This window comes from Rhizobium sp. 05L419 (assembly GCF_056397845.1).
This window is the reverse complement of sequence record NZ_JBFTOF010000018.1, coordinates 57,672-143,689: the sequence shown is the minus strand read 5'-3', so window position 1 is coordinate 143,689 and position 86,018 is coordinate 57,672. Positions and strand designations below refer to the sequence as shown.

The 86,018-nt window shown below is 59.9% G+C and carries 75 protein-coding genes, 4 pseudogenes and 1 riboswitch; of the genes and pseudogenes, 47 read left to right on the top strand and 32 right to left on the bottom strand.

The annotated features are described in order from the left end of the window. The first annotated feature begins 283 nt into the window (after positions 1-283). The gene (locus AC1DMK_RS21335; RefSeq protein WP_477861771.1) at positions 284-1,711 is read left to right on the top strand and encodes an ISNCY family transposase; all 1,428 of its coding nucleotides are present in this window, start codon (positions 284-286) and stop codon (positions 1,709-1,711) included. A gap of 641 nt (positions 1,712-2,352) precedes the next feature. Here the strand turns inward: AC1DMK_RS21335 and AC1DMK_RS21330 are convergent. Then, entirely contained in the window at positions 2,353-3,717 is a 1,365-nt protein-coding gene (locus AC1DMK_RS21330; protein ID WP_477861769.1) for a sensor histidine kinase, read from the bottom strand. After that, complete coding sequence (locus tag AC1DMK_RS21325) at positions 3,714-4,373, bottom strand: response regulator transcription factor (RefSeq protein ID WP_477861767.1); 660 nt, start codon at positions 4,371-4,373, stop codon at positions 3,714-3,716. The genes AC1DMK_RS21330 and AC1DMK_RS21325 overlap by 4 nt, the downstream gene beginning before the upstream one ends. Positions 4,374-4,531: 158 nt before the next feature. Between AC1DMK_RS21325 and AC1DMK_RS21320 the strand changes: the two genes are divergently transcribed. The 5 genes and pseudogenes from AC1DMK_RS21320 to AC1DMK_RS21300 all read left to right on the top strand — a co-directional run. Continuing rightward, positions 4,532-4,849 (top strand): hypothetical protein, encoded by a 318-nt coding sequence (locus AC1DMK_RS21320; RefSeq protein WP_477861765.1) that lies wholly within the window; start codon positions 4,532-4,534, stop codon positions 4,847-4,849. Between the two features lie 35 nt (positions 4,850-4,884). Beyond that, on the top strand, positions 4,885-5,355 hold the full coding sequence (locus AC1DMK_RS21315) for a DUF2271 domain-containing protein (RefSeq protein ID WP_477861790.1): 471 nt from the start codon (positions 4,885-4,887) through the stop codon (positions 5,353-5,355). Positions 5,356-5,373: 18 nt separating this feature from the next. After that, positions 5,374-7,572 carry a PepSY domain-containing protein gene (locus tag AC1DMK_RS21310; protein ID WP_477861763.1) on the top strand — a complete coding sequence of 733 codons (2,199 nt, stop codon included), beginning with the start codon at positions 5,374-5,376 and terminating at the stop codon, positions 7,570-7,572. A 1-nt stretch (position 7,573) separates the two neighbouring features. Beyond that, positions 7,574-8,173 carry an FAD:protein FMN transferase gene (locus AC1DMK_RS21305; protein ID WP_477861761.1) on the top strand — a complete coding sequence of 200 codons (600 nt, stop codon included), beginning with the start codon at positions 7,574-7,576 and terminating at the stop codon, positions 8,171-8,173. A gap of 163 nt (positions 8,174-8,336) precedes the next feature. Further along, positions 8,337-8,438: pseudogene (locus tag AC1DMK_RS21300) on the top strand (transporter); the annotation flags it as partial. A gap of 747 nt (positions 8,439-9,185) precedes the next feature. On the opposite strand, the gene AC1DMK_RS21295 reads toward AC1DMK_RS21300, so the two are convergent. Continuing rightward, positions 9,186-9,419 carry a hypothetical protein gene (locus tag AC1DMK_RS21295; RefSeq protein WP_477861759.1) on the bottom strand — a complete coding sequence of 78 codons (234 nt, stop codon included), beginning with the start codon at positions 9,417-9,419 and terminating at the stop codon, positions 9,186-9,188. Between AC1DMK_RS21295 and AC1DMK_RS21290 the strand changes: the two genes are divergently transcribed. Beyond that, positions 9,411-11,156, top strand: a complete 1,746-nt coding sequence (locus tag AC1DMK_RS21290; protein ID WP_477861757.1) for a mechanosensitive ion channel family protein — start codon at positions 9,411-9,413, stop codon at positions 11,154-11,156. The two genes, AC1DMK_RS21295 and AC1DMK_RS21290, sit on opposite strands and share 9 nt — an antisense overlap. Positions 11,157-11,313: 157 nt before the next feature. Here the strand turns inward: AC1DMK_RS21290 and AC1DMK_RS21285 are convergent, their stop codons facing one another. Both AC1DMK_RS21285 and AC1DMK_RS21280 read right to left on the bottom strand, forming a co-directional pair. Continuing rightward, the gene (locus AC1DMK_RS21285) at positions 11,314-12,135 is read right to left on the bottom strand and encodes a universal stress protein (protein ID WP_477861755.1); all 822 of its coding nucleotides are present in this window, start codon (positions 12,133-12,135) and stop codon (positions 11,314-11,316) included. Positions 12,136-12,143: 8 nt separating this feature from the next. Beyond that, positions 12,144-12,204: riboswitch (Fluoride riboswitch) on the bottom strand. Between the two features lie 1,458 nt (positions 12,205-13,662). Continuing rightward, positions 13,663-14,654 (bottom strand): annotated as a pseudogene (locus AC1DMK_RS21280) (zinc-dependent alcohol dehydrogenase family protein). A 151-nt stretch (positions 14,655-14,805) separates the two neighbouring features. Here AC1DMK_RS21280 and AC1DMK_RS21275 point away from each other — a divergent pair. The 3 genes from AC1DMK_RS21275 to AC1DMK_RS21265 all read left to right on the top strand — a co-directional run bounded on the left by AC1DMK_RS21275 (position 14,806) and on the right by AC1DMK_RS21265 (position 17,283). After that, positions 14,806-15,120: a hypothetical protein gene (locus AC1DMK_RS21275; protein WP_477861753.1), complete on the top strand. Its 315-nt coding sequence runs from the start codon at positions 14,806-14,808 to the stop codon at positions 15,118-15,120. Between the two features lie 414 nt (positions 15,121-15,534). Further along, positions 15,535-16,368, top strand: coding sequence for a universal stress protein (locus tag AC1DMK_RS21270; protein WP_477861751.1), 834 nt, complete (start codon positions 15,535-15,537; stop codon positions 16,366-16,368). A gap of 96 nt (positions 16,369-16,464) precedes the next feature. After that, positions 16,465-17,283: a universal stress protein gene (locus AC1DMK_RS21265; protein ID WP_477861749.1), complete on the top strand. Its 819-nt coding sequence runs from the start codon at positions 16,465-16,467 to the stop codon at positions 17,281-17,283. On the opposite strand, the gene AC1DMK_RS21260 is transcribed toward AC1DMK_RS21265, so the two are convergent. Further along, a complete protein-coding gene (locus tag AC1DMK_RS21260) occupies positions 17,280-19,145 on the bottom strand; it encodes a heavy metal translocating P-type ATPase (protein ID WP_477861747.1) in 1,866 nt (621 codons plus the stop codon). The two genes, AC1DMK_RS21265 and AC1DMK_RS21260, sit on opposite strands and share 4 nt — an antisense overlap. Positions 19,146-19,283: 138 nt before the next feature. Here AC1DMK_RS21260 and AC1DMK_RS21255 point away from each other — a divergent pair, with 138 nt between their 5' ends. After that, positions 19,284-19,730: a hypothetical protein gene (locus AC1DMK_RS21255; RefSeq protein WP_477861745.1), complete on the top strand. Its 447-nt coding sequence runs from the start codon at positions 19,284-19,286 to the stop codon at positions 19,728-19,730. Here AC1DMK_RS21255 and AC1DMK_RS21250 read toward each other — a convergent pair. Then, positions 19,684-20,433: a response regulator gene (locus tag AC1DMK_RS21250; RefSeq protein ID WP_477861743.1), complete on the bottom strand. Its 750-nt coding sequence runs from the start codon at positions 20,431-20,433 to the stop codon at positions 19,684-19,686. The two genes, AC1DMK_RS21255 and AC1DMK_RS21250, sit on opposite strands and share 47 nt — an antisense overlap. A 264-nt stretch (positions 20,434-20,697) precedes the next feature. Here AC1DMK_RS21250 and AC1DMK_RS21245 point away from each other — a divergent pair, with 264 nt between their 5' ends. Both AC1DMK_RS21245 and AC1DMK_RS21240 read left to right on the top strand, forming a co-directional pair. Next, positions 20,698-22,086, top strand: a complete 1,389-nt coding sequence (locus AC1DMK_RS21245) for a trypsin-like peptidase domain-containing protein (RefSeq protein WP_477861741.1) — start codon at positions 20,698-20,700, stop codon at positions 22,084-22,086. 340 nt (positions 22,087-22,426) lie between these two features. Continuing rightward, a pseudogene (locus AC1DMK_RS21240) lies at positions 22,427-22,696 on the top strand (host attachment protein); the annotation flags it as partial. Positions 22,697-22,901: 205 nt separating this feature from the next. Here the strand turns inward: AC1DMK_RS21240 and AC1DMK_RS21235 are convergent. The 4 genes from AC1DMK_RS21235 to AC1DMK_RS21220 form a co-directional block, all read right to left on the bottom strand. Continuing rightward, complete coding sequence (locus AC1DMK_RS21235; protein WP_477861739.1) at positions 22,902-24,809, bottom strand: hybrid sensor histidine kinase/response regulator; 1,908 nt, start codon at positions 24,807-24,809, stop codon at positions 22,902-22,904. A 14-nt stretch (positions 24,810-24,823) separates the two neighbouring features. Beyond that, complete coding sequence (locus AC1DMK_RS21230) at positions 24,824-25,570, bottom strand: Crp/Fnr family transcriptional regulator (protein WP_477861737.1); 747 nt, start codon at positions 25,568-25,570, stop codon at positions 24,824-24,826. Positions 25,571-25,776: 206 nt separating this feature from the next. Next, on the bottom strand, positions 25,777-26,235 hold the full coding sequence (locus tag AC1DMK_RS21225) for a pyridoxamine 5'-phosphate oxidase family protein (protein WP_477861735.1): 459 nt from the start codon (positions 26,233-26,235) through the stop codon (positions 25,777-25,779). A 262-nt stretch (positions 26,236-26,497) separates the two neighbouring features. Then, entirely contained in the window at positions 26,498-27,148 is a 651-nt protein-coding gene (locus AC1DMK_RS21220; RefSeq protein WP_477861733.1) for a BON domain-containing protein, read from the bottom strand. A gap of 211 nt (positions 27,149-27,359) precedes the next feature. Between AC1DMK_RS21220 and AC1DMK_RS21215 the strand changes: the two genes are divergently transcribed. The 4 genes from AC1DMK_RS21215 to mgtA all read left to right on the top strand — a co-directional run bounded on the left by AC1DMK_RS21215 (position 27,360) and on the right by mgtA (position 32,157). Then, positions 27,360-28,007 (top strand): BON domain-containing protein, encoded by a 648-nt coding sequence (locus AC1DMK_RS21215; RefSeq protein ID WP_477861732.1) that lies wholly within the window; start codon positions 27,360-27,362, stop codon positions 28,005-28,007. 288 nt (positions 28,008-28,295) lie between these two features. Further along, positions 28,296-28,814: an Hsp20/alpha crystallin family protein gene (locus tag AC1DMK_RS21210; protein WP_477861730.1), complete on the top strand. Its 519-nt coding sequence runs from the start codon at positions 28,296-28,298 to the stop codon at positions 28,812-28,814. Between the two features lie 379 nt (positions 28,815-29,193). After that, entirely contained in the window at positions 29,194-29,511 is a 318-nt protein-coding gene (locus AC1DMK_RS21205; protein ID WP_477861728.1) for a DUF5335 family protein, read from the top strand. Between the two features lie 18 nt (positions 29,512-29,529). Next, the gene (gene mgtA, locus AC1DMK_RS21200) at positions 29,530-32,157 is read left to right on the top strand and encodes a magnesium-translocating P-type ATPase (RefSeq protein ID WP_477861788.1); all 2,628 of its coding nucleotides are present in this window, start codon (positions 29,530-29,532) and stop codon (positions 32,155-32,157) included. 49 nt (positions 32,158-32,206) lie between these two features. On the opposite strand, the gene AC1DMK_RS21195 is transcribed toward mgtA, so the two are convergent. After that, positions 32,207-32,620, bottom strand: a complete 414-nt coding sequence (locus AC1DMK_RS21195; RefSeq protein WP_477861726.1) for a DUF2267 domain-containing protein — start codon at positions 32,618-32,620, stop codon at positions 32,207-32,209. Between the two features lie 276 nt (positions 32,621-32,896). On the opposite strand from AC1DMK_RS21195, the gene AC1DMK_RS21190 reads away from it, so the two are divergent. Then, positions 32,897-33,862, top strand: a complete 966-nt coding sequence (locus tag AC1DMK_RS21190; protein ID WP_477861724.1) for an ABC transporter ATP-binding protein — start codon at positions 32,897-32,899, stop codon at positions 33,860-33,862. 40 nt (positions 33,863-33,902) lie between these two features. Here the strand turns inward: AC1DMK_RS21190 and AC1DMK_RS21185 are convergent, their stop codons facing one another. Continuing rightward, positions 33,903-34,331 carry a plastocyanin/azurin family copper-binding protein gene (locus AC1DMK_RS21185; RefSeq protein ID WP_477861722.1) on the bottom strand — a complete coding sequence of 143 codons (429 nt, stop codon included), beginning with the start codon at positions 34,329-34,331 and terminating at the stop codon, positions 33,903-33,905. 381 nt (positions 34,332-34,712) lie between these two features. Here AC1DMK_RS21185 and AC1DMK_RS21180 point away from each other — a divergent pair, with 381 nt between their 5' ends. After that, positions 34,713-34,925: a CBS domain-containing protein gene (locus AC1DMK_RS21180; protein WP_051973874.1), complete on the top strand. Its 213-nt coding sequence runs from the start codon at positions 34,713-34,715 to the stop codon at positions 34,923-34,925. A gap of 377 nt (positions 34,926-35,302) precedes the next feature. On the opposite strand, the gene AC1DMK_RS21175 is transcribed toward AC1DMK_RS21180, so the two are convergent. Both AC1DMK_RS21175 and AC1DMK_RS21170 read right to left on the bottom strand, forming a co-directional pair. Then, positions 35,303-35,686, bottom strand: coding sequence for a phasin family protein (locus AC1DMK_RS21175; protein ID WP_477861720.1), 384 nt, complete (start codon positions 35,684-35,686; stop codon positions 35,303-35,305). Between the two features lie 111 nt (positions 35,687-35,797). Continuing rightward, complete coding sequence (locus AC1DMK_RS21170) at positions 35,798-36,235, bottom strand: universal stress protein (RefSeq protein ID WP_037058358.1); 438 nt, start codon at positions 36,233-36,235, stop codon at positions 35,798-35,800. Positions 36,236-36,644: 409 nt separating this feature from the next. Between AC1DMK_RS21170 and AC1DMK_RS21165 the strand changes: the two genes are divergently transcribed. From AC1DMK_RS21165 to AC1DMK_RS21155, 3 genes are all read left to right on the top strand, one after another. Continuing rightward, entirely contained in the window at positions 36,645-36,812 is a 168-nt protein-coding gene (locus AC1DMK_RS21165) for a hypothetical protein (protein ID WP_477861786.1), read from the top strand. Between the two features lie 415 nt (positions 36,813-37,227). Continuing rightward, positions 37,228-37,731 (top strand): ferritin-like domain-containing protein, encoded by a 504-nt coding sequence (locus AC1DMK_RS21160; RefSeq protein ID WP_037058357.1) that lies wholly within the window; start codon positions 37,228-37,230, stop codon positions 37,729-37,731. A gap of 137 nt (positions 37,732-37,868) precedes the next feature. Beyond that, positions 37,869-39,806, top strand: coding sequence for a hybrid sensor histidine kinase/response regulator (locus AC1DMK_RS21155; protein WP_477861784.1), 1,938 nt, complete (start codon positions 37,869-37,871; stop codon positions 39,804-39,806). Between the two features lie 746 nt (positions 39,807-40,552). Here the strand turns inward: AC1DMK_RS21155 and AC1DMK_RS21150 are convergent. Further along, entirely contained in the window at positions 40,553-40,978 is a 426-nt protein-coding gene (locus tag AC1DMK_RS21150) for an Lrp/AsnC family transcriptional regulator (RefSeq protein WP_037058356.1), read from the bottom strand. 127 nt (positions 40,979-41,105) lie between these two features. Between AC1DMK_RS21150 and AC1DMK_RS21145 the strand changes: the two genes are divergently transcribed. From AC1DMK_RS21145 to AC1DMK_RS21110, 8 genes are all read left to right on the top strand, one after another. Continuing rightward, positions 41,106-42,149 carry an ornithine cyclodeaminase gene (locus tag AC1DMK_RS21145; protein ID WP_477861717.1) on the top strand — a complete coding sequence of 348 codons (1,044 nt, stop codon included), beginning with the start codon at positions 41,106-41,108 and terminating at the stop codon, positions 42,147-42,149. A 3-nt stretch (positions 42,150-42,152) separates the two neighbouring features. Continuing rightward, the gene (gene ctlX, locus AC1DMK_RS21140; protein ID WP_477861715.1) at positions 42,153-43,115 is read left to right on the top strand and encodes a citrulline utilization hydrolase CtlX; all 963 of its coding nucleotides are present in this window, start codon (positions 42,153-42,155) and stop codon (positions 43,113-43,115) included. A gap of 41 nt (positions 43,116-43,156) precedes the next feature. After that, a complete protein-coding gene (locus tag AC1DMK_RS21135) occupies positions 43,157-43,960 on the top strand; it encodes a dimethylarginine dimethylaminohydrolase family protein (protein WP_477861713.1) in 804 nt (267 codons plus the stop codon). Between the two features lie 33 nt (positions 43,961-43,993). Beyond that, entirely contained in the window at positions 43,994-44,794 is an 801-nt protein-coding gene (locus AC1DMK_RS21130) for a transporter substrate-binding domain-containing protein (RefSeq protein ID WP_477861711.1), read from the top strand. Positions 44,795-44,949: 155 nt separating this feature from the next. Further along, positions 44,950-45,663, top strand: coding sequence for an ABC transporter permease (locus AC1DMK_RS21125; protein WP_477861709.1), 714 nt, complete (start codon positions 44,950-44,952; stop codon positions 45,661-45,663). After that, complete coding sequence (locus AC1DMK_RS21120) at positions 45,663-46,364, top strand: ABC transporter permease (RefSeq protein WP_477861707.1); 702 nt, start codon at positions 45,663-45,665, stop codon at positions 46,362-46,364. The genes AC1DMK_RS21125 and AC1DMK_RS21120 overlap by 1 nt, the downstream gene beginning before the upstream one ends. A 25-nt stretch (positions 46,365-46,389) precedes the next feature. Next, on the top strand, positions 46,390-47,154 hold the full coding sequence (locus tag AC1DMK_RS21115; protein WP_477861705.1) for an ABC transporter ATP-binding protein: 765 nt from the start codon (positions 46,390-46,392) through the stop codon (positions 47,152-47,154). Positions 47,155-47,162: 8 nt separating this feature from the next. Beyond that, complete coding sequence (locus AC1DMK_RS21110) at positions 47,163-48,314, top strand: M20 aminoacylase family protein (RefSeq protein WP_037058429.1); 1,152 nt, start codon at positions 47,163-47,165, stop codon at positions 48,312-48,314. Between the two features lie 96 nt (positions 48,315-48,410). On the opposite strand, the gene AC1DMK_RS21105 is transcribed toward AC1DMK_RS21110, so the two are convergent. The 4 genes and pseudogenes from AC1DMK_RS21105 to AC1DMK_RS21090 all read right to left on the bottom strand — a co-directional run bounded on the left by AC1DMK_RS21105 (position 48,411) and on the right by AC1DMK_RS21090 (position 51,848). Then, complete coding sequence (locus AC1DMK_RS21105; protein WP_477861702.1) at positions 48,411-48,587, bottom strand: M24 family metallopeptidase; 177 nt, start codon at positions 48,585-48,587, stop codon at positions 48,411-48,413. A 73-nt stretch (positions 48,588-48,660) separates the two neighbouring features. After that, a pseudogene (locus AC1DMK_RS21100) lies at positions 48,661-48,909 on the bottom strand (M24 family metallopeptidase); the annotation flags it as partial. A 301-nt stretch (positions 48,910-49,210) separates the two neighbouring features. Continuing rightward, entirely contained in the window at positions 49,211-49,876 is a 666-nt protein-coding gene (locus tag AC1DMK_RS21095; RefSeq protein ID WP_477861700.1) for a helix-turn-helix domain-containing protein, read from the bottom strand. A 259-nt stretch (positions 49,877-50,135) separates the two neighbouring features. Next, positions 50,136-51,848, bottom strand: a complete 1,713-nt coding sequence (locus tag AC1DMK_RS21090; protein WP_477861698.1) for a dihydroxyacetone kinase family protein — start codon at positions 51,846-51,848, stop codon at positions 50,136-50,138. 391 nt (positions 51,849-52,239) lie between these two features. Between AC1DMK_RS21090 and fba the strand changes: the two genes are divergently transcribed. Then, entirely contained in the window at positions 52,240-53,304 is a 1,065-nt protein-coding gene (gene fba / locus AC1DMK_RS21085; RefSeq protein WP_037058347.1) for a class II fructose-bisphosphate aldolase, read from the top strand. An 8-nt stretch (positions 53,305-53,312) separates the two neighbouring features. On the opposite strand, the gene AC1DMK_RS21080 is transcribed toward fba, so the two are convergent. The 7 genes from AC1DMK_RS21080 to AC1DMK_RS21050 form a co-directional block, all read right to left on the bottom strand. Continuing rightward, on the bottom strand, positions 53,313-55,058 hold the full coding sequence (locus AC1DMK_RS21080; protein WP_037058346.1) for a glycerol-3-phosphate dehydrogenase/oxidase: 1,746 nt from the start codon (positions 55,056-55,058) through the stop codon (positions 53,313-53,315). Between the two features lie 48 nt (positions 55,059-55,106). Further along, positions 55,107-56,624 (bottom strand): FGGY-family carbohydrate kinase, encoded by a 1,518-nt coding sequence (locus AC1DMK_RS21075; protein ID WP_477861694.1) that lies wholly within the window; start codon positions 56,622-56,624, stop codon positions 55,107-55,109. A 37-nt stretch (positions 56,625-56,661) separates the two neighbouring features. Next, positions 56,662-57,504, bottom strand: coding sequence for a DeoR/GlpR family DNA-binding transcription regulator (locus AC1DMK_RS21070; RefSeq protein ID WP_477861692.1), 843 nt, complete (start codon positions 57,502-57,504; stop codon positions 56,662-56,664). A 133-nt stretch (positions 57,505-57,637) separates the two neighbouring features. Next, positions 57,638-58,585 (bottom strand): substrate-binding domain-containing protein, encoded by a 948-nt coding sequence (locus tag AC1DMK_RS21065; RefSeq protein ID WP_477861691.1) that lies wholly within the window; start codon positions 58,583-58,585, stop codon positions 57,638-57,640. 113 nt (positions 58,586-58,698) lie between these two features. Further along, positions 58,699-59,751 carry an ABC transporter permease gene (locus AC1DMK_RS21060; protein ID WP_477861689.1) on the bottom strand — a complete coding sequence of 351 codons (1,053 nt, stop codon included), beginning with the start codon at positions 59,749-59,751 and terminating at the stop codon, positions 58,699-58,701. Positions 59,752-59,774: 23 nt separating this feature from the next. Then, positions 59,775-61,319: a sugar ABC transporter ATP-binding protein gene (locus tag AC1DMK_RS21055; protein ID WP_477861687.1), complete on the bottom strand. Its 1,545-nt coding sequence runs from the start codon at positions 61,317-61,319 to the stop codon at positions 59,775-59,777. Further along, on the bottom strand, positions 61,316-61,969 hold the full coding sequence (locus AC1DMK_RS21050) for a DUF2291 family protein (protein WP_477861685.1): 654 nt from the start codon (positions 61,967-61,969) through the stop codon (positions 61,316-61,318). The genes AC1DMK_RS21055 and AC1DMK_RS21050 overlap by 4 nt, the downstream gene beginning before the upstream one ends. Before the next feature lie 795 nt (positions 61,970-62,764). Between AC1DMK_RS21050 and AC1DMK_RS21045 the strand changes: the two genes are divergently transcribed. The 7 genes from AC1DMK_RS21045 (at position 62,765) to derI (ending at position 69,951) form a co-directional block, all read left to right on the top strand. Then, the gene (locus tag AC1DMK_RS21045) at positions 62,765-64,342 is read left to right on the top strand and encodes an FGGY-family carbohydrate kinase (RefSeq protein WP_037058339.1); all 1,578 of its coding nucleotides are present in this window, start codon (positions 62,765-62,767) and stop codon (positions 64,340-64,342) included. A gap of 39 nt (positions 64,343-64,381) precedes the next feature. After that, positions 64,382-65,893, top strand: coding sequence for a glycerol-3-phosphate dehydrogenase (locus AC1DMK_RS21040; RefSeq protein WP_477861683.1), 1,512 nt, complete (start codon positions 64,382-64,384; stop codon positions 65,891-65,893). A 10-nt stretch (positions 65,894-65,903) separates the two neighbouring features. Then, the gene (locus tag AC1DMK_RS21035; RefSeq protein ID WP_477861681.1) at positions 65,904-66,836 is read left to right on the top strand and encodes a TIM barrel protein; all 933 of its coding nucleotides are present in this window, start codon (positions 65,904-65,906) and stop codon (positions 66,834-66,836) included. A gap of 72 nt (positions 66,837-66,908) precedes the next feature. Beyond that, on the top strand, positions 66,909-67,844 hold the full coding sequence (locus AC1DMK_RS21030) for a sugar-binding transcriptional regulator (RefSeq protein ID WP_037058334.1): 936 nt from the start codon (positions 66,909-66,911) through the stop codon (positions 67,842-67,844). Positions 67,845-67,940: 96 nt separating this feature from the next. Then, positions 67,941-68,717, top strand: a complete 777-nt coding sequence (locus tag AC1DMK_RS21025; RefSeq protein WP_037058333.1) for a DeoR/GlpR family DNA-binding transcription regulator — start codon at positions 67,941-67,943, stop codon at positions 68,715-68,717. Further along, on the top strand, positions 68,714-69,484 hold the full coding sequence (locus AC1DMK_RS21020) for a triose-phosphate isomerase (protein ID WP_037058332.1): 771 nt from the start codon (positions 68,714-68,716) through the stop codon (positions 69,482-69,484). The genes AC1DMK_RS21025 and AC1DMK_RS21020 overlap by 4 nt, the downstream gene beginning before the upstream one ends. 11 nt (positions 69,485-69,495) lie before the next feature. Beyond that, positions 69,496-69,951: a D-erythrulose-4-phosphate isomerase gene (gene derI, locus AC1DMK_RS21015; RefSeq protein WP_057469535.1), complete on the top strand. Its 456-nt coding sequence runs from the start codon at positions 69,496-69,498 to the stop codon at positions 69,949-69,951. A 114-nt stretch (positions 69,952-70,065) separates the two neighbouring features. Here derI and AC1DMK_RS21010 read toward each other — a convergent pair whose 3' ends face one another. Together AC1DMK_RS21010 and AC1DMK_RS21005 are read right to left on the bottom strand one after the other, a co-directional pair. After that, complete coding sequence (locus tag AC1DMK_RS21010) at positions 70,066-70,548, bottom strand: hypothetical protein (RefSeq protein WP_051973871.1); 483 nt, start codon at positions 70,546-70,548, stop codon at positions 70,066-70,068. After that, positions 70,541-71,371, bottom strand: a complete 831-nt coding sequence (locus AC1DMK_RS21005; protein ID WP_477861678.1) for a response regulator transcription factor — start codon at positions 71,369-71,371, stop codon at positions 70,541-70,543. Before AC1DMK_RS21005 ends, AC1DMK_RS21010 begins: the two co-directional genes overlap by 8 nt. Positions 71,372-72,202: 831 nt before the next feature. Between AC1DMK_RS21005 and AC1DMK_RS21000 the strand changes: the two genes are divergently transcribed. From AC1DMK_RS21000 to AC1DMK_RS20980, 5 genes are all read left to right on the top strand, one after another. Then, positions 72,203-73,897 (top strand): hypothetical protein, encoded by a 1,695-nt coding sequence (locus AC1DMK_RS21000; protein ID WP_477861676.1) that lies wholly within the window; start codon positions 72,203-72,205, stop codon positions 73,895-73,897. Positions 73,898-74,044: 147 nt separating this feature from the next. Continuing rightward, entirely contained in the window at positions 74,045-76,039 is a 1,995-nt protein-coding gene (locus AC1DMK_RS20995) for a hypothetical protein (RefSeq protein ID WP_477861782.1), read from the top strand. 101 nt (positions 76,040-76,140) lie between these two features. Further along, on the top strand, positions 76,141-78,240 hold the full coding sequence (locus AC1DMK_RS20990; RefSeq protein WP_477861781.1) for a type I secretion system permease/ATPase: 2,100 nt from the start codon (positions 76,141-76,143) through the stop codon (positions 78,238-78,240). A gap of 12 nt (positions 78,241-78,252) precedes the next feature. Beyond that, complete coding sequence (locus tag AC1DMK_RS20985) at positions 78,253-79,593, top strand: HlyD family type I secretion periplasmic adaptor subunit (RefSeq protein ID WP_037058329.1); 1,341 nt, start codon at positions 78,253-78,255, stop codon at positions 79,591-79,593. 94 nt (positions 79,594-79,687) lie between these two features. Further along, the gene (locus AC1DMK_RS20980) at positions 79,688-80,230 is read left to right on the top strand and encodes a hypothetical protein (protein WP_477861674.1); all 543 of its coding nucleotides are present in this window, start codon (positions 79,688-79,690) and stop codon (positions 80,228-80,230) included. A gap of 214 nt (positions 80,231-80,444) precedes the next feature. On the opposite strand, the gene AC1DMK_RS20975 is transcribed toward AC1DMK_RS20980, so the two are convergent. Further along, positions 80,445-80,591, bottom strand: a complete 147-nt coding sequence (locus AC1DMK_RS20975) for a DUF1127 domain-containing protein (protein ID WP_080725425.1) — start codon at positions 80,589-80,591, stop codon at positions 80,445-80,447. A 475-nt stretch (positions 80,592-81,066) separates the two neighbouring features. Here AC1DMK_RS20975 and AC1DMK_RS20970 point away from each other — a divergent pair, with 475 nt between their 5' ends. Genes AC1DMK_RS20970 through AC1DMK_RS20960 form a run of 3 tightly spaced genes read left to right on the top strand, consistent with a single transcriptional unit; the run spans position 81,067 to position 83,429 of the window. Beyond that, a complete protein-coding gene (locus AC1DMK_RS20970) occupies positions 81,067-81,633 on the top strand; it encodes a TetR/AcrR family transcriptional regulator (RefSeq protein ID WP_477861672.1) in 567 nt (188 codons plus the stop codon). 57 nt (positions 81,634-81,690) lie between these two features. After that, positions 81,691-82,659 carry a quinone oxidoreductase family protein gene (locus AC1DMK_RS20965; RefSeq protein ID WP_037058326.1) on the top strand — a complete coding sequence of 323 codons (969 nt, stop codon included), beginning with the start codon at positions 81,691-81,693 and terminating at the stop codon, positions 82,657-82,659. 29 nt (positions 82,660-82,688) lie between these two features. Further along, positions 82,689-83,429, top strand: coding sequence for an SDR family oxidoreductase (locus AC1DMK_RS20960; RefSeq protein ID WP_477861670.1), 741 nt, complete (start codon positions 82,689-82,691; stop codon positions 83,427-83,429). A 30-nt stretch (positions 83,430-83,459) separates the two neighbouring features. On the opposite strand, the gene AC1DMK_RS20955 is transcribed toward AC1DMK_RS20960, so the two are convergent. Further along, on the bottom strand, positions 83,460-85,049 hold the full coding sequence (locus tag AC1DMK_RS20955) for an ABC-F family ATP-binding cassette domain-containing protein (protein WP_477861668.1): 1,590 nt from the start codon (positions 85,047-85,049) through the stop codon (positions 83,460-83,462). Between the two features lie 106 nt (positions 85,050-85,155). Between AC1DMK_RS20955 and AC1DMK_RS20950 the strand changes: the two genes are divergently transcribed. Continuing rightward, entirely contained in the window at positions 85,156-85,812 is a 657-nt protein-coding gene (locus AC1DMK_RS20950) for a TetR/AcrR family transcriptional regulator (protein ID WP_477861666.1), read from the top strand. A 17-nt stretch (positions 85,813-85,829) separates the two neighbouring features. Here AC1DMK_RS20950 and AC1DMK_RS20945 read toward each other — a convergent pair whose 3' ends face one another. Continuing rightward, positions 85,830-85,991, bottom strand: coding sequence for a hypothetical protein (locus AC1DMK_RS20945; protein WP_477861664.1), 162 nt, complete (start codon positions 85,989-85,991; stop codon positions 85,830-85,832). Positions 85,992-86,018 lie beyond the last annotated feature (27 nt).

Below are 86,018 nucleotides of genomic sequence, written 5' to 3'. Positions count from 1 at the left end.
CCTCACGCGCCATATCAACAATCAACCGCGCAAATGCCTCGGATACAGGACGCCGACCGAGGTGTTTATGGCGCATTTGCACGAAGACAGGTGATCCCCTATCCTGCAAAGTAGGCATGATGCACTTGGGTTAGCTTCTCCACCGGCATTTTAGAGATGCGACATATAGGCTAGTTAGAGATGCGACAGTCGTCGCCTCTTGGGATGCTGGTCGAACGTCAGCATTGGGAAGCAAGATAAGCGACGTGCATCGTGGTCGAGGCCATCTATGTTCGGAGTCGTCATGTCTTGTTTGATTGTCATGTCGCAGAAGGAATTGCATCGTCTTGAACATATTCGTCAGGTTCGCCAAGGCAGCCTGACGGTCACACGGGCGGCTGAGCTGCTTGGGCTCAGTCGCAGCCAAGTCCATCGGCTGTTGCAGGCCTATGATCTGGACGGGATCGATGGTCTCGTCTCGAAGAAGCGCGGCCGTCCGAGCAACCGGCGCCACAGCGAGGATTTCCGCAATCTGGCTCTCGACCTGGTGCGTGAGCATTACGTGGATTTCGGGCCGACATTGGCGGCCGAGAAGCTGGTTGAGCGCCATCGGGTTTCCGTCAGCAAAGAGACGTTGCGCCAATGGATGATGGAAGCCGGCATGTGGATATCACGCCGAGAGCGCAAGAAGCGGGTCTTCCAGCCACGTGGTCGGCGTGATTGCTTTGGTGAACTCGTGCAGATCGATGGATCGCATCACTGGTGGTTCGAGAACCGCGGCCGCAAATGCGCCCTGCTCGTCTACATCGACGATGCGACCGGCAAGCTGTTGCATCTGCGCTTTGCCGCCTCTGAGAACACCTTTGACTATCTGCACGCGACGAAGGCTTACTTGCAGCAATGGGGCAAACCGATTGCGTTTTACAGCGACAAGCATGGTGTTTTCCGCAGCACGCATGCCTCGATGACGGACCGCACGAGCGGTCTGACGCAATTTGGCCGGGCGCTTTATGAGTTGAACATCGACATTATCTGCGCCAACACCCCGCAGGCGAAAGGCCGAGTGGAACGCGCCAACCAGACGCTGCAGGACCGGCTGGTCAAGGAATTGCGGCTTCGTGGCATCGATACGATCGAGGCGGCCAACGCCTATGCGCCTGAGTTCATGGCGGATTTCAATACCCGTTTTGGCAAGCCTCCACGCAATCCGAAGGACATGCATCGGCCGCTGGCGGATCACGAGAACCTCGATGGTGCCATGTGCCGCAAGGAGGTTCGCAAGCTGTCGCATTCCTTGACGCTGCGCTATGACAAAGTGATGTTCATCCTCGACCCGACAGAGCGCGCCAGGGCGCTGGCGGGAAAGAAGCTGGTTGTTTGCGACTATCCTGACGGACGACTTGAGATCACGGACGGGGAAGCCTCCCTGCCCTACAAGACGTTCGATACGTTACGCTCCGTCCATCGATCCGAAGTGGTCGACAACAAGCGGCTGGACGACATGCTGTCGGTCGTCGCAGAGCTGCAGGCCGGCCGCCAACTGCAGCGCAGCAAAGGTGGCCCGCGTCGAAGCGGACAGACGGATCACATGTTCGCCATTCCCGATGGCAGCGTGAGCAACGGTTATCAGAAACGCGGCACCAAGCCTGGACGAAAGACGGATTTTACCAAGGATCCCGCCGTGATAGCGCGACGAAAGCAAGCGTTGGCGCGCGCCGGTGCGGCGGAGTGATGCAAACGATCGGGTTAAGGAAGCTAAAGTATATCATGCGCTAGAGGCATCCGCCGCCGACCGGGCTGCGCAACCCTTGGCCAGCTCCACCCAGTCGGCGGCTACCATCCGTGTATCCATAACTATAGAATCTTGCAAATACAGTACTAATGGATATGATGATGTCGCATCTCTAAATTGATTACTTTGTCTCATCTTTAATTAGCTGTGACATAAAAGAACATGTGAGAAGGACGGCTGCGGTTAGGGCAAGTGACTTGAACATGAGCATTTCCTTTCGAATGACGACCGCCTTGCAGCGAGGCGACGCCTTCTGATGACGAAGACTGGCGAAATCATGGCACGGCGATGTTCAAAAGCGCCTTAGGACACCAAGATTTCGGGTATTGCGACAGGTGACCGGGATGCGTATCAGGACCCGGCGGCGGGCCTGAGAGCACCCCCAATCAGACCCAATGCCAGGCCCCCGTCACGAGGCGGGGGCCGTTTTTCGGTCTCAAAATTAAACTGATTTTTTGATCCTTGGGGCCGTACGATCAAAGCTTGCCGGGCGCACTCGCCGTCTTAGATCCCTCGCCTGCCGCTCCGGCTCCGCTGCCTTCCCGCCCTTCTTCGTCTCTTCTTGTTGGTTCTCGCGAGAGTCAGGCGAGCGGCAGCTTTACCTGAACCTGTACGCCTTCATGCTTGAGCGGCCTCGGGGAAACGATTTTCAAACTCATGCCCGTGCGGTCGGCGATGGCCTTGACGATGGAGAACCCCAGGCCGCTACCGCCGACCTTTCCGCTGCCGCGCTCGAACCGCTTCGCCAGCCTCTCCATGGCATCGGCGGGCAGGACCGCGCCGTCATTGGCAACGCAAAGTAAGCCATCTGTCTGCAACGCGGCCTCAACTAGACCATTCTGAGCCCCGTGTTTCAGCGCATTCTCAATCAGATTTCGAAACAAAATGCCAACGGCATCGGGGTCTAACCTGGAAAGAACCGGTCCTTCCGGAAGGGTCAGCAGGATCCGTCCCTCTCCAGTCCGCGTGAAATCCTCAACGATCATCTCCAGGACCGGTCTCAGATCGGAAGGCTCATCGGTTTGCAGCCGTCCTCCTTCGGCGCGGGCGAGCTGCATCAGCTTTTCCGACGTGCGCATCAGTCGCTTCAGCGCGGTCTCTATCTCCGTTGCCCGCTGGCCCGTTAATTCTTCCGCGGTTTCAGTCCGAATGCGCTGAGCCTGCGCGATTGCGCCTGCAACCGGCGTGCGGAGCTCGTGCGCCGCGTTGGCCGCAAAGGCGCGCTCGGCATTGAACGCCGCCATCAGACGGTCCAGCAACTGATTGACGCCCGCCGAGATCGGGTGAAGCTCACTCGGCAGACCGCTATCTGGCAGGTGCGACAGATCCTGCGCACCGCGGCGGGCAAGCTCTTGTCGAAGCAGGCGTACAGGGCGCAAGGAACGGCGCACCGCCAGAACGATTGCGAGAAGGCTGAATGGGATCATCACAATCAGCGGCAGCAGAAGACCCAGCAGCATCTTGCGGGAAAGCTCCGTGCGACGATCGAGCGGTTCGGCAACGGCAATCGTCAGGCTGCCATCGAAGCTAACGTCGTAGTAGAGTTGATGCGTTTCGGTGCGGAGAAAGCCAGGCTTGACAAACGGCGGAAAGATGGAGGCATCCGCGCCTGCGGAGGCGAGGAGAACCTGCCCGTTGCGGTCGCGCACGACAAAAGTAACGTCCTCGCCATACCGCGCCTCGCGGCCAATGCGCGTCTCGCCATCGTCGCCTTCCTCATTAACATCATGTTCAACAGGATCGCCACGTTCGTCGCCTTCACGCAGGTCGTGCCGGGCAATCGGCAAAACGCGCAGCGCCGTGGCCTTCAGCCCGTCGTCGAACACCTCTTGCATTTCCCCGCCAAGGCGGTGCGCCGTGACTGCCGCCGCCGCCAACCACAGAAGCGTCACCGAAAGCCCGACGGCAAGTGCGAGGCGCGTCTGAAGCGAAGCGCCGATCTTCACGGTTGCCCCAGCCGATAGCCGAGGCCGCGCTCGGTCTCGATCACACGAGCGCCGAGCTTCTTGCGCAACCGGCTCACATGGACCTCGATGGCGTTGCTGTCGATCTCCGTATCGAAGGAATAGAGCCGCTCCTCGAGCTGTGCCTTCGATAGGAGCTGGGCGGGGCGTTGCAGGAAGGCCTCAAACAGGACCCATTCTCGCGCCGTAAGAGCCACGGCCTTGCCATTCAACGCGACGCTTCTGGCAGCGAGATCGACGGCGAGCGGGCCAAGCGTGATGTTCGGATTGGGATTGCCGGCATATCGGCGCGCCACCGATCCGATGCGGGCCGATAGCTCCGCAAGGTCGAAGGGCTTCACCATGTAATCGTCAGCGCCGGCATTCAGTCCGGCAATACGGTCAGAGACCTGATCGAGCGCTGTCAGGATCATGACCGGCGTCACGTCGCCCCGCCCGCGCAATCCCTTCAGGAAGGGAACGCCGAGCCCATCGGGCAGCATCAGATCGAGCAGCACCAGATCATAGGCAGCCGCAACGATCGCATCGCCCGCCTGGTCGAGCCGGCTGGCCCAATCGACGGAATGGCCATCGGCGGCGATCTGGTCGCGAATGGCCGCGCCAAGCGCCGTATCGTCCTCGATCAGCAGAACCCGCATCGGAGCCTTTCCTCTCTCACTCTCTCTCGTTCCCCCTAGTCCACCCGCCAGCTTACGGGAACCTGAAGCAATGTCGCGCCGATTGTCAGGTGCCGGTCAGCTTAGGACGCAATTGATCAGCCCGAAATCCCCATCAGATACCCAACTGGAGATCCCTTATGACATACCGCAAATTTGTTCTGGCCGCTTGCGCCGGCATTTTTCTCGCCCCCCTCGGCAGTCTCGCAAGGCCGCTCCCCGCAGCGAAGACCGCCGCCGGGGCCATGCTGGCCGGCTATCAAGAGAGCGAGGACGATGATCACAAGGAGGAGCATCGCCTCCGTCACGACGACAACGGCCGCTACGCCGCCGATGACTGCGAAGACGAGGATGACGACGCCTGCGGTCGAGGCGGCGCCTTGCAGCAGCAGAACGCCACCCCGCCCAGCAACGGCCTGTTCACGCCTGGCTCCAAGCCGCGCGCCCAGACGAACTGAACCGCCTAGTCCGACCAAGGAGATTGTCGATGAGAATGAAATCCTTCATTGCCCTGCTTGCGGTCACTACCGCCCTTACCGTTCCCGGCCTTGCCATGGCCCGCGAGGTGACCTTCACCACCAACATGCGCAGCTACGGCGGCGATGGTGCCTACGTTGCCTACTACGTCACCGATGCGCAAGGCAAGTATGTCGGCAGTCTCTGGATGGCGGGCGGCAAGACCAGGTATTACGAGCATCTCAGCGGCTGGTACCGCGCCGCCGGCGGCGACACCGCCGAGATCAACGGCATCACGGGCGCCAGCGTGGGTGCGGGTCGTTCACTCAAGGTCACGGTCGATCTTGCCGATACGCTGTTCGATGCCGGCTATCAGCTTCACATCGATTCCGCCGTGGAGGACCTGCGCGACAGTCCGAACGAGATCGTGGTGCCGCTGACGTCGGACGGCTCGGGCCAGAAGGTGAAGGGTACGCGCTACATCGCCGCCTTCACCTACGTGCGTTGAGGAGAAAGGACGCTTGTCATGAGCCGCTCGCTCCACCGCTGCTTCGGACTGATCGCCGCGGTGCTTCTCACCGTCGTCGCGCTGAGTGGCGCTGCACTGTCGATGTTCCCTGCCGCAGAGGCGCTCGCCACACCTGCCGCGCAGCGCATCAGCGTCGCGGAACTCGCCACGCGAGTCCAGGCGGCAGAACCTACGGTCGAACAGATCAGGCGCGCGCCGTCTGGGCGGATCACCGCCTATTACTACGAAGGCGACCAACCCGCCTCCGCGGTCATCGACCCCGCCACTGGCCTGCCGGTCGGCAGCGCCGACACCTCGGAGCTGGAGCGCTGGTTGACCAATCTTCATCGCTCGCTTTTCTTGGACGATACCGGACGCTTCATAGCTGCTGGCAGTGCGGCGGTTGTGCTTATCCTTGCAATCTCCGGGCTGTTCCTGATGGCACGGCGCGCCGGCGGCTGGCGGTTCGTCCTTAGATCCGTTCGCGGCTCCGGCGATGGACGCTTACACTCCGTCGTCTCGCGCCTTGCCTTGCCGGGTCTCCTCCTCTCCTCGCTCACCGCACTCTGGATGACGGCTGCTGTTTTCGGCCTCCTGCCGCAAGGCGCTCGTGCACCGGCCTTCCCGGCCGATGTCAGCGGCAAGACCGGCGTGGCCCTCACTTCTGTCGCTCTGCTTCGAGAGACGCCGATCGATGACCTGCTCTCGCTTAATTTCCCTGCCGCGAACGACGCAACGGACGTTCTCACACTCAAGATAGCAGGAGGAGAAGCTTACATCGACCAGGGCAACGGTGGGCTGCTGGCTTGGTCGGACGTCGGCCGGGTCGACAACGTCACGCGCCTCATCACCATGCTGCACACCGGGCACGGAGTGGCGTGGCTTGGGCTCATCCTCGGGTTCTCTGCGCTTGCGGTACCCGTCCTGGGCTGGACGGGCATGATTGTCTGGCTGAGGGGGCGCCGCGACCCGAAGGCCGCCTCGGCTGCCGCTGGCGAGGCCGATACGATCCTGCTTGTCGGCAGTGAGAGCGGCACGACCTGGGGCTTCGCCAATACGCTGCAGATCGCTCTTTCCGCACAGGGTCTTCGCRTCCATGTCGGCCCAATGTCCAATTTCGAGCCAGTCCGCTGGCCGAAAGCGCGACGTGTTATTCTGTTCGCCGCCACCTACGGCGATGGCACAGCGCCCGCAGCCTCCAAGGACTTCGTCGAACACTTCGAGCGTGTGCCGGCAATGCCCGGCCTGCCGCTCGCCGTGCTCGGTTTCGGCGATCGCAGCTTCCCGGCCTTCTGCGGTTTCGCCACCGAGATCGCGAGGATCGCCGAGAACAAGGGCTGGGCCGCCTTCAGCCCCTTCGACACGGTAGATCGACAATCGCCACAGGATTTCGCCCGCTGGGGGCGGCGCCTAGCCGAGACGCTTGGCCTCGATTTCGAGCTGAACCACCAACCGACCGCTCCGAAGACCTGGAGACTGCCGCTCATATCCCGCCGCGACTATGGCGCAAGCGTACAGGTGACCACGGCCATCCTGCGCTTTTCCCTGCCGAAGATATCGCTTTGGCAGTGTCTGATGGGCAAGGGCTTCCCGCGGTTTGAAGCCGGAGACCTGATCGGCATCGTGCCGCAAGGCTCTGATCTGCCACGCTTCTACTCGCTTGCTTCCGGTACCAAAGATGGCTTTCTCGAAATCTGCGTCCGCAAGCAAGCGGGAGGGCTTTGCTCAAGCCAACTCACCGCGCTGGAACCGGGCGAGACTATTGCGGCCTTCGTGCGTCCGAACCCGACGTTCCGTCCGACGCGCGGACGCAAGCCGGTCATCCTCATCGGCGCCGGCGCGGGGATCGGTCCGCTGGCCGGCTTTGCCCGCGGAAACCGGGCGTGCCGTCCCATGCACCTCTATTTCGGAACCCGTCATCCAGCTAGCGATGCGCTTTACGCGGAGGAACTTTCCCACTGGAACAAGGACGGCCGGCTGACCTCGATATCGACCGCTTTCTCGCGAACCGCGAGCCCGGCCTATGTGCAGGATATTCTGTGTAAGGATGCCGAGCGAATCGGCAAGCTTATCGCCGCGGGCGGTCAGGTTCTCATCTGCGGGAGTCGGGACATGGCGGCGGCCGTTGCGGCCGTGCTCGCCGACATTCTCGCGCCACAGGGTTTCAACCTCGCGCTCCTGAAAGCCAATGGCCGCTATGCCGAGGACGTGTACTGACATGACGCGCTACGCGATTAACGGTCCGACTATGGGCACGCGCTGGTCAGCCCTCTTTCACATGCCATCGGATTTCGATATCCACCGCGCCCGCAAGGCGATGGCCGACGCCGTGAGCGAAGTCGACAARCAAATGTCCACCTGGAGGCCTGAAAGCGACCTTAACCGCTTGAACGCCGCAAAGCCCGGTGGATGGGTTTCTCTGCCCGACCGCCTGCTTACCGTGCTGGCTGCRGGTCTTAAAATCGGCCAGGCCTCGGGTGGCGCCTTCGATATCGGCATGGGTGACGCCGTCACCGCGTGGGGTTTCGGCCCGGCGGACGCAAGCGAGGACCGGATCAAGACCGCCCGTCTTGCGAGACGCAGCCCGGCCCATGATGTTCTGGAGCTAGACAAGGCCGCCGGGCGCGCCCGCAAGCACTCTGAGATGTGCTTCGATCTCAATGGCATCGCTAAGGGTTATGGCGTCGATCAACTGACCGGGGCTTCGCGCCAGCACGGCATCGAAGCCGGCCTCTTCGCCATCGACGGGGAACTGCGAGCGCTCGGCACTCAGCCCGACGGTCGCGGCTGGACGCCGACGCCTGGGCGACGGCGATGATGGTTCTCGGCGACGCACGTGGTCTTGCGCTCGCCGAAACGCTTGGTCTGCCTGTGCTCTTCCTCAAGCATGGCCAGTCGAAAGGGATTGGATGCGACCTGTTTGCGCGCTGATCAGCGCCTCGCCGGGCCAGGACATGGCCACGCTGGCCGCCGTCGTGTGCGTCAGCCTGATGGCGGGCATCCGATATTGGGCAGACGCTCCTGAAAACGGGCCAGAAGGTATCGGTTTCCGGATTGCATTAACATTCCTCGTTCCGAAATGATGATTTGCTCAGCGGACGATGGCATCATGAGAGGGTCAGACCCCTGGTGTTGAGATAGTTCTTTGTTATCCGTGATTGCCGAGGCTGCGGTCCTGCAAAAGGGGTATGATGGGTGGCGGGCAAGGCTGCGACATCGTCAACTACTGCTGCCTCGATGGTATTACCGGTGCCGCACACGCCCGTGAGTTGGCCGCTTTCTGTCACCGGCGCAGGAATAAGCTCTCTCGAATTTCGCGATTGCTGCAGCCCGTCAAGTGCTACTTATTTGTCCTTAATTGCGCCAGATCAAAGCGCGCGCATAGAATAAGCAACAATAGAGGATCACGCGACGGTTGAGGATTGCCGTGGCGTGTTTTGGGGGGACGGCATGCCCCACTCCCATTTGAACCGAAAAAGGGTGGACCGTCACAGATGCAGTAACCCTCAAGCTGCGGCTGCCGCAGGAAGGCAGCCGCTTTGTCGGAGGGATATTGATCCGAAATACCTCTGGGGAAAATATCGATGAGGACGGGTCTCCAGAAAATATTGCTTTGCCTATGCCTGCTGCTCTTGACTGCACAGGTAGGCAGTCACGCGCAAGATGTGCAGACCGGTCCGCCTTCCTCAACGGTCACACTCTCGAAAGAGCAGCTAGAGCAACTCGTCGACGAAGTTAGCAACGCTGTGATCCTCAAGCTGGCAGAGAAACCAGTTGCTCAGGCGCCTGAATCACACCCTCCACCTGCTCGGCGGAAATCTGCGAGCACGCTAGAGCGGGACTTGGGCACCGGCACCAGTCGACTCTTCCACCACCTGGTTGCGGTTGTCGCCGCACTTCCGCAACTGCCTCAAGTCTTTTCCAGTACTTTTGATCAACTCGACGAAGCGAACTCGGGTGGCCGTGATGCTGGGAACTTCCTGCTGCTGGTCTTGTTCACTGCGGGCACCGCCATCTTCCTGCAATTCGTGGTTATCAAGTTCGGTGATCGGGTTTTGAGTCATAGGCTTTCCGCGGAAGAGACCCCGACGCTTGTGACGGTCTGCTTGGCGGCGCTCGTCAATAGCTTGGCGTTCGGGACAGCATGGGTCGTCTGCGACCTTGCGAAGGGCACCTGGTTTGCAGGAGGGGGAACTCAGGCGAGCGTTGGCAATCTGCTTCTCAATGTAGTGCTTGAATTGAGCTTCTACGTGCAGGTGATAGCTATCTGGTTCCGGCCACGAAGACCAGCCCTGCGGATCGTCGAACTCGATGACGATACGAACCGTGCGACATCTTACTTTTTGGTTATGAATATCACCGCGAACGCGTTGCGCAAATGGATCACGGTGCCCATGGCCGCGGGCGTTTCTTCCGACGCCATCGCGGCGGGTCTCCTGATCAACGCGCTGCTGTTTGCTGCGATCCTCACATGGTCGGCCATTCATTGGCGCCGGGCGATCGGGAAATTGGTCGTGACGAGCCTTGGATGGTGGAAGAGTGGCCAAGAACAGGAACGGATCGTCGACGGCTGGCTAATCGTCGGACTGCCGCTGATCATCCTGCGGACTCTCGTGGATATCTACGGTGCCGTGCAAGGCCACCATGTCGAAATGACCGCCATCGACGTGGTCGTCGGGGTCATCCTTGCCGAGTCCCTGTTCAAGTTTTCCCGGCGCAGGCTCGCGGCGAGAGCGGCTGCGGACTCCAGGGCGGCGACGTCACCCCGCCTTTCCGGCATTCTCATGCGCGCCGCGCGCCTTGTTATCATCATCAGCGCGGCAATCTATGTCCTGCATATATGGCTCGGAGAGGAGTTGGGCATCGTCACGGCGGCGCAGTGGAACAGTTGGAGGGATGCATTGGTCAGGGCCGGTGTCGTCGCGCTCGGAGCATACGTCGCCTGGGAGGCGATGAGGTACATTGTCGGCAAATATATGGACACGGCAACGCCTCCGCTCCAGACAGCCGACGCAGGCATTTCCGCTTCGGAGCGAACAAGGGCGTCCCGCATACGGACGCTTATGCCTGTCGTTCGGGTGAGCCTGACTGTGTTGATCATCGTTGTGACGGCGCTGATGATCCTTTCAGAACTTGGGATCAACACGGCGCCTCTTATTGCGAGCGCTTCGATATTTGGTCTCGCCCTTTCATTCGGCAGCCAATCCCTAGTGCGCGATGTCGTTTCAGGAATTTTCTACCTTGCTGATGACGCTTTCCGAGTCGGAGAATATATCGATTGCAACAAAGTGCGCGGAACTGTCGAAGGCTTCACGCTCCGCTCTGTTCGTCTCAGGCATCAAAGTGGCCAGCTCCATACCGTCCCCTTTGGACAGCTTGGCCAGATCACCAATTTCAGCCGCGACTGGTCCACGGTCAAATTCCAGCTCAATTTCGCCCGTCACACGGACCTGGAGAGACTGCGGAAGATCACCAAGAGCGTGGGACTCGAGCTGATGGACAGTCCCGACTACAAGGATGCCATCCTTGAGCCCCTCAAGTTGAAAGGCATCTCCGACATTACCGAGAACGCCCTCGTCGTTAGTTTCAAACTTGTCATTCGCGTCGACAGCGCGAGTGGTATCGACGCTGACGCCAAGTGGCGTATCCTCGAGGCCTGCCGCAGAGAGGGAATCGAACTATCCTCTTCGCTGCCGAGTTCAGCGCAACTGAAACTCGATTCGGCCGGCGACCCCACGACGCAGCAGCCGGGCGGAACCGATAGGGATACCGTGTCGGATCGGCCGCGCGCCGCGTCATAAGCCCTCCCCGGAGGGTTCTGTCTGTTTGGGCGCAGGAGGCGTTTGCCATCGCCTGCTCGCTGGCCTCGAGACGGGAGTGGGAAGCTGATCCGCGCAACGCTCAGAGAAGTAAGCACCATCGCAGCAGAAGTCGTCAGGCCAGCCGCAAGGCTGCAATTTAGTGCGACATCAGGACCGGCATTGAAATGTTATTCAGCAGATCGCGGGTCGCACCGCCGAACATATCTTCGAAGAGCGGCGAGTGGCCATAGGCGCCGCAGACGATAAGATCTGCACTCTCTCGGTCGAGGCCGGCAAACAAGGCACTGGTGAAATCGTTGTCTCCCGTGTTGCGCCATCCAGCCAAGACTACCGCAACCCCATGGTGATCGAGATGACCCTTTATCTCCTGAACATCTGCATTTTTGTCGCTGTAGTTGCTCGCGAACACGAACAGGAAAACTTTGCGTGCGGCCTTGAGGATCGGCATTGCGTCGTGAACGGCCCTGGTTGACTCGCGGCTGAAATTCCAGGCGATGACCACCTGCTCGCCGATTGCGTCTTCTCCTGTCCAGCCCGTTGGTAGGACCAACATGGGAACCCCGGCTGTCATCAAGATTTCTTTGGGGATTGCTGAATTGGATAGATGGCGGTGGTCCGGATGCGGCTGTGTCGTTACCAGAAGGTCCGCGCAATGGGAAAAAAACTGCTCTGCGGTATGAGCCTCCGGCCGTGACGCGTGATATTGGAAATCAAGGCCAGCCTTTCGAACCGCGGTGGCGAATTCGTCTTCAATCGCGAGCGCCTGCTCTCGGCCCTCCCCCTCAAGTGCTTCTTTCGTGCTGACGTCGACGCCGATCAGCCTGGCCTGGTGCTTGGCTGCGACATTGATGGCAGTGCGCACACGGGCCGTGGAATCTGCTCCCGCGTCCAAATAGACAACGATATCTCTGTAGGCCATAACTTCCTCCATTCGCGGACGCACAGGGCCGAGTTTCACCTGCTCGCTCGGTCGTAGGCGTCGTCAGCAGAATTGCCGTTAAGCGCGGACTCCATCACCTTGAGTAGTAAATGTCCCTTGACGCTGCAGGTTCCGGATGGCTGCAAAGAATTAGCGATAGTTGGCTTGTAGCGATCCTTTTCTGCAAAGACCCGGCATCCGTTCGAGCGAACTGAGCCAATTTGTGTGTCCAGCCACCTTCACAAGCAAACAATGAACCTGCCAGGCGTGTCCTTCTTTGACTCAAATCAAGAACGCGAAAACATTACCCGAACCTTTTCGAGAGTCGGGGCCGCCTAGGATCCGGCCCTCTTCATCGAGTAAACGCATTCTCCGGATGGCGCGTTTGAGGCTGCGAGGTCCTGTGCATTCGGCGATCGTAAGCATTTTACCGATAGGCTCTTATCGAGACCGAAAGATCGCCCGCCATGAGATGTCTCGAAACGGAACAGTCTCATAATCGAATTGAACCCGAAGAAAGCGCTCGCTGCGGCGCGGAAGCGGATCACGGAACTTCAACAGCAGATGACCGACAAGACGCTGAAGATGGCCGCGGAAGTCGAAAAACTCCTGGACGTCGCAACCGTTCGCGAAGCGAAAGGCTTTCTCAAGGTACACTGCGGCCTATCGTCAAGCGATCTCGGCAGTTCTCGAAGACCCTCATAGGCGCCGAAGAAGTCCTGGCAAGAAGCTGTATCCCGTTCTCCGTCATGAAAGCGCTCGCGTCCGCTGACAGCGACACTTGGGCGGAGGCGCTTACCACAATCGCTGGAGGCGCCCATCTCGATACGAGCGAAATAGCAGCGATCCAGCGAAGAAATCGTACCGACAAGATGTCCAGAGCCCAGGTCGCAGAAAGGGACCGTGCCGCGGGTCATCGCAGTGGAACTGCGTCGCCGCGCGGCCTCTTCTTCTACTGCCCTGGACGAGCAAACAACGCGTTCCTCGATACTGTTCGGGCCTTCGAGAGCCGGTTCAGATACTTCGTCCAGAGCTTCGCCAGTGCCAAGAGTCAGGAGCTGGAAAGGCCGAGGAATATATGGCCGACTTCGTGCGGATCCGATCTACCTGACGCACCGGCGGCTCCCCTACTCGAGGGAAACCGTCGATCGGATAGAGATTGATCGCCTAGTCTGGCGTACGACGCGGAGGTGCCCACAGCTTCATGCGCCATTCCGCCCCTCTACTCCGATGCCAGAAAAAGTACTATCGATCAAATTCTTCGGCGCACTTCTTCACGTCTTCTATTAGAGACGGCGCTCGGACCGAGAACGTGCGCCGGACCCGGGGACAGAGGGCGGTCGCAGGAGTATGTCCAATAGGCGACAGCACGTGTTCATCGATCGTAGAGTACCGTTAGGACTGTTTGCAGGGGGCGGCACGACCAGTCAGCACCTCCGTTTCCGGATGATGTGCGATGCGCCGGTCTACAAGCGCCGGTCGTGTGCGCCTTCGGCACTGCATTCACCTGCATCGTTGGATTGCCGCCATCGAGATATGCTGAGCATGCAGCGACCCTCTAAGTGGTCAACCCGCTTCTACCGGCTCTAGGACAGCCGCCCCGTTGAGTCGACCTGCTCGTAGATCCGCCAACGCAACGTTGGCCAGATCAAGGGAATAAGCGGTTGTGACAGTTCGAATGTTCGCTGCTCGCACGACCTCGAAGAACTCGTCGGCGTCAGTGCGGGTAAGATTGGCCACCGATACCACTCGCCGCTCCCCCACAATAGGCGATAGGGCATGGCGGGGATTTCGCTCATGTGAATGCCGCCGCAGACGACCGTATCGCCTTTCCGAACGGCAGCCAATGCCTTGGGAACCAGTTCGCCCGCGGGAGCAAAAAGGATGGCAGCGTCGAGCGGTTTCGGCGGAACTTGGTCAGGCGACCCCGCCCATACCGCTCCCATCTCCAGTGCAAAGCGCTTCCCTTCGTCGTCTCCCGGTCGGACGAACGCATAGACCTCCTGCTGTTTCCAGCGGCAGACTTGCGCCAAGATATGAGCGACGGCGCCGAAACCATATAGCCCAATGGTTTTCCCGCCACCCGCCATCTTCAATGATCGCCATCCGATTAAACCTGCACAAAGAAGCGGCGCAGTAGCAATCGGATCCGAGCTCTCCGGCAGAACGAACGCATAGTTAGCGTCGGCGGTAACATGTGTCTTAAACCCGCCGTCGAGCGTGTAACCGTGAAACGCGGAGCGTCGCAGAGGTTATCTTTTCCACCGCAGCAAACAAGCAACTGCCGTAGGTGTGACCAAGCCACGGCACGCCAACCTTTGACTTAGCAACGGTTCCGGTGCGCCGGATCCTAGCGCGATGACGATCCCTACAATTTCATGGCCGAGTATCAGCGGAAGCTTAGGGTCTGGAAGATCGCCATCGAACACGTGGAGGTCCGTCCGGCAAACGCCGCAAGCTTCGACCCTGATCAAGACTTGTCCCGCTGACGGAGACGGATCCGGCAGTTCGACAAGGCGCAGAGGCGTCCGAACTCGGTCAAGCATCATCGCCTTCACGTCAGCCTCCATCGATCGAAAAGTAGCTCAATCAGCAACACGTCAAAGGCTCTTGCCTTGACTTGGATCAAAGACTCCGCCCTCGCCGAGCGCTACGAAGAGTTGTTGGCGTAGCTGTCCATACGCTCACGACGACGAGGAGGAAGGCAACATGGACCATATCGCGATCACTGCCCTCAACACCAATCCTACCGTCTTTCCTCGTTGCTCGATCGCCCCAAACAACGAGAAGACAAGCGATGTGGATATTCTGCTCGATCGGTCAGATTACGATCACTGGGTGGTAACCATGATCTCGTTGCGGGCGCGAAACTGGGCCGCTCACGAGCTTTGCTGCCCGCTTCGCAGTTGCTTCGCCGGAAGTATGCGTCTCGACATAATGAGCGCCGACCGCCTACTGAAGAGCGCGCGCAAACAGGGGTTCAAGACTGAATTCGTGGGCCTCGGTGGAAAGGACATTTTCTGAGGAAGGCGGCGGTGCGTCCCCGATCGCAAGAGACCGATACTGGGATGTGCCTGTCGGATCTTTGCTGCTGCACAGCAAGTCCGGGGCTTCACGACCCGGCGCCGTAAACCTATGCCTTTCGTTCGCCGTCACCGCGCAAGGCAACTACCGTGCTACTTCGACATCATTCCAACTCGGAGCGGCAGCGGCGGCCGCTGCAGTGCGCGCGCATCAGACGGGTGCGGCCGGGCCGTCCACATGATCCCGGGAAGGTATTTGGCAGCTTCGGTAGCGGCTCCGCCTGCTTCACGCTTGAATGGCGGCAGCGAGCTCAGCCATTGCTGAGTTGGCGACCCATTTGCGACTTTGATCAACATCAAAGACAGAGCCTGCCCAGGGAATACAATCCTTCTACAAAACCAAGGAGGCAGTGAGATGAGCATTAAGACCGTCATATGCGTTTTCGGTGTCGACCGTTGGGATCAGGACCTCAAGACCGCCATCGAGTTTTGCGAAACGCAGGGTGCACATATGACCGCCCTCGTCGTCTGCATGGGCCGCGTTCCGGCGATTGCTACGTATGAAGCGCTTTCCACCACCTGGCTAGAGGGGCAGCAAATAGAAATCGATCGCCTTTCCGAGGAGACGGTGGCGGTCCGCAGGATCCTCGAAAGGACTGAACTGTCCTTCGATGTGCAGGAAATCTACACCGAGTTCGCCTGGGCCGACGAGGACATTGCACAACGTGCACTCTATGCCGATCTTGTACTCATCGGCGCTCAGGCCGCAGGGAATGAAGACCTACAGCGGCGAGTTGTCGATGGAGCGCTGTTCCAGTCCCCAACACCAATTCTCATCAACCCTCGCATGCAGGCAGTCGTGGCGTTTCCGAAGTCCGTACTGCTTGCCTGGGATTCGAGCGAAGAGGCCGCGCGTGCAACCCGCCAGTCGATGGAATTTCTGAAGGGCTGCGAAGCCGTGCACGTCACCCTCGTGGATCCTGTCGCTAGCAGCTTCGCGAATGGTGAAGAGCCGGGATCCGACATTGCCACCTTCCTTGTCCGTCACGGCATCAAGGTGGAAGTCGACCGCATTGCGAGCGGTGGACGCCGTTTGGACGAGACATTGCGTCAGCACGCGGTAGACGTGGCGGCCGACATGGTGGTCATGGGTGCTTACAACCACCCGAGGATCCAACAGCGGCTTTTCGGCGGTGTGACACGGTCGATGCTGAAGGACAGCCAGATCCCGCTTTTCCTGTCCCGTTGACGCAGACCCTACGCCTGTCGGCCCCGGCAGTCGCCGGGGCTTGCGAACGACATCACGTTCCGAACCGATAGTCACTGAACCCCAATGGGGATCGCCATGAGGCCACAGTTCCATCTGCCGTTGAGCACCTATCCAGAGGCAAGCTCGTTTGCAATTATCGAGAACGCCATCCAATTCTGCCTCCATCACGAGGCGGATCTGGTAGCGAGCCTTTCCGTCGCTCGGCGTCCTGGCCATCCGCTTGAACCCTCTGAAGATTCTGTCGATGATGATACGCTTCAGGCTGATCGCTTCGACCGCGAGATAGCCGCTCAGCTTGTCAGGCATCTGAAGCATCGGTCTGCTAGGGTGTCTCTTGATGTCAGGCTCGATACGTTCGATGCGGAGGCAATGTCGGCGAGCCTGAAGCTGGCAGAACTTTCTCGCGCATACGACCTTACGATCGTCGAAAACTCCGAAATCGCGCGGCCAACAATCGAAAGCCTCGTTTTCGAAAGTGGTCGCCCGCTGCTTTTGCTGCCGCCAGAGGATTTCTACGGACGTATCGACACCGTTTGCATAGCCTGGGATGGCAGCGCCACTGTTGCCCACGCCCTGTCGACCGCTTATTCGCTGATCGGATCCGCCACCAAGGCGATCGTCGCCTGTGTGCGGAATGGGGAGCTATCCCATGACAAGCTGTTGGACCGCTACGTCGAAGCCTTAAAGCATTCGGGCCTTGAGGTGGAACTCGCGGCTTTGCATTGTGATGGCGAAGACATACCGTCTGCCATTCAGGATGGTGCCCTCGAAGGCCGTGCCGACCTGCTGATCGCCGGAGCTTATGGTCACTCCAAGCTTCGTGAAGCGATGTTCGGTGGCGTAACGCGTGGTCTGCTCGACAATCTCCGCGTCCCCGTGCTGCTAGCACACTAGGCCAGTGCCCGAAGCGCGTTCAAGACGACCGCCACATCAATGGCCTCCTGGATGAGCGCTCCTTGGACCGGAGGCAGAAAGCCGAACGCGGCGACCAGCATTGCGATGGCCGAGAGACCTATGCCGGCGTAGACGCTTTGAAGCGCAATATGTTTCGAACGGCGACCAATACTCAGCGCGGTCACGATTTCCTTCAAATCGCTGCGCAACAGCACGACGTCAGCCGCCTCCGATGCGGCGGCGAGATTTCCCCGCGCAACAGCGAGGCCAACATCGGCCGCAGCAAGTGCCGGCGCGTCGTTGACCCCGTCGCCTATCATCATGACGGGTCCCGATTCTCTCTCTGATCGAATGATTTCGACTTTCTTGCTCGCCGACAACTCCGCCTCGACAGCATCCAGGCAGAGGCTTTCTGCGACCGCGCGCGCTACGCCGATCCGGTCACCGCTCGCAAGAATGATCCGTTTGATGCCCGTAGCGCGCAGCTTCGCGACCGTCTCAGGGGCTTCCTCTCTGAGCGTGTCCTCGAAGCAGATGGTGCCCGAATATCGTCCGTCCACGAACACAAGGGCACTGGCCAGAACGTTGGTGACGGGAAATAAAGCGCCGCTGATCTTCGAAGCAATGAACGAAGGCCCGCCGACGAGAACATCATGGCCATCAACCGAAGCCTCAACGCCCTCGCCCGCGACCTCTGTGGCCTTCTCCGGCTTTACGAGAGCGAGGCCGCGTCGGTGGGCTTCGGAGACGACCGCGCGGCCGATGGAATGTGACGAAACCTGCTCGGCTGATCCAGCCAGTCGCAGCAGGTCGTTCGCATCGCCATTGCAGTCGACATCAGTGACAGTAGGCTGTCCGATCGTAAGCGTCCCGGTCTTGTCGAAAACCACAGTGCGAATGTTGGACAGTGCTTCAATCACTGCCGCTCCCTTGATCAGGATGCCGTGACGGGCGGCGTGTGATGTGCCTGACACGAAGGCGACCGGAACCGCAAGAAGGAGCGGGCACGGAGTCGCGACGACCAAAACGGCCAAAAGCCGCAAGCTGTCGCCGGAGATCGTTACGGCAAGAATGGCCACGCTGACGGTCAACACAAGAAACAGGAGCCCAAATCGGTCAGCGACACGGAAGATCGGAGCCTTGCTTTGCTTGGCTTCCTCGACGAGTCTCACGATGCTGGCATACGTGCTCTCCGCAGCCGGTCGGGCGGCGAGCATTTCAAACGCATCGCCCGCGTTCGACGCCCCGCTCATGACTGACTGTCCTTGCCCCAGGCGTACGGGAAGCGGTTCTCCCGTAAGAGCTGACTGATCGACGAGTGCGGTGCGGCTTTCCACTCGCCCATCGACGGGGACGATGTCGCCGCGGCGGATAAGCAGTTTGTCGTCAATTCCGATTGCGGCGATTGGTATCTCCACCATCCCGGTTTCTGAGATGCGCAAGGCGGTTCGCGGCACACGCGACAGAAGGTCGGTCATTCCGCTCTCAGCACGACTATGGGCGTAGAACTCGAGGAGATGTCCACCGGCGTACATCACCGAAACGATCGCGCCTGCCAGGTATTGCCCGAACCATAGGGCCGTGGACATGGATAGCGCGGCGATAAGATCGAGGCCGAATTCGCCGTGGCGAAGTTTCGATACGATTTCGACCAGCAGGCGTGCAAGCACCGAGACGATTGCGACGATGAGAAGTATCTGAGCAGGAGATCTGGCACCCGCCGCTTGCAGGACGAGGGAGATCAGAAGACATCCCAGCGCGCTGGAAAACAGGAGGAGTGGCCAAAGGCGCTCAGCGAAATCCCTCACGCTCCGACCGTTGAAAATCGTCTTGCCAAGTGGCGTCGCATCGAGTGGCAGCATTTGTCGGTCCATCCAGAAATGGTCGGGAATTCCAAGCGTGGCATATAGGCCGCGGAGTTTATTGATCTATGACAATGACCGAAAGCCATGTTTGCGCGACAAATGAGACTTGAATGGCCGTCGACCGGGAGAGCAGCGATGCAGCGCGATTATACCATCGGCGAACTGCGCCCTGATCAGGAGCTTGCCGCGTTTGCGCTCGTGTGTTGTGTCGCGCCCACCTTCGACGAGAGGGACTGGAAGGCTTTGTTCCATAAAGTTCGCAACTGGCGCTGCCTCAACATCTGTGATCATGCGGGCCGTGTCAGGGGGCTTGCCGTATTCAGGACCGTGATGCATCCGGAAGCCGGCATGATGATGGACGTTCCTATCTTCATCGCTCTGAGTGCCGCAAACCAGAACGAGATCGCGGAGAGCCTGTTCGCGGGCCTCCAGGGCTGTGCGACCGGCTGCCAGTTCATAAGAGTATGGAATGCTGTTCCCAAAGATTTGGAAGAACTGGAAGATCCCTCGTTCTTTCGACGCTGGGACCACGGGCTCATTTACCGTGTGGCTTCCGATCCGATGTCACAGGCTTTGCAGTGAACACGTATCCCACGGCCCGGATCGACTTTATGAATTGTGGGTGTCCCGGATCGATTTCTATTTTTCGCCTCAGACGAGCGATCTGGGTATCGATTGCCCGATCGAACGCTTCCCGTTCCCGGTGGCGTGTGAGATCCATCAATGCGTCCCTGGTCAGCACTCGGCCGGCGTTCCTGACGAGGGCATCGAGCATATCGAACTCGCCAGTCGAGAGCTCCACCTCCTCCCCTTGGGGATTGAGAAGCCGTCGCTTTTCTCGGTCGAGCTGCCAGCCCTCGAAAGCGACCACGTCGCCCGCGATCGGCACGGACTCCGCGCCCGTTTGATAACGGCGTAAGATCGATTTCAGCCGGGCATGAACCTCGCGCAGATGAAACGGCTTGACGACGTAATCGTCGGCACCCACCTCCAGCCCCACCACGCAGTCGACGATATCCTCGCGTCCTGTCAGCATCATGATAGGAATATTCGACGTCTTTCGGATCTCCCGCGCCAGATCTATTCCATCCTGTCCTGGAAGGACAAGGTCAAGAAGAATGATGTCGAAAGTCCCGGAGTTTAGGAGCGTCTTCATTTCCTTTCCGTCAGGGGCGCAGGCGACGTTATAGCCTTCCTGCTCGAAATAATGCTTTAGCATCTCCCGGATGCGCGCGTCGTCGTCCACCACGAGTATCCGCGTGCTGCCGGGAGCCCCCCTGGTCATGTGAGCACCGCTTCCTGAACCCTACGATCCATGCTGGCGGGCGCAGGATTGCGCGCGGCGCGTCAGGTGCGCCAATAGTCGCTGATCCACCGCTGTAAGTGGTCTTGCTAGCGATACCGCAACAAAATCTATAGAGCATTCCAGGCACGGCTGCCATGACCAATCTCTTCTTTGCGTTTGGTCAATGCGGACACTCCTCTTCGAAGTCATCTTCAGGCTGCAACCGCTTTTTTGGCGCTTGACGGACGCGAAGAGGATTAGGAAATGCGTGGTTTCATCTGTCGGCTCCGCACCATCCGGGCGCTCGTTTGGTATTTAGAAATCGCCTCGGTTGCCGTCGTCTGCGGCGCAGCAAGTGCAAGCGAACCCGCCTCCCCTTCGCTCGCGCCGATGCTCCGCCGAGTTGTTCCGACTGTGGTCAGTATTACCGTTCGGGGAAAACATGAAGACGACGAGTCCTGGATCCTGACGCCGGGCAGGCACGCGGAAGGCTCGCCTTCCGACTTGATTCCATCCCAGGCCTCGGTGACGGCTGGAACTGGCGTGATTACGGATGCCCAGAATGGCTATATCCTTACGAACAATCATGTKATCGAAGGCGCGACGAGCATCAAAGTCACGATCGCCGACGGTGCGACATACAATGCCGAGGTTGTCGGGAGCGATCCCCAGACAGATCTCGCGGTCATCAGGATCGAGGCCGCCGGATTGAACGAGGCGCAGTTGGGGCAGTCGGGCTCGCTCCAGGTCGGCGACTACGTGGTCGCGATTGGCACTCCCTTTGGACTGGGTAAGTCCGTTACGTTCGGCATTGTAAGCGCCCTTGGCAGGACCGGCCTCGGGCTCGATTCCGAAGAGGGATACATTCAGACAGACGCTTCAATAAATCCGGGCAATTCCGGCGGCGCGCTCGTTGATCTCGACGGCAAAGTCGTCGGTATCAACACCGCGATCCTGGGACCATCTGGAGCCAACATAGGAATCGGCTTTGCCGTCCCGATCGACACGGCAAAGGCCATCATGCGGCAACTCATCGCGAAGGGTAGGATTGAACGCGGTCTGCTTGGCGTCCAGGTTCAGGACAATAGTGCGGATTTCGGCCGCGCCCTCGGGGTCGAGATTGCGACGGGGGCGCTCGTAAACGATGTTGTGGCGGGCGCCGGAGGTTCGAACGCCGGAGTGATGGTTGGCGATGTCATCGCCGCAGTGAACGGTACGCCCGTCTCGACCGCTGGCCAGTTGCGAGCGCGGATTACTGCCCTAGCGCCGAACACGACCGTAAGACTGACCGTAATGCGCCCCGAGGGGGAAGTCGAAATCCACGCGACGCTTAGTGCGAGCCTACCCGAAACCCAGGCTGAAAATCCCGAGTTCGTAGATGGCGAAGGGTTGCTGGCGCTGGTGACGCTCCAAACGCTTGACAGCGCATCCGATGCCTTTGGCAAGGTGCAAGGCGGCGTTGTGATGRCGATCTCCGACAGCAGCGTCGCCGCCGCGGCCGGCCTTCGGCCCGGCGACGTCATAACCAGTGTCAACAGAACGAAAACACCGACGCCACAAATGGTGGTAGACCTTACAAAGGCGGTGAATGAACTTCTCCTGCTCGGCGTTTTCCGTGATGGCCATATGAGTTTCCTGGTCATCAAACGATAGAAACATCGACATGGCTGCAGCGGCTGCAAGCGCTCCCCAAGCCCCTTGCCGGCAGCTTCACGTTCCTGCTGTTCGGGCTGGGCATACTCGACCTGGACTTGATTGGAGTGCTCTTCTGGCGGGTTCCGCCGGATACGCATTGGCAGACGCGATGGGCCGGAGTGAAGGCCTTGAGCTGAAGTTTAAAGACCCTCGAGGGTTTCATCGCGGGATCGCTATCAGGTTATTCAATACTCTTCGCTCAGCCCGATGAAGCCCTCTTCCGGAGTGTCGTCCTCTACGGGTCCCGACRCATGAGCTCGGTGCCAATGGTCCAGGAAGAGTTCACGCATCCGCAGACGGCGTACGAAGCGCCGTTGAAGCCCCTGATCTGCACGAGCAGCATGAACAGGAGTTCCCTGCCAATGCGGCCGGGGAGACCGAAGTAGACGTCAGGCGGCGTGCGATGCAACGCCTGCATTTGATCGCTCCTCCTCCACGCGCGCCCGGTTTTCTACGCCGGCATCTTGGAACCGCGACCCAAGCCGCTCTGGTTGCAGAAATAGCGAAGGACTATACGAAGATGCCTGTCCGGGAGATCGAAGCGCGACTTCAGGAGGAGGTTCGCTAAATATACGTCAACGACTGTCTGAGCGATTATCGCGCCGACAAGACTCCCGAGTGAGATCTGCAATCCGGGCGTCAACTGCGCGGCTATCCAAATGCGCGAAAGGGCAGATAGCCGCTTTGGCCCGGCTCGCAAAGGGCTGGCGACCTGTATTGTGAGGCATCCACCAATCTCGCAACGTCCGTCGGTCGTTTGGAGCTTGACGACCTCAATCGAGAAGCTGGCGCAGCCGGATGGCGAGGTCCAGAGCTCTGTATGGTTTCTTCAACCAACTCGCGGAAGGCAATGAACGATTGGCAATGCTCGGCTCAGCATAGCCCGAAGTAAAAAGCACTTTAATGTCGGGTCTCAGCAAGACAGCCTGCCTAGCGAGTTCATCGCCTGTCATGCCTCCCGGCATGACAATATCTGTAAAGAGAAGATCGATCGTGTGATCCTTGGATAGAAACTTCAGCGCATCTGCGGCTGAAGCCGCCTCCAGCACAGAGTAGCCGCCCGTCAGCAACCTTGAGACGACAACACGTCTGACGCGCTCGTCGTCTTCGACAACCAGGATCTTCTCGGAACCTCCCGGCACTTCCTCAGTTCTGATCGCTTTATTGGGCTTGGCAGCGACTGCGGCCGCAGCGGCAGGCAGAAAAATCCGTACTGTCGTTCCCTGATCGAGCTCGCTGTAGAGCTGAACATGCCCGCCGAGTTGCTTGACGAAGCCATAGACCATGCTGAGTCCGAGCCCGGTTCCGGCACCAACCCCCTTGGTGGTGAAGAAAGGTTCGAAGGCGCGGGCCTTCACGTCTTCAGACATCCCGCTTCCGCTGTCAGTTGCCGAGATCAAGACATAATCGCCCGGCATCAACTGAGGGTACATCCGGGCGTAGTCGAGATCCAGTCTTGCTCGTGAGATCTCGAGCGTGAGGTTGCCGCCGTTCGGCATCGCATCGCGCGCGTTCAGTGCAAGATTGAGCAAAGCGTTCTGAAGCTGGGAGCCATCGACGAGGGCGATGTGATCGCTGCCTTTGATGCTCGTGCGAAGTTCAATTGCCTCGCCGAGTGTTCGTCGCAAAAGTTCGGAAAAGCTGGATACCAGCGAGCCGATGTCGGCGCTCTTGGGATTGAGGGGCTGACGCCTTCCGAATGCAAGAAGCTGCCCGGTCAGCTTCACGCCGTCGTCGGTAGCCTCCTGGGCCTCGCGAAGCAGTTCGCGTTGCTTTTCGTCGGTTAGACAGGCATCGAGCATTTCAAGATTTCCGCTGATCACGGTCAGCAAGTTGTTGAAGTCGTGAGCAAGCCCGCCGGTCAGTTGTCCGACGGCCTCCATCTTCTGAGATTGACGAAGCTCCTCTTCGACCCGATGCCTGCTGGTCAGGTCGCGGATGAAACCGGTGAAGATGCGAATGTCATTCGAGATCGTCTCGCCGACGGAGAGCTCCATCGGGAAGACCGACCCATCCTTCTTGCGGCCCTTCACCACGCGGCCGAGACCGATGATCCGGGCGTTGCCCGTCCGCAGGTAATCGGCAATGTGTCGGTCGTGTTCCTCCCGATATGGCGACGGCATGAGCATGCGGACGTTTCGACCGATCACCTCGCGCGACGAGTAGCCGAACAGCTTCTCGGCAGCGGCGCTGAAGGAGATCATGGAGCCGGTATCGTTGATCACCACCATGGAATCCGGAACGGTTGCAAGAATCGAGCTCAGGTGTGCCTCACGGTCTGCAAGATCCTCCTGAACCTTCCTGGCTTCCGAGACATCGATATTCGTCTGTATGACGACGGGAGTCGGCGAAGCCGCGTCGAAGACGACCCAACGCGTCGCAACCGTCATTGGATGTCCATCCTTATGATGATGAACTATATCACCGTCCCAAATGAGGCCAGCGTAGACGTCCTTCCTGATGTCGTCGATCGCCCTGGGGAATTTGGTGGCAAGCAGCTTGTGGACTACCTGCCCCACGGCTTCCTCCCGCTTCCAACCGTAGAGCCGCTCGCAACCCGACGTCCAATGGCTGATAACACCGTCGAGGCCGTGGATGACTACGTTCGTATCGTCGAAGACGCGGGCGATGACATCAAGATCCCGTCCCTTGGATGTCGAAACCGCGGCATCGTTTGCCATTGTCGCCTTCCCGCTTAGTGATGGTGTCGCATCGGCGTTTCGTCGAAGCGGAAGTCTTCGTCTGCGTCAGCTTGGCTCTCGCCGGCCCTATGCACAAGAGCAGACTTGTTGCGCACGAGGATGCCATATCGGCCATTTACCGATATGATGCCCATGCCGACCAGCTTGGTGATGGTGCGCGAGACGGTTTCGATCGTCAGTCCAAGGTAGTCCGCGATATCGAGCCGGGTCATCGGCAGGCAGATGGCGGCCGGATCGGCGACTTGTGACGCGCTTTTCTCCAATCGGTTCAGAAGAAAGCTGCACACCCGTTCTTCGGCGCTCTTACGGGAAAGTAGCACCATCTGATCCTGCGCGGCTGCCACCTCATCGCGAAGCTGCGAGAGAAGCACGGGACGCAGGTGAGGCTGCGCCCGAAGCTGTTGTTCGAAGGATGCTTTCGTCAGCCGCTGAAAGGAACCGTCGTCAATCGCCTCGGCGCTGTAGAGATACCGGTTCTTGAACGAAACTCCGACGATATCGCCCTTGGCGAGAAATCCGGTGATCACTCGACGGCCGTCATGCAGGAGACGGCAGATGCGCAGGTTGCCCTCCAGGATCGCGAAGACATGATCCGCGCGATCTCCTTCGAAGAACACGACCTTGCCCGCCGCTGCACGTTCGACCGGAGCTCGATTGAAAAGCACGCCGAGGCTCATCGGCTCCTGTGAGACCGATACTTGCTCAAACAACTGCCTGACATAGAGATGGTTCGCCAACATGATCCTTCCTCCAATCACGTGGCGTTCAGTTGACGACCCGTACGTTACACGGGAATGCTTTTTCTGTGCCAATTGGCGGAAGCTTGTGACGGTCTGTGACAGCTAAGTTGATAGACAACGTCCGGCAATAATGCGGTAATGCGGTGTCTTGTTCCTCTTCGACAAACGATCAACCGCCCACGCGACGCGGTTTTTTGAATAGGCCGCTAGTCCACTTGCGTGGCGATCCGACCCGAGACGTCGTTCAGATAGATACAGTAAAAGAGGTGCGAAGAAGCGGTCGCGGGCGGCACGTCGACCGGCTTCAATGATCCGACCTCCCACCAGTCGAAGTGCTTTGCGAGCAGTGACCACGCATGGAGCCGCTCCTCGTGCCAGGCATCGGTGTCCGTGAGTTCCTGGAAACGCCCGTTCAGTACCACACTTTTCCAGCTACCCTTGCTGGGCGATTCTTCGACCTGAAGACATACCTTCGGGTTCTGCCGCATCCACTGGATCTTTCGTCCCGGCATGGAGAAGCTGTAGGCGACCCTGGCCTGGAAGGCGAAATAGATCGGTACGACATACGGCTGCCCGTCATTGCTGCAGGCCAAGTGGCCGTAGTGACCGCCTTCCAGCATTGCGAGGCATTCTGCATGGTTCATGTCCCTGAGCGCCATTGTCATGGTTTTCACTCCTGATTGTCAAAGATGGTCCCGAACAGACCGCTGCAGGTCGAAACCTCGTTGGCCTACGTCACCGCTTGCGCGGTAAAGGAGCACACTGAACATAGTGGCAATCATTATCGCTATTAGGAACAGCAACAATGCGTGGTCGAGCACGAACCAGCGCAGCCACCTGTAGCAATCTTGAGCATGCATTCGTCGAACTCCCAGGATCCTTGCAAGGCTGCAGCCTCAGCCTTGCTTCTGTGGGCCGCGGAACTGGTCAACCACCTATTGACAGGTTATTGACCACACTCACGACGCCGGGGATCGACCACGCCGCTCGCTCCGCCGCGATGCGTTCGCGCCATCCGGTGACGCCGCCCTTAAGAATGACGTTGCCGCCAGTGACATCCACCTGAATATGGGCAGCCTCGACGTCGGCGTTGCGTTTCAACGCGCCTTCGATCCGGTTCTTAACATCCGGAACCGACACCGCCGGCTCGATCGACAATACGTTGGTGACGCCCACCACACCCCCGAGCTTCATGACTGCCTTTTCGGCCGCCACGCGCTGGAAGTGCCACGGCACCTCTCCAGACAGCCTCACCCAACCCTTCTGGACTTTGACATCGATCGCGCCATTTGGCAAAAGCGTGTCCCATTCGATGATATCGAGCGCCCGCGCGGCAATTTCGTCGTCAGCGTGCTTCTTCCTCTCCGCGAAGCGGACTTCGAGGTTCTCTGCCAGCGCGCGCACTCCCTTGACCCGCTTGACTGCCAGCTCGGCGGCAATCTTTTCGGCGTAGCTGCCGACATGGCCGGTCAAGGTGACAACGCCGTTTTCAACCGCAACGCCGATGTTGGCGGCATCCACGCTCGGTTCAAAGCAGAGTTCGTCGATGATATTCTGACGTAGTGCGAGATCATTCATCACATTCCTCCATTTGAACAAAGGGTTCTCGGACCTCGTCGCGATGATCCGCCATTTTGCCGACGTGACATTGCGCTTGGTCAAACCAGGCGAAAAATATCTGACGCATCGACGCTTTGACGAATGCTCGCCGAATTGAGACAGATCAAAGCCTACGCGCTCATTCCCCTCTACGATCCAGCCCCGTCGAAACATGGAAGGAGGCTTTCCCATGACAGACATTTCGTTGCGACAGCATGTACTGGATGAGCTGGAATTCGAACCGAGCATCGACGCCGCCCACATAGGCGTTACGGCCGAGCGTGGCGTGATCACGCTGACTGGTCACGTCGCGACCTACGCAGAGAAGGACGCGGCCGAGCGTGCTGCTCGGCGTGTCAGGGGCGTTCATGCCATCGCCCAGGAGATCGAAGTGCGCCCGTACGGCACACACATCACCGCTGACGACGAGATCGCAACCCGCGCGCTCAGCACGCTCGCATGGCGCACGACCGTTCCGAGGGACGCCGTGGAAGTCAAAGTGCAGAATGGATGGGTCACGCTGGAAGGCAATGTGGAATGGCAATACCAAAAGAACGCGGCGGCTAGCGCCATCCGCGATTTGGCGGGTGTCGTCGGCATTTCCAATGCTATTGCGGTGACGCCACGGCCCACTTCCAGCGACGTCAAGCGGCGGATCGAAGACGCGTTCAAACGGGACGCCGAACTGGAGGCTCAGGCTATCCGCGTCAACGTAGTGGACGGCAAGGTGACGCTCGACGGAACGGTGAAGCGGTGGTCAGAGCGGCAGGCCGCAGAACATGCCGCTTGGTCGGCCGCCGGTGTGAAGGCCGTCGAGGATCACCTTCGGATCGGCTGATTGAAGGTGATCGAAGGCTTCATGGACGAACAACGGATTATTGCGTGATCCTGCGGCCTTCCTTTCTGACGCCGAAGGACGAGTTCTTTTGAGCTCGTCCTTTTTGTTTCTGCTCCTTTCGCGTCCGCCTACCACTGGCCGCACCGAACCCGAAAATGTTTTGCCGTCCTTGACGCGCATCAAAGCGGCGGGATCGAAGATGTAGTTTGATGGCAAGGCTCAATCTTGAGAGCAAGAACTTTGATGGGATCCGGTTTTCCGGACCTGCTTGGCAAACAGGAGGTGACGATGCCTGATACAGTTCCCGTTAAGACAGAACAGAAAACAATGCCGGCCGTAGGTAGCATGTGGTCGCCGTTTGAAACCTTGCGCACCGAAATCGACCGTCTGTTCGAGGATTTCGGACCGTCGTCGTTCCGGCCTCTCACACGGCCGTTTTTTGCGCGTACTGTGGCATCTTCCGATAAGTGGATTATGTCCCCTGCCGTTGATGTCGTTGAGAAGGACGATGCATTCGAAGTGACGGCGGAAGTCCCCGGTTTGGACGAAAAGAACCTCGAGGTCAAACTTGCGGACGGTGTTCTGACCATCCGAGGCGAAAAGAGCGAAGAAAAGGAAGACAAGGAAAAGGCGTATCATGTTTCGGAACGTCACTACGGGTCGTTTCAGCGCTCCTTCCGGCTTCCCGATGGCGTCGAGGCTGACAAAGTCAGCGCGGCTTTCGCGAAGGGCGTTCTCAAAGTGACGCTTCCCAAGAGCCTCACTGCGAAGCAGAACGATCGTAAGATCGAGATCAAGGCCGACTGATCTCGGCACGGGTGGGTGCGCCCGCGCACCCACCGCCATCGGCATATGCCAAAGACCACAGCAGATGACGAGCAGAGGACGAAATGAACGGACCGCGCTGGCAAGACCCATTGATAACCGCAGCGGGAATGTTGGTATGCTGATGGTTTCGCCGTGGGTCATTCCATTTAGCGACACAGCCTTGCTCCGTGGAGCGCAGTCATCATGGGCGGCGTAGTCGTCGTCCTCGCGGCCTCATCCGCGTTTGCTGGACCCGGCACCGGGAAAGCTTAGGAGAAGGACGGTGGTCGTCCAGATGTCGCGCACTGCAGAAGCGTTGCTCTCCGGAGCGGGATTCTGCGGGGACGAGTGGGCAAGTAGGCAAGTAGGAGATAGGAAGATGGGATTGAAAGTTCTCGCAAAGGCCGAATGGGCGACCTACTTCTCGCACCTTCACGAAGCCGTGCAAGGCAAGGAGATCAAAATCGAAGTCGTGGGTGCGACGGTTGGCGATCAGATCCTTGTGACATCCGCCCCTCTGCTGGGGGCGACGTACGAACCCAAGCAGGACACGCTCGAGCTATCGGTCAAGGGCATGACGCATGTGGTCGAAAGGCCGCGGAAAATCACGATCCAGGATGAGGAGGGAGAGGTCGTCGCGATCGAAGTGATCGATCTCGCCGAGCGGCATCAGATCCTCACGTTCGCCCAGCGCTGATGGGGCTTCTGCGAGATGATGAACGTCAACGCACGCGGGCCGAGCCTTATCCGGCACGCCGCCAAGGAACAGAGCGAAGCCGTCGACGATCTCACAGAGGTTAGCCTGTGTTCGCAGAACGAAGCCTGCGAGGCGCTCGCCTCCAGCTGGTCAGGGATTGCCGCCGACGAAGCACGACTGCGGCGCGAACGGTATGGCCCCAATGTCATCAGCCGCGAGCAACGTGCCCCGCTGCTCCAAGAAATCTGGGTTCGCGCCAAAAGCCCACTGAACGCCCTGCTGCTTATACTCGCCATCATTTCGTACGCGCTCGGCGATCTGCGGGCCGCCGTCGTCATATCGGCCATTGTCATCCTTTCGGTGGGGATGGCTTTCGTTCAGGAGCATCGTTCCAGCCAGGCCGCCGCCAAACTTCGCGCGATGGTAAGGACGACTGTCAGCGTCCTTCGCCCGGACACCAGCCGGCCCGAGGTAACAGAAGAACCCGTCGAAGAACTCGTGCCTGGGGACGTCGTGCGGTTATCTGCAGGCGATCTCATTCCCGCTGATATACGCCTCATCGAGGCTACCGACCTCTATGTGAACCAGTCGACCCTGACTGGGGAGGCAATGCCTGTCGAGAAGGAGTCGGTTCCTGCCTTGGCTCCCGTCGAGTCGGCATTCGATCGTCCAAACCTCTGCTTCATGGGATCGAATGTCGTCAGTGGGTACGGAAGAGGTCTGGTGATCAGGACTGGTCCGCAAACCTTCTTCGGCGCGCTGGCCGAAGAGGTGGTGGCCCGGCAGGAGGAGACGGCCTTCGATCTCGGCGTCAAGCGCTTCACCTGGCTGATGATCGGTGTGACCGTTGTTCTCGGCCCCCTTGTCTTTGTCATCAACGGAATCACCAAGGGAGATTGGCTTCAGGCCTTGTTGTTTGCCGTGGCGGTAGCAGTCGGGCTGACTCCCGAAATGCTTCCAATGGCGGTAACCGTCAACCTTGCAAAAGGCGCGCTCGCAATGGCCCGGTCCAAGGTGATCGTGAAGCGCCTGAACGCGATCCAAAACCTCGGCGCGATGGACATCCTGTGTACTGACAAGACCGGCACGCTGACGCAGGACAGGATCATTCTCAAGCAGCATGTTGATATCCATGGCGGCGACTCGCCGCGAGTGCTGCACTACGCCTACCTCAACAGCTACTTCCAGTCCGGACTGAAGAACCTACTCGACGTCGCGGTGCTCAAGCACGGAGACGTCCATGAAGAACTGGGGATCGACCAGCGCTTTCGAAAGATAGGGGAGATACCCTTCGACTTCGCCCGTCGGCGTTTGTCCGTCGTCGTTTCTGACGATCAGGGCAAGCACATTCTTATCTGCAAGGGCGCGGTCGAGGAGATATTCGCGGTCTCCACCCGTTGCGAGGATGGCGGGGCGCTCGGAACGTTGGATGCGAGCCATCTGGCGACGGCCAAGGAAGAGACCGTCGCACTCAACGAGAGCGGCTTCCGCGTCGTTGCGGTGGCATACAAGGAGATCGCCGGAACGAAGTCAAGCTACAGCGTGGAAGACGAAAGCGGTCTCACTCTGCTCGGCTACATCTCGTTTCTGGATCCTCCCAAGGAGAGTGCCGCCAATGCCATCACCGCGCTGGAAGCGAAAGGGGTGCGCGTGAAGATCCTCACCGGAGACAACGAGGTGATCACGCGCAAGATCTGCGGCGATGTCAGGATACCGATTGGCGACATTCTGCTTGGGTCGCAGCTCGAGGCAATGACGGATATCGAGCTCGCAGAGAGAGCTTTGGCTGCGACCGTGCTTGCGAAACTGACACCGATGCAGAAAGAGCGCGTCGTCCGGGTCCTTCGCTCGACCGGTCATGTGGTCGGTTTTCTCGGCGACGGAATCAATGACAGCCCGGCGCTCAAGGCCGCTGATGTCGGCGTATCGGTCGACAGCGCCGTCGATATCGCGAAGGAGAGCGCAGACATCATTCTCCTGGAAAAGAACCTGCTCGTACTGCGCGACGGCGTCGTCGAAGGTCGAAAGGTGTTTGCGAACATCACGAAATACATAAGGATGGGCGCGAGTTCGAACTTCGGCAACATGTTCAGTGTCATCGGGGCCAGCCTGTTCCTGCCATTCCTGCCGATGACGGCGATACAGGTTCTGACCAACAATCTGCTCTACGACGTCTCGCAGACAGCCATCCCGACCGACGCCGTCGACGAGGAATTTATCGCCACGCCGCGTCGATGGGACATTGGGGGCATCTTCAGGTTCATGCTTTTTTTGGGGCCGGTTAGTTCGATCTTCGACTATGCGACGTTCGCCATGATGCTATTCGTTTTCAAAGCATGGAGCGATCCGGCCCTGTTTCAGACGGGATGGTTTGTGGAATCATTGCTCACCCAGACCCTGATCATCCACATCATCCGTACCGCCCGCATTCCCTTCATTGAAAGCAACGCCAGCGCCGCACTCATCGCCACGAGCGTCGTTATCGGGATCATAGGCATCCTTCTGCCCTCCACCGTACTCGGAACCGCCCTGGGATTTGTAGCCCTGCCCTGGCCATACTGGCCGCTGTTGGCGACAATCCTATTGTCATACGCAACCCTGTCGCACCTTGTGAAACGCTGGTTTGTGCGCCGATGGGGAATGTAAGAAKCGGCAGCGAAATGCTGTAAGGGCGTCAGGTCATCTCAACTGCATCTCAAGCATGGCAATGCGTGCAGACTTTGAGCGCAACATCGAGCCTTGCTGGCAGTTTGTCGCCCAACCGATTTTCAAACAGCTTCAGGATCTTGACCAATACTTGCGCGTCCGCAGAGACGGTCGACGGCATCAGGCCGAGCAGGCGGTTTGAAAGCGCTCCGGGCTCGAGTTGCGTTGCTATCGTCAACGGGCTCCAACCCTCATAGTAGATCCCACGAACGATGACGGGGAGAGAGTTGCCGATCTTCGCGTTGTCGTCGACCGAGAGACTGTCGCGGACGGCATGCAACGTGGCGCGCAATACGTCGTAGGCGGCGCGTTGCTCGCAACCAAGGAGATCAGCTAGTTCGCGCACCCAGACGCCCGCCTCCTGGGCGGCTTCCGGAAATGTTCGAAACGGGCTGTAGGGCATGACGACCTCCTGTGTCGAGGCTCTTCCCGGATAACGGTGGGGGTAGGAAGGCCGTTGATCTGTCGACATTTTGCGGCCGACCGAAGCCGCTGTCATTGACGCGGGTCAAATCTTTCGCAAGCCGCTCATGATTGCGATGGGTCAATGAAACACCCCCGCAGATCTGATCGGATGTCCTGACTGGAGGATGTAAGGATGAGAGCCGAAAAAACACTTGAGGACGCTCCTTTGATCGAAGATCGGGAAACCCGTCCCAGATCCCGGACGGAAAGCGCCATGCCGCGCAAACTAGCCGGCTTCATCCTTGCGATGGGGCGGAGCCATCAGGCTGCTCTGGTCCTGCTTTCGGTCATGCTATTCGTCGTCGGCATCGTGCCGCTGGAGATCCAGCGAAGGATCATCAACGGCGCGACGCAGGGCGCGAGCTTCAACGCCATCCTTATGCTTGTTTTCGCCTACTTCGCACTCGCTCTGACCGAGGGGAGTGTCAAGCTCGCCTTGAACATCTACCGCGGCTGGATCGGCGAAGTGGCTATCCGATGGCTCCGCATGGCTGTTCTTGACGCTAGGGAACGCCACCTCGAGGAACTAACGACGTTGGCCGACGGCGTAGAAATGTCGATCGTGCTCGCCGAGGCCGAACCCGTCGGCGGCTTCGTCGGCACAAGCATTTCCGAGCCGGTCCTCCAAGCAGGTGTTCTGATCGCCGTCGGCGGCTACATGATCTATCTGCAGCCGCTTCTGGCGCTGGCGGTCGCGGTCGTATTCATCCCTCAGGCCGTCCTGGTTCCCAGTCTGCAGGGCCTCATCAATCAGCGGGTGAAGACCAAGATCACGGTCATGCGACACCTCAGCGAAGAGATGGTCGATCACGACGCTTCGCCAAAGGCGTCGCGACATCAGGCAGCCCGTGTCCAGAGGCTGTTTTCGACGAACGTCAGCATCTACAGGCTAAAGTATTCGCTGAACTTCCTGATGAATCTTATGATTCAGCTTGGCTATGTAGGAATATTCGCACTCGGCGGCTACTATGTGGTGACGGGCAAGACCGAGATCGGAACCGTGGTGGCGTTCGTTGCAGGCCTGAACAAGGTTTCGGATCCGTGGGGAGCATTGGTGGACTGGTATCGCGACCTCAAGGTTACGCAGGTCAAGTACGATCTCATCCGTGACGCGAGCACGATCAGCCCCTCGGAACTGCAAGACCTCGGCAGACGAGATGAAGCGCCAATGACAATATGAGGTGGCCCGTGTGATAGGCGGGCCACCTCATGAGTAGCGATTATTGGGTGACGGTCAGTCTTGCCTCCATTCCTGCCTCGAAGTGTCCCTTGATGTTGCAAAGGACAAGATAAGAGCCAGGTGCCAGCTTTGCTTTCAACTCGCCGTCCGCACCGGGTTTGAGATCGGATACCTCGCCGATGCTCTTCAACTGCTTTTCATCGACACGATGCTTGGACTTGATCAAGGGGATCTTCTGATCGGGAGACTTGAGCTTAACCAGCACCATCTCGTGCTCTTCGGTCATGGCGTCGTTATGCACGGCAAAAATGGTCTCGCCTGCCTTGACCGTAGTCTGGTCGAGCTTCAGCGTCATCGGGCCTCCACCCTCACCGCCCGCAACGACTTTTACTGTCGTCGCTGCCCACGACGTTCCAGCCATCGACACGGCCGCAAACGCAGCGAGAGCATAACGAGTGAATGTCTTCATTGGATCAGCCTTTCCTCTACAGCCCACGGTTCGTTTAGGGATCGTTGCTGACAGCCGCCTGAACATTTGTGGATCTCTCGCCTCTTCCACTCGGACTTGCCACTTTCGAAGGACCGTTGCGTCGCCATCCTCCATCTGCTCGGCGTATGCATCGAGACAGCCTTGTCGCAACTCTGATTTTCGAGCTTCCTCGTTCTGGCTACCGATGATTCCGTGGCTGTGGCTCGCCCACCTGGAAAACCGATCGGAAAGTCGAACTATGACCTCTGTCAATGTACTTAGACCTCGGAGGCAGCATGATCCACGCAGAATTCGCGGTCTTAGCACTTGGCTGATCGCCTGAGCGGGATTCCGCGGCAATAATCTTCCAGGAGATGACAGATGCTTGTCGGAGCCATCATGACGCCTTCGCCGATTAACATCGGCGCATCCGCCTCCATCTTGGACGCCTCCAAGCTTATGCTCGACAACCGGGTGAACCGTCTTCCTGTCGTCGATGACAACGGCGTTCTGGTTGGCGTGATCACAGAAGGCGACTTCCTGCGACGTCATGAACTCGACACTGATCGCAAGCGCTCCTGGTTGCATGGCTGACGAGCCCCGGCAAGATCGCCGACGAATATGTCCGCGCGCATGGCCGTCGTGTCGAGGAGCTGATGAGCGTCGCACTCCCACCACCGATTGCCGAAGGCGACCGCGCCTGAGAAGGCTTCCGTTCAACCGTCCATTGTTGGCCCTCGTAGCCCATGCGGCGAATCCCTTCCCGTAGAGGACGATTGCCGGCGCATTGCGCGTCAACCGGTAACATTAAGGGCAAAGCTGCCGTGCGTGAGCTGTCGCTACCGGAAATTGCCGTTCGATCAGGAAAGAATGAGCATCAACTTGCGCGACCCTCCCCTTAGGTGCCACCGACTGCGACATTCACCATCCGCACTTTGACCTCGGTCAAAAACCGATTGCGCCGGACGAGGTCAGGCGTGCGATCCCGCCGCCATATCCTCGAATGTCGTTTTGGCGTCCTCGCTCAGGCGCTTGGCTGTTTGAGAAGCCAGCCTCGAGCCGATCATGGCCATTCTGCCTGCTTCATTTGCGTATTCGGCGCTGGCGTTCTGGACGAAGTTGCTGACAACGTCGGACGCGTCTTTGTATTCGAGGCTTTTGCTAAGATCGTCCAACAGCTTCATATCCTGTTCGCAACGGTGCTTCAGGAACTCCAAACTCTCGATCTGAGAGCGCACGATAGCCTTGAAAACCAGAGTCTGAAAACGAACCCCAGCGCCAAATACCTGCTCGGCGCTCGCAACCGCCGGCAGATGAAACAGCCCGAAAGGCGTGTATTCGGTCCATGCTGTCATGATCCAATCTCCACTTCTTTTATCCACGGTCGTGCTGACAGGAAGGATCGCGTCGAGGTATTCATCGAGAGGCTAGTATTTCGCACGCCGAGCTGGGTTGCCATGCTGAGGCTAGCGATAGACGAGAACCGGAATCCGCGAATGGCTCAGCACCTTGGCCGTGACGCTGCCTATCAGCAAGTTCGCGACGCTCCCACGACCGTGCGATCCCATTGCGATCAGGTCGCATCCATTCTCTATAGCAGCGTCAACTATCGCGGTGTGTATCTGATCGCTCCGAACTTTCACGGTGTGGCTGACGACCCCCTGAAGACGCGCTCGCGCTTCAACGTCACTTAGGAACTTTACGGCCTGTGCATCCGCGAACCGATCATAATCATCCTTAGCAATCGTGAGCTTTTCACTGTCCGTCGTAAACATATGGAACGGTTCGATTACGTAGACGAACACGACCGACGCCTTGGCGTCTCGAGCGAAGGCGACAGCGTTCTCGGCGGCGGCCTCGGCAAGCTTCGACCCATCTGTTGGAATGAGAATGTTTGTAAACATTGGAAACCTCCCAGATCGGTAACCAGCTTACAAAGTCATCGAGCAGCAGTCTTTGATTCTCATCAATCTATGTCGGAGCATTCGGTTGCGGTGAAATGCAAAGGTCGAACTGCGCCTCGCTGTGGAGGGACATGGTAGATGCCGACTGGCTAGCCGTCTCCATTGCCTAGCGGCGCAACATCCTTGTTGACCTCCAGTACATTGAGAAGCTGATCCACAAGTCTGGCAGTGGGTAGTGCCGCATCGAGCTTCAGCCATCCGGTCTCGACCGTTTCTCTCGCCAGTTGATCTGCGAGAACGTCGAGCGTGGGCGTCGGAGACCCCGATGGAGGGTATTGCAATGCTTGCGAAAGACATCATGGCCAGCCCGGTCACCACGATCTGAGAAGATCAAAACGTTCGGCGGGCAATAGAGTTCATCAGCGCCAGCAAAATCGGCGCGGTTCCGGTCGTTGATGCAGAAGGCGTGCTGAAAGGCATCGTCATCGAGGTTGACTTGCTCAGGCGCATCTCCTCTTCAAACGGCACACGTCCCGTGCCCCACACCCGCGACTGGAAGGAGGCACTAGCCGATTAGATCAAGGCTCGAAGCCGGCGGATCAAGGACGTTATGACCACTCCCGTGATCAGCGCCGTGCTTCCGGCGTCTTCCCAAATGAGCCACTGCCTGCTCCCACCACTGACGCGCTACCACTCGCCTGCCATCGCAACGTAAACGCGCGTCCCGGTCAAAGGATGCAATTCACTCCGATAATCCTGGACCTTTTGATCGAACCCCGCGGGAACCTATAGGCACATTGCGGGTTGTCTGCTCACTGGCGTCAACCCGGGGAACGTAAGCAAAAAGCTCTGCGCTGTTCGACGACACCGCAAGATCGCTTCGTGAAGACGATCGAACAAGTGCTTCGTCAACAGATCTCCGACACGCCTGAAGCAGGCCGCCTTGCGAGGGCGGTTATCAGAGACGACCCATCGAACTCAAGGAGCCACTCATGGCCAAGGAAACTAAAACGCTCGACATTCTTTTCTACGACACTCTGAAGGACGTCTACTTCGCTGAAAACAAGATCGTGGCCACACTACCGAAAATGCACGATGCGGCAAACAGCAAGCAGCTCAAGGATGCGTTCACCAAGCATCTCGCCGAAACTAAAGTCCATGTCCAGCGCCTTGAAGCGGTTTTCAAGATCATTGGCAAAAAGCCCGAGCAGAAGACGTGCGACGCTATCATGGGGCTCACCAAGGAAGGTGCTGAAATCATGAAGGAGTACGAGGGCACGCCGGCCCTTGACGCTGGTTTGCTCTCAGCTGCCCAGGCCGTCGAGCATTACGAAATGTCGCGCTATGGCACGCTCAGGACATGGGCGCTCGAACTTGGCATGAAGGACGCAGCCAAGCTCTTGCAGACCACGCTCGACGAAGAGCAAGCGACGGATATCGCCCTTACTTCAATCGCAACGAAGGTTGTGAACCAGAACGCGGAGAAAGCGGCCTGACTTCACAAGCAGATCCGGCCTTGCAGGGGCCGGATCTGCTTACTGAGTATGTCCAGATGATCCCTCGACGCCCTCCGGAGGCGGGGGTCTCTGATTGCGCCATGGTACCCCCGCACGTCTCATTTCTCCGGCCCGGTTTGGAACTGACCATGCAGACTGACATTACCAGCAAAGACACAATGGACGGACGCTCCCGACCGATTGCCGACGGGACAACAGACTACGCGATTTACATGCTCGACACCGCCGGCCGTATCAATAGCTGGAATTTCGGTGCGCAACTCAAAGGCCGTGGCAAGCGGGAAATCCTCGGCAAGCATTTCTCGACCTTTTACACGGCCGAAGACCAAGAAGGCGGACTTCCTCAACGCGCGCTCGACATCGCGGCCAAGGATGGCCGCTTCGAAAACGAAGGCTGGCGCGTACGCAAGGATGGAAAACGCTTCTGGGCTCATATGATTGTCGATGCAATCCATGATTCCGAAGGAGAGCTTCTCGGCTTTGCCGAGATTGCGCGCGACCTGACGGAGCGAAGGAAGGCGGAGAATGAGCTTCGTCAGAGTGAGGAGCAGTTCCGCCTCCTCGTTCAGGGTGTCACGGACTATGCGATCTATATGCTCGACCCCGAAGGCAAGATCTCCAGCTGGAACGTTGGCGCGCAGCGCATCAAGGGGTACGCACCGGAAGAAATCATCGGCGAGCATTTTTCGAAATTCTATACCCCAGAGGACCGTGCCGAGGGACTGCCGGCGAAAGCCCTGATGATTGCCGCTGCGGAGGGCCGGTTCGAACGCGAGGGATGGAGACTACGCAAAGACGGATCACGTTTCTGGGCCAGCGTCATTATCGATCCCATCCGCGCAGATGACGGTGCCCTTCTGGGTTTCGCCAAAGTCACGCGCGACGTTAGCGAGAAGCGTGCCGCTCAGGAGACCCTTATCCAAGCGCAGAAGATGGACGCCGTCGGCCAACTCACCGGCGGCATAGCGCATGACTTCAACAACCTCCTTACGGTCGTGCTCGCAAGCCTGGAGATGGCACGCAAGCGCACCCCTCTGGGGCAAGACGTAATCGAGTTGATTGACAACGCCATCCAGGGAGCGCAGCGCGGCGCCGCACTTACCCAGCGCCTCCTTGCCTTTTCGCGGCGTCAAAAATTGTCGTTGGAGCGAGTTGACGTTCCAGACCTCGTTCATGGAATGGCGGACCTGCTTCAGCGGGCGATCGGTCCCGAAGTGCCCATTCGCACGCAATTTCTGCTGTCGCTGCCGCAGGTCACGTCAGATCCCAATCAGCTGGAGAGTGCGATCCTGAACCTTTGTGTAAATGCGCGCGACGCTATGCCCGAGGGAGGAACAATAACGATCGCGGCAGAGCGTAGAGCCGTTGCGCATCCTTCCTCCGGGGAGGATCTCCTCCCCGGAGAGTACGTTTGCCTTTTGGTTAAAGACGAAGGCGAAGGAATGGACGAGAAAACCCTCTCAAGCGCCACGGAACCATTCTTCACGACGAAAGGGATCGGCAAAGGAACAGGCCTCGGCCTTTCAATGGTCCAGGGACTAATGGCACAGTCTGGAGGAAAACTCGTGCTCAAATCAAGAAAAGGTATGGGAACAACCGCCGAATTGTGGCTGCCGATCGCAACATCCGAGCCCACCGGCACCAATGCACCGGAGCAGCAGGAACCGATAGCCGTGATGCTCGACCGTGCACTGACAGTGCTTGCGGTGGACGACGACGGTCTTGTCCTCATGAACACGGTTCTCATGCTCGAAGACCTTGGCCATGAGGCCATTCAGGCTCAATCAGGAAGGGAAGCACTCGAGATTCTAAGAAGCGGCTTTCTGCCGGATATCGTGATAAGCGATCATGYCATGCCAGGGATGACGGGCTCGGAATTGGCGATGACGATTGCGGCCGAATATCCCAATATCCCTGTTGTCCTCGCAACGGGGTACGCTGAACTCCCGTCCGGAAAGGACACCGGCGTTCGGCTGTTGAAGCCCTTCACGCAATCGCAGCTGACCGCCGCGCTGGCCAGGGCAAGCAGAAAGGGAGGCTACCCCCATCGTTGATGAAAGCTGGCAGGGCAAGCAGCGGCTTTCCGGTTTTACGTCCAACGGACGGATCGAGCGGCCTTTTCCACTGGCAATTCAATCGCCGAAGCCGACCGTGATGCAACATTGCCGCAACGCGCGCCAGGCGGCCAAGTAAAAAGCACGCCGTATGTCCAGATCACATTCGCAGCGTGCTGGCTCGTATGACAGATAGCTCGGCTGCCGTTCACTCCGTAACCGCCAAGGATCGCAAAGATCTCCCCGGTGATGTAGCTCGGCATTTGTGGCGCGGCGGCGACGACGTATGCCGGAGCAACGTCTTTCGGTTGGGCCGCGGAGGCAATGGAAGCAATAGAGCCTGCCGCCTTCGTGATGGTGAATTTCAGAGGAGGGCGAGGTGCTCCCTGCCATTTGGAGAGGCGGTTCCTCGCCACGTCACGGTCTCGCGATCGCAGTGCTACGAAACCTCGATACGGCAACCACTAGGGCTGCTTGAGGCATATGCCTTTACAATCTGCGTCCTGCGCGACGCGAAGAAATTCTGTAGCGTGGGATTTGATTGGCGCTGTTGGCCGCCAGCTCAGGAAGGTCTCAACCCTCGGCACGGAGTTTCATGCGATTGACGTGATACCCCGGGTCGTGGGGCCATTCACTATCGACGTAGATAGTAACACCAACCCGCAGCCACCAGTCGCAGTTCGGGGCCTCTTGATGTCGACAGGATGCTCGCCGATGACGTCGGGATACCACTAATTTAGTGAGCCTCAGACACTGCTGAGCAATATGCTCGTCTCGCTGTTGAGAACGCCTTCGACCGTGCGGACTTCGCGAAGAACCCGATCGAAATCGCGCAGGTTACCGGCGCGGATCTCTGCGACAAGATCCCAGGATCCGTTCGTCGTGTGCAGTGCATAGAGCTCCGGAAGGCCGCGAAGAAATCTTATGACCTTCGTCGTCGATCGGCCTTGCACTTCGATCATCATGATCGCGCGGATGGCTCCGTCGTCATAGTCCTGACGAACGCGGATCGTAAATCCGAGCGCCGCTCCCGATTGCAGCAGTCGATCAAGCCGCGCCTGGACCGTCCCGCGCGAGACGCCCAGTATCACCGCAAGCTTCGAGAGGGGCGCTCGGCCATCCTCGCGCAGGACAGAAATCAGCCGGTGATCGAGATCGTCGAAAATATGCATATAAAATTGTACAATGTGGCTAAGCATTATGCCAGGTTTTTTGTCAATAATACCGCATTTTTCGAGTTTCAAGTTCTTTACTGCATACCTAGTCTGGCTCCATCGAATTTCCTGATGGAGCTGCAACGTGGTACAGTATGTCGGCGTCAGCAATGTTATCGAACTGGTCCGATCCGTCGGCATCGAGGCATTTCTGCTTKGTCTTGCGGATTACATCGAAGACGATTTCCGCCGCTGGGAGCAGTTCGAGAAAACGCCTCGTGTCGCCAGCCACTCGAAGACCGGTGTCATCGAGCTGATGCCCACCTCCGATGGCCAGCACTACGGGTTCAAATATGTGAACGGTCATCCGAAGAACCCAACCTTCGGCCTCCAGACGGTCACGGCATTCGGCGTCCTTTCCGATGTCAGCACCGGCTACCCCTGCCTCGTGTCGGAGATGACCCTGATGACCGGGCTTCGGACGGCCGCGACGTCGGCACTGGCAGCGAAATACCTTGCCCGCAAGAATTCCCGCACGATGGCAATCATCGGCCTCGGCGCCCAGTCCGAATTCCAGGCGCTCGCCTTCCGAGCACTTCTCGGGATCCAAAGACTTTACGTCTACGACATCGATCCGGATGCCGCTGCCAAGTTCCGCGACAACCTTGCTGACACGGATATCGACATCGATGTCGCCAAGACGGCCGAAGAAGCTGTCGCGCGAGCCGACATCATCACCACCGTGACCGCAGACAAGAAAAATGCGACGATCCTCTCCGACAACATGGTCGGTGCCGGCGTGCATATCAACGCGGTTGGCGGCGATTGCCCCGGCAAGACCGAGTTGCAGGGCGACATCCTGCGACGGGCTGACGTCTTTGTCGAATTTCCGGAGCAGACCCGCATCGAAGGTGAAATCCAGCAGATGGCCGCCGATTTTCCGGTGACCGAACTCTGGCAGGTTATGACGGGCAAAGCGACCGGCAGGCGCTCCGATACCCAGATCACCATCTTCGATTCCGTCGGCTTCGCCACGGAAGACTTCTCCGCACTGCGCTACCTTAGGGACGCCGTACAAGGCACTGATTTCTATACAGAACTCGACCTTACTACGCAGCCGGTAGATCCGCGCAACCTTTATGGTCTCTTCCGACAGCCCGCACCTGTCTTGCAGGGGAGCTACGCCTGAGCCATGAGCAGACTTTCCGTGCAGGCTCCGAAGTCCGTCGTGATGATCCGTCCGCATCACTTCGCGCCGAACCCGATGACAGCGAACGACAATTCGTTCCAGTCCAACGACGAAAAACGCGCGGCGGCAGCCATCGCCACTGCTGCGTTCGACGAAGTCACAAGCATGGCAGAGGGCCTGGCAGCTGCTGGCGTCACCGTTCATGTCTTCGAGGACGAAACGGCGACGAGACCGGACTCGGTCTTCCCCAACAACTGGTTCTCCACCCATTCCGGTGGCCACGTCGCTGTCTATCCGATGTATTCGGCAAGCCGACAGAGCGAGCGCCGTCCCGATGTCATCGAAATGCTGAAGAACGAGTATCGCGTCCAGGACGTCATCGACTATTCGGGCCTCGAAAAGGACAACGTCTATCTCGAGGGCACCGGTGCAATGGTGCTCGACCATATCGGCCGCGTCGCCTATGCCGTGCGCTCGAACCGCACCAACGAGGTCGCGCTGGAGCGCTTCTGCACGCACTTCAATTTCGAGCCCATGGTCTTCGACGCCGTCGATCGCAATGGCAAGTCCATCTATCATACCAATGTGCTGATGTGCATCGGCACCGACTTCGCGCTGCTCGGCTCGCAGATGATCCCCGATGTCGCGCGTCGGCGGGAAATCATCGCCCGGCTTGAAGAAACTGGCCGCACGGTGATCGAACTGTCGATCGACCAGATAGAGAATTTCGCCGGCAATGCCATCGAGCTGGATGGCAGGGACGGCCGCGTGGTGGTTTTGTCCGCACGCGCCCACGCCTCGCTCGCGCCCGAGCAGATCAATGCCATCGAAAGCGCGGCAAAGCTGATGCCGTTCGATGTCTCGACCATCGAACTGGCGGGTGGTTCCGTCCGCTGCATGCTGGCCGGCATTCACCTGTCACGCCGCGAGCAGGCAACCACACAATTGCTTTACGCGGCCAAGTGAGCCGGATAGATAAGCCCCATCGGAAGGTAAGGTACTTGGAAATGTCGCAAGCCAGATCAGTTTATCACTTCAACTCCGTCATCGTTCGCGAGCCTTCGCGCTCAGTCGTCAATGGTCTGCGTGCCGACGATCGCGGCAATCCGACCTACGAAGGTGTCAAGGCTGAGCACGACGCCTATATCGCTGCCATGCGCGCAGCCGGCGTCGAGGTGACCATCCTGCCGGCCCTCGAAGCCTTCCCGGATTCCGTCTTCGTCGAAGACCCGGCGGTCGTGTTCACCGAAGGCGCGATCCTGCTGCGTCCGGGTGCGGCAAGCCGCGTTGAGGAAACCGCGGAAATCACGCCCACGCTGCGGACCATGTTCGAGACCGTTCTAGATCTGCCGAGCCCGGGCTTTGCCGATGGCGGCGATGTGCTGACGACGCCGAAAAGCGTCATGATCGGCCTTTCCGCGCGCACCGACAAGACAGGCGCTGAAGCGCTTGCCGCCTGCATCGGCAAGCTCGGTCGCAAGGCCGAAATCGTCGCAACACCGGAAGGCGTGCTTCACTTCAAGACCGATTGCTCGCTGCTCGACGACGAGGCCATCCTGTCGACGGCCCGCCTCGCCCGCTCTGGCGTTTTCAAGGACTTCAAGCAGATCATTATTCCGGAAGGCGAAGAGCCTGCGGCAAATGCACTGCGCGTCAATGACGTCGTCATGGTCGGTTCGGATTTTCCGCGCACGATCGAGATGCTCGACAAGCTCGGCTACAAGGTCGTGCCGATGAAGACCACCGAGATCGGCAAGATCGACGCAGGTCTGTCCTGCATGTCGCTGCGCTGGTACCGGAACGGCAAATAAGCAGCTGCCTCAATAACATACTGGGAGAACATAATGTACAGCCTCAAATCGAAGATCGCTGCGGGCGTCGTGCTCGTCCTGTCGGCAGGTTTTGCCCACGCCGAAGACACCATTCGTCTCGGCATGACGCCCGAGCCCTATATGCCGTTCACGCAGATCAACACGGCCGGCGAATGGGAAGGCCTTGAAGCCGACCTGTCGCGCGCCGTCTGCGCCAAGCTGCAGGCAAAGTGCGATATCAAGCAGATGGCCTGGGACGGCCTGATCCCGTCGCTGAAGGAAAACAAGGTCGACTTCATCATCGGCGCGTTCTCGATCACCGACGACCGGCGCAAGGTCGTGGACTTCAGCGCGCCTTACTACACGGAGGGCACGTCCTTCGTCGGCGCCAAGTCCGATGACGCAAAAATCGCCTTGGTCGACGCGCCGGATGGTTCGGGCAAGATCGTCGATCCGGAGGCCGTATCCGGCAAGATCGTCGGCGTGCAGACGTCGAGCGTCCAGGCTGCTTATGTTGCCAAGTACCTCCCTGGTGCTGAAGCCAAGAGCTACGATACGGCCGACAACTCGGTTGCCGATCTCATTGCCGGTCGGGTCGACTACGTGCTTATCCCCGATCTCTACATCCAGACGTTCCTAAAATCCCCGGCTGGCGCTGACTATGAAGTGAAGGTCGAGGTGCCGACCAATGCCACGCTTGGCGAAGGTGTCGCCTACGCGGCGCGCAAGGGCGATGCGGCAACGCTCGACAAGATCAACACGGCGCTCGCAGAACTGGACAAGGACGGCACGCTGAAGAAGCTGGTCGATCAATGGATCTTCAGCAAGAAGTAATCGCGTGATCCCGGGTGCGGCTCCGGCTGCGCCCGGGATCAACTGCGCTTCCTTGCACCCGTCGCGGAGCTGCCGGTTCACCGAGGCTCCGCCGCAACCAAGCGTCGCCCGGCTGACGGCCATGGGCAACGGCGCATCAAGCAGGTAACGAACGCATGGGCTCATATTGGCATTTGCTTGCCTGGGGTGCTGAGGGCTGGGGTGACGAATTCGCCTGGGGCCTGTTGATGACCCTGGAGGTATCCATCGTCTCCTACGCAGTCGCCGTCGTTTTCGGGTTTATGGGAGCCGCCGGAAAGCTCTCCCGGAATCGTTCCCTGCGCTTGGTTGCCGACCTTTACACCACTGTCGTGCGCTCGCTGCCCGAACTTCTGGTCATCCTGCTTCTCTATTTCTCCGTCGCAAGCGGCGCCGAGCGCTTCTTGAAATATCTCGGCCTCGTCGACGAACGCTTCCAGTTCAGCCCGTTCTGGGCAGCGATCGTGGCACTCGCTTTCGTCTCGGGAGCGTTCATGACCGAGGTGCTGCGGTCCGCATATCTTGCGGTTCCATCCGGCCAGATCGAGGCCGCCGTCTCCATCGGCATGCGGCCGCGCAAGATCATGACCCGCGTCATCCTGCCCCAGATGATGCGCCACGCAGTGCCCGGAATGGGAAATCTCTGGCTGTCCATCACCAAGGAAAGCGCCATCATCTCGGTCCTCGGCTCGTTTAGCGAACTGCTCTACACCGGCTACCGCGCAGCCGCCGGAACGAAGCAGTACATCTTCTTTTACGGCCTAACGGCCGTGCTCTTCCTGTTGATCACGCTGGTATCCGTTCTCGCCATCGGCCGCATCGAAAAGCACCTGAACAGGGGGCATCGCTGATGGAAACGATCACCAACGTCATTTCCTTCCTCCCTGCCCTCATCAAGGCAACGCCACTGACGCTGCTGCTGACAGCAACAGCGGGCATTTTCGGCCTGGTCATCGGCACTCTTGCAGCGCTTGGCCGCCTCTCGATGAACCGGTTGCTGGCATGGCCGGCATTCGCTTTCACTTTCGCCTTTCGCGGCACGCCTTTGCTGGTGCAGATCTATCTGATCTACTATGGTCTGGGACAGGTTTTGCCGGGCACATGGGTTCGTCACAGCTTTCTCTGGCCCTATCTGCGTGACGGCTTGTGGTACGCGATCGCTGCCCTCAGCCTCAACCAGGCATCCTACAATGCCGAGGTCATCCGTGGCGCGATTCAGTCGATACCGCGCGGGCAGATCGAGGCGGCGCTCTCGATCGGCATGACGCGAAGGACGATCCTTCGCCGTGTGACGCTGCCGCAGGCATTCCGCCATTGCATGCCGGTTCTGACGAGCGATCTGATCATTCTCTTGAAGACGACGTCGCTTGCCTCGACGATCACGATTCTGGAGGTGATGGGTACGGCCCGCATGCTGCAGCGCCAGTCGCTGTTGATCTTCGAGCCGCTGATCGCCGCCGGCATCATCTATTTTGCCGTGGTCTTCATCCTGACCCGGATCATGAACACGGTCGAACTCCGCATGACGCGCTATCGCGTCGTGCGCAGTTGAGCGCGCAAGCCCGGGAGGAATTGAAATGGTCGAGACGGCACTCTCGGTAAGAGACATTCACAAGAGCTTCGGCGGCGTCGAAGTCCTGAAGGGCATATCGTTCGAGGCGCGCAGGGGCGACGTGATCTCGCTGATCGGTAGCAGCGGTTCGGGAAAAAGCACCTTGCTTCGCTGTATCAATTACCTTGAGACACCGGACAAGGGTGAAATCTCGGTTGCAGGCGACGTGATCCGTACGGTACCGACAAGAAACGGCAAGCTTCACGCCGCGGATCCGCGCCAGCTGGAACATATCCGCACGCGGCTCGGAATGGTGTTCCAGAGCTTCAATCTCTGGTCCCACCGAACCATCCTGGAAAACATCATCGAAGGACCGATCCATGTGCTCGGCATCTCGCGAAAGGATGCGATCGCCGAGGCCGAGGTGTTGATGGAGAAGGTCGGCATCACGCCAAAGCGCGACCAATATCCGGCGCAGCTTTCCGGCGGCCAGCAACAGCGCGCGGCCATCGCCCGTGCGCTTGCCATGAAACCGGAAGTGATGTTGTTTGATGAGCCCACCTCGGCGCTTGATCCCGAGCTTGTCAACGAGGTGCTGCAGGTCATCAAGAAACTTGCGGAAGAAGGCCGTACGATGGTGATGGTCACGCATGAAATGGCGCTCGCGCGTGACATTTCGAGCGAGGTCATCTTCCTTCACAAGGGGCTGGTGGAAGAGCGCGGGGCACCCGACACCATGATGAAGGACCCGCAATCCCCACGACTTCGTCAATTCCTTCAGATGGCATGAGCACGACGATGAACGATATCAACTTCAAGGCATTCCTCCCCCAACTCGTCGATATTCGCCACCGCCTTCACGAGATGCCCGAGATCGGCCTCTCCGAATTCAAGACGTCTGACTTCATTGCGGCACAGCTCGAAAAATGGGGATACGAAATCACCCGCGGTCTTGCCACCACGGGCATCGTCGCGACGCTGCGCGCCGGCAACAGCAACCGCGCAATCGGCTTCCGGGCCGATTTCGATGCCCTGCCGATGCAGGAAGAGACCGGCCTGCCCTATGCCAGCCGGCACCCTGGTGCGATGCATGCCTGCGGCCACGACGGACACACCAGCATGCTTCTCGGCGCCGCCTGGGCTCTATCCCAGGACAAGAGCTTTTCCGGCACCGTGCATCTCATCTTCCAGCCCGCCGAAGAGAATTTCGGCGGTGCAAAGTTGATGCTCGAGGATGGCCTTTTCGAACGCTTCCCCTGCGATCAGATCTTTGCACTTCACAACTGGCCGGGCATACCAACGGCTACCTTCGCGACACGGGCCGGCCCCGTGGCAGCCTCGATCGACGTGGTCACCATCAAGGTCAGGGGCAAGGGCGGACACGGTGCGCAACCGGAAGAAACGGTCGATCCTGTTGTTGTTGGGTCCAGCATTGTCATGGCGTTGCAGACCCTCGTCTCGCGCAACATCTCGCCTCACCAGCCTTCCGTCGTCACCGTTGGTTCGTTTCTGTCAGGTTCCGCATCCAACATCATTCCTGACACCGCAGTGCTCGAAATCAGCATGCGCGCGATGAGCCCGAAGGTCCGCGAAGAGATACGCGACCGGGTCATGCAGGTCGCGACGTACCAGGCAAAAAGCTACAACGCCGAGGTGGCTCTCGATTGGCAGGTCGGATATCCCGCCACCATCAATGACGCCGAAGCGGTCCGCGCGGCGAAGTCCACAATCGCGCAGCATTTCGGCGAGGACGCGCTCATCGACCTAGACCTGCCTTTGATGGGAAGCGAGGATTTCTCATTCCTTCTGGAAGAAGTTCCCGGCGCCTATGTCCTGATCGGCAACGGCGACAGCTCCGGCCTGCACACCACGACCTACGATTTCAACGACGAGATCCTGGAGCGCGGTGCCATGTACTTTTATCATCTGGCCAAGGACCGGCTGGGCTAGCAGAAAGGATGACGCGTGTGCAGCCCATCGATGTCCGGGCTAATCCCGGCGCGGGCTGCACCGGGCGATCTGGATCATGACATATCGTCGGCATGATTAGCCCCGCACAAAATGCACGTCTTTCGGAAGTGCCGAGAGAATTTCCGGGCCGTCGTCGCGCAGGATGACGATATCCTCCAGGCGGATGCCGAAGCGACCCGGAAGATAGATGCCGAGCTCGATCGAAAACACCATGCCGTCTTCGAGAACGGTGCCCGACGTCGCCGTGATCAAGGCAGTTCAGGCCGTCGATGCCCATGCCGTGGCCCGTGCGGTGCACGAAATATTCGCCATAGCCGGTATCGGAGATGACTTTGCGTGCAGCAAAGTCGACATACTTTGCCAGGACGCCCGGTCTTGCCGCCTTCAACGCTGTCTGCACGGCCTTTTCAACGATGGCGTGAACGTCTTCGTCGCCTTCCGGCGGCAGGCCGATGACGGCGATGCATGTGATGTTGCAGGGAAATCCGCCCTCGAAGGCGTCGTCTTCCTGAACCATCCGATCGCTTGCAGAGTGATGCGGAAATGCGCCGTTCGATCCGGAGCCGACGATCAAGAATGACGGCTCCGGGCCTACAGACGAGAAATGGCCGCGAATGGCCGCTTTGGAACTTCACGTCCGTGCGCAGGTTGAGAGTGTAGGTTACTTTGGCGGTTTCCCAGCCGGTTGCCAGCAGCGGATCGTAGCCCGGCTGTCACGGCTTCAGGATAACAAGCGTATCGTAGACGTTGAACATCAAGACGGAGTCGGCGTAGTCGGAAGGCTTCGCTGCCGGCCGGCGATTCATCGAGCCTCAGGACCGTCTCCGCCTTGGCTTAGGTGCAGAACGACGTCGCGGCCATGAGAGCGACGGCGATCATCTTGATGCGCTGCGCAGGCTTGCCGCGCGCTTGACGACGAGGCTCGTTTCCGGCGCGCCCGAAGGCATGTCGTCGCCAAAGACGTCCATGGTGCAGGTGTGAAAGATGGTCGTTGGTTCCGTCGTATGGTTCCAGGTGACGTGGGTACGGGTCGAGGGGAAGTGCGCGGAATCACCCGCCTCCAGGATCATCCGTTCGCCATCGACCTCAAGCGTCAGCGAACCCTCGACAATGAAGAAGATCTCCTCCCCTTCATGCGCCATGGGCTCGCTTCGGAAGCCCGGTGGCTCATGGATCAGCGTGCTTCGAAGGACGTTGCCGGGAAAAGACGCGGACAGGCGTTCGTAGGTGACGGCGCTGCCCGGAACGCCGCCAAGCGCATAGACCGGTCGCGTTTCCCGGCGTGTCACCGGCGCATCGCTGCGCGGCGATTTGAAAAACGATCCGACGTCGACCTTGAGGACCCGGCAAACGGCGACCAGTGACGTCAGGGAGGGAACCGTGATCCCTCGCTCGATTTGCGAGATGAAGCCCACGGAAAAGCCCGCCTGATCGGCTACCTGCTGCAACGTCAGCTTGAGCTGCCGACGACGGTCGCGCAGTCGGTCCCCAAGCATGACCTCGCCTTCGATCTCTCCCGCCTTTGCGGCTTTGTCAGTCACCAGTGCTCCACCCATTTTTTAGTATTGCTTCAATGAAGCCCCAAACTCGCTCGCTGTCAAATGGTTTTTAGCAATACTAAAAAAGGATGTTGCATTGATGTAGCGTCCAAGGGACCGCCCTTGGCGGACGGCGCCTTCGGCGGAGCTGTCGCAGGAAGCGCCAGTTCCCTTCGAGCACGCGGCAAACCGCATGCTGAAGAGATCGATTTTGGTGGGCCAGCGCATCCTCGGCCGACGGTCTACACCAGCCGCAAGCCCGTCAGCGCGACCGCCCGATGAAATCGGACACCACGGCTGCGACCATGGCAAGCGATACCGCACCCGCGTCCGGATGACCGATGCTCTTTTCGGCAAGCGGCCTGGCGCGGCCAAGACGCGGCGTGAGTGCAGAGGTGGCATTGGCTGCATCCTGTGCTGCGCCGGCAGCAGTCTTCCATGCCTGGACGAGCGGCTTGCCTGCGTTTTCGTCGCGAGACAGGACTTCCACGAACGGCACCAGCGCATCGACAAGCGTCTTGTCGCCGAGCCAAGCGCGACCCAAATGGGTAACGCCATCGAGGGCAAGTCTTGCGCCCTCAACGATCGCTTTGTCATCAGGCGCATCGGCATCGGTCAATGCATTGCTCCAGGACCTCAGCAAAAGACCCCAGATCGCACCGGATGTGCCTCCTGCCCGGTCCGCCCACGCGTCGCCTCCGAGCGCCAAGGCGGTGTGCGCGCCAGCGCCGGCATCGACCGCCGCAGAAATGGCCTTCGCTGCGGCATCCGAACCGCGCCGCATACCCTGCCCGTGATCGCCGTCACCGGCCACTGCATCGATCCGGCCCAGTTCGGCTTCTTCCGTTTTCAGCATCGCCGYGATGTCGACAAATAGGTCGCTGATGCAGCGTGCCACTTTGCGTGACACTTCCGAAGCCACGGGGATCGTGGGGGTGACTTCCTCGTCAACGATAGTGTCCGTCCTCAGGTCCGCGGGGATCGTGCGTCCCATGCGGAAAGCAGGTGCGTCGCATGGCGCGCTCCAATGACCTTCCAGTTCTTCGTCGAGCCAAGTCAGCGTCAGTGAGCAGCCCTGCATGTCGAGGCTGGTCACGAATTCTCCTGCCTGAGGATAGACCAAGTCGAGACCTGCCGCCTTCAACTTGTCCTGCACTGCTGTCCACAGCACGAAAAGCTCTTCGTACTTCGTGGATCCAAGCCCATTGAGCACAGCGGCAACCCGATCACATCCGTCTGGTCGTTCAGCCAGCAGCTTGCCGGTCAGAAGACCCGCAAGATCGGTAGCGCTTGCAACATCCTGTTCGCTGATGCCCGGTTCGCCGTGAATGCCGAGGCCAAGCGCCATGCGGCCCTTGGGTACGGTGAAAAGTGGCTCTTTGGCACCGGGCAGCGTGCAGCCCGCAAACGCCACTCCGAAGGAAACCGTGCGGTCGTTGGCTAGTCGCGCGATCCGCTCCACTTCATCGAGCGAGAGGCCTGCTTCGGCTGCCGCACCGGCAATCTTGAAAACCACGAGATCCCCGGCGATGCCGCGCCGCAATGCGTACGTCTCGGCCGGAGCGCTGGCCACATCGTCCGTCACCGCAACGATACGCACATCGATCCCCTCGGCGCGCAACCGCTCGGCGGCAACGCCGAAATTCAGAACATCGCCGGCGTAGTTGCCGAACCCGATAACAATACCGCCGCCATTGTCTGCGTGGCGGCAAACACGGGCAATCGCGGCGGTCGAGGGCGATGAGAAGACATCGCCGGCAACGGCGGCATCCGCCAAACCCGGCCCCACGTAGCCTGCAAAGGCAGGATAATGCCCGGAACCGCCGCCGACGACGACCGAAACCTTGCCTTTCGGCACGGTCGTTGAACGCACCACGCCGTTGCTGACAAGACGCACATGGCCAGGATAGATCTGGCAGAAACCGGCAAGTGCAGTGGAGGCAAATTCCTCAGAGGCATCAAAGATCTTGGTCATCAAACGGTCCTCGATTACGCGGCGATATGCGGCCGTAGATTGTCGCGGTTGGCAGCGCTGACGGACAGACCGTCACCGCCACAACGCAGGCAGACGAAAGGCTGTCGAAGCCCGCCAAAGCGCCAGCTTGATTGCGGACCGCATATTTGAGCAATCCCGATTCGAGTGCAACCCGCCGCCATCACATCGCCGCATATATTATAACTATTAAAATATCATGATATTTGTGATATTGTGATTATCCCTTGTTCCGTTTTTTCCCCTGTGCCATGCTATTCTGGGACATCATGCTGACCCTAGAAATAGCGGGCTCGACCCGCAACAAGGCCAGAGCTCTAATTTCGTCGGCACACAGGCATTTCGTTCGACCATCGACATGGGGAGATCTTAGATGGCACGCATCACGCTGAGGCAGCTGCTGGACCACGCTGCGGAGGGAGGCTACGGCGTTCCCGCCTTCAACATCAACAACATGGAACAGGCGCTTGCCATCATGGAGGCCGCGGACGCATGTCGTGCGCCGGTCATCATGCAGGCATCACGTGGGGCGCGCGCCTACGCCAACGACATCATGCTGAAGCACATGATGGATGCCGTCGTCGAAATCTACCCGCATATTCCGGTCTGCGTGCATCTCGATCACGGGAACGATCCGTCGAGCTGCATGACGGCGATCCAGGCCGGTTTCACCTCGGTGATGATGGATGGCTCGCTGAAGGCGGATGCCAAGACGCCCGCCGACTGGGCCTACAACGTCGGCGTCACCAGGATGGTGACGGACATGGCGCATCTTGGCGGCATCTCGGTCGAAGGCGAACTCGGCGTGCTCGGCTCGCTGGAAACCGGCATGGGCGAAGCGGAAGACGGGCACGGCGCCGAGGGCAAGCTCTCGCACGATCAACTGCTGACAGACCCGGACGAGGCCGTGAAGTTCGTGCGCGAAACAAAGGTCGACGCACTGGCGATTGCCATGGGCACCTCGCACGGCGCCTTCAAGTTCACCCGGCGGCCAGACGGTTCGGTGCTGGCGATGAACGTCATCGAAGAGATCCACCGCAAACTACCGAACACGCATCTCGTCATGCACGGCTCCTCCTCGGTCCCGATCGAACTGCAGGAGATCATCAACAGGTATGGCGGGCAGATGAAGCCGACATGGGGCGTGCCGGTCGAGGAAATCCAGCGCGGCATCAAGAATGGCGTGCGCAAGGTGAATATCGATACCGACGGCAGAATGGCGATGACCGGCCAGATCCGCCGCGTGCTGCAGGAAGACCCAAGCGAATTCGACCCGCGCAAATATCTCAAGCCGGCGATGGCCGCGCTGGCCAAGCTTTGCAAGGAGCGCTTCGAACAGTTCGGCACGGCTGGGATGGCAGGCCGGATAACCCCGCTCACGGTGTCGGAAATGGCCAAGCGCTACAAATCGGGATCGCTCGATCCGGTTTTCTCCTGAGCCGCAACCTATGCTGAGGCCGGGCGCGGTGCCTTTTCCGGTCCGGCTGCAGGCGTCCTGCTTGTCAGCATCTGCCCGTGGAACTTTTCAAGCTGGGTGACGACATCCTCGATCTCGCCGGCGTTGCGCTCGGGGCTCCAGCCGAGCGCGGCCCCGGCAACACCGGCGATTTCCCTCAAGCCCTCAAGCGTCAGCTTGCCCTCGATGGCAAGCGTCGTCCGGCGAAGGACGATATCGGCGAGGTGGACCACAAGCTCGTTTCGAGCGATCCAGTCGATCTCCTTGAGGCTATATGCCGGCGCACCCGTCAAACACTGCTCGTCGGTATATGCCGAAGCGAAAGCGAGCAAGGCCGCAGCCGTCGTGCCATAGCGGCCAAGCAGTTCGTCGACGCGGTCTACGGCCATTCCCGTCCGCGCCGCAGTTTCATTGATCCAGACGCTTCGTTGTTGCCCATCCGCCGGAAAGGCCTTTCCACCGCCGATCGGCAGGTACCGGGTCGATTGCCTGCGGGCGTGCTGCAGGCGTGCAAGCACGGTATCGGCGACTTCCTCCGCAAAGCCGCGGAAGGTGGTCCACTTGCCGCCGACGAGCGAGACGATCGGAAACGGCCTGCCCGGTTCCGGCTCCTTCACGGGGGCGGAGTGATCGCGACTGATCAGCCCCGGCGCCGTCGCATCGCAAGCAGGCAATGGGCGAATGCCGCTATAGCTGAAGACGATTTGCTCGCGATCGAAGCGAAGCGTCGGAAGCAGCGAGCGTAGGCTTTCGAGGAAATAGTCGGTCTCCGGTTCCTCGCAGCGGACATTTTCCGGATCGTCGGCCGGGATATCCGTGGAACCGACCAGCGCCAGGCCGAGATAGCTGTATACGAGGCAGATACGCCCATCGTCGGCCTCGAAATAGATCATGTGGCCGTTCAGGCTGCGAACCAGCTCGGGGTGATCAAGCAGAATATGGGAACCCTTGGTGCCGCCGATCATCTGAGAGGGAGCGCCTAGCGCGCGATTGACGTGATCGATCCAGGGGCCCGCGGCATTCACCACCAGCCTGGGGGTGACTGCGAGTTCACTGCCGTCCGATCGCCGAAATGTCAGGCGCCCGCTGGAGACGGCTGTCAGGGATGCAAAATTGGCGGCAAGGCTCTTCGCATTTGCCTCGAGCCCATCCTTGACCAGCTCGTAGACGAGCCGCTCGGGCCTGCTGATCTTGGCGTCATAATAAATGCCGCCCGCGACGATCGCCGGTGTGATGTGCGGCATCTCCTTGCGTGCCTGCCTCTTGAGGATCAACCGGTGGCGCGGCATGACCTGGTCGCGCGAACCGAAGAAATCGTAGAGGCCAAGCCCGATCTTGATCAGGACAGCTCCACGGCTGCGCGGCGCGGTCTTGGAGCCGAGCATCGTGCGCAGCGCCGCCCAGATACCCCGTGTCCAGGAAAAGACCGGAATGAAGGTCGGCAATGGTTCGACGCAATGCGGAGCGTTCTTCAGCAGCAGATTGCGCTCCAGCGTCGACTGGGCGACCAGGCCGAATTCGCCCGTCTCGAGGTATTTCAAGCCACCATGAATGAGGCGCGAGGGCGCAGCGCTCGTTCCGGAACCGAAATCGGCCTTGTCGACGATCACGCAATTCACACCTTGCGCAGAGAGATCGCGAAACAGGCCGGCACCGTTTATGCCCGCGCCAACGATCAAAACGTCGATGTCACCTTCTCCAAGGTTCGAGAAGCGCTGCTGCATGTCGGGTGTCATGATCTTTTCGTCCTAAATTGCCCGGCAATTTGCGCCGGGGCGTCTGCCTCAGCTTGTCGATTGCTCCGACGCAAGGGCTGCAATCTTCGGCCAGAGAGGTGTCATCGCTTCGGCGATCTCGCGGAAAACCCGGTAGCGATTTTCGTAGTCGGCGCTGCGCACGGCATCCGGCAGGCATGTCTTCGCGATGCGGGTGACCTCGCGCGGATCGCTTTGCGGATCGGCATAGATGCCGGCACCGGATCCGGCACAAAGAGCTGCCCCCCAGGCCGCGGCCTCGTCCGTTTCGGTTACCGTCACCGGCATGCCGAGCACGTCGGCGAACATCTGCACGACCAAGGGATTGCGCGAGACGCCGCCCGCAAGCCTTGCCTCTTCGAACGCAAAGCCGTCGCGAAGGGCATCGACATGAATGCGGTGATTGAACGCGATGCCCTCGAGCACGGCCCGGAGCATGTCGCCGCGGTCGTGCCAGCCGCCGAGGCCGAAGAACCCGGCGCTGGCCACGGCGCCATAGGGAGAACCAAACAGATAGGGATGGAAGAGCGCCGTCGACGGCCGGTCGAAGGCCGCTTCGATCTCCGGTGCCAGCAGCGCATGAATGGAACTGCCTTCTTTCTGTTCGCCAGCACAGAGCTTGTCCAGAAACCAGTCGTAGTTGGCGGTCGATGCCGGCGAGATCGACATGCTGTTCCAGATGCCGGGCGCGATCCCGTTGCGGCAAAACCACCGCCGATCGACCCGCGGTTCGGACGACAGCGTCTCGTTGATCGAATAGGTGCCGGCGATGATGGCAACGACGTCCTTTGCGTAGCCCCCTGCTCCGAGCGCCGACGCGGTGACGTCATGCAATCCCGCGACAACGGGCGTCCCGCTGGCAAGGCCCGTCAGGTGCGCTGCTTCACGCGTCACCCACCCGACAATCTGGTCGGAGCGCGAAACCGGCGGCAGCGCATCGACGAGGTCCTGCAAGCCGAAGAGCCGGAGCGCGTCCTGGCTATACTCCTGCGTCCTGACATCGGTGAAGGAGGTGCTCGCCTCTGTGCGGTCCGTACCGATGATGCCCGTCAGGCAGAACCGCAGCCAATCCTTGCAGCTCAAGAAATGCTTGATGCGCGCGAACCGTTCGGGCTCCATGTCGCGGATCCAGGCAAGCAGCGCCGACGGTGCGGAAACGTGCGGGACCTGCCCCGTGAGTTGAATTGCCTGGTCGGCAACATTGCTTTCCATCCACCGATCGACGAACCCGCCCGCCCGGCTATCCAGCGACAGGATGGCGCGGCCTAGAGGTTTCTGTTCCTGGTCGAGCAGATAGATGCCGTCACCATGGGCGGTCGCCGCAATGCCTTGGATATCGCTTGCCGGGCGGTTGCTGAGCGCGATCGCTTCACGGATCGCGTCTGCCGTCGCGCTCCACAATTCGTTCATGTCCCGCTCGATATGGCGGGCGTTCGGAACGAACTGCGTGACGCGGCGGCGGGCCACCGCGAGCGGCGTCCCGTCTATATCGAAGATGACAGCCTTCGTGACCGTCAGGCCACTATCGATCCCGAGCAGACTCGGCATTCACTTTTACCTCGCTAACAGCAACAGGCCTGTCCCGTCACGAGCGCCCTCCGGCACCCTTGGCGATGACGACGTTGATATCCCGGGACCGCATGCGGTCGATGTGCACGGGTTGGGTCTTATCGTCGACGATGACGACGTCGAACTCATCCAGTGCTGCGAAACTATGGAGGGCGCGCCGCTCGAACTTCGTGTGATCGGCAAGCAGGATGCGCTTGACGGAACTGTCGAACATGGCGCGCTTGGTATCGACCGTCTCGGGCGACTGGTGCAGCACCGTGCCATCGCTGATCGCCGACATGGAAATGAAGGCAACGTCAGCCCTGAGCCCCTTGATCTCGTTGATGGTCATGCGCCCCATGAAGGCGTTGCACCAATTGTAATAATGGCCGCCAAGGGCGAGCAACGTCACATCGTGCATCCCCGTCAGCGCGTTCATCAGCGTCAGGGAGTTGGTGATCGCGGTAACCGGCACCTTCGAGGGCAAATGCGTCGCCATCTGAAGAACCGTGGTCGAGTCATCGAAGAAGATCGCCTGCCCCGGCTCGACGAACTGCATGGCCGCCTCGGCAATCAGTTTCTTCTCTGCGGACTGACGGTTCGAACGGTAGACATCGCTGGATTCGATGAGATTGGTCGCTGCGGCGGTAACGATGCCGCGTGTCTTTCTGAAGAGCCCGCGGCTGACCAGTTCATCCACGTCGCGATGGGCCGTCATCAGGCTGATCCCGAAACGGTCCGTCAGGTCTTCGATCCGCATCGAGCCTTCACTCATCACTGCCTCGGCAATCATCCGCCGGCGCGCGATCTGGCGCGTCTGCCGGCTGTCGCTGGTAAGCTGGTCCAACAGACCTTCGCCCTGGCTCGTCTTCTGTGTCACGGGTCACCCTTGTCGCTGAATTCTGGATCAGAACTTCGTACAGAAATTGCCGTGCCAAGGCAAAAAAGTGAAACGGAACGGACGGTTGCCCGCGAGCATTGGAAGGGGCGCCCTTTCGAGCGCCCCTGGTTGATTACTGCGACAGGACGAACGGACCCGTGTACTTGTCGACGTTGTCCTTGGTGATCAGCAGGCAATCGAAGAGCTGCTTTTCGCTCTTTGCACCCGTGCTGCCATTCTTGATAACGTTGTCGGCCTGCTTCACGGCTTCTGCAGAGAACACGGCAACCGGCTGAAGGACCGTGTACTGGAGTTCACCGGCCTTGATAGCAGCAACGGCGTCCGGAGAGCCGTCGAAACCGCCGACCTTGATGTTGGCGAGCTTGCCGGCTTCCTTGAGGGCCGCGATGGCGCCGAGCGCCATTTCGTCGTTTCCGGAAATGACGCCGATGATATCGGGGTTTGCCTGCAGCATGGACTGCATCTTGTTGTGGCCCTGGGTACGGTCCCAATTGGCGACTTCCTTGGCGGCCTTCTTGAGGTCCGGATACTGCGAGAGCACGGTTTCATAGCCGTTGGAGCGCGTCGCGGCATTGTTGTCGGACGGTGCACCGAAGAGTTCGGCATAGTTGCCTTTGTCGCCGACGGCTTCGACCCACTGCTGGGCACCGAGTGCCGCACCCTGGGCGTTGTTCGAAACGAGCTGCGCCTTCGCCAGGCCTTCCTGGTTGATTTCAGCGTTGACGAGGATGACCGGAATGCCTGCAGCAACAGCCTTCTTCACCGCACCGACAGAGCCGTCGGCATTCGCCGGGTCGAGGATGATCGCTACCGACTTGTTGGTGATCGCCGTGTCGATCAGGTTGCTTTCTGTGTTGGTGTCACCCTTGTGCGCACCGACCGATGCCGTGTAGCCAAGCTTTTCGGCTGTCGCCTTGGCAACATTGCCCTCCGTCAGCCAATACGGGTTCGACGGATCGTTGACGATGACCGTCATCATGCCAGCTGCCCAGGCCGAACTCGCGAGGAGCGGTGCAACAGCTACGGCGGCGAAAAGTATGCGCATGCCTGTCTTAAACATAGTCTCTCTCCCATTAGTGAGCTTCGTTGTTACCGGAGAACCCGGCGGTGCTTTCCCCAATCGGCCTTTTCGAAATCCAGGCTGCCGTCGCGGATAAGTTTCAGTCAGAGCCGTCAGGACGATTTGACCCGGCGACCGTATTGAATGCTGTTCATGAGGACGGCGAGAACGATCACCGCGCCCGTAAAGACCGTCTGCCAGTAGGCAGAGACGCCGATAATCACGAGGCCGTCCGAAAGAAAGCCGATGACGAAGGCGCCGAGCATGGTGCCGCGAACCGTGCCGCGGCCGCCGGTCAGAGCTGCCCCGCCGATGACGACGGCTGCAATCGCGGTCAGTTCGTAGGTGGTGCCCGCCGTCGGACMGGCCGAGGTCAGCTGCGACGAGAGCACCAGTCCGGCAATCGCGGCACACACACCGGAAAGCACATAGACGATGATCTTGACGCGCTTGACCGGGACGCCGGACAGGTCAGCTGCCCGTTCATTGCCGCCTGAGGCATAGAGCCAACGGCCGAATGCGGTGCGGCTCAGCACGATGCCGCAAACGATTGCCAGAACCGCAAGGACGATGACGCCGATCGGAATGCCGGCAAGGCGGTTGAAGCCGAGCCAGTCGAAGCCGGTATTGCCGAGTTCGGGACGGCCGCCGAGATTGTTGTAGGTCAGGCCGTTGGTCATCAGGAGCGCGATGCCGCGGGCCACGTAGAGCACGCCCAGCGAGGCGACGAAGGCTGGCACCTTGAGATAGGCGATCAGCACGCCGTTGACTGCACCGACCAGCGCACCGAGTGCACATGTGATGACGACGACAGCCCAGACCGGCGGATAGAGGATGACGCCGAAATTGTCGAGCGTGACGCCCTGCATAAGGAACCCTGCAATGCAGCCCGCAAGACCAAGGGTCGAGCCGACCGATAGGTCAATGCCGCCATTCAGGATGACGAGAAGCATGCCGATCGCCAGGATACCGAAGATGGCGACGTGGGAGGCCATGATCAGAAAGTTGTTCAGCGTGAAGTAGTAGGGCGACAGGAACGAGAAGACCGCGATGATGACGATCAGCGCAAAGAACGCCCGGCCTTCCAGGATCAGGCGCACGATGTTGGTATTGCGCTTCTGCCCATCGGAAACTGACTTCTTTTCGGTGAGGTTTGTGACTGACATAATCAGTGCTCCATAGTTCCGGGCTAGTGCGCGACCACGGCTTCGCCGGAGGCGGCCATGATCTTTTCCTTGGTGACATCAGAGGCGAACTCGGCCGATATCTTGCCGCGGTGCATGACGATGATGCGGTGCGCGATGCTCAGGCATTCATTGACTTCGGACGTCGAGTAGATGACCGCCAATCCCTGCTTCGCTCGCTCGGCGAGCAGCTTGAAGACTTCTGCCTTTGCGCCGATGTCGATCCCGCGGCTCGGTTCGTCGAGCAGGATGACTTTCGGCTGCGTTGCCAGCATTTTGCCGATGACGACCTTCTGCTGGTTGCCGCCGGACAGCGAACCGATCGCCGCCGCGCCGCCATCTGTCTTCACATGCACACGCCGGATTGCGTCGTTGACGAGATCGCGCTCGCGCTGACCGGAGGTAAAGAGGCCCCTTGTGAACGCGCGAATGCTTGCAAGCGACAGGTTGGAGCCGACCGTCATCGTCTGAACGAGACCGTCGCGCTGGCGATCTTCGGGCACGAGGACAAGACCGCTGGCAATGCGACCGGCGATGCTGAGCCCGCCGACGTCCCGCCCTTCGAGGAGAACCTGCCCGCCACTCGAGCGCAGGCGACCAGCGACGCATTCGAGGAGTTCGGTGCGCCCGGCACCCATCAGTCCGTAGATGCAGACGACTTCGCCGGCACGCACCTTGAGCGACAGGCGATCGACCGCGTTGTAGGCGGCGCCGGAGGGACCCGGAACACTGAGATTTTCGATGGAAAGTGCAACGCCGCCGAACTGATGGCTTTCCGGTGGGCTGCCGAGATCGAAATTCTCGCCGACCATGTTGCGGACGATCCACTCGAGATCGATGTCCCTGCGTTCCGCATAGGCCGTCATGTTTCCGTCGCGCAGCACGACGGCGTGATTGGTGATCTGCAACGCCTCTTCCAGGTGATGCGAGATGTAGACGATCGAGACGCCGCGGCTCGTCAGGTCGTGGATGACCTTGAAGAGGACTTCCACCTCGGTGGCGCTCAGCGCCGAGGTCGGTTCGTCCATGATTAGGATGCGCGAATTGACCGAAAGGGCGCGCGCAATCTCGACGATCTGCTGCTGGCCAAGACGGAGATCCTCGACGCGCGTCAACGGATCGATGTCTTCCTCGAGTTCTTCCATGAGCGCCTGCGTCTGGCGCTCCTCTTCGGCGAAGTCAACGACCCCGCCCTTGATGATCTCCCGTCCCATGAAGATGTTGTCACGGACACTGAGATTGGGGGCGAGACTGAGCTCCTGGTGAATGATGGAGATTCCGCGTTCGCGCGCATGGGTCGACGAGGTAAAGCTGATCGGCGCGCCGTCGAGGATGATCTCGCCGGAGCTCGGCTGGACGACACCCGAAAGGATCTTCATCAAGGTCGACTTGCCGGCCCCGTTCTCTCCGAACAGCGTGGTGACCTGGCCGCGATGGATGTCGAAGTTCACTCCCTTGAGTGCGTGAACATTGCCGTAGGATTTGGCGATGTTGCGGGCGGCGAGGACGACCTCGCCCTTTGCTGAGATGTCAGGGTGCGGCTGGCTCATTTGACCTCGACCTTGACAGGCGTGACGAGCCAGTTCTTCGGGTTGATGAGCTTGAAGACGCCGACCACCGTCGCCTGCTTGCCATCCAGTGTGTCAGGATCGAGGCCGCCGAAAACCGCTTTCTTCATCTCGTTGTTGATGGCCGAACCGGCATCTTGGTACTGGATCTGATTGGTGAACTGGCCAAATTCGATGGTGCCCGTTGCATCGCGGAGGTCCGTGCCGTTGACCGCAGGACCGGTCTGGACACGGACCACCGTCTCGGGAGGCAACCCATCGATCTTCATCTCGTTGGTGTTGGACTTGCGGGCACCGAAGACGCCGGTCAGCGCAACCGGAATGACCGGCCCGGTGCTCGTCGCAGTCCCGAATTTTTCGGCGGCGGCCTTTTTGTCGGCGGCAATGGCAGTCGCAAGGTCTGCCGCCGCAACGGCCCGCTCCTCGACATTCACCCTGATCTTCGGAAACTGTTCGGCGCCGAACGTCTCCGGGGAAAACGCCTGCTGCCGGACATCGTTTTCGGAGCCGATCTTGACGACCGTCGTATCGAGCGCGATTGCGCCGACAACCACGATTGCCAGCGCCGCGCTCACGATGAGCTTGCGATTGCCGCTTGGCTTTGATGCTGCATGTTCGGGCTGTGTGCTCATGTCTGAACGGCCTTTGTCTTGGAAACGGCGAGGTGGAGAAGGCTAGCGCGACGGCGATCGTAGACGGGCCGAAGCACTGCGCCGCGCCGGAATGGAAGCCGGCAGGTCACGCGCAAGAGCGCAAGTCTGGACGAAAATCCGCATCGGAAGCCTCCTCACAAAGACCGGCGCCTGTCTCCTCCAACCGCCTGGGCCTGCAACATTCCATCAGGAAGCAGGCTTCCGTGATAGAACTATGTTACTTATGTCGGCAAACATGTTATAAATCTTAGTGGCTGTCAACGGTGCTTCCATAAGAATTTGACCGGATGGACGGCGCTTCACATACTGCCTACAACGGTGCAGCGCAGCAACAATTGACAGCGGATGCACACGTCACCGATGCCAGAGGCTCAACCAAAGTGGCATACAATGATTTGTTTTAAATAGGATAATTTCAATCCTGCGCGTTGCGGTCGTCGCCGGCGACAATGATGCAGTCGGCCAGCACGAAGGCATCTTGCCGCACTCCCATTCCATTTATTTTAGCTGAAAAAATTTTCATTGCTAGAAAATTATTACTAGCAATGTGATATCTTTATGTTATATGTCACGACAAGGCTCATGGGAGGCTTCGGCTACTCGTTCGATGCGGAATTGCACAATGCAGCGCGTTTGCCGCAGCCCGCAAAAGGACTGAAGTTGGTAGCCGGATGCATCATCTCAACGAATTTGGCCAAGCGGGAGGACGTCAGATGAATTGGACGCGCGTATTGCCCACCGCGGCGTTCGCAATGGTGGCGAGATAGTCCTGCAATGACATGGACCCATAAGATCATCATCGGGATAGATGCCGGCACCTCCGTCATCAAGGCGGTCGCCTTCGATCTCTCCGGACGCCAGATCGCCACGGCCTCCGTGCGCAACAGATACGCAACCGGCGAGGACGGATCCGCGACGCAGTCGCTGGGCCAGACATGGCTGGATTGCGCCAGCGCGTTGCGCGGCCTCGGGGAAAAGGTATCCGATCTCGCGTCGCGCACCGCAGCCATTGCCGTGACAGGACAGGGCGACGGTACGTGGCTCGTCGGCCGCGGCAATACGCCCGTCGCCGATGCCTGGCTGTGGCTCGATGCACGCGCCGCGCCCACGGTCACGTCGCTCGCGGGCGGAAACCAGAATCGCGCCCGCTTCGAGGCGACGGGTACCGGCCTCAACACCTGTCAGCAGGGTGCGCAACTCGCCCATATGGACCGCTTTTCGCCGGACCTGCTCGACCGGGCTGAGACGGCGCTGCACTGCAAGGACTGGCTCTACCTCAACCTGACGGGCGTGCGGGCAACCGATCCGTCCGAAGCGAGCTTCACCTTCGGCAATTTTCGGACGCGCCAGTATGATGCGGTGGTGATCGATGCGCTCGGCCTCGACCATCGGCGTGCGCTCCTTCCCGAGATCATCGACGGCACCGAGATCAGCTACCCACTGACCGCCGAAGCCGCTAAGGCATGCGGGCTTCTCGCCGGAACGCCAGTCTGCCTCGGCTATGTCGACATGGTGATGACGGCGCTTGGCGCAGGCGTGCGCAGCGGCGCGCGCAATGCGGCCTGCTCGACGATCGGTTCGACCGGCGTGCACATGCGCGCCAAGGCCGCTGCCGACGTTCAGCTCAATCGCGAGGGAACGGGCTATGTGATCGCCCTCCCCATCCCTGGCATCGTCACCCAGGTGCAGACGAACATGGGCGCCACCATCAACATCGACTGGATCCTGGAGGTCGCTGCCTATCTGATGGCTGAGGCGGGCAAGACTGCTTCGCACGCGGATCTCATTGCGCGCATCGACGGCTGGTTTGCGGAAAGCCGACCGGGCTCGGTGCTCTATCATCCCTATATTTCCGAAGCCGGCGAACGCGGGCCCTTCGTCAACGCCAACGCCCGCGCGGGCTTCACCGGGCTTTCGACGCGGCATGGGTTCCCGGACCTGCTGCGCAGCGTTGTCGAGGGACTGGGACTTGCGACCCGCGACTGCTATGCGGCGATGGGTGCGATGCCCGAAGAGTTGCGCGTCACGGGCGGCGCCACGCGCTCGGTCGCCCTGCGCCGTTCGCTCTCGGCCGCGGTCAACGCACCGATCCGGCAGTCGCGCCGCGATGAGACGGGAGCCGCAGGTGTGGCGATGATGGCAGCGGTAGCCGTCGGCGTCTATCCCAGCATGGACGATTGCATTGCCGACTGGGTGACGCCGCTTCTCGGCGACGCGGAGATTCCAGATATCGCCGAGGCTGCCCGGTTCGACCGGCTGTTTTCTGCCTACACGGACGTGCGCCAGGCAATGGTGCCCGCCTGGGACAAGCTCGCCGGTGCCGCAACTTCATCGTCGACGGCAGGCGAGTAAATCAAGTTCTGATGCAGCAAGGCATCGAGGGAGCATGACATGACCGAACCCGAACTCCTGGATCTCTTCGTCATCGGCGGAGGCATCAACGGCGCGGGGATCGCGCGCGATGCCGCGGGCCGCGGCCTGAAGGTCGCCTTGTGCGAAAAGGACGATCTGGCGCAGGGAACCTCGTCGCGCTCGGGCAAGCTGGTACATGGCGGTCTGCGCTACCTCGAATATTACGAATTCCGCCTGGTGCGCGAGGCCTTGATCGAGCGTGAAGTGCTGCTCAACGCGGCGCCGCATATCATCTGGCCGATGCGCTTCGTCCTGCCGCACAGCCCTCAAGATCGCCCGGCCTGGCTCGTGCGGTTCGGTCTCTTCCTCTATGACCATCTCGGCGGCCGCAAAAAGCTGCCGGGGACGCGCACGCTAAACCTGCTGCGCGATCCGGAAGGCACGCCGATCCTCGATCAATATACGCGCGGCTTCGAATATTCCGATTGCTGGGTCGACGACGCCCGCCTCGTGACCCTGAACGCGCTCAGTGCGGCGGAGAAGGGCGCATTGGTTCTGACCCGGTCACCGGCCGTCTCAGCCCGCCGCGAAAACGGCAGCTGGATCGTCGCGACGAAGAACAGCCTGACGGGAGAGACGCGAACCTTCCGCGCAAAATGTCTCGTCAACTGCGCCGGGCCCTGGGTAATGGACATCATCAACCGCGTCGCAGGTTCCAACTCCAGCCGCAATGTGCGCCTCGTGAAAGGCAGCCATATCATCGTGCCGAAGTTCTGGGCCGGATCCAACGCCTACCTGGTGCAGAACCATGACAAGCGCGTCATCTTCATCAACCCCTATGAGGGCGACAAGGCGCTGATCGGGACGACCGATATCGCCTATGAAGGCCGCGCCGAGGAGGTCTCTGCCGATGAGACGGAGATCGATTATCTGCTGAAGGCCGTGAACCGCTACTTCAAGGAAAAGCTGCGCCGCCAGGACGTGCTGCACAGCTTCTCCGGCGTTCGTCCGCTTTTCGACGACGGCAAGGGCAATCCGTCCGCCGTTACCCGCGACTATGTCTTCGATCTGGACGAGACGGGAGGCGCTCCCCTGCTCAACGTCTTTGGTGGCAAGATCACCACTTTCCGTGAGCTTGCCGAACGCGGCATGCAGCGCCTCACGCATATTTTTCCGAACATGGGCGGGGACTGGACCGAGAAAGCGCCCCTGCCCGGCGGCGAAATTCCCAATGCCGACTACGAAACCTTCGCCAACAGCCTGCGCGATGCCTATCCCTGGATGCCGCGCAAGCTAGTGCATCACTACGGCCGCCTCTATGGCGCCCGCACCAAGAACGTAGTTGCAGGTGCGACGAGCGTCGAGGGGCTCGGACGCCATTTCGGCGGCCAGCTCTACGAAGCCGAGGCCCGCTATCTCGTCGCCACGGAATGGGCGGCGGCGGGCGAGGACATCCTCTATCGCCGCACCAAGCACTACCTGAATCTGAGCGAAGCGGAACGCGCAGCTTTTGGCGAGTGGTTTGCTTCGACCCGCCTTGCAGCAGCCTGAAGGAGGTTCGATGCCGCTGACTCTTTCCCTCAACACCAATCCGCTGGTAAACCGCTTCGCGGATCCCGATGACCTCATCGACGCGGTTGCCCATGCGCTCCGCATCCGCGATCTCCAGCTGACGCACGAATTCATCAATCCGAGCTGGCAGGCGCCAGTCATCAGGCGATTGACCCGCGTTATGGACAAGGCGCTGCAGCGGACCGGCGTTCGGGTAACCTCCGGCATGACCGGCCCCTACGGACGCCTCAACCATTTCGGCCACCCGGACCCCGATGTCCGGCGTTACTACATCGACTGGTTCAAGACCTTCGCGGACATCGTTGCCGATCTCGGCGGCGATTCTGTTGGGACGCAGTTTGCGATCTTCACCTACAAGGACTTCGACGATCCGGCGAAACGCGAAGCGCTGATCAAGATCGCGATCGACTGCTGGGCAGAGGTGGCCGAGCATGCGCACGCAGCCGGCATCTCCTACCTATTCTGGGAGCCGATGAGCATCGGCCGGGAGTTCGGCGAGACGATCTCCGCGTGCCTGTCGCTTCAGGAGCGGTTGACGGCTGCGAAAATGGCGGTCCCGATGTGGATGATGGCGGATATCGATCACGGCGATGTCACGTCCGCCAACCCAGACGATTTCGACCCCTATGCCTGGGCGCGTGCCGTTCCGCCGGTATCGCCGATCATTCACATCAAGCAGAGCCTGATGGACAAGGGTGGACACAGGCCGTTCACGGCTGAGTTCAACGCGAAGGGCCGCGTCCAGCCGGCACCGCTGCTGCAAGCCTTTGCCGAGGGAGGGGCAAAAGACAATGAAATCTGCCTCGAACTCTCCTTCAAGGAACGCGAGCCCAACGATCGACAGGTCATCCCGCAGATCGCCGAGAGCGTCGCCTTCTGGGCGCCTCATATCGACACCGGGGTCGCCGACTTGAACATCTGACACGGAGACCTCTAAAAGGCAGCATCGCGATGCGGCGGATTCGCCGTGTACGACATTCGAAAGGGAGCCGTGATGACGGACGCCGATGATACGCTTGCCGTACGTGCTGCCTGGCTCCACTACGCGGGTGGCCTGACCCAGTCCGAGGTCGCCCGGCGCCTTGGCGTGCCATCGGTGAAAGCACATCGACTGATCGCGCGCGCGGTTGCAGATGGCGTCGTGAAAGTCACGATCGACGGCGATATCGTCGAATGTGTCGAGCTGGAGATGCGCCTTTCCGAACGGTTCGGGCTTCAGTATTGCGAGGTCGCGCCGGATCTCGGCGAGGAAGGGCTGCCGCTTCGCGCGCTGGGGCACGCAGGCGCCGGCTACCTCAAGCGGGAGATCGAACGCGGCGACAATACGGTCATCGGCCTTGGCCACGGCCGTACGCTCTCAGCCGCAGTCCAATATATGCCGCGGGTAAACGCGAAAGACCTGCGCTTCGTCTCATTGCTCGGCGGCCTGACAAGAAACTATGGCGCCAACCCCTACGACGTGATGCACCGCATCGCCGAAAAGACTGGAACGCAGGCCTATGTCATGCCTGTTCCCTTCTTTGCCAATACCGGCGAAGACCGCGAAGTCCTGAAGGCGCAGCGTGCCGTCAAAGAGGTCTTCGATCTTGCCAACAATGCCGATCTAAAGCTCGTGGGCCTGGGAACCGTCGATGCCGAGGCGCAGCTCGTTCTGTCGGGCATGGTGGAGCCTAAAGAAATCGAAGCGATTGCCGCAGCAGGCGGCGTCGGCGAAATCCTCGGGCACTTCTTCGATGCAGACGGCCATATCCTTGATACGCCTCTGACGGCGCGCACGCTGTCGGCATCGTTTCCGAAGACCAAGAAGGAGCGGCTCGTGGCGCTGGCTGGCGGACAGGCAAAGGTGCCGGCCATCAGGGCAATTTTAAACAGCCGCCGCCTTTTCGGGCTCATTACCGACGAACGCACCGCAAAGGCGCTGCTGGCGTAGCGCGAAACACAACATAAATTGATCGCAAAATCACACCATTGATGTTGCTTATCACGATGGTTCCGTTATCTTATCTCCAAACCAGTGGAGACCGGAATGAAGCGGGAAGAGCGGCAGCAGCTCATCGTCAATCTGCTCGTCGAAAACAAGACCGTCGACCTCGACGACCTCGCCGATCGCTTCATCGTGTCGAAGATGACCATCCATCGCGATCTCGACGATCTCGAACAGGCAGGCGTCTTGCGCAAGGTTCGCGGCGGCGCGACGATCGACGCAGGAACGCAGTTCGAAAGCGACTTCCGTATTCGCGAGAGGCAAGGCAACGAAGCCAAGATCGCCATGGCTCATAGCGCACTGGAGCTGGTCGAACCAGGCATGACCGTGATGGTCAACGACGGTTCGATGGCCGCAGTGCTGGGCGAAATGCTGCTGCAGAAGCGGCCGCTGACCGTCATCACCAACAACGCTGCGATCATGGAGCGGCTGAAAGGCGAGACCGGCCTCACGCTGATCGGACTCGGCGGCATCTATTCGGCGAAGTTCAGCGCCTATCTCGGCGTTGTCACCGAAGAAGCGCTGTCACGGCTGAGGGCCGATATCGCTTTCATTTCGACCCCCGCCGTCAGCGGCAGGCTTGCCTATCACATGGACGACAATGTCGTGCGCGCCAAACGGGCAATGATTGCATCGTCGGCCAGGACCTGCCTCTTGGTCAACCATCAGCGCATCGGTCATACCGCACTGCATGTCATGGCGGATCTGGCCGACTTTGACGCCGTTATCACCGACAGGGCGCCTGACGCTGCTGTCCTGGAGGAATTCGAGCGGGCGGGCGTCACGCTCACCGTCGCATCAACGCAGGATCCGACATGACCGAAAAACCGCGTTTCTGGGTTGGTACCAGCTGGAAGATGAACAAGACGCTTGCTGAGGCCCAGCACTTTGCAAAAGGGCTCGAAGTTGCCGATGCGGCAGGCGATCTTCGCATCCAGCGCTTCGTCATTCCGCCCTTCACAGCCGTACGCGAGGTCAAGTCGATGCTTGCCAAGACCTCCGTGAAGGTTGGCGCACAGAACATGCACTGGGCCGACCAGGGTGCCTGGACCGGTGAAGTTTCGCCGCCGATGCTGAAAGACTGCAATCTCGACTTGGTCGAGCTCGGGCATTCAGAGCGTCGCGAACATTTCGGCGAGACCGACGAAACGGTGGCCCTGAAGACCGAGGCTGCCGTGCGCCACGGCCTCATTCCGCTGATCTGCATCGGCGAGACGCTTTCCGACCGGGAAAGCGGGAAGGCCGCCGAAATTCTAGCCGCGCAGGTGCGGGGCGCGCTTTCGAAACTCTCCGGCGACCAGAAGGCTGCCGAGATTCTCCTAGCCTACGAACCGGTCTGGGCGATCGGCGAAAAGGGCATCCCGGCGACCGCAGACTATGCGGATGCCCGCCAGGCCGAAATCATCGCCGTCGCCGAGGAGGTACTGGCCCGCAAGATCCCCTGCCTCTATGGCGGGTCGGTCAACCCGCAGAACTGCGAGGAACTGATCTCGAGCCCGCATATCGACGGGCTCTTCATCGGCCGTTCGGCCTGGAACGTCGAAGGCTACCTCGACATCCTGGAAAAATGCACCGCCAAACTCTGAGGAGAAAGACAATGAAGCTTGCTATTGCAGGAGACAGCGCCGGCGAAGGCCTTGCCAAGGTTCTGGCCGACCATCTGAAGGACCGTTTCGACGTACACGAAGTTTCGCGCACGGGTACCGGCGCCGATCCCTTCTATGCAAACCTGTCGGACCGTGTCGCCTCGGGCGTCATCGACGGCACCTATGACAAGGCGATCCTTGTTTGCGGCACCGGCATCGGCGTCTGCATCTCGGCCAACAAGGTTCCGGGTATTCGCGCAGCGCTGACGCACGACACCTATTCCGCTGAACGCGCCGCACTTTCAAACAACGCACAGATCATCACGATGGGCGCCCGCGTCATCGGGACGGAACTCGCGAAATCCATCGCGGATGCATTTCTCGCCCAGACGTTCGACGAGAACGGCCGTTCGGCCGGCAACGTCAAGGCCATGGACGAGCTCGACGCCAAATACAACGCCCGGTGACAATAATGCGAAACGGCCGGTTCACGCCGGCCGTTTGATGGCTTTGAAATTGTCGGAGCACGGGCTCGGAAGCGAACCTCGGCCCAATTCGGAGGTCCGCCGGCGATCCAAATTCTATTTTGGAAAATTGTATCGTTCAGTCAGATTCCATAAATCTCGATTGATCTTGATCAAGGATTGGATGCTCTCCTTTATCCGCACGATCTCCTGATCGTCGAGTTCCTCGATCTTTCCGTACTTTATTTCGTCTCGGCTTTCGAAGATCCGCATCGACTGCGTCAGACCCCGGCCGCTGTCAGGGTCAAATGAATAGATGCAGTGGTTGTACTTGTTTCTGAGTTTGCCTTCCTCGGAAAGGCGCCTTGTTGCATCCAAGACCTCGGCTCTGCAAGCTGCAGGCGTCCGCTGCATCTTCGCCAGCCGCTCCACGAGATCGATGCGCGCACGCGAGGTATTCAGCGTCAGGAAGATCACGATCGCCGTTTCCTTGTCGGACTGGCAGAGCCCGGCAATCATGTGAATCAAGAGGCTCTCGGTGTTCGTCCACGTGTAGTTTAATTGCCCAAGCAGCAATAGGACATCCTGAAACTTACGCATCGTCGCCTGGCACCGAACCGCTGCCCGATCGAACAGAACCGTCCGGCAAAGCCTCACCGCCGTATGTTTCCTGATGCTCGAAATAGATCGCGACGGCTTCCGTCCTGTTGTGGACGCCGAGCTTGGTAATGATGTTGTGGATGTGAATCTTCACGGTGTGTTCAGACAAGCCGAAAGCGGCCGCAATGATCTTGTTCTGATTGCCCAATGCAATTCGGGCTAAAATCTCGTTTTCACGTTTTGTCAGCTGATGCATTGTTTTCCCTCGGATTTCCTGCGCAAAGCGCAGTTTCGTCTCCATGGGCGAATCGGACGAACGAGAGCTGCCAGCCTCCCACAATACACCGTCTTGATTGCTATAGGTGACCGATGGAAAATACGTCCCACCCTTCAAAATGATCCGCAGTATCGACAGCAGAACGTCGAGGCTCACGTTCAACGGCAGAATGCCGCGAACAAGCCGGGTGTCAATGAAATGAAGCCGGCTGGCGCTCTCTCGCTGATCGCCCTCGGTAACGATCACCACCGCGACAGCGGGGTGGCGCTTCAGGATCTCGCCAGCGCAGCTATTAAGACTGTGCGCGAGCTCGAGATCAACCAGCAGGAGCCGCAGGGGTATTTCGAACTCTGATAGCGCCGCTTTCAAGTCTGGAACATTCTTGACGCAAAGCGACGGGAATTCTCTTTCGATAGCCGCAGCGATTGCGTCGGAAACGACGTCGGGTGGGCCCACATACAAGAGTGTACGCAAGTAGCGCATCGCCTCCAACGGCGGCACCAGTTCCACGCTGAAGTTGTGCAAGGTCGGCGCATCGCGCGTCATTATAGCAAGCCTCCCCAGGCATTTTCGCGGAGCGCGGTGCGCCTCCCCTCCGTCTCTTGCTGGAAAATCTAGTCCAAACAGACCCGATTGGGAATAGCTCGAACGAGCTATGGCCGCCGCTCAACACCTCACTGGCATAGCGCTACATATCGCGCATAACGTGTGTGAAAGCGTTTTTTCGCGAAGAATCAATGGGGAGGCGCGCACGAACTATCTACCAAGGCGGTAGCTGGGAACACGCACTACCTCTTGTGGCGGGCTGCTAGCACTTAAGGCCTAGGAGAAAGGATCAATGGCTCGGTGTGCGGGGGTGTTGTCCATTCGAGCAGGCGGCGGCTGGCATGAATTTGACCATGCCTTCGGCCGGCATGCAGCGACCTCAGGGCAATCGGCAGCGCAAGACAGATCGAAGAACGGCGCTCATTGCCGGTATTCGCGAGCAATCTGTTTCAAAACAACTCACTTGGGCCGCTCGGCATCCAAAACATCGAAAACAGCCGCCCCCGGCCCCGCTCCCCAGCGGGTACTAGCTCCATCTAGCAGCTTACCTTCTCTGCATATTAGCAGCACATTCAGAGTTGCGGCTGGGTCTGGAGGGTCGCCTGCGGGGCATGCAGTGGCTTCGTGTGTCGAGCCTCCATTCAAACCTGCCGTGTCGCCAACAACGGGAGGACTTGCCAACAGATCATGCAATCCAAGCACGGGGAGGCGGTCACCCGATAAACTCCGCCCTTCATCAGATCGTTCAAGTTCAACATCTGCACGGCCAAGACCATAAATAAGATGAATTGTGGCCAAGCTGTCGCGGATCCAGAGCCAGAGGACACGACAATGGCTGACAAGCACAGACACAACTATGATCCGTCATCCCATGACGACGATCAGGAACAACAGCAGCAGCAGCGTGAGCAACAACAGCAGCAGGAGCAGCAGGAACAGGGCCAGAACCAGCATCAGGGAAGTGAATCGGAGAACTACAACGGCAATGGCAACGGAAACCTGAACCTCAACGGCAATGGTAGCCTGAACCTGAATGGCAACGGCAACCTCAATGGCAATTTCAATGCCAGCGAGAACTACAACGAAAACAGCAATACCACGACTGTCGATGTCAACGTCGACGTCGGCCTGGAAGGCTATTTGCCGAGCGACGACGACTTCGCTGACACCGACGTCAGCGGCGGCAGCTCCATCGACGGCCTGTTCAACACCAAGTTCGACGACATTCTCAATGGTGCGCTTACCGGCGAGGGCAATGATGTTGGCAATGTCATCAATCAAATCGCCAACCTGCAGGACAATGATCATCTGGACAAGGCAGAGGTCTCCAACGACGGAACCTTCGAGCTCAACAACAATGCCAATGGTKGATTGGCCTTCGCGTCCGATGGGATCAGCGGCGGTGGCGACGGCGGCAAAGGCGGTAGCGACGCCGATGCCGATGGTGGCAATGGGGCAAGCGGCGGCGGCGCGACAGCAGGCGCCGGCGTAGGTGGCGACGGGACCGGCGGTCTTGCCGGCAGCCTGGCATTTGGCGGCACCAGCGAAGGCGGCGATTCCGACGGCGGTGATGGAAGCAGCGGAAATGCCACAAGTGGCAACGCTCAGGGTGGCTACGGCCACGGCGGTCGCGGCGGCAGCGGTGCTGAAGGCATTGGCGTCGGTCTGGGCCTTGGACTTGGCCTTGGCGCGGGGCTGGCACTCGCCGGTGATGGCAGCAACGGCGGCAACAATACAGCCGGCAACGGCGACCAAGGTGGAGACAGCGGTGACGCCAATGGCGGTAACGCCGACAACGCCGGAGACGGTGGTGCCGGAACCGGCGGTGCTGCCGCTACCGGTGTGGGGGCCGTTCTCGGATTGATCAACCCAGTGTTTGCCGACAGTGATGGCGGCGATGGCACTGCCGGGGATGGCGGAAACTCTACCGGCGGAGCGGGTGGCGGAACCGGCGCAGGCGGTGCCGGTGGTGCGGGCGGAAATGCTTCGGACGCCGGTGACGGTGGCCGCGGCGGCGACGCATCCGGGACTGGTACTGGATTTGGTGGTGGCGCTGGATACGGCGCTGGAAACGGCGGCGACGGCGGCGACGGTGCGGCCGGAACCGGTGGAGAGGCCGCCACGGGCGACGCCACGACTGGCGCCGGTTATGGTGGAGATGCCTGGGCTGGCGGCGGCGACGGCGGGACTGCCCTCAGCGGCGCATGGGCCGGTGGCATCGGCGGTGACGGCTACGGCGGTTGGGCCTTCGGCGGGCACGGCGGAGACGGCGCAGACGGCGGCATAGCCACCAACGGCGATGGTGGTGCCGGCGACGGCGGCTCCTGGGGTTCAGGCAATGGTGACGATGGTTACGTCACCGGCACGAGCTCTGCATCGGCTGATGCCGTCATCGACACCAGCGCCTTCAATCAGGATATCGTGATGGGCGCCAACCTGCAGCAGAACGCAATCGACATGACCATCGTCGGCGGCGACCTGACCAGCACCGTGATCGGCGATGATGCGAGCGATGGCAGCAGCTAAGGCCGAATACGCTTAGATCAATTGTAAAACAGGCAAGGCAGGTTGCGTGCGGGTACTGCACGCAGCCTGCCCAAGGTGCGACCGACCTGATCTTCGCGGCAAGGATTAGAGAGGGCCGATGCTGACAGAGGAGTACATGCCGTGACGATGATGGATAAGATCACAGAAGAGATCGCCCACTTCATCGGCGTCTTTCATGTAAGCGTCGAAGACGCGCGGTATAGAGAGGCCTATCAGGAGTTCACTCTCAACCCGGTACAGTCTGAACCGGATGTGCATCCTGTTATCGTTTCAGACTTCGCGGCGCCCTTTGAATTGCTCGATTACGAGCCGGGAATTGACTATCGCTCTCCCGGTCATGATCCCTGGCACGTACGTCCCTGGCCCCCCATGTTCCATGGCTTGCCACACCCTCACGGTGCTGACGACTTGCACGTGGGCCGGGAACATCACTGGCCACATCATTGGTCCTATCACACCGCCCACTCGACGATGAAATTTACCCCGCCGGAGATGGAACCGCCTGGGTCGGTGGCCAACTATCTCAATCAGGCGATCGTGCTGTCGGACGCTGACTATTTTAGCGTCGGCGGGCACGGCCTCGAATTCTCTCCCGATCGCATCGACAATTCGGCGCTGTTTTCCGGCGCAGAATCCGCAGCCTCGCTATCGCCCATCGGCGATCTGGACATGCCCGGATCGAGCATGGAAACCATCGAGGTCATCCAGACGGCGATTGCCCAGCTTGACGCTGCCGCGTCGGCCCCGGGCCAGGCGGCCCAGATCTTCTTGCACGGCACGGAAGCCATCGAGGGCATCTACGTCAATGGCGAGCTTGTCGACGAAGCGCCTGTGCTTGAAGACCACTACACGTTTGACGAAAAAGCCAATGACAGCGAAGTCGATCCGCAATCCAATACCTTCACAAGGGAGGACGGGTCCGTCGCCATTAAGGTTTCGGTCGAACTGCAAGCGGGCGGAGACACTCTGGTTAACGACGCCGTCCTGAAGAACTTCTGGAGCGGCGGAGCGGTGACGGCGGTTGTCGGTGACCACATCGAACTGAATGCGATTGTTCAAATCAACGCGATCTGGGACGCCGACGCGATCACATCTGCGGTCAATCATTGGACGACAGGTGAAGCCAACGAGTTGTTCAACATCGCAACGTTCGAGCGTCTGGACAACTCAGGGCCCTCGGGGGGCGATCCGTTCCACTCCAGCGACTATCCGGCCTACTGGTCGATCACCGAGATCAAGGGAGATCTCATGATCGTGAACTGGCTCGAACAGCTTGTCTTCATGAGCGACAACGATGTCGGCGTTCTCTCGTCGTCCGGCGTTACGACGAGCATCGTTAGCGGCGACAATCTTGGTGTCAACCACGTCTCCGTCGTGGAACTGGGCTTTGCCTATGACCTGATCATCATCGGAGGGTCGGTCTACGACGCCAACATCATTCAACAGATGAACGTCTTGTTCGACAACGATCTGGTGGGTGCTGTGTCCGGTTTCCAGACCACTGGGGTGGGCGGGGTTTCCTCGTCCGCAAACCTGCTTTGGAACCAAGCGCACATCTACAATATCGGCGGATCAGACCGGTTCGATTCTTTGCCGCAAGACTACCTGGATACCGCCAACGCGCTCGCAGGCGGCGGCAAGGATATTCCAGGTGGCGTGCTTTCGGACCACGCGTTTGCGGGCCTTGATGGATTGAGGGTCCTCTACATCAGTGGCGACCTCATCAACCTTCAATACATCAAGCAGACAAACATTCTGGGCGACAGCGATCAGATCGCGCTCGCAATGAATGCGGTTTCTCCCCACCCCGATGCGGAATGGTCAATCTCGACGGGTTCGAACGCACTCTTGAACAATGCAGCGATCGTCGACCTCGATTCTTTCGGAAAGACCTATGTCGGCGGCGAGCAGTATTCCCAAGAAACGCTCTACCAAGCGGAATTGATATCGCACCAGCCTGACTTCGGAGGCGCCAATCCGGATGCACTTGTAAACGAGGCGATCCTTTTCCTCGACGACTCGATGCTGGCTCCGTCCGATGCAACCCAGACCGGGACCAGTAGCCCAGCAGATTACGATGCCCACCCGGATGACGGGGTCAACACCATGCTCGGACATTAGAGGGACACATGTATGAGATCCGTAAGAGCCCCCCAGTCCCGACTGGATTAATGGTGGCCAGACCAGACAACACCAACCTGCGTCAAGTCGCTCCTGGCGACATGGCCGATCGCTATCAAGAATTCGAGCGTGCCGTGGAGGAATGCGTCACCGTGGCGTCTGAGCAGAGAATGCTTGGGCAAGCGCCGGCAACGGTGGCCACTGAGGTGACGCCGCGATCCCCTTACGTGGTGAGCGACAACCCGACCTCATCGCCGCAAGCACAGCCTCCGTTCAGCGAGCCAGTTGCAGAGGCACCGGTCGAGAACCGGCCAAGACCGTCGGTGCGCGAGGCCCCCACATCCAAGGCCGTGGATGGGTTGAAAGTGATTGAGGGCGACTGCGGCCCGATAGCCGCCAAGCACGACACAGTCGACAAACCATCGTCCGGAGGCGGCGGGACAGGAGCCGGCAACGGAGGCGGCACGTTCCACAAGCGCCTGGCGCCGGTCGATTTTAATGCCAGCCTCAAGGCAGGCATCAGTGCGGTGCGGCGGAATCTGATGGTCGTCTTGCTGTTTACGCTGGCAAGCAACGTGCTTGTGCTGGCTATTCCGATCTATCTGTTCCAGATTTCCGACCGTATCCTGACCAGCCGCTCGATCGACACCTTGATCATGCTGACCCTCGTGATTGTCGGCGCGATCATCCTGCAATCCATGTTCGACGCATTGCGGCGTTTCGTGCTGATGCGCACGGCGGTTGAGGTTGCCGCGCAGCTCGGCGCCCCCATTCTGAGCGCAGCAGCGCGTGCGTCGCTGCAGGGCAATGGTCGCGAATATCAGACGCTTGGGGACCTTCAGCAGGTCCGCGGCTTTCTGGTTTCGAGGACGTTGCTTTCGTTTTTGGATGCACCGATCGCACCCGTTTTCCTCGTGGCGGTTTTTCTCATTCATCCGGATCTCGGGTTTATCGTCGTGGTGACCGCGGTCCTGCTACTGATCCTCACCCAGATAAACCAGCGAATGACGGCAGCCCCCTTTGCCGAAGCGAACACGGCGCAGGTGAAGGCCAATCTTCACCTCGATTCCATGACCCGCAATTCGCAGATCATCAATGCGTTGGCGATGATACCGGAGGCAGTACAGATCTGGGGACAGGACACAGCCGCCTCCCTGAAGGCGCAGATCATCGCCCAGGACAGGAATATAGCGATCGCTGCGGTTTCAAGAGGCACGCGTCTTCTGACGCAAGTGACCATGCTCGGCTGGGGTGCCTATCTCTCGGTTGAGGGCGAACTGACAGGCGGCATGGTGATCGCCTCTTCGATCATTGCCGGGCGAGCACTTGCCCCGATTGAAGGCGCAATCGAGGGCTGGAACCAATTCAGCCAGTCGCGTGCGGCCTACGGGCGGATAGCAGCTTTGCTGCGAGCCTCGCCTTTCAATTTCGAACGCCTCAATCTGCCCAAGCCCGAAGGCCGTCTTGACGTCGAGCGACTGCTTTACGTGCCGCAGGGAACCAAGCGTGTCGTCCTCAATGGCTTGTCGTTTGCCCTGCAGCCCGGCGATTCTCTTGCCGTAATCGGCAACTCCGGCGCGGGCAAGACCACGTTGGGCAAAATGCTTGTGGGATCGATCTTGCCAACCTCGGGAAATGTCAGGCTTGACCTCATGGATCTGCGCAATTGGGATCAGCGCCAGTTCGGTGAGAACATCGGCTACCTGCCCCAGGACGTGCAACTGTTCCCGGGCACGATCAAGGCCAATATTGCCCGCATGCGGATGGACGCCGACGATGCGCAGATCTACCGCGCCGCCATGCTGGCCGATGTTCACGAGATGATCGCAAGCCTGCCGCATGGGTACGAAACCGTGGTCGCTGCCGACGGATCCCCCCTTTCCGGTGGCCAGAAGCAGCGTGTCGCACTCGCCCGCGCCTTCTTCGGAGATCCGCACCTGGTGGTGCTGGACGAGCCGAATTCGAACCTCGACACGGCAGGCGAAGCGGCGCTCGTTCGCGCGCTGCAGCATGCGAAGGAGCAGAAAATAACGATGGTAACCATCACCCAGAGGCCCGCGCTTCTCAACAATGTCGACAAGATACTGCTGCTGGTGAACGGCACCGTGGCGCTCTTCGGTATGCGCATGGACGTTCTGCAGGCGATGGGGACCCGCGGGATCAGCATCGAGGGTGGCTCGTTTGGTCATCAGTTGCAGTAGGAGGCGAGTATCATGTCCAACGTCGCCAAGATCCACGACATAGAATGGTACGCTGACGTACCGCGATCCATATGGAAGCAGACGACCGTCGGGTTGATCCTCATTGGGGTGGCCTTCGGTGGTTTCGGCACATGGGCGTCGACAGCCCCTCTTGCCGCGGCCGTGATCTCCCAGGGTCGGTTCGTCGCCACGGGTCAGAACAAGATCGTGCAGCACCTGGAGGGCGGCATCATCAAGCAGATCCTCGTCAACGAGGGAGATCAGGTGACGGAAGGTCAGCCGCTTGTCCTGCTCGACGAGACCGCAGCAAAGTCAAAAAAACGGGAGTTGTTTCTGCGGCGGATGAGATTGGATGGCACGGCGGCTCGATTGACCGCCCAATCTGAACGCCAGGACAATCTTGTGATCACGGACTTGCTGAACGACTATCGCGACGATCCGGATGTCTGGTCAATTCTCGTCAGCCAGCAACTCAATTTCAAGGCCCAGCAGTTGAAGCTGTCCAGCGAACTTTCCCTGCTCGAGCAAAACGTAAAGGCCCTGCGCTTTCGCGAGGAAGGCTACAGGCGGCAACGGGATGCGACAGTGCTGCAGGTGGATCTGCTCAAGGCCGAATATCAGGACAAGCAGTTGCTGCTCACAAAAGGCTTGGTGCGCGGCAACGATGTGAAGGCGATACAGCGGGCGATTGCCGAGGCCGAAGGACAGGTTGGAAGGCTTGAAGCGGAGATAGCGGAAACGCAGGCACAATCGGTAAAGGAACAGCAGGAGATCCTCCGGACAGAAGGCGTCTACCGCGAAGAAGCGCTTGACCGGCTGCAAGCGATTCAGGGCGAACGAGATGTCGTTCGCGAGCAGTTGCGCGAAGCTGAAAACGTCCTTCAGCGCGCAACGATCAATTCTCCCGTTGCAGGCACCGTCGTGCGCACGCACTACCATACGACGGGCGGCGTCATTGAGAGCGGCAAGGCCATTCTCGAAATTCTTCCCGCGGGCGTGCCCTTGCTGATCGAGGCGCAGATACGCCGTAACGACATCGACAGCGTGAAGGTGGGCCAGGTCGCCACCATACGCCTGATCGCACTGAACCAGCGAACAACACCCGTCCTGCATGGCGACGTGATCTATCTTTCGGCTGACGCCTTGCAAGACAGCAAGCCTGGCATGGCAGATCATGATGTCTATGTCGCCCGGATCAACGTCTCGCCCGAAGAAATCGCAAGGGTGCGGGGGTTCACCCCAACCCCCGGCATGCCCGTCGAGGTGATGATCCAGACAGCCGAGAGAACATTCTTCAGCTATATTGCGAAACCGGTGACGGACAGCATGTCGCGGGCGTTCTCGGAACAGTAAGAGCGGTCGGCCTGAAGATCGCCCTTGACTGACGAAGAATTGACGAAGTGTCTGGCTACGCTGGTCTCCGGGCTAGAACATTGGGTCAGTTCCTATGAGACGATTTCATTCAGCAGCATTCGCGGCACTTTTTCTCGCCACCCCTTGCCTTGCCGCGCAGGCAGCGTCCCCGTTCGACATTTTCAACCAGAATTGCCTGTCTCCGGGACCCTATTTCGAGCGGACTGTGGGGCTCGCGAAGGATCGAAGCTGGACACCCCTTGCAACCGATATGGCCGTCAGCCTGACGCCCGTTGAAAACCCGGTCGCTCTGGAGGGATGGGTCATCGGTGACGGGGAGAGCGGTGGTTCATTCGAAGCAGTCGTCGTCTCGAAGTCAACCTTAGGCGGGAAGGCTATCGAAGGCTGCACTGTGGCCTTCACAGAGGTCGACGCGGAAACCTTCGAGTTGTCGCTCAAAGACCTCTTGGCCGCCCGGCCGGCAGGAGAAACGCGCGGCCAGGACAGCGTTCACAAGGCCTATACCGCGAGCCTCGCCGGACGGGAGCTGGCGATCACCCTCACTCTTCCGCTCTATCCAAAAGGCGCCGACCAGGTAGTCGTCAGCGTCGTCGCGGAACAACAGCTGGAAAACTGACGGCAACCTTGCATCGGCAGGGGTGCTATCCGCGGGCTCGCCTAAAGGCTAGGCATAATTTTGCAGATCAGGCCACGCGCCATGTGCGAGGAGGGACACTCTTCCCTCCATCATCATGCAGAACCAATTGGCTCTGCAGCCGGGACAAAGGGACAAAAAAGTCCGCCGGGTTCCGGCGGACTTTTTTTAGGATGCAAGATGGCGTCAGCTTGCCTTAGCGAGCAATGGCTGCGCGTGCCACGCTGTGGATATCCGAGCGGTCGATGCCCAGGTCCTGCAGTTCGCGTGAGGTCATACGGCCAAGTTCGGAGACCGTCTGACGGTACTTGCGCCAATTGTTGAAAGAGCGTGCTACGTTCATGATAATCCCCTTTCCTGGGCTTTCGAAGCAGAGCAGCCAGTCCTTGGCGCTTTGTTTGCTTCGATGACCTCCATATAGCCTCGCACGGGATTGACGAACAGTGGCAGGACATCACGCCACCCATGCAACCCGAGCATGGCGGCGAGTGGTCGCCGAGGCCATTGTCGGAAAGTGGTCACAAACGCCCTCGCCTGTGTGAGTACGGATCAATGCATCTGCCCGCTAGTAGCAGTTCTGCGCCCACCGGCCCGCCATGCCCGCCCCGGGCGGCCCTAGCACGATGATCGAGCGATCGCGGCCGTCCGCGCCATAGCGGAGCTGCTGCCGTTGGCAGCGCGGCTTGAGCCCAAACTGGTATTGCCACGAACCTGCCCCGTCGGGAACCAGCGCGTCGCCACTTCCCGAGATGCAAAGGCGCGAAAATCGGATTGAACTTATTCTTGACTATTCATTCCAGAATTGCTATTTGCTCCGTATGGCAAGATCAAAGGAATTCGACAAAGAGCAGGCTCTGGACGCTGCCATCGATGTGTTTCGAGACCACGGGTTCGAGGGCACATCGACCGACATGCTTGTGAAATCGATGCGGATCGGGCGGCAGAGCCTCTACGATACGTTCGGAGACAAGTGGCAGCTTTATCGATCGGCCGTCGAGCGATATGCGACGCAGGAGACCAATGCCCATATCGAAATCCTTCGTCGCGAGACTCAAGCGGTGGAGGGTATCCGACAGATGATCGAACGGGTCGTTGAATTTGCGGGGCTGGCCTGCCTCGGAGTCGGCTCGATTTGCGAATTCGGCCAAACGCGCGCTGAGCTCATTGCCGTGCATCAGCTTGCCGACCGTCGCCTCAAGGACGCCATGCGTCACCGCATCGCCGAGGCGCAGGCCGCCGGTGACGTCTTCGCGGGCTTGTCTCCGGCAGAGGTGGCAGATTTTCTGGTTGCCAGTTTCGCCGGGATCCGGATCGCCGCGCGCGGCGGTGCGGACCGCACCCATCTCCAATCCCTGGGCCGGCTTGCACTGCGCGCCATCACATAGGCGGCAACAAAAAAATTTGGATAATTCTGGAATGAACTGTCAAGAAAGGGCAAAATCGTGAGAGCGATCGTGATGAATGGAGTGGGCGGGCCTGACGCAATGGAATGCGTCGACCGTCCGAAGCCCGCGGCTGGGCTGGGTCAGGTCGTGGTCGAAGTCGCGGCATCAGGTGTGAACTTCATGGATATCGGTGTACGGCAGGGAATGGCCTGGACCGATATGCCCAACCCGAAAATCCTCGGCGTCGAGGGGGCGGGCCGCGTCATCGGTGTCGGCGAGGGAAGCGATCGCTTCCGGCCAGGCGATCGCGTCGCCTGGGTCTACGCCCCGGCAAGCTACGCCGAGCGTGTCGCCGTCCCCGTCGACGCGCTTGTCGCCATCCCGGACGCCATCGACGACCGAACGGCCGCCGCTGTGATGATGCAGGGCCTCACCGCCAGCCACTTCGCCACCGACTTCTATCCCGTCCAGCCTGGCGACACCGCGCTGGTCCATGCGGCCGCGGGCGGGCTCGGCCTGCTCCTGACACAGATCATCAGACGCAGGGGCGGCCGCGTCATCGGCCGCGTCTCCTCGCCCGACAAGGTCGCGCTCGCCAGGCAGGCCGGCGTCGATCATGTGATCATCGACACGGAGGGTCAGTTTGCCGAAGAGGTCCTCGGCCTGACCGATGGCGAAGGCGTTGATGTCGTCTATGACGGCTCCGGGCCAAAGACCTTTCACGGGTCCCTCGCCTCCCTTCGCCGTTCCGGGACGTTCTGCTGGTATGGCCCGGTGCTCGGTGGGCCGGGACCCCTCGACATCATGAGCCTGCCGAAGAGCATCAAGCTCGGCTATGCCACCTTCTTTGATCACATCCACACACCAGAGCTGCTTCGCGCCCGAAGCCGGCAACTCTTCGACTGGATTGCCGACGGCTCACTCACAGTGAAAATCGGCGGCATCTATCCGCTTGCCGAAGCGGCGAAGGCACATGCTGACATGGAAAGCCGCGCCACCACTGGCAAGCTCCTGCTCATCCCCTGACAAAAACACCAACGATAAGGAAGTTAATCATGAACAACTCAGCATCGGCAACGGCAAAGGCAGCGCTGGTCTTCGGAGGATCGCGCGGCATTGGCGCCGCAATCGCCAGACGACTGGCCGAGGACGGTTTCCATGTCGGCCTGACCTACGTCTCCCGGCCGGACAAGGCGGACGATGTGGTGGCCGCGATCAAGGCAGATGGCGGCAAGGCGATCGCGATCCGTGCCGACAGTGCTGACCCCGTCGAGATTCGGGCAGCGATGCGACGGACGGTCGGGCTGTTCGGTCCTCTCGACGTCGCCGTGGTCAATGCCGGCGTCCTTCGAATGGCGACACTGGACGCGGTCGACATTCACGATCTCGACCTGTCGCTCAACGTGAACGTCCGCGGCGTTCTTCTGGCGATCCAGGCGGCGGCGGGAGACATGAAGGATAACGGCCGGATCATCACGATCGGAAGCAGCACCGCGATCAGGACAGGCTCCGCCGGCGGCAGTGTCTATGCCATGACCAAGGCCGCCGTCGCGGCAATGGTGAAAGGGATCGCACTCGATCTTTCACCGCGGCGGATCACCGTGAACAACATCCAGCCCGGTCCCACGGAGACAGACATGACCGCCGACATGATCTCCGGCCTGACCGAGATCATTCCCCTGAAGCGGGTTGGGCAGCCGGAAGAGATCGCCGCGCTCGCCTCCTATCTCGCCAGTCCCAGCGCCGGCTACATGACCGGAGCAAGCCTGACGATCGATGGCAGCTACGTCCTCTGATCGCCACGTCGAACTGAACGAGGCCCCCTCTCAGCGGACGGCCTCTGCCATCTCTACGCGCCGGACTGCGCCGATATTGGCCAGGAAGGTCTCGTCATGGCTGACGACCAGGAGCGCGCCGTCATAGGCAAGAAGCCCCGCTTCGATCGCCTCGATCGAGGCGATGTCCAGATGGTTGGTGGGCTCGTCGAGGATCAGCAGGGCCGGAGGCTGCGGTCCGCCGAGCACACAGGCGAGCCCCGCCCGCAGCATCTGCCCTCCGCTCAGCGTGCCCGCCCGTTGCAGCGCTGCATCGGCGCGGAAGAGAAAATTCGCAAGCGTCGCGCGGCAGGCATTCTCCGTCGAATTCGGGTTGAGCCGCATGAGATTGTCGAGGATCGTTGCGTCGGGATCGAGGATACCGACGCTTTGATCCAGCATGGCGTACGGCACATTGACCGAGACCGTCCCGCGAAAGGGCCGCAGTTCGCCGGCGATGAGCTTCAGCAGGGTCGTCTTGCCTGCCCCGTTTGGCCCGGCAACCGCAAAACGCTTCGGACCGACGATCGAAAAGGACAGGTCCCGAATGATGGAATGCCCGGCTTCATATCCGGCAGATACACCGTCGAGAGCCAGAACCGTTCGCCCTGCCGCAAGCCCCGTCGGTGGCAGGCAGACGGAAAGCTGCCGCAGGGATTCGATGCGGGATCTGGCGGACGCCACGGCGTCAAGCGCCTCCTCCCGCTGGCGGTCGGCGAGGTTGACCCCCTGCCCCTTGCTCGCTTCCGCTCTGTTTTTCCTCAAGCCCAGAAGAATGCGCGGCATATCGCCCCGCGCAGCCTTGCGGGCGCCCGCCGCGTCGCGCCTTTCTTTTCGCTCCGCTGCAAGCTGCGCCTTGCGATTGACCTCGGCAACGGATTTCTGCGCGTGTGCCAGATCCTCCTGAGCGGCTTCCAGCTCCATTGCCTTGATGGCCCGGTAGGCCGTCCAGTTGCCCCCGTAGCGACGCGCCCCAAGCGTGGTCATTTCGACGACCGCGTCCATACGATCCAGGAGCTCGCGGTCATGGCTGACGACGATGGCCCCGCTGCGCCAGCCGGCAAGGAGATCGATCACGGCCTGTCTTCCGTCACGATCGAGATTGTTCGTCGGCTCATCGAGCAACAGGAAATCCGGCGTTCGGAAGATTGCGGCAGCCAGGCTTGCCCGCGTCCGCTGGCCGCCTGAAAGCTGGCTCAGGGCGGTCTCCGGACGCGCGGTGAGACCGACCTGGGCAAGTGCCGCCACAATCCGTTCCTCAAGCGTCCAGTCGGCCTCGGCAAGCTCCTCGACACTCGCCTCGCCGATCTCGGCACGGCGCAGCACCGAAAGCGCGTGCGCTGCCCCGAAAAGGTCGGCGACGGTCTCGACCGCGCCGATCTTCACGGCCTGCCGCGCCATGGCAAGGCTCCCGCTGAGCGAGACCGAACCAGCGGAGGGCTGCAATTCGCCGGCAATGATCTTCAGCAGCGTGGTCTTGCCGACACCATTCCGACCGACGAGACCGACGCGCTCCTTGCCGAAGGTCAGGTCGAGATTGGAAAAGAGGTTCTGGCCGTCTGCCCTTGACCAGGCGAGCCCTGAGACAGTGATGGACGGCATGGCAGGAGCCTTCTTGAAAATCATAAAACAGCACGATATCGTGCCGATTAGCAAATATCGACACGGAGCGCAACCAACTGCGCAAACCCACGGATGGACCAGGACATTGGAAGCACAACGACGCCGCGCCGGTGGCAGGCCAAGCAAGGGCGAGGCAAACGCGATAGACACCCGTCTCCTCGACGGCGCGCGCGCTGCTTTCGCCCGGAGCGGTATCGCAAATACGTCTGTGGAGGAGATCGCGGCTGATCTCGGCATGTCCAAGCACACGATCTATCGTCGCTACCCGAACAAGACGGTTCTGCTCGAAGCCGTCGTTTCCCGCGATCTCGTTCGATTTCGCAGCGCCCTTTCGGAGGCGGCGGCGGAGAGGACGGATCCCGCAGAGGCCTTGCACAACGCCGCGCGCAGCTATTTCTCTTTCGGCACGAGCCGGGAATACTCAGCCTTCTATCTATCCGTCAGCGCCGAAGCGGCCATCTCGCGGTCCATACGCGAGAAACTCGCCATGTGGTCGGCTACAGCGTTGGAGCCGCTGAGGGACGCCATCGTCTCGGCCCAGACAGCGCACGCCCTTCGACCGGGCGATCCCGCCTCGATCTGCAGCATTCTCGTCGATCTTCTCGAAGGCGCCAACAACCGCGTGCGGCTTGGCACCGCCGATGCGTCCGACGAGCGCGCCTCCCGCCTGCTGTTCGACGAGCGGTGGGACGTCTTTATCGCGGCAATGGCACCTGGGCGAGAGAGGCTGGCCGGGGCGTGATCGGCCGCAACGACCCACTACCACGGAACGGCGTACTTTGCCTGTTCATACCCTGGGTAGGACGCACCGGCCGCGGCCAGGATACCCACCATAGGCGACGGCTCTCGGGAGGTGGCGTCGTAGACGCAGGGCGCTGCGAATACCGCCGCCCCCAGCATGCAAAGGATCATCATTCTCATGGGTACTCCTTGGTCGAGGCTCCGCCT

Coding starts and splice junctions, on each gene's coding strand:
- AC1DMK_RS21255 (WP_477861745.1), top strand. CDS start 19,284: ATGCAGCGCGATTATACCATCGGCGAACTGCGCCCTGATCAGGAGCTT.
- fba (WP_037058347.1), top strand. CDS start 52,240: ATGGCACGCATCACGCTGAGGCAGCTGCTGGACCACGCTGCGGAGGGA.
- AC1DMK_RS20960 (WP_477861670.1), top strand. CDS start 82,689: ATGAACAACTCAGCATCGGCAACGGCAAAGGCAGCGCTGGTCTTCGGA.
- AC1DMK_RS21335 (WP_477861771.1), top strand. CDS start 284: ATGTCTTGTTTGATTGTCATGTCGCAGAAGGAATTGCATCGTCTTGAA.
- AC1DMK_RS20985 (WP_037058329.1), top strand. CDS start 78,253: ATGTCCAACGTCGCCAAGATCCACGACATAGAATGGTACGCTGACGTA.
- AC1DMK_RS21050 (WP_477861685.1), bottom strand. CDS start 61,969: ATGAGCACACAGCCCGAACATGCAGCATCAAAGCCAAGCGGCAATCGC.
- AC1DMK_RS20970 (WP_477861672.1), top strand. CDS start 81,067: ATGGCAAGATCAAAGGAATTCGACAAAGAGCAGGCTCTGGACGCTGCC.
- AC1DMK_RS20995 (WP_477861782.1), top strand. CDS start 74,045: ATGATGGATAAGATCACAGAAGAGATCGCCCACTTCATCGGCGTCTTT.
- AC1DMK_RS21230 (WP_477861737.1), bottom strand. CDS start 25,570: ATGTTGGCGAACCATCTCTATGTCAGGCAGTTGTTTGAGCAAGTATCG.
- AC1DMK_RS21120 (WP_477861707.1), top strand. CDS start 45,663: ATGGAAACGATCACCAACGTCATTTCCTTCCTCCCTGCCCTCATCAAG.
- AC1DMK_RS20975 (WP_080725425.1), bottom strand. CDS start 80,591: ATGAACGTAGCACGCTCTTTCAACAATTGGCGCAAGTACCGTCAGACG.
- AC1DMK_RS21025 (WP_037058333.1), top strand. CDS start 67,941: ATGAAGCGGGAAGAGCGGCAGCAGCTCATCGTCAATCTGCTCGTCGAA.
- AC1DMK_RS21205 (WP_477861728.1), top strand. CDS start 29,194: ATGGGATTGAAAGTTCTCGCAAAGGCCGAATGGGCGACCTACTTCTCG.
- AC1DMK_RS21190 (WP_477861724.1), top strand. CDS start 32,897: ATGCCGCGCAAACTAGCCGGCTTCATCCTTGCGATGGGGCGGAGCCAT.
- ctlX (WP_477861715.1), top strand. CDS start 42,153: ATGAGCAGACTTTCCGTGCAGGCTCCGAAGTCCGTCGTGATGATCCGT.
- AC1DMK_RS21315 (WP_477861790.1), top strand. CDS start 4,885: ATGAAATCCTTCATTGCCCTGCTTGCGGTCACTACCGCCCTTACCGTT.
- AC1DMK_RS21030 (WP_037058334.1), top strand. CDS start 66,909: ATGACGGACGCCGATGATACGCTTGCCGTACGTGCTGCCTGGCTCCAC.
- AC1DMK_RS21215 (WP_477861732.1), top strand. CDS start 27,360: ATGACAGACATTTCGTTGCGACAGCATGTACTGGATGAGCTGGAATTC.
- AC1DMK_RS21175 (WP_477861720.1), bottom strand. CDS start 35,686: ATGACAGCATGGACCGAATACACGCCTTTCGGGCTGTTTCATCTGCCG.
- AC1DMK_RS21220 (WP_477861733.1), bottom strand. CDS start 27,148: ATGAATGATCTCGCACTACGTCAGAATATCATCGACGAACTCTGCTTT.
- AC1DMK_RS21020 (WP_037058332.1), top strand. CDS start 68,714: ATGACCGAAAAACCGCGTTTCTGGGTTGGTACCAGCTGGAAGATGAAC.
- AC1DMK_RS20990 (WP_477861781.1), top strand. CDS start 76,141: ATGGCCGATCGCTATCAAGAATTCGAGCGTGCCGTGGAGGAATGCGTC.
- AC1DMK_RS21010 (WP_051973871.1), bottom strand. CDS start 70,548: ATGCGTAAGTTTCAGGATGTCCTATTGCTGCTTGGGCAATTAAACTAC.
- AC1DMK_RS20945 (WP_477861664.1), bottom strand. CDS start 85,991: ATGAGAATGATGATCCTTTGCATGCTGGGGGCGGCGGTATTCGCAGCG.
- AC1DMK_RS21130 (WP_477861711.1), top strand. CDS start 43,994: ATGTACAGCCTCAAATCGAAGATCGCTGCGGGCGTCGTGCTCGTCCTG.
- AC1DMK_RS21180 (WP_051973874.1), top strand. CDS start 34,713: ATGCTTGTCGGAGCCATCATGACGCCTTCGCCGATTAACATCGGCGCA.
- AC1DMK_RS20955 (WP_477861668.1), bottom strand. CDS start 85,049: ATGCCGTCCATCACTGTCTCAGGGCTCGCCTGGTCAAGGGCAGACGGC.
- AC1DMK_RS21325 (WP_477861767.1), bottom strand. CDS start 4,373: ATGCGGGTTCTGCTGATCGAGGACGATACGGCGCTTGGCGCGGCCATT.
- AC1DMK_RS21270 (WP_477861751.1), top strand. CDS start 15,535: ATGAGCATTAAGACCGTCATATGCGTTTTCGGTGTCGACCGTTGGGAT.
- AC1DMK_RS21160 (WP_037058357.1), top strand. CDS start 37,228: ATGGCCAAGGAAACTAAAACGCTCGACATTCTTTTCTACGACACTCTG.
- AC1DMK_RS20980 (WP_477861674.1), top strand. CDS start 79,688: ATGAGACGATTTCATTCAGCAGCATTCGCGGCACTTTTTCTCGCCACC.
- AC1DMK_RS21055 (WP_477861687.1), bottom strand. CDS start 61,319: ATGAGCCAGCCGCACCCTGACATCTCAGCAAAGGGCGAGGTCGTCCTC.
- AC1DMK_RS21235 (WP_477861739.1), bottom strand. CDS start 24,809: ATGGCAAACGATGCCGCGGTTTCGACATCCAAGGGACGGGATCTTGAT.
- AC1DMK_RS21225 (WP_477861735.1), bottom strand. CDS start 26,235: ATGACAATGGCGCTCAGGGACATGAACCATGCAGAATGCCTCGCAATG.
- AC1DMK_RS21195 (WP_477861726.1), bottom strand. CDS start 32,620: ATGCCCTACAGCCCGTTTCGAACATTTCCGGAAGCCGCCCAGGAGGCG.
- AC1DMK_RS21210 (WP_477861730.1), top strand. CDS start 28,296: ATGCCTGATACAGTTCCCGTTAAGACAGAACAGAAAACAATGCCGGCC.
- AC1DMK_RS21320 (WP_477861765.1), top strand. CDS start 4,532: ATGACATACCGCAAATTTGTTCTGGCCGCTTGCGCCGGCATTTTTCTC.
- AC1DMK_RS21065 (WP_477861691.1), bottom strand. CDS start 58,585: ATGTTTAAGACAGGCATGCGCATACTTTTCGCCGCCGTAGCTGTTGCA.
- AC1DMK_RS21150 (WP_037058356.1), bottom strand. CDS start 40,978: ATGCATATTTTCGACGATCTCGATCACCGGCTGATTTCTGTCCTGCGC.
- AC1DMK_RS21125 (WP_477861709.1), top strand. CDS start 44,950: ATGGGCTCATATTGGCATTTGCTTGCCTGGGGTGCTGAGGGCTGGGGT.
- AC1DMK_RS21045 (WP_037058339.1), top strand. CDS start 62,765: ATGACATGGACCCATAAGATCATCATCGGGATAGATGCCGGCACCTCC.
- AC1DMK_RS21275 (WP_477861753.1), top strand. CDS start 14,806: ATGGACCATATCGCGATCACTGCCCTCAACACCAATCCTACCGTCTTT.
- AC1DMK_RS21115 (WP_477861705.1), top strand. CDS start 46,390: ATGGTCGAGACGGCACTCTCGGTAAGAGACATTCACAAGAGCTTCGGC.
- derI (WP_057469535.1), top strand. CDS start 69,496: ATGAAGCTTGCTATTGCAGGAGACAGCGCCGGCGAAGGCCTTGCCAAG.
- AC1DMK_RS21005 (WP_477861678.1), bottom strand. CDS start 71,371: ATGACGCGCGATGCGCCGACCTTGCACAACTTCAGCGTGGAACTGGTG.
- AC1DMK_RS21035 (WP_477861681.1), top strand. CDS start 65,904: ATGCCGCTGACTCTTTCCCTCAACACCAATCCGCTGGTAAACCGCTTC.
- AC1DMK_RS21185 (WP_477861722.1), bottom strand. CDS start 34,331: ATGAAGACATTCACTCGTTATGCTCTCGCTGCGTTTGCGGCCGTGTCG.
- AC1DMK_RS21260 (WP_477861747.1), bottom strand. CDS start 19,145: ATGCTGCCACTCGATGCGACGCCACTTGGCAAGACGATTTTCAACGGT.
- mgtA (WP_477861788.1), top strand. CDS start 29,530: ATGAACGTCAACGCACGCGGGCCGAGCCTTATCCGGCACGCCGCCAAG.
- AC1DMK_RS21040 (WP_477861683.1), top strand. CDS start 64,382: ATGACCGAACCCGAACTCCTGGATCTCTTCGTCATCGGCGGAGGCATC.
- AC1DMK_RS21170 (WP_037058358.1), bottom strand. CDS start 36,235: ATGTTTACAAACATTCTCATTCCAACAGATGGGTCGAAGCTTGCCGAG.
- AC1DMK_RS21265 (WP_477861749.1), top strand. CDS start 16,465: ATGAGGCCACAGTTCCATCTGCCGTTGAGCACCTATCCAGAGGCAAGC.
- AC1DMK_RS21075 (WP_477861694.1), bottom strand. CDS start 56,624: ATGCCGAGTCTGCTCGGGATCGATAGTGGCCTGACGGTCACGAAGGCT.
- AC1DMK_RS21135 (WP_477861713.1), top strand. CDS start 43,157: ATGTCGCAAGCCAGATCAGTTTATCACTTCAACTCCGTCATCGTTCGC.
- AC1DMK_RS21080 (WP_037058346.1), bottom strand. CDS start 55,058: ATGACACCCGACATGCAGCAGCGCTTCTCGAACCTTGGAGAAGGTGAC.
- AC1DMK_RS21250 (WP_477861743.1), bottom strand. CDS start 20,433: ATGACCAGGGGGGCTCCCGGCAGCACGCGGATACTCGTGGTGGACGAC.
- AC1DMK_RS21110 (WP_037058429.1), top strand. CDS start 47,163: ATGAACGATATCAACTTCAAGGCATTCCTCCCCCAACTCGTCGATATT.
- AC1DMK_RS21295 (WP_477861759.1), bottom strand. CDS start 9,419: ATGACTCAAAACCCGATCACCGAACTTGATAACCACGAATTGCAGGAA.